Origin of the sequence: Gordonia sp. 135, assembly GCF_009720185.1 — a bacterium.
GTDB lineage: Bacteria > Actinomycetota > Actinomycetes > Mycobacteriales > Mycobacteriaceae > Gordonia > Gordonia alkanivorans.
In genome coordinates this window covers 2,240,001-2,355,343 of record NZ_CP046257.1, presented here as the reverse complement: position 1 = coordinate 2,355,343, position 115,343 = coordinate 2,240,001, and the positions used below count along the sequence as shown (strand labels likewise).

Annotated in this window: 100 protein-coding genes, 1 tRNA gene, 2 rRNA genes, 1 pseudogene and 1 riboswitch (2 of these 105 cut by a window edge); of the genes and pseudogenes, 47 read left to right on the top strand and 57 right to left on the bottom strand. The window is 68.0% G+C overall.

Annotation, left to right across the window (positions count from 1 at the left end; all coding sequences use genetic code 11):
* On the bottom strand, positions 1-572 hold the 5' portion of the coding sequence (locus GKZ92_RS10560) for an N-acetylglucosamine kinase (protein ID WP_006360936.1). 358 nt of this gene lie to the left of the window's left edge; the window shows 572 of its 930 coding nt (coding positions 1-572); it begins with the start codon at positions 570-572; the stop codon falls past the left edge of the window.
* 60 nt (positions 573-632) lie between these two features.
* On the opposite strand from GKZ92_RS10560, the gene GKZ92_RS10555 reads away from it, so the two are divergent.
* Positions 633-1,112, top strand: a complete 480-nt coding sequence (locus GKZ92_RS10555) for a nitroreductase family deazaflavin-dependent oxidoreductase (RefSeq protein ID WP_005198266.1) — start codon at positions 633-635, stop codon at positions 1,110-1,112.
* Positions 1,113-1,128: 16 nt separating this feature from the next.
* Here the strand turns inward: GKZ92_RS10555 and GKZ92_RS10550 are convergent, their stop codons facing one another.
* Together GKZ92_RS10550 and htpG are read right to left on the bottom strand one after the other, a co-directional pair.
* Positions 1,129-2,112 carry a hypothetical protein gene (locus GKZ92_RS10550; protein ID WP_006360935.1) on the bottom strand — a complete coding sequence of 328 codons (984 nt, stop codon included), beginning with the start codon at positions 2,110-2,112 and terminating at the stop codon, positions 1,129-1,131.
* Between the two features lie 34 nt (positions 2,113-2,146).
* Complete coding sequence (htpG, locus tag GKZ92_RS10545) at positions 2,147-4,135, bottom strand: molecular chaperone HtpG (RefSeq protein ID WP_006360933.1); 1,989 nt, start codon at positions 4,133-4,135, stop codon at positions 2,147-2,149.
* A gap of 233 nt (positions 4,136-4,368) precedes the next feature.
* On the opposite strand from htpG, the gene GKZ92_RS10540 reads away from it, so the two are divergent.
* On the top strand, positions 4,369-5,124 hold the full coding sequence (locus GKZ92_RS10540) for a PIG-L family deacetylase (protein WP_006360932.1): 756 nt from the start codon (positions 4,369-4,371) through the stop codon (positions 5,122-5,124).
* Positions 5,125-5,127: 3 nt separating this feature from the next.
* On the opposite strand, the gene recD is transcribed toward GKZ92_RS10540, so the two are convergent.
* From recD to GKZ92_RS10520, 4 genes are read right to left on the bottom strand one after another with little or no spacing between them, the layout of a single operon-like run.
* On the bottom strand, positions 5,128-7,002 hold the full coding sequence (recD, locus tag GKZ92_RS10535; protein WP_006360931.1) for an exodeoxyribonuclease V subunit alpha: 1,875 nt from the start codon (positions 7,000-7,002) through the stop codon (positions 5,128-5,130).
* The gene (locus GKZ92_RS10530) at positions 6,999-10,448 is read right to left on the bottom strand and encodes a UvrD-helicase domain-containing protein (RefSeq protein WP_006360930.1); all 3,450 of its coding nucleotides are present in this window, start codon (positions 10,446-10,448) and stop codon (positions 6,999-7,001) included. Before GKZ92_RS10530 ends, recD begins: the two co-directional genes overlap by 4 nt.
* On the bottom strand, positions 10,445-13,879 hold the full coding sequence (gene recC / locus GKZ92_RS10525; protein WP_155225236.1) for an exodeoxyribonuclease V subunit gamma: 3,435 nt from the start codon (positions 13,877-13,879) through the stop codon (positions 10,445-10,447). The genes GKZ92_RS10530 and recC overlap by 4 nt, the downstream gene beginning before the upstream one ends.
* 9 nt (positions 13,880-13,888) lie before the next feature.
* Positions 13,889-14,365, bottom strand: coding sequence for an acyl-CoA thioesterase (locus GKZ92_RS10520; RefSeq protein WP_006360927.1), 477 nt, complete (start codon positions 14,363-14,365; stop codon positions 13,889-13,891).
* 167 nt (positions 14,366-14,532) lie between these two features.
* Between GKZ92_RS10520 and GKZ92_RS10515 the strand changes: the two genes are divergently transcribed.
* Together GKZ92_RS10515 and GKZ92_RS10510 are read left to right on the top strand one after the other, a co-directional pair.
* Positions 14,533-15,141, top strand: a complete 609-nt coding sequence (locus GKZ92_RS10515; protein WP_006360926.1) for a GNAT family N-acetyltransferase — start codon at positions 14,533-14,535, stop codon at positions 15,139-15,141.
* 216 nt (positions 15,142-15,357) lie between these two features.
* On the top strand, positions 15,358-16,881 hold the full coding sequence (locus tag GKZ92_RS10510; protein ID WP_155225235.1) for an NAD(P)/FAD-dependent oxidoreductase: 1,524 nt from the start codon (positions 15,358-15,360) through the stop codon (positions 16,879-16,881).
* 36 nt (positions 16,882-16,917) lie between these two features.
* On the opposite strand, the gene GKZ92_RS10505 is transcribed toward GKZ92_RS10510, so the two are convergent.
* The 7 genes from GKZ92_RS10505 to GKZ92_RS10475 form a co-directional block, all read right to left on the bottom strand.
* Positions 16,918-17,661, bottom strand: coding sequence for an urease accessory protein UreD (locus GKZ92_RS10505; protein ID WP_155225234.1), 744 nt, complete (start codon positions 17,659-17,661; stop codon positions 16,918-16,920).
* Positions 17,662-17,663: 2 nt separating this feature from the next.
* Positions 17,664-18,350, bottom strand: a complete 687-nt coding sequence (gene ureG / locus GKZ92_RS10500) for an urease accessory protein UreG (protein ID WP_006360923.1) — start codon at positions 18,348-18,350, stop codon at positions 17,664-17,666.
* A 48-nt stretch (positions 18,351-18,398) separates the two neighbouring features.
* On the bottom strand, positions 18,399-19,073 hold the full coding sequence (locus GKZ92_RS10495) for an urease accessory protein UreF (protein ID WP_040004408.1): 675 nt from the start codon (positions 19,071-19,073) through the stop codon (positions 18,399-18,401).
* Positions 19,073-20,791: an urease subunit alpha gene (locus tag GKZ92_RS10490; protein ID WP_006360921.1), complete on the bottom strand. Its 1,719-nt coding sequence runs from the start codon at positions 20,789-20,791 to the stop codon at positions 19,073-19,075. The genes GKZ92_RS10495 and GKZ92_RS10490 overlap by 1 nt, the downstream gene beginning before the upstream one ends.
* A 1-nt stretch (position 20,792) precedes the next feature.
* Positions 20,793-21,182 carry an urease subunit beta gene (locus GKZ92_RS10485; protein WP_006360920.1) on the bottom strand — a complete coding sequence of 130 codons (390 nt, stop codon included), beginning with the start codon at positions 21,180-21,182 and terminating at the stop codon, positions 20,793-20,795.
* A gap of 45 nt (positions 21,183-21,227) precedes the next feature.
* Positions 21,228-21,530, bottom strand: a complete 303-nt coding sequence (locus GKZ92_RS10480; RefSeq protein ID WP_006360919.1) for an urease subunit gamma — start codon at positions 21,528-21,530, stop codon at positions 21,228-21,230.
* Between the two features lie 185 nt (positions 21,531-21,715).
* On the bottom strand, positions 21,716-22,138 hold the full coding sequence (locus GKZ92_RS10475; RefSeq protein ID WP_006360918.1) for a PaaI family thioesterase: 423 nt from the start codon (positions 22,136-22,138) through the stop codon (positions 21,716-21,718).
* A 320-nt stretch (positions 22,139-22,458) separates the two neighbouring features.
* Here GKZ92_RS10475 and GKZ92_RS10470 point away from each other — a divergent pair, with 320 nt between their 5' ends.
* The 9 genes from GKZ92_RS10470 (at position 22,459) to GKZ92_RS10430 (ending at position 33,871) form a co-directional block, all read left to right on the top strand.
* Positions 22,459-22,857 carry a BlaI/MecI/CopY family transcriptional regulator gene (locus GKZ92_RS10470; protein ID WP_006360917.1) on the top strand — a complete coding sequence of 133 codons (399 nt, stop codon included), beginning with the start codon at positions 22,459-22,461 and terminating at the stop codon, positions 22,855-22,857.
* A 47-nt stretch (positions 22,858-22,904) separates the two neighbouring features.
* Positions 22,905-23,855 carry a M56 family metallopeptidase gene (locus tag GKZ92_RS10465; RefSeq protein WP_006360916.1) on the top strand — a complete coding sequence of 317 codons (951 nt, stop codon included), beginning with the start codon at positions 22,905-22,907 and terminating at the stop codon, positions 23,853-23,855.
* A 96-nt stretch (positions 23,856-23,951) separates the two neighbouring features.
* Positions 23,952-25,409: an NADP-dependent phosphogluconate dehydrogenase gene (gene gndA / locus GKZ92_RS10460; RefSeq protein ID WP_006360915.1), complete on the top strand. Its 1,458-nt coding sequence runs from the start codon at positions 23,952-23,954 to the stop codon at positions 25,407-25,409.
* Positions 25,410-25,425: 16 nt separating this feature from the next.
* A complete protein-coding gene (locus GKZ92_RS10455) occupies positions 25,426-26,859 on the top strand; it encodes a GuaB1 family IMP dehydrogenase-related protein (RefSeq protein ID WP_006360914.1) in 1,434 nt (477 codons plus the stop codon).
* Between the two features lies 1 nt (position 26,860).
* Positions 26,861-28,282, top strand: a complete 1,422-nt coding sequence (locus GKZ92_RS10450) for a hemolysin family protein (RefSeq protein ID WP_006360913.1) — start codon at positions 26,861-26,863, stop codon at positions 28,280-28,282.
* Positions 28,275-29,348 (top strand): hemolysin family protein, encoded by a 1,074-nt coding sequence (locus GKZ92_RS10445; RefSeq protein WP_006360912.1) that lies wholly within the window; start codon positions 28,275-28,277, stop codon positions 29,346-29,348. Before GKZ92_RS10450 ends, GKZ92_RS10445 begins: the two co-directional genes overlap by 8 nt.
* Positions 29,345-30,235 carry a hypothetical protein gene (locus tag GKZ92_RS10440; RefSeq protein WP_006360911.1) on the top strand — a complete coding sequence of 297 codons (891 nt, stop codon included), beginning with the start codon at positions 29,345-29,347 and terminating at the stop codon, positions 30,233-30,235. Before GKZ92_RS10445 ends, GKZ92_RS10440 begins: the two co-directional genes overlap by 4 nt.
* A 75-nt stretch (positions 30,236-30,310) precedes the next feature.
* Positions 30,311-32,503: a malate synthase G gene (locus GKZ92_RS10435; RefSeq protein WP_155225233.1), complete on the top strand. Its 2,193-nt coding sequence runs from the start codon at positions 30,311-30,313 to the stop codon at positions 32,501-32,503.
* A gap of 135 nt (positions 32,504-32,638) precedes the next feature.
* On the top strand, positions 32,639-33,871 hold the full coding sequence (locus tag GKZ92_RS10430) for a substrate-binding domain-containing protein (protein WP_006360909.1): 1,233 nt from the start codon (positions 32,639-32,641) through the stop codon (positions 33,869-33,871).
* A 3-nt stretch (positions 33,872-33,874) separates the two neighbouring features.
* Here the strand turns inward: GKZ92_RS10430 and gcvP are convergent, their stop codons facing one another.
* The 8 genes from gcvP to secA2 form a co-directional block, all read right to left on the bottom strand.
* Positions 33,875-36,745 carry an aminomethyl-transferring glycine dehydrogenase gene (gene gcvP / locus GKZ92_RS10425; RefSeq protein WP_035752286.1) on the bottom strand — a complete coding sequence of 957 codons (2,871 nt, stop codon included), beginning with the start codon at positions 36,743-36,745 and terminating at the stop codon, positions 33,875-33,877.
* Between the two features lie 173 nt (positions 36,746-36,918).
* A riboswitch (glycine riboswitch) is annotated at positions 36,919-37,017 on the bottom strand.
* A gap of 97 nt (positions 37,018-37,114) precedes the next feature.
* Entirely contained in the window at positions 37,115-37,756 is a 642-nt protein-coding gene (locus GKZ92_RS10420; RefSeq protein WP_006360907.1) for a MerR family transcriptional regulator, read from the bottom strand.
* 255 nt (positions 37,757-38,011) lie between these two features.
* The gene (locus GKZ92_RS10415) at positions 38,012-38,524 is read right to left on the bottom strand and encodes a bifunctional nuclease family protein (RefSeq protein WP_006360906.1); all 513 of its coding nucleotides are present in this window, start codon (positions 38,522-38,524) and stop codon (positions 38,012-38,014) included.
* Positions 38,525-38,681: 157 nt separating this feature from the next.
* Complete coding sequence (ftsR, locus tag GKZ92_RS10410; protein WP_006360905.1) at positions 38,682-39,368, bottom strand: transcriptional regulator FtsR; 687 nt, start codon at positions 39,366-39,368, stop codon at positions 38,682-38,684.
* 42 nt (positions 39,369-39,410) lie between these two features.
* Complete coding sequence (gene garA, locus GKZ92_RS10405; protein ID WP_005199386.1) at positions 39,411-39,863, bottom strand: glycogen accumulation regulator GarA; 453 nt, start codon at positions 39,861-39,863, stop codon at positions 39,411-39,413.
* A 349-nt stretch (positions 39,864-40,212) separates the two neighbouring features.
* Positions 40,213-40,617, bottom strand: a complete 405-nt coding sequence (gene gcvH / locus GKZ92_RS10400; protein ID WP_006360904.1) for a glycine cleavage system protein GcvH — start codon at positions 40,615-40,617, stop codon at positions 40,213-40,215.
* Positions 40,618-40,637: 20 nt separating this feature from the next.
* On the bottom strand, positions 40,638-41,264 hold the full coding sequence (locus GKZ92_RS10395) for a CDP-alcohol phosphatidyltransferase family protein (RefSeq protein ID WP_006360903.1): 627 nt from the start codon (positions 41,262-41,264) through the stop codon (positions 40,638-40,640).
* Positions 41,261-43,621 (bottom strand): accessory Sec system translocase SecA2, encoded by a 2,361-nt coding sequence (secA2, locus tag GKZ92_RS10390; protein WP_040004407.1) that lies wholly within the window; start codon positions 43,619-43,621, stop codon positions 41,261-41,263. The genes GKZ92_RS10395 and secA2 overlap by 4 nt, the downstream gene beginning before the upstream one ends.
* A 181-nt stretch (positions 43,622-43,802) precedes the next feature.
* Between secA2 and GKZ92_RS10385 the strand changes: the two genes are divergently transcribed.
* On the top strand, positions 43,803-45,344 hold the full coding sequence (locus GKZ92_RS10385; protein WP_035752284.1) for a hypothetical protein: 1,542 nt from the start codon (positions 43,803-43,805) through the stop codon (positions 45,342-45,344).
* 194 nt (positions 45,345-45,538) lie between these two features.
* On the opposite strand, the gene GKZ92_RS10380 is transcribed toward GKZ92_RS10385, so the two are convergent.
* Positions 45,539-46,726, bottom strand: a complete 1,188-nt coding sequence (locus GKZ92_RS10380) for a hypothetical protein (protein WP_035752283.1) — start codon at positions 46,724-46,726, stop codon at positions 45,539-45,541.
* 149 nt (positions 46,727-46,875) lie between these two features.
* Between GKZ92_RS10380 and GKZ92_RS10375 the strand changes: the two genes are divergently transcribed.
* Genes GKZ92_RS10375 through GKZ92_RS10360 form a run of 4 tightly spaced genes read left to right on the top strand, consistent with a single transcriptional unit; the run spans position 46,876 to position 49,417 of the window.
* Positions 46,876-47,271 (top strand): META domain-containing protein, encoded by a 396-nt coding sequence (locus GKZ92_RS10375; protein ID WP_006360899.1) that lies wholly within the window; start codon positions 46,876-46,878, stop codon positions 47,269-47,271.
* Complete coding sequence (locus tag GKZ92_RS10370) at positions 47,268-48,251, top strand: malate dehydrogenase (RefSeq protein WP_035752282.1); 984 nt, start codon at positions 47,268-47,270, stop codon at positions 48,249-48,251. The genes GKZ92_RS10375 and GKZ92_RS10370 overlap by 4 nt, the downstream gene beginning before the upstream one ends.
* A 28-nt stretch (positions 48,252-48,279) precedes the next feature.
* Positions 48,280-49,110: a polyphosphate kinase 2 gene (ppk2, locus tag GKZ92_RS10365; RefSeq protein WP_035752279.1), complete on the top strand. Its 831-nt coding sequence runs from the start codon at positions 48,280-48,282 to the stop codon at positions 49,108-49,110.
* A 10-nt stretch (positions 49,111-49,120) separates the two neighbouring features.
* A complete protein-coding gene (locus tag GKZ92_RS10360; RefSeq protein ID WP_006360896.1) occupies positions 49,121-49,417 on the top strand; it encodes a DUF503 domain-containing protein in 297 nt (98 codons plus the stop codon).
* Positions 49,418-49,538: 121 nt separating this feature from the next.
* Here the strand turns inward: GKZ92_RS10360 and GKZ92_RS10355 are convergent, their stop codons facing one another.
* Both GKZ92_RS10355 and GKZ92_RS10350 read right to left on the bottom strand, forming a co-directional pair.
* A complete protein-coding gene (locus tag GKZ92_RS10355; RefSeq protein WP_006360895.1) occupies positions 49,539-50,102 on the bottom strand; it encodes a mismatch-specific DNA-glycosylase in 564 nt (187 codons plus the stop codon).
* A 16-nt stretch (positions 50,103-50,118) separates the two neighbouring features.
* Positions 50,119-50,490 carry a VOC family protein gene (locus tag GKZ92_RS10350; protein WP_006360894.1) on the bottom strand — a complete coding sequence of 124 codons (372 nt, stop codon included), beginning with the start codon at positions 50,488-50,490 and terminating at the stop codon, positions 50,119-50,121.
* A 115-nt stretch (positions 50,491-50,605) separates the two neighbouring features.
* Between GKZ92_RS10350 and GKZ92_RS10345 the strand changes: the two genes are divergently transcribed.
* Both GKZ92_RS10345 and GKZ92_RS10340 read left to right on the top strand, forming a co-directional pair.
* Complete coding sequence (locus GKZ92_RS10345) at positions 50,606-53,803, top strand: BTAD domain-containing putative transcriptional regulator (protein WP_155225699.1); 3,198 nt, start codon at positions 50,606-50,608, stop codon at positions 53,801-53,803.
* Positions 53,804-53,923: 120 nt separating this feature from the next.
* Positions 53,924-55,351: an FAD-binding oxidoreductase gene (locus GKZ92_RS10340; protein WP_006360892.1), complete on the top strand. Its 1,428-nt coding sequence runs from the start codon at positions 53,924-53,926 to the stop codon at positions 55,349-55,351.
* A gap of 24 nt (positions 55,352-55,375) precedes the next feature.
* Here the strand turns inward: GKZ92_RS10340 and GKZ92_RS10335 are convergent, their stop codons facing one another.
* Positions 55,376-56,257: a LysR family transcriptional regulator gene (locus GKZ92_RS10335; protein WP_006360891.1), complete on the bottom strand. Its 882-nt coding sequence runs from the start codon at positions 56,255-56,257 to the stop codon at positions 55,376-55,378.
* A gap of 153 nt (positions 56,258-56,410) precedes the next feature.
* Between GKZ92_RS10335 and GKZ92_RS10330 the strand changes: the two genes are divergently transcribed.
* From GKZ92_RS10330 to GKZ92_RS10290, 9 genes are all read left to right on the top strand, one after another.
* On the top strand, positions 56,411-57,604 hold the full coding sequence (locus GKZ92_RS10330; protein ID WP_075862588.1) for an MFS transporter: 1,194 nt from the start codon (positions 56,411-56,413) through the stop codon (positions 57,602-57,604).
* Positions 57,601-57,996 carry a hypothetical protein gene (locus GKZ92_RS10325; protein WP_006360889.1) on the top strand — a complete coding sequence of 132 codons (396 nt, stop codon included), beginning with the start codon at positions 57,601-57,603 and terminating at the stop codon, positions 57,994-57,996. Before GKZ92_RS10330 ends, GKZ92_RS10325 begins: the two co-directional genes overlap by 4 nt.
* Positions 57,997-58,106: 110 nt before the next feature.
* Complete coding sequence (locus tag GKZ92_RS10320; RefSeq protein ID WP_006360888.1) at positions 58,107-59,738, top strand: FAD-dependent monooxygenase; 1,632 nt, start codon at positions 58,107-58,109, stop codon at positions 59,736-59,738.
* Between the two features lie 61 nt (positions 59,739-59,799).
* On the top strand, positions 59,800-61,104 hold the full coding sequence (locus GKZ92_RS10315; protein WP_006360887.1) for a polysaccharide pyruvyl transferase family protein: 1,305 nt from the start codon (positions 59,800-59,802) through the stop codon (positions 61,102-61,104).
* 79 nt (positions 61,105-61,183) lie between these two features.
* The gene (locus GKZ92_RS10310) at positions 61,184-62,359 is read left to right on the top strand and encodes a serine hydrolase domain-containing protein (RefSeq protein WP_006360886.1); all 1,176 of its coding nucleotides are present in this window, start codon (positions 61,184-61,186) and stop codon (positions 62,357-62,359) included.
* A 25-nt stretch (positions 62,360-62,384) separates the two neighbouring features.
* Complete coding sequence (locus GKZ92_RS10305) at positions 62,385-62,870, top strand: PPOX class F420-dependent oxidoreductase (RefSeq protein ID WP_006360885.1); 486 nt, start codon at positions 62,385-62,387, stop codon at positions 62,868-62,870.
* A gap of 62 nt (positions 62,871-62,932) precedes the next feature.
* Entirely contained in the window at positions 62,933-63,445 is a 513-nt protein-coding gene (locus tag GKZ92_RS10300; protein WP_006360884.1) for a GbsR/MarR family transcriptional regulator, read from the top strand.
* Complete coding sequence (locus GKZ92_RS10295) at positions 63,442-64,425, top strand: daunorubicin resistance protein DrrA family ABC transporter ATP-binding protein (protein ID WP_006360883.1); 984 nt, start codon at positions 63,442-63,444, stop codon at positions 64,423-64,425. Before GKZ92_RS10300 ends, GKZ92_RS10295 begins: the two co-directional genes overlap by 4 nt.
* Positions 64,425-65,228, top strand: coding sequence for an ABC transporter permease (locus tag GKZ92_RS10290; RefSeq protein WP_035752275.1), 804 nt, complete (start codon positions 64,425-64,427; stop codon positions 65,226-65,228). Before GKZ92_RS10295 ends, GKZ92_RS10290 begins: the two co-directional genes overlap by 1 nt.
* A gap of 95 nt (positions 65,229-65,323) precedes the next feature.
* Here GKZ92_RS10290 and GKZ92_RS10285 read toward each other — a convergent pair whose 3' ends face one another.
* On the bottom strand, positions 65,324-65,761 hold the full coding sequence (locus GKZ92_RS10285) for a MarR family winged helix-turn-helix transcriptional regulator (RefSeq protein ID WP_006360881.1): 438 nt from the start codon (positions 65,759-65,761) through the stop codon (positions 65,324-65,326).
* 72 nt (positions 65,762-65,833) lie between these two features.
* On the opposite strand from GKZ92_RS10285, the gene GKZ92_RS10280 reads away from it, so the two are divergent.
* A complete protein-coding gene (locus GKZ92_RS10280) occupies positions 65,834-66,457 on the top strand; it encodes a maleylpyruvate isomerase family mycothiol-dependent enzyme (RefSeq protein WP_006360880.1) in 624 nt (207 codons plus the stop codon).
* Here GKZ92_RS10280 and GKZ92_RS10275 read toward each other — a convergent pair.
* Positions 66,415-67,296, bottom strand: coding sequence for a helix-turn-helix transcriptional regulator (locus GKZ92_RS10275; protein ID WP_035752272.1), 882 nt, complete (start codon positions 67,294-67,296; stop codon positions 66,415-66,417). The two genes, GKZ92_RS10280 and GKZ92_RS10275, sit on opposite strands and share 43 nt — an antisense overlap.
* A 165-nt stretch (positions 67,297-67,461) precedes the next feature.
* Here GKZ92_RS10275 and GKZ92_RS10270 point away from each other — a divergent pair, with 165 nt between their 5' ends.
* Complete coding sequence (locus GKZ92_RS10270) at positions 67,462-68,316, top strand: SDR family NAD(P)-dependent oxidoreductase (RefSeq protein WP_006360878.1); 855 nt, start codon at positions 67,462-67,464, stop codon at positions 68,314-68,316.
* An 84-nt stretch (positions 68,317-68,400) separates the two neighbouring features.
* Here the strand turns inward: GKZ92_RS10270 and GKZ92_RS10265 are convergent, their stop codons facing one another.
* A complete protein-coding gene (locus GKZ92_RS10265) occupies positions 68,401-68,817 on the bottom strand; it encodes a DUF7715 family protein (RefSeq protein ID WP_006360877.1) in 417 nt (138 codons plus the stop codon).
* Positions 68,818-69,036: 219 nt separating this feature from the next.
* Positions 69,037-69,170: pseudogene (locus GKZ92_RS23710) on the bottom strand (LLM class flavin-dependent oxidoreductase); the annotation flags it as partial.
* A gap of 160 nt (positions 69,171-69,330) precedes the next feature.
* On the opposite strand from GKZ92_RS23710, the gene poxB reads away from it, so the two are divergent.
* On the top strand, positions 69,331-71,067 hold the full coding sequence (gene poxB, locus GKZ92_RS10260) for a ubiquinone-dependent pyruvate dehydrogenase (RefSeq protein WP_006360876.1): 1,737 nt from the start codon (positions 69,331-69,333) through the stop codon (positions 71,065-71,067).
* A gap of 33 nt (positions 71,068-71,100) precedes the next feature.
* Here the strand turns inward: poxB and GKZ92_RS10255 are convergent, their stop codons facing one another.
* Complete coding sequence (locus GKZ92_RS10255; protein ID WP_006360875.1) at positions 71,101-72,699, bottom strand: HNH endonuclease signature motif containing protein; 1,599 nt, start codon at positions 72,697-72,699, stop codon at positions 71,101-71,103.
* A gap of 100 nt (positions 72,700-72,799) precedes the next feature.
* Entirely contained in the window at positions 72,800-73,447 is a 648-nt protein-coding gene (locus GKZ92_RS10250) for an MBL fold metallo-hydrolase (RefSeq protein WP_006360874.1), read from the bottom strand.
* Between the two features lie 139 nt (positions 73,448-73,586).
* On the opposite strand from GKZ92_RS10250, the gene GKZ92_RS10245 reads away from it, so the two are divergent.
* The 4 genes from GKZ92_RS10245 to GKZ92_RS10230 all read left to right on the top strand — a co-directional run bounded on the left by GKZ92_RS10245 (position 73,587) and on the right by GKZ92_RS10230 (position 77,505).
* Entirely contained in the window at positions 73,587-74,858 is a 1,272-nt protein-coding gene (locus tag GKZ92_RS10245; RefSeq protein WP_006360873.1) for an oxygenase MpaB family protein, read from the top strand.
* Between the two features lie 83 nt (positions 74,859-74,941).
* Positions 74,942-75,994, top strand: coding sequence for a fused (3R)-hydroxyacyl-ACP dehydratase subunits HadA/HadB (locus tag GKZ92_RS10240; protein WP_006360872.1), 1,053 nt, complete (start codon positions 74,942-74,944; stop codon positions 75,992-75,994).
* 41 nt (positions 75,995-76,035) lie between these two features.
* A complete protein-coding gene (locus GKZ92_RS10235) occupies positions 76,036-76,434 on the top strand; it encodes an ArsR/SmtB family transcription factor (RefSeq protein ID WP_042375720.1) in 399 nt (132 codons plus the stop codon).
* 3 nt (positions 76,435-76,437) lie between these two features.
* Positions 76,438-77,505 carry a cation diffusion facilitator family transporter gene (locus GKZ92_RS10230; RefSeq protein ID WP_035752268.1) on the top strand — a complete coding sequence of 356 codons (1,068 nt, stop codon included), beginning with the start codon at positions 76,438-76,440 and terminating at the stop codon, positions 77,503-77,505.
* A gap of 387 nt (positions 77,506-77,892) precedes the next feature.
* On the opposite strand, the gene GKZ92_RS10220 is transcribed toward GKZ92_RS10230, so the two are convergent.
* Positions 77,893-78,315 (bottom strand): nitroreductase family deazaflavin-dependent oxidoreductase, encoded by a 423-nt coding sequence (locus GKZ92_RS10220; RefSeq protein ID WP_006360869.1) that lies wholly within the window; start codon positions 78,313-78,315, stop codon positions 77,893-77,895.
* A gap of 116 nt (positions 78,316-78,431) precedes the next feature.
* Here GKZ92_RS10220 and GKZ92_RS10215 point away from each other — a divergent pair, with 116 nt between their 5' ends.
* Positions 78,432-78,953 carry a methylated-DNA--[protein]-cysteine S-methyltransferase gene (locus GKZ92_RS10215; protein WP_035752265.1) on the top strand — a complete coding sequence of 174 codons (522 nt, stop codon included), beginning with the start codon at positions 78,432-78,434 and terminating at the stop codon, positions 78,951-78,953.
* A gap of 13 nt (positions 78,954-78,966) precedes the next feature.
* Here GKZ92_RS10215 and GKZ92_RS10210 read toward each other — a convergent pair whose 3' ends face one another.
* From GKZ92_RS10210 to GKZ92_RS10195, 4 genes are read right to left on the bottom strand one after another with little or no spacing between them, the layout of a single operon-like run.
* Complete coding sequence (locus tag GKZ92_RS10210; protein ID WP_081724799.1) at positions 78,967-80,697, bottom strand: dipeptide ABC transporter ATP-binding protein; 1,731 nt, start codon at positions 80,695-80,697, stop codon at positions 78,967-78,969.
* Entirely contained in the window at positions 80,694-81,620 is a 927-nt protein-coding gene (locus tag GKZ92_RS10205; RefSeq protein WP_035752263.1) for an ABC transporter permease, read from the bottom strand. The genes GKZ92_RS10210 and GKZ92_RS10205 overlap by 4 nt, the downstream gene beginning before the upstream one ends.
* Positions 81,617-82,639 carry an ABC transporter permease gene (locus tag GKZ92_RS10200; RefSeq protein WP_035752260.1) on the bottom strand — a complete coding sequence of 341 codons (1,023 nt, stop codon included), beginning with the start codon at positions 82,637-82,639 and terminating at the stop codon, positions 81,617-81,619. The genes GKZ92_RS10205 and GKZ92_RS10200 overlap by 4 nt, the downstream gene beginning before the upstream one ends.
* The gene (locus GKZ92_RS10195; RefSeq protein ID WP_042375717.1) at positions 82,636-84,303 is read right to left on the bottom strand and encodes an ABC transporter substrate-binding protein; all 1,668 of its coding nucleotides are present in this window, start codon (positions 84,301-84,303) and stop codon (positions 82,636-82,638) included. The genes GKZ92_RS10200 and GKZ92_RS10195 overlap by 4 nt, the downstream gene beginning before the upstream one ends.
* A 232-nt stretch (positions 84,304-84,535) precedes the next feature.
* Here GKZ92_RS10195 and GKZ92_RS10190 point away from each other — a divergent pair, with 232 nt between their 5' ends.
* From GKZ92_RS10190 to GKZ92_RS10145, 10 genes are all read left to right on the top strand, one after another.
* Positions 84,536-85,918 (top strand): LLM class flavin-dependent oxidoreductase, encoded by a 1,383-nt coding sequence (locus GKZ92_RS10190; RefSeq protein ID WP_035752531.1) that lies wholly within the window; start codon positions 84,536-84,538, stop codon positions 85,916-85,918.
* Positions 85,915-87,114 (top strand): acyl-CoA dehydrogenase, encoded by a 1,200-nt coding sequence (locus tag GKZ92_RS10185; RefSeq protein ID WP_035752256.1) that lies wholly within the window; start codon positions 85,915-85,917, stop codon positions 87,112-87,114. Before GKZ92_RS10190 ends, GKZ92_RS10185 begins: the two co-directional genes overlap by 4 nt.
* 448 nt (positions 87,115-87,562) lie before the next feature.
* Positions 87,563-88,135: a recombinase family protein gene (locus GKZ92_RS10180; RefSeq protein ID WP_006360861.1), complete on the top strand. Its 573-nt coding sequence runs from the start codon at positions 87,563-87,565 to the stop codon at positions 88,133-88,135.
* Positions 88,132-88,434, top strand: a complete 303-nt coding sequence (locus GKZ92_RS10175) for a hypothetical protein (RefSeq protein WP_006360860.1) — start codon at positions 88,132-88,134, stop codon at positions 88,432-88,434. Before GKZ92_RS10180 ends, GKZ92_RS10175 begins: the two co-directional genes overlap by 4 nt.
* A 23-nt stretch (positions 88,435-88,457) precedes the next feature.
* Positions 88,458-88,745: a hypothetical protein gene (locus tag GKZ92_RS10170; RefSeq protein WP_006360859.1), complete on the top strand. Its 288-nt coding sequence runs from the start codon at positions 88,458-88,460 to the stop codon at positions 88,743-88,745.
* Between the two features lie 81 nt (positions 88,746-88,826).
* Positions 88,827-89,927: an ATP-binding protein gene (locus GKZ92_RS10165; RefSeq protein ID WP_040004404.1), complete on the top strand. Its 1,101-nt coding sequence runs from the start codon at positions 88,827-88,829 to the stop codon at positions 89,925-89,927.
* Between the two features lie 355 nt (positions 89,928-90,282).
* Positions 90,283-90,714, top strand: coding sequence for a chorismate mutase family protein (locus tag GKZ92_RS10160; RefSeq protein ID WP_006360857.1), 432 nt, complete (start codon positions 90,283-90,285; stop codon positions 90,712-90,714).
* A 10-nt stretch (positions 90,715-90,724) separates the two neighbouring features.
* Entirely contained in the window at positions 90,725-92,839 is a 2,115-nt protein-coding gene (gene pabB / locus GKZ92_RS10155; protein WP_127963220.1) for an aminodeoxychorismate synthase component I, read from the top strand.
* On the top strand, positions 92,836-93,717 hold the full coding sequence (locus GKZ92_RS10150) for a prephenate dehydrogenase (RefSeq protein WP_035752251.1): 882 nt from the start codon (positions 92,836-92,838) through the stop codon (positions 93,715-93,717). Before pabB ends, GKZ92_RS10150 begins: the two co-directional genes overlap by 4 nt.
* Positions 93,714-94,661, top strand: coding sequence for a diiron oxygenase (locus tag GKZ92_RS10145; RefSeq protein ID WP_035752250.1), 948 nt, complete (start codon positions 93,714-93,716; stop codon positions 94,659-94,661). The genes GKZ92_RS10150 and GKZ92_RS10145 overlap by 4 nt, the downstream gene beginning before the upstream one ends.
* Positions 94,662-94,712: 51 nt before the next feature.
* Here the strand turns inward: GKZ92_RS10145 and GKZ92_RS10140 are convergent.
* From GKZ92_RS10140 to GKZ92_RS10045, 20 genes are all read right to left on the bottom strand, one after another.
* A tRNA-Pro gene (locus GKZ92_RS10140) sits at positions 94,713-94,786 on the bottom strand.
* Between the two features lie 129 nt (positions 94,787-94,915).
* Positions 94,916-95,182 carry a GlsB/YeaQ/YmgE family stress response membrane protein gene (locus GKZ92_RS10135; RefSeq protein ID WP_042375713.1) on the bottom strand — a complete coding sequence of 89 codons (267 nt, stop codon included), beginning with the start codon at positions 95,180-95,182 and terminating at the stop codon, positions 94,916-94,918.
* 135 nt (positions 95,183-95,317) lie between these two features.
* Positions 95,318-96,757, bottom strand: a complete 1,440-nt coding sequence (gene der, locus GKZ92_RS10130; RefSeq protein WP_035752246.1) for a ribosome biogenesis GTPase Der — start codon at positions 96,755-96,757, stop codon at positions 95,318-95,320.
* On the bottom strand, positions 96,754-97,449 hold the full coding sequence (cmk, locus tag GKZ92_RS10125) for a (d)CMP kinase (protein ID WP_035752244.1): 696 nt from the start codon (positions 97,447-97,449) through the stop codon (positions 96,754-96,756). Before cmk ends, der begins: the two co-directional genes overlap by 4 nt.
* On the bottom strand, positions 97,446-98,381 hold the full coding sequence (locus tag GKZ92_RS10120) for a pseudouridine synthase (RefSeq protein ID WP_155225232.1): 936 nt from the start codon (positions 98,379-98,381) through the stop codon (positions 97,446-97,448). The genes cmk and GKZ92_RS10120 overlap by 4 nt, the downstream gene beginning before the upstream one ends.
* Before the next feature lie 36 nt (positions 98,382-98,417).
* A complete protein-coding gene (gene scpB, locus GKZ92_RS10115; RefSeq protein WP_035752242.1) occupies positions 98,418-99,122 on the bottom strand; it encodes an SMC-Scp complex subunit ScpB in 705 nt (234 codons plus the stop codon).
* Complete coding sequence (locus GKZ92_RS10110; protein WP_035752239.1) at positions 99,119-100,048, bottom strand: segregation and condensation protein A; 930 nt, start codon at positions 100,046-100,048, stop codon at positions 99,119-99,121. The genes scpB and GKZ92_RS10110 overlap by 4 nt, the downstream gene beginning before the upstream one ends.
* Complete coding sequence (locus GKZ92_RS10105; protein ID WP_006360847.1) at positions 100,045-100,986, bottom strand: ParA family protein; 942 nt, start codon at positions 100,984-100,986, stop codon at positions 100,045-100,047. Before GKZ92_RS10105 ends, GKZ92_RS10110 begins: the two co-directional genes overlap by 4 nt.
* 167 nt (positions 100,987-101,153) lie before the next feature.
* Complete coding sequence (xerD, locus tag GKZ92_RS10100; protein ID WP_006360846.1) at positions 101,154-102,071, bottom strand: site-specific tyrosine recombinase XerD; 918 nt, start codon at positions 102,069-102,071, stop codon at positions 101,154-101,156.
* A 37-nt stretch (positions 102,072-102,108) separates the two neighbouring features.
* Positions 102,109-102,732: an NUDIX domain-containing protein gene (locus tag GKZ92_RS10095; RefSeq protein ID WP_006360845.1), complete on the bottom strand. Its 624-nt coding sequence runs from the start codon at positions 102,730-102,732 to the stop codon at positions 102,109-102,111.
* A 5-nt stretch (positions 102,733-102,737) separates the two neighbouring features.
* Positions 102,738-104,522, bottom strand: coding sequence for a CTP synthase (locus GKZ92_RS10090; protein ID WP_075862581.1), 1,785 nt, complete (start codon positions 104,520-104,522; stop codon positions 102,738-102,740).
* 163 nt (positions 104,523-104,685) lie between these two features.
* A complete protein-coding gene (locus GKZ92_RS10085; protein ID WP_035752236.1) occupies positions 104,686-105,621 on the bottom strand; it encodes a copper transporter in 936 nt (311 codons plus the stop codon).
* A gap of 3 nt (positions 105,622-105,624) precedes the next feature.
* Entirely contained in the window at positions 105,625-106,812 is a 1,188-nt protein-coding gene (steA, locus tag GKZ92_RS10080) for a putative cytokinetic ring protein SteA (protein WP_035752234.1), read from the bottom strand.
* Positions 106,813-106,913: 101 nt separating this feature from the next.
* Complete coding sequence (gene recN / locus GKZ92_RS10075; RefSeq protein WP_075862582.1) at positions 106,914-108,668, bottom strand: DNA repair protein RecN; 1,755 nt, start codon at positions 108,666-108,668, stop codon at positions 106,914-106,916.
* Between the two features lie 2 nt (positions 108,669-108,670).
* Positions 108,671-109,690, bottom strand: a complete 1,020-nt coding sequence (locus GKZ92_RS10070) for an NAD kinase (protein ID WP_006360840.1) — start codon at positions 109,688-109,690, stop codon at positions 108,671-108,673.
* An 82-nt stretch (positions 109,691-109,772) separates the two neighbouring features.
* Complete coding sequence (locus GKZ92_RS10065; RefSeq protein ID WP_035752229.1) at positions 109,773-110,633, bottom strand: TlyA family RNA methyltransferase; 861 nt, start codon at positions 110,631-110,633, stop codon at positions 109,773-109,775.
* Positions 110,634-110,658: 25 nt separating this feature from the next.
* Entirely contained in the window at positions 110,659-110,991 is a 333-nt protein-coding gene (locus GKZ92_RS10060; protein WP_035752526.1) for a hypothetical protein, read from the bottom strand.
* An 11-nt stretch (positions 110,992-111,002) separates the two neighbouring features.
* Positions 111,003-113,234: an HAD-IIA family hydrolase gene (locus tag GKZ92_RS10055; RefSeq protein WP_196222039.1), complete on the bottom strand. Its 2,232-nt coding sequence runs from the start codon at positions 113,232-113,234 to the stop codon at positions 111,003-111,005.
* A 129-nt stretch (positions 113,235-113,363) separates the two neighbouring features.
* Positions 113,364-113,480: ribosomal RNA gene (rrf, locus tag GKZ92_RS10050) — 5S ribosomal RNA — on the bottom strand.
* A 112-nt stretch (positions 113,481-113,592) separates the two neighbouring features.
* Positions 113,593-115,343: ribosomal RNA gene (locus GKZ92_RS10045) — 23S ribosomal RNA — on the bottom strand (it continues 1,385 nt past the right edge of the window).

Genomic DNA, 115,343 nt, shown 5'->3' with positions numbered 1-115,343 from the left:
GGATCACCCTGGACGACCATGTACAGCTCGTCGAGCGGACCGAACATCTCGGCGGCCCGATCCCGTAGGACCGTCGCGCTCCCCCGTCCGTCGAAAGCACGCAGCGCGGCATCGATCCCGGCTCGTCCGATCCAATAGGCGCTGCCCGCGTCACCGAACAGATGGCCCCAGCCGTCCACCCGGTGGACCCCGGCGGGTCCGACGCCGAGTGTCACGACGCCGGTACCGACCGCGGTGACCACGCCGAACCCGTCCCGGTTCGCGGCCAGGTACGCGGTGACCGAATCGTGTGCCAGCGCAACCGACGTCACCCCGAGGTCGGCGACCGCGGCGAGCAACGCCGACGGGCGCGCAGCCTCAGGTGTGAGTCCGGAGACCCCGGCGGCCAACGACCACGTGGCCTCCGGTATCCCGGCGTCGTGGACGGCCTGCGCGATCTGTTCCACCACCGGCCGGTCCGTGCGGATCGCTCCGAGCTCGCAGTCGTCGGTACCGGCCGGCGTCTCGACACGCAGACGCGTTCCCGTCTGCCCGCCGTCGATGAGGATGTGTCCCGTCGTGTGGCCGCCCATGATGTGCACGCTATCCGGCACCGTGCCGACGCGGCGACGATGTCATGTCACACTGGGCGGATGAAGGTGCGGCGCAGCCTCGCGATCAAGATCGGGTCGATCCCCTGGATGCCTCGTTTTCTCCCACAGATCGTGGTGGGCGACAACGCCATTCAGACCGTCACCGGTCAACGGATGACCCTGCTCGACATCGCCGATCTCCCGAACATCACCATCCGGGTGGCGGGTCGCAAGACCGGTGCCATCCGGACCACCCAACTCCTCGCAGTTCCCGACGGCGACGACTGGCTGATCGCCGGCTCCTACTTCGGTGGACCCAAAATGCCTGCGTGGGTGTACAACATACGGGCCGCCGACACCATCGAGATCGTCGTCGCCGGAGTGGTGTCCGTCGCGGTCCCGACCGAACTCGAGGGAGCCGACCGTGATGCGGCGTGGCAGAAGCTGCGTACCGTGTGGCCCAACTTCGACCTGTACGAGAAGCGCACCGACCGCCGGATCCCGGTCTTCCGGCTCCGCCCCGCACCGCCCGCCGGGTAGCCGCACCGAGTCGAGGTCAGGACACCGGCTCGGCGGTGAACGACGGTGTGTCGGCGGTGAGATCGACCTCCCCGACCAGGTACTGGATGTCGGTCGTCTCGACGCGGGGCCCGTCCCGGTCGTAGTCCGGGGTGTAGGCCACCCGCCATTCGACCGCACCCGCGACGTCGACCGTGCCGAGGTCCTTCTCGCTCGGCGTCGCATCGTTGCTCGCATCGGGGCGTCGGAGCAGGTACCGCAGACCAGACAGGTCACGAGGGGCGGTCCAGCGCACACTGCCGGCCGCCGCCGACCGGAACAGTCGCTGCGTACAACCGGGCATGTCGGTTCCGGCGTCGGCACGGGTCGACGCCGCGCAACGGGTGAGCTGTGCCGTGACGGCGTCGCTGACCGCCGACACCCCGGTGGGGCTGAGCTCGGCCACCACCATGACCGTCATCGGTGCATGGGGACCGGTCGGCGGGTCGTCCGTCGGCCGCCCGACGAAATCGATGTCCCGGGAACCCCATCGCTGCGGACCCGGGAAGAGGTGGACCGTGTCCCCGGCCTTCACTTGGGCTCCGAACAGCGTCGGCCCGGGCACCAACAGGGACTCGATGCGCACCTTCACCGCGCCGTCGACGACCGCCCAGCCGTCCCCGGCCCGCGTCACCCTGATGGACGTGTCGACCTCACGTGACCCCAGCCGATACCGCGCCCGGACAGTCCGCGCGGACTCCCCCGGATCGTCGACCTCGATGTCGGAGATCGGCGCCTCGGCACGCTGCTGGCGCAACACACCGTCGGTGAGGAACCGGGCGTCCGGACGCGGGGCGACGACGGCGAGGGCCGCCGAGGCATCGGCGCCGGAGAGCGCGGTGAGATAGGTCCGGACGGCGTCGGCGGGCGTGCGGGCCCGCTCGTCCTGGCGGGACAGTCCCACGAGGAGAGCGGACACCAGCACGACCGCCAGGACCAGAGCCCCGACGCCGATGGTGATCGTCCACCCGCGACGGGTCATTCCGGGCAACCTGCCCGGGGCGGCGCGAACCCGATCAGGAATCCGATCCGGCCGCGAACGACTCGGTGAGGCTGCCCGCGAGCAGCTTCGCGAACTCCGCGGGGTCCTCGAGCTCGCCGCCCTCGGCGATCACGGCCATGCCGTAGACGAGTTTCGCGGTCGGCACCAGCTTCTCGTGGTCGCCGTTCGCATACGCCTTGTTCAGCGCCTCGACCAACGGGTGCTCGGGGTTCAGTTCGAGCGCCCGCTTGGACTTCGGGAACTGCTGTCCCGAGGCCCGGTACAGCTTCTCCAGCTGGGGTGACATCGAGAACGTGTCACCCACGAGGCAGGCCGGGGACTCGGTCAGACGCGACGACAGCCGGGTCTCGCTGACGTCGTCGGACAGCGTGGTGGTCAGCCACGACAGCAGGTCGGCGTAGGCCTTCTCCCGCTCGTCCTTGGACGTGTCGTCGGAGTCCTCGTCGTCGGCGTCGAGATCGACCGCACCCTTGGCGATCGACTGGAACGACTTGCCGTCGAACTCGGCACCGGCCGAGACCCACATCTCGTCGACCGGGTCGGACAGGACGAGGACCTCGATCCCCTTGGCGCGGAACGCCTCCATGTGCGGGGAGTTGACTATCTGCTGCCGGGACTCGCCGGTCATGTAGTAGATCGTGTCCTGACCGCTCTTCATCCGGGCGATGTAGTCGGCCAGCGTCGTGAGCTCCTCCTCCGAGTGGGTGCTCGCGAAGGACGACGCCTTGAGCAGCGCGTCGCGGTTGTCCGGGTCGTTGACGAGGCCTTCCTTGAAGACGCGACCGAAACCGTCCCAGAAGGTGCGGTAGTCGTCGGGCCGGCTGTCGCGCATCTCGGTGACGGTCGAGATGACCTTCTTGGTGAGGCGACGACGGATCGCGCGGATCTGCCGGTCCTGCTGCAGGATCTCGCGGGACACGTTGAGCGAGAGGTCCGCGGCGTCGACGACACCCTTGACGAAGCGCAGGTACTCCGGCATCAGCTCGGCGCAGTCGTCCATGATGAACACGCGCTTGACGTAGAGGTGGATGCCGACCTTGCTGTCGCGCATGAACAGGTCGAACGGCGGCTGAGTCGGGATGAACAACAGCGCCTGGTACTCGAAGGTGCCCTCGGCCTGCAGGGTTATGGTCTCCAGCGGCGCATCCCAGGCGTGGGACACATGCCGGTAGAACTCGTGGTACTCCTCCTCGGAGACCTCCGACCGCGACTTGGCCCAGAGGGCCTTCATCGAGTTGATGGTCTCGGCCTCGATGACCGTCTTGGTCTCGGGAGCCTTGTCGTCCTCGGCGGACTCCGATTCGGACTCGGGCTTCTCGACGGGCACCGTCTTCTCGACGTCCATGCGGATCGGCCACGCGATGAAGTCCGAGTAGCGCTTGACCAGCTGACGGAGCTTGGACTTGTCGGCGTAGTCGTACAGGTGGTCCTCGGTGTCGGCCGGCTTCAGTGCCAGGGTGACGGAGGTGCCCTGCGGGGCGTCCGGTACGTCGTCGATCGTGTAGGTGCCATCGCCGGTCGACTCCCAGCGGGTTCCGGTGGTCTCGCCGGCCTTGCGCGTCACCAGGGTGACCTTCTCGGCGACCATGAACGTCGAGTAGAAGCCGATGCCGAACTGTCCGATCAGTTCCTCGGCGGCGGCGTCCGAGACACCCTTCTCGCGTGCCTCGGCCAGCGAGCGGCGCAGCTCCGCGGTGCCCGAGCGGGCGAGCGTGCCGATCAGTCCGACGACCTCGTCGCGGGTCATGCCGATGCCGTTGTCGGCGACGACCAGGGTGCGCTTCTCCGCATCCGGGACGAGCGTGATGTGCAGGTCGGAGGTGTCGACGTCGAGGTCCTTGTCGAGCAACGACTCCAGGCGCAGCTTGTCGAGCGCATCGGATGCGTTCGAGATCAGCTCACGCAGGAAACTGTCCTTGTTGGAGTAGATCGAGTGGACCATGAGATCCAGCAGCTGCCGGGTCTCCGCCTGGAACTCATGAACTTCGGGCTGAGCGCTCATCGCAAACCTCCATGTTCTGTTCTCGTGTGTTCGGTAGTCACGTGTTCAGTTGTGGACGTGGCGTTTCGGTGCTGGGTCCGGTGTCGGACGCGGGTCCGGGCGCGACACGTCGTGACGGACACCGACTTTACCGAGCGCCGGTGTGGCTACCCTGGGTCGGGGACCGACTACCCCGGTTGCGGATGGTGCCCGAGTGAGCGCCGTCCGCGGGGAACGATCAGGAAGCCAGGTGGATGGGTACGCCTCGACTGCTGCTGGTGCATGCACACCCCGACGACGAGTCGCTGTGGACCGGCGGACTCACCGCCCGTCACGTCGACGCCGGCGGCGAGGCCGACCTGGTCATGTGCACCTGGGCCGAGGGCACGGTCCGGCACCGGGAGCTGACCGACGCCGTCGGCATCCTCGGCATGCCCCGCCCACCGATCATGCTCGGCTACGCCGACGACCGGCGGCCCGAATCGGCACCGGACGCCCCCCGGCTGTGCGCGGCGTCCTTCGACGAACAGGTCCGGGCGTTGACCGCCCACATCCGCGAGCTCCAGCCGGACATCGTCGTCACCTACGACGCCCTCGGCATCTACGGTCACCCCGACCACGTTCACGCCCACCGGCTGGCGTGCGCCGCCGCCGACGCCGCGGCCTCGACGAAGCTCTACCACCGGGCCGGGCCCGCCTGGCGGGTCCGCTCGCTGTACTTCGCGACGATCCCCGAGTGGATGATGGACCTGCTCGCCCCCAGCCTCTTTCCCGAGATCCCCCGCGATCAGCTGCCCGGCACACCGGATTCCGAGATCGACGTGACCGTCGACGTGTCGGATCTGGCGGCACGGAAGAAGGCGGGGGTCACCGCACACCGGTCGGAGGTCGACCGCAGCCGCGCGATCGCCGGATTCCTGTCGTTGCCCGACGACGTCCAGCACAAGCTGCTGAGCGTCGAGTGCTACCAGCGCCGCGACCTGGTGCCGGGTGGGTGTGAGCTGATCTGAGGGTCAGATCGCGCTGAGCGTCGACCGCAACCCGCTGGCCCGCTGCACGCGTCGGTTGACGGCCGCGGTGAGCACGTCGGCGGTGCCGACGATGCGCACCCGGCTCCGCGCGCGGGTGATCGCGGTGTAGAGGAGCTCGCGGGTCAGCAGTTCCGAGCCGGCCGGCGGCAGGACGACGGTCACCTGATCGAACTGGCTGCCCTGACTGCGGTGGATCGTCATCGCGTGGACCGACACCACGTCGGCGAGCTGGGTCGGGTGAAGCAACCGGACCTCACCGCCGCGCCGGAACGCCACCCGGACCGCATCCGACGAGTCGGGACGATTCGCGCGCTGCGGCTCCGTGTCCGGGCCGGCGATGACGACACCGGTGTCACCGTTGAAGGTCGAGGTCTGGCGATCGTTCGCCGTCACCAGGATGGGTTGTCCCACATACCAACCCATGTGTTCGGCCTCGGTTGTGCCCAGCCAGTCGGTGATCCGCGTCGTCCATCCGCGAACGCCCCACGAGCCCTCGCGGTGCGCACACAGGACCCGGTGAGAGTCGAGGGCGTCCAGGGCTCCCGCCGCGTCGCCCCGGCGAGCCGCGGTGCGCAGGCCACGGCCCCACGACAGGATGTCGCCGGCCACCCCGTCGAGGTCGTCGGGGGCGACCAGTTCGACGTCGCCGATCTCCGGTGAGGTGACCAGTTCCAGGACCGCATCGGGATCGCCGGCGTTGACGGCGGCCGCGACCTGCGAGATGCCGCCACCGAACCGGAACTGCCGCCGGAGGGTGATGACGCCGTCGGCCATGCGTGCCACGTCGTCGGGATCGAGATCCTCGGCGGCGGGATCGAGGCCCACGGCGTCGAACGCCTGCGTCGGTGTCGTCGGCGACCCGTCTGTTTCGGCGGTTGCCGGGACGTCGGTTCGTTCGACGAGATCGGCCAGTACGGCGCCCGCCTCCACCGAGGCCAACTGGTGCGGATCGCCGACGAACACGACCCGTGCGTCGGGACGAACCGCGTCGAGCAGCCGGCTCATGGCCGTCATCGACAGCATCGACGTCTCGTCGACGACGATGACGTCGTGCGGCAGGGTGCGCCCGCGTCCGTACCGGGGATTCGAACCGGGGCGCCAGCCGAGCAGAGAGTGCAGGGTGACCGCGTGGGCGGTGACCGGGAGGGTGGATTCGGCCTCGACGGAGGCCTGGAGCTGTGCAGCGGCTCGCCCGGTGGGTGCGCAGAGTCCGATGCGGAGGCCGGGTCCCTGGAGACGGTCGAGGACGGCGAGGATACGGGCGACGGTGTAGGTCTTGCCCGTTCCCGGACCACCGGCGAGGACCGTCGTCCAGCGGGTCGCCGCGACCGCGGCGGCAAGCTTCTGGAGGGCGCCGTCGTCGGGCGAGGAGTAGACCGCCGCGATGGCCTCGCGGAGTGCCGCCGTGTCCACGGAGGGTGCGGTCCGAGACCGCCGGTCGAGGATCTCCCGAATCGTCTGTTCCTGCCGGAAGTACTTCTGCAGGTAGACGAGCGGGCCGTCGACCGAGTCGCGAACCACCAGCGGGCACAACGGTCCGGCGTCGCTCCCGGCGACGAGCGGACTCGCCGCCAACGCGTCGAGAAGGTCGCCGGGCGAGGGCATCTCGATCTCCGCGGTGTCCTCCCCCGCCGCCAGCTCCCCGATCCGGTCGAGGGCGAGGCAGGTGGAGCCGAGGCGGACGGCGCGAACGGCGAGAGCCGCACCGAGACGGGCGTCGTCGGACACGGATTCGCCACACATCCGGACCAAGCGGTCGGTGATGTGCAGATCCGCAGCGGCGAGAAGGCCCGCGGCGTTCCAGTCGGCGAGCGTGCCCGTCGCCGAGTCGACACGCTGGACATCGGGTGTGCTCATCGGATCTTCCCTCCGGTACCGGCGCTCGACTCCGCACCGGCCAGTGCGTCGGACAGGTCGACGACGAGCCCGGCGGGCAGCATCCACTCGAAGACACCGCAGCCGGGCGGGGTGTCGGGCCCGGCCATGCCGCGCACGAAGTGGTACTGCACCGGTCCGAGATGCCGGGCCGGCTCGTAGTCCGGCACCCGCCAGCGCAGATACCGATGCAGCGCAACCGAATACAGCATGGCCTGGAGCGGATAGTGGGCAGCGATCATCTCGCCCGCCATGGCCTCGGCGTCGAAGTCCTCCACCACCAGGTCACCCGGTCGGATGCGGTTGGTCTTGTAGTCGACGATCACGTAGCGGCCGTCGGGGATCCTCAGCACCGAGTCGATACTGCCGGTGAGGAATCCGCGGAGGCGGCGGCCCGGCACCGCACGCAGGTGGTCGGCGTAAGCGCGCAACGGGTCCGACTCCGGCAGATGCTCTTCCATCAGGTCGGCGAGACGGTCCAGGGTCGTGCCGCCGTCGGATGCCGCCTCGCCCGCAGGGCCGAGCGGCAGTTCGAAATCGAGTTCGGCCAGGCGATCACGAGGGTCGATGCTCCAGAGATTCCCGAAACCGAGGGGCGTGGTGAGCACACCGATCAGGGCGGCGACGAGCCGGTCGGGGTCGATGTCGCCGGCGAGCGCGCCGAGTGCTCGCGAACAGAGCTCGCGGACATGGGCGTCGATCTCGGGCGCCGAGGTGTCGACGTATTCGAGAACCTCGTGGACGAGGGTTCCGAAGGCCGCACCGAACGGCAGACCGTTCATCAGCGATGGCATCCCGTGACGCATTGTGGCCGAATCGGTTTCAACATCCTCGGCGACGTCGCCGGGAAGTGCGACGGGTTCGTCGTCGAGGATGTCGGTCACCTCGTCGTCGGGTTCGCTGCCGGTCTCGACGACCGAGGTCGACGGCCCACCGGGTGAACCGTGCGCCCCGTGGGCGACATCGGCGGTGAGGGCCGAGTACGAGGTGCGACGCCAGTCCTGGTCGATCCGACGGTCGAAGTGCGCGATGTCCAGGGCGGCGGGGTTGTCTCCGTCGCCTGCGGCCGGAGGCACGGTGTCCGTGTCGAGTCGGCCGGCCGGTTCGACGGAGATCGACGGGTCCCGCTCGGCGAGGGTGCGCATGATGCCCACACAGTCGGCATCGGCCTCGGGGATCGGCACCTCTCCGGCGACCGTCCATTCCGGGTCCCCCGTCGAGGACCGAATGGCGTTCTCGCGACCGAAGATCAACCGATGCAGCGGTCCGGTCGTGGTGTTCCGCGATGGCGCCCACCAGGCCACGACCTGTGACTGGGCGCGGGTGAGCGCGACGTAGAGCAGACGCAGATCCTCGCCCGCGACCTCGTCGGCGTAGCGACGGCGTCGCGCGGCCCGGTCCGGTGCCTGCTGGCCGCCCACGTCGAGCCGACGGGTTCCCGATTCGTCGTGGTAGGTGATGTTGCCGCGGTCGTTGACCCAGGTGCCGTCCCACCCGTAGGGCACGTAGACGATCGGGAACTGCAACCCCTTGCTCGCGTGGACGGTCATGATCTGGACGGCCTGGGTGTCGCGGTCGAGGCGTCGGCTCTGGTCCTCGTAACGTTGCCGCGACGAGGTGTCGGTGATCCGTTCGGTCAGCCACTCGACGAGTGCGCTCAGCCCTTCACCGGTCTCGACGACGTGTTTGTTGCACAGCGCCGACACCTGGATGAGGTCGGTGAGGGTGCGTTCGCCGTTCTCGACCGTGAGAACGCGCGCCGCCACTTCGTGCGCGTCGAACAGGCGCTGGGCCATCGCGGCGAATCCGCCCTGCGCGAAAACCCGGGCGAGCATGGACAGTTCGGCACCGAGCGAGGCGACCTCCGGCTCGGCGGCGGTCGCCACCCGTGCGGTGGACCACCCGAAGAGGGCGGTCAGGGCGGCCATGCGCACCCGGTCCGGACGGGACGGTTGTTCGACGGCACGCAGCACCCACAGCCATTGCTGGGCAGCCGATGTCGAGAAGACGTTGACACCCGACCCGATCACCGAGTTGATGCCGCGTTCGGCGAGCTCCCGCTGCAGCGGTTCGATGGTGCTGTTGAGGCGCACGAGGACCGCGATGTCGCCGGGGTCGACCGGCCGGGACACACCGTTCAGGTCGATATGGTCGCCCACGGCCAGGACGTTGGCGATGTCGTCGGCGACGTCGGCGGCGATGCGTGACCGCACCTCCTTGACGCCCGGGAGGTTGAACGAGTTGAGGGCGCCGAAATCCCGGCGCAGGAACGCCCGGAGTCGGAACGGTGGACGGCCTTCGAGCCGGCTGCCGGCGAAGGCGGCCTGGACCGGGCGCGCCACGATGTCCGGATGCCCTAGTGTCGCTTCGCCGTACAGGTGCTGAAGGGCTCCCACGAGTGCACCGTCAGAGCGGCGGTTGACGTCGAGCGCTTTCAGCGTGTCGGCGGACGACACCGCGGCGAGGTAGCTGAGCACCTCGGCACCACGGAATCCGTAGATCGACTGCTTCGGGTCGCCGACGAGGATCATCCGACGATGGCCGTGGAAACAGCGGCGGAGGATGTCCCACTGCAGCGGATCGGTGTCCTGGAACTCGTCGACGAGCACCACGGAGAAGGTGTCGCGAATCCGTTGGCACGCACGGTCGCCGACCACGTCGTCGTTGACGATCCGGTGCAGGATCGCCTGGAGGTCGTCGTACGTGCGCACGCGGGCATCCCGCTTGCGGGTCTCGACGTGCTGCCGGACCGCCTTGGCGAAGCTCACCCGGCGCGCGGCGACATGGTCCGCGGCCGGCCCGTCGGCGAGTGCGCGCTCGTCCGGGGCGAGTGCCACCGACGCCTGGCGGACGGCGTCGCGCGCGATCTCCCGTGCCTCGGCGAAGCTGAACTCCGGTGAGTCACTGGCCCAGAAGCCGCGCAGGTAGAGGTCGAGCGCGACCTCCTCGGTGAGTTCATCGACTTCTTCGACGATGGAGTGGACGAGCTCTCGTTCGCCGAGGAAGCCCAGTGCCTCCAGCATCCGGTTGCAGAACGTGTGCGTGGTGGCGATCGTCGAGGCGTCGAAGTCGCTCAGTGCGCGGGCGAGGTTCCCGCGGCGCGTGCGGACCTCCTCCGGTGTGCCGCTCGCCAGCTGTCGCAGCAGTGCGTCGTCGTCGGCCTGCGCGGGCCCGGACAGGACCTCGGCGGGATCGGCGAGGACGTCGAGCAGTTCACGCACACGGGCGCGCATCCGTTCCCGGAGTTCGGCGGTCGCCGCCCGGCTGAAGGTGACGAGCAGCATCTCCGAGATCGGTACGCCGTCGGCGAGATACCGGGCCGCGAGCCCGACGATCGCATAGGTCTTCCCCGTCCCGGCACTCGCCTCCAGAACCGTCGTGTGCTCCGGCAGTCCGGCGGTGATGTCGAAGGGTTCCGGGCGTCTCATGTGCCCTCCCGGTGTTGGCCGACGGGAACCCAGACCGCGCGGGCCAGCCCGGTGAACAGCGGTTCGTCCTCTGCCAGAGCGAGTTCCACCCCGCCGAGGACGCGGTCGGCCGGTGCCGGCTCCTCGAGCAGGACGTCGAACTCGACGTCGGCCAGGACATCGCCGCCGAAGGCGAGCTTGAGGTACCGGTCGTGGCGAGGACCGAAGGTGTCGTCGAAGACCTTGCGCGCACTGTTCAGTGCCCAGTGGCTCCGTCGACCGGGCCCGTCGTTGTCGACGAAGGTGAACGCCGGTTCCAGCGGCAGCGGCAGCGGGCGGCGCAGACCCTCGTCCCGCAGCCTCACGAGCTGATCGAGCAGCGGTACCGGATCCTCCGGGCGCCGGAGCGTGAGCGTGGTGGTCCCGCCCCCTCGGGCTGCGCGACCGACCGACACCGCGGAACCGACCCGTGCCGCGCCGGCATTGCCCTGGGTCGCGGCCGCCGCGACGGCGAGCAACGTGATCCAGGCGCTCAGCTGCTGTTTGGCCTTGAGGCGCGAGTACGTGGCGCGGACGAGGCGGGCCTGTCCGTCGCCGGTGAAGACGTCGCCGACCGTACCGTGCACGCGTCGCCCGTCCGGCAGTGTGACGAGGATGTCGAGGGTCTCCGGCGATCCCGGACGCAGCGGTGCGACGACGCCGTGCAGCCGGGTGACCGCACGCGAGATGGCCTGCAGTTCGCGGGTGCCGAAGGCGAAGGGCGGCAACGTGCCCCGACGGAGTTCGGCGGCCTCACAGTCGCCGAGGGGCACACCCGACAGCATCCGGGTGAGGAAACGGTCGCCGATCCCCCACTTGTCGAGCGGGTCGAGCTCGACGTCGAGCTGGTCGTCGTGCGGTGTCTCGTCGTCGGGAATCCGGGCGCCCAGCCGTTGGCGGACGAAAGCGGTGATCGGGTCGACGTGGAAGTCGATGAGCGACGCGAGGTCGATGTCGGCGAGCTCGGGCGTCGGTTCGGGCGCGGGGAGGGCCTCCCGGGCGGCGGGAACGACCGGGTCGGCCGGTCCGCGCAGGGCCTTGGCCCCCGCGAGCAATGACGCGTCGTGGCTGAACGGTCCGGCGATGCCGGGGACGCCGCCGTCGATGAAGTTGCGGGCGTCGAAGCCGTGCAGGGAATGTCGCCGCACGATCGTCGGCCGGTCCGGGCCGGTGAGACCGTCGAGGATGTCGATCAGTTCGCTGACCACCACGGCGGGTGGGATGTGCCGGCCCGACACGGGGTCGGCACCGCTGTAGAAGACGAGCAGATTGTCCCGCGCCGCGCCGATCGCGTCGAGGAAGCATTGCCGGTCCTCGTCCCGCGGATTACGTTCCCCTACGAGCGGATCGACGCCGAGCACGTCGTCCCCGTCGATGCGCTGTACGCGCGGGAACACCTCGGCATCGATACCGAGCAGCACGATGACGCGGTGGGGCACCGAACGCATCGGGACCATCGTGCACACGGTGAGCTCACCGGTCCGGAAGTTCGACCGGGTGGGACGTCCCGCGATCAGGGCGGACAGCAGGTCGCGCACGTCGGCGAGACGAAGTACCTCCTCGGTGGTGCCGAAAGCGTCCTCGAGCATCCGGATGGCCTGTGCGCGTTGCCAGTCGTCGGCGGGTGCGGTCGCGGTGAGCGACCCGACCGCCTCGACGAGCGTCTCGGCCCACCGATGAGCGGGTGCGGTCGTGGTCAGCTCCGCGAGTACGCGCCCGAGGCGATCGAGGAACTCGTCGAGCCGGCCGACCAGGTCGATACCGGTGCTCTCCACACCCGCGAGAGGTAGTGCGGTGCCGAGCCATTCGTCGTCGGTCTCCTCGGCGACCACCCCGAGCGCGATGCGGTCGAGACCGGCGTCGAAGGTGCCCTGGCGGAAACGTTCGAGACCGAACCGGGCACGTTCGGCCGTGCCGAGTCCCCAGCGGACATTGCTGTGGCCCAACCATTCCCGGACCAGGTCCAGGTCGTCGTCGGTCATCGCGAACCGCGTCCGGACGGGTTCGGTCCCGAGCAGATCGAGGACGTCGCCCGCGGTGACCCGGCCGGCCGCGAGTTCGACCACGCCGACGACGGTGTCGATGACCGGGTTCACGTGACGCACACCGCGATCGGCGAGGCGAACCCGGAGATCGAAGGCGGGGTGCGGCAACCCGGCCTGTCCGAAGGCACCCCGGATCAACGGCGCGAAGGTCTCGACGTCGGGGCACATGATCAGGACGTCGCGGGGTTCGAGGGTCGGGTCGTCGGCGAAGAGGTGCAGCAACCGGTCGCGCAGCACCTCGATCTGCCGTTCGGGACCGTGGCACGCGTGGACCTCGACCGACCCGTCGTCGGTGAGTTCGGCAGACGGTGCCGCGCCGGGGTCGGCGTCGTCGCGGATACCCGACTGGAGAGCACCGAGCAACGTGTCGGGCAGCGGCGTGCTCGGCTGATGACGGACGTCGCGGTCGACGACGTCGCCCAGCCGCAGCTGGAGTTCCTGGAGGTCGCGGGACAGCCCGGCCAGCAACGGGTTCCGGAGTTCGGGAACCGGACGTTCGCGCCGGCGCGGCGGGACGCTCACGCCGACCGCTCCCCCGGCGGACTCTCCCCCGGCGGCGGCTCGGAGTTCTTCCCACAGACGGGGACTCGCGTGCGGGACGAACAGATGGACGTCGTGGTGCACGCTCACCGCGGAGATGATGTTCCGGAACGACTCGGTGATCCGCGTGGGGCCGAACACCGAGAAGCGGTCGGGAAGGTCGGCGACCCCGGGGTCGGACCGTAGACGGTCACACACCTCGCCCAGGACCTCGGCCGGATGGGGCTGTCCGATCTCGGCTCGCACCGCACGCCAGAACCCCGCCTGCCAGGCCAGGTCGTCCCGCAGCGGCCCACCCGCCCCGTCGAGATCGTCGCCCGCCGCCCAGCCGGCGATCATCGACGGACGGGATCGTCCGTATCGCTCGAAGAGCTCGGCCAGATGTCGCGCGGTCGCGTAACGGCGGCCGATCCGGGGTGACGCGTCGTCGCCCGCACCGACGTGACGGGCGATCACCGTCAGCTCGGGGTCATCGATCCGTTCATCGAGGACTCGGAGCACCGGCCAGGTCAATTCCGCAGCGCGCCAGGGATTCCCGGTCGACAACGGGGTGTCGGTCGCGAAGCGGTCACCGGTGAGGACCGCCGCCGAGATCGCGTCCGACAGCCGTCCCGGACCGGTGAAATCGATGTTGGCCGCGATGCCGTCGGACAGCTCGGGACCGGAACCGAGCCGGCGGGCGAGGTGCTGGGCGAGCCAGCGTTCGACACCGGCCGCCGGTACCGAGATGATCTCGGTACGCATCGGATCGTCGAGCGGCGTGGCCAGCACCTCGGCCAACGTGTCGGCCAGGGTGTCGGTGCGCTCGGCGCGATGAAGGATCAGCACCAGGCTCGGTCAGCCGGCGGTGTTCGCGCGTGCCGAATGGAACTTCACCGGTTCGCCCAGGCTGTTGAGGAGGACCTCCCGCAGCTGATCCGGAATCGGCGTCGGCCGGCCCACCGCCGGGTCGACGACCACCAGCGTCGTCTCCGCCGTCGCGCAGAGGACGCCCTCCTTGTCGAACAGGCGCAGCGCCATCGTGAACGACGATCGACCGACCCGCCCGATGCACGAACGCACGGTCACGGGGTGGGTCGAGTAGTGGACGGGTGCGGAGAACTCGATGTCCTGGCGTGCCACGAGGAAGGAGAAGTTCCGCGGCCCGTCGGGAATCCACTCGTGGAAGGAACGCACACGCGCCTCCTCGAAGAGGCGGGAGATCTGCACGTTGTTGATGTGATTGTTGATGTCCATGTCGCCCCATCGGAGATGGACGGGGATCTCGAGGACATAGTCCGGTGCAGATCGTTCAGAGGCCACGGCAGCAACCATAACGGCGGGACACGCCCGCTGCGTACTGCGGTACCGACCGTGTCGAGACCGTAGACTCGCCTCCGGGGAAACGGCAGAGATGCGCAGGCAGGCAGTCGCCGCCCGCGTCTCCGCCACGGTGCGTCCGCGCGATTCGCGGGCTCAAGTCGGGCAGTGAGGGGCCTCGGGTGAACATCGACACGGCACGGGCACGTCTGCGCCCGGTGTCTGCGATGGACATCGACGACCTCGTCCACCTCGACAGCGATCCCGAGGTCATGCGTTTCGTCAGCGGCGGCACCCCGACCCCCCGGGCGGTCATCGAGGACTGGGTGGTGCCCCGGGCCGAGTCCGAGCGCCGGATGTACGGGACCGGCACCTGGGTGCTCTGCGATCCCGCCACCGACGCATTCCTCGGCTGGGCGTCGCTGCGTACTCCGCGTCACAGCCGACGCCCCGAACTCGAACTCAGCTACCGCATCCGCCGGACGGTCTGGGGACGCGGCCTGGCCACCGAGGCCGCATTCGCCCTGATGGCATTCGCCTTCGACCATCTCGACACCGAACGCGTCTTCGCCGGCACCGTCGCGGGCAACATGCCCTCGCGGCGCGTCATGGAGAAACTCGGCATGACGCTGTCGGGAATCCACGTGGGCGAGGAAACCGTTGGAGCAGGCATGCCCACGCATCCGCTCCATCTCGGTCCCGACCGGTACGAGGTCGAGTACCAGATCCTCAAGACCGAGTGGCAGCGACGATCTCTGCGCTGGTCATCGGCCAGCGATCTGACAGCCTGACCCCTGTGGCGACACCGTCCGCACGGCCGTGACCGCGCTCAGGGCGTCGCGCCACGCCGTCCTGGTCGCGCCCGGTCGCGCATCATTGACTACCGTTGTGGGCAAGTACGGTTTTGCCTCGATCCCCGTCACGTGGTTCGGCCACGTCACGACACGAATCCACACGGTACCGAAGCACAAACCGTCCCCCATCGAGCGAGAAGGAGATGTCTGGAGATGAGCAGCCCCGCCGTCCAGGCCCCCGCTGTAGCGGCCACCGACCGCAGGAAAGTGGTCATCATCGGCTCCGGCTTCGGCGGATTGTTCGCCGCCCAGCGTCTGGCGAAGGCCGACGTCGACGTGACGCTGATCGCCAAGACCACCCACCATCTCTTCCAGCCGATGCTCTACCAGGTTGCGACGGGCATCGTCGCCGAGGGTGAGATCGCCCCGGCGACCCGCGTCGTCCTGCGCAAGCAGAAGAACACCTCGGTACTCATGGGCGACGTCTTCGACATCGACCTCGAGGCCAAGACGGTCTCCTCGCGACTCCTCGAGCGCATCACGGTCACGCCGTACGACGACCTGATCGTCGCGGCCGGCGCCGATCAGTCGTACTTCGGCAACGACCACTTCGCCGAGTACGCGCCGGGTATGAAGACCATCGACCACGCCCTCGAACTGCGCGGCCGTATCCTCGGCGCCTTCGAGCAGGCCGAGCTGTCCCACGACCCCGCCGAGCGCGCCAAGCTGCTCACCTTCGTGGTCGTCGGTGCGGGACCGACCGGTGTCGAGCTCGCCGGCCAGATCGCCGAGATGAGCGACAAGACCCTCAAGGGCGCGTTCCGCAACATCGATCCGACCGAGGCGCGGGTCATCCTCCTCGACGCCGCCCCGGCAGTGCTGCCGCCGTTCGGGCCGAAGCTCGGCGGCAAGGCCGCAGCCCGCCTGGAGAAGATGGGCGTGGAGATCCAGCTCAACGCGATGGTCGTCGACGTCGACTACGACGGCCTGGTCGTCAAGGAGAAGGACGGCACCACCCGTCGCATCGAGTCGCAGTGCAAGGTGTGGTCGGCCGGTGTGCAGGCCAGCCCGCTCGGCCAGCAGCTCGCCGAACAGTCCGGCGTCGAACTCGACCGCGCCGGCCGCGTGAAGGTCGGACCGGATCTGACGATCCCGGGTCACCCCGAGGTCTTCGTCGTCGGCGACATGATGGCCGTCGACGGCGTGCCCGGTGTCGCGCAGGGCGCCATCCAGGGCGGCCGCTACGCCGCGGACGCGATCAAGGCCGAGCTGAAGGGCCAGACGCCGGACCAGCGCAAGCCGTTCAGCTACTGGGACAAGGGTTCGATGGCCACCATCTCGCGGTACTCCGCGGTGATGCAGGTTCCGGTCCCGGGCTTCAAGAAGCCCTTCGAGACCGAGGGCTACTTCGCGTGGCTCGGCTGGCTCGCGCTGCACCTCGTGTACCTCGTCGGGTTCCGCAACCGACTGAACACACTGATCAACTGGTTCTTCGCCTTCACCACCCGAGGCCGTTCACAGCTCGCCGTCACCGAACAGCAGGTGTACGCGCGCACCGCGATCGGACAGTTGTCGGCGCTGGAGAAGCAGGCCGCAGAAGGCAACGGCGGCGGACCCGACGCCGAGGCCGCCGAGACCGACTCCGGAACGGTCGACTCGAAGGCCACCGACGCCTCGGGATCGGTACCGACAGAAGGCAAGGACGCTGTGGGCAAGCAGTCCGAAGCGGCCAGCTGACGCCGAGACCGGCAGACCCGCAACAGCGCTGGTTCCCTATCCGCTGGGGACCAGCGCTGTTGCGTCGAGGGCATCGGTGAGGCGGCGAGTGGCCGTCACCGACGAGCCGAGCGCACTGGTGAGGGTCGCTTCGCCGACCAGCCGTAGGCGGGCCGCGAACTCGCTCGGGTGCACGTCCTCGGCGCGATCGTCCGGATAGCGGAAGACACTGCTCATCGCACGATGGCCGATCGCGGCGGCCGGTGTCGACGCGCCCAGCGCCACGCGATGTGCCAGCCACACCTCTCCGCCGACCGTCACCCGTAGACCTCCGGTCCAGGCGCCGGTGCGGTCGCGCTCGATCCGGTCGAGATCCGTGGTGGTCGCCCCGTCTATCTGCACGGATCGGCCGATCTGGACGTGTTCGTACAGATCGAGGACCGCGGACGGATCGAGGGCGGCGACGATGTCCGAGGTGTGGATCGCGCCGCCGGCGACCACCGTCGGTTGCGGATCGAGGCGCAGGCGGCCACCCGCACCCACCTCGATCTCCCATCTCACCCGGGAGTCCAGGCGGTCTCGTGCGGGCAGGGCGATCGTGGCGGCGACACTGCCGACGCTCAGATGCGCTCCGGGCTCCACGCGAATGCGGACCACGATCTCGTCACCACCCAGCGGTGTGGCCGCGGTGCCGATCAGCTGGGCGTGGCCGGGTGAGGTCACCCGGACGGCGAGACCACCCGTCGCGCGGTGCCGCACACCGCGGTCGGCGGTCGCAACGATCTCGACGTCGGTGCGCATCGCTACCTGGCCGTCACGGGCGCGGCGAGCTGCTCGCGCACCCAGGCCAGCACATCGGTCGCCGCCGGATCGTCGGTCAGCGAGATCATCGCCGTCGGACGCCCCTCGCGAACCTTGTCGGCATCGCGACGCATGACCCCGAGGTCGGCGTTGACGCGCTCGGCGAGATCGGTCTTGTTGATCACCAGCAGATCCGAGAAGGTGACGCCCGGACCGCCCTTGCGCGGGACCTTGTCGCCGCCGGCCACGTCGATCACGAAGATCTGGACGTCGATGAGGCCCGTCGAGAACGTCGCGGTGAGGTTGTCACCACCGGACTCGACCAGAATGAGGTCGAGCGGCGGGTTCGCCTCGACGAGGTCGTCGATGGCATCGAGGTTCGCGGTGATGTCGTCGCGGATCGCGGTGTGCGGGCATCCGCCGGTCTGCACGGCGGTGATCCGCTCGTCGGGCAGAACCGCGTTGCGGCGGAGGAAGTCCGCATCCTCGGTGGTGTAGATGTCGTTGGTCAGCACGGCCACCGACAGCTCGTCGCGCAGCTGGCGGCAGAGTGCCGCGACGAGGGCGGTCTTGCCGGACCCGACGGGACCGCCGACGCCGATGCGCAGCGCCTCACCGGGTTCACGCTTCCGGCGGGGCCGGTCGTGGTCGTGGCTGTGGGGCTGCCCGTCGATGAGATGCGGGGGCATCGTTGACTCCTCTTGGTCGGACCCACAAGTCAGGTACCTGCGGGTAGTTCAGGACATGAAGAGCGGCATCGGTTGCCGCTCATGACGTTCGGCGAAGATGTCGAGGACCGGGTCCGACGTATCGGCGAGGCCCACCGCCGCCTCGGCCGCGACGCGTTCACATTCGGCGCCGAGATCGGCGATCATGATCGACACATCCGCCGGGTCCAGGGCGAGCAGGCGCTGGCCGGCGGTCGCCGACCCGCTCATCGTCGTGTACACGAGGACCAGTGCGGTGTGGAATCCGGACAGCGACGACGCCGCGCCGATCGATCCGCTGATCACCGGCAGATGTGTCGTCGGCCGATGCGCCGACCAGTCGTGGTCGGGGAACATCCGGCGCGCGAGCCGGACCATCCCGCGACCCTGCGCGAGCGAGGCCTTCCGGGCCGCGGCCGACGGGGTGCGGGCGTCCATCTCTCGTTGCGCCGCGCCGACTTCGATCACGCCGTCGGCGACCGCGGCGGCGACCGATGCCGCGACGAGACCGCTCGTCGTCACGCGGCGGTACAGGAAGTCGGCGAGATCGGCTGCCGTACGGATGAATCCGTCGGCAATCGCCTGCTCGACACCACCGGAGTGCACGTGCCCGCCGACCGGCAGCCGGGAGTCCGCCAGCGACAACATCATCGCCAACGGGGCGGGCGCGGGCGAGGACGGCGGCGGTTCCGGACGGTCGGACATCAGAACAGGAAATACCGCTGTGCCATCGGGAGTTCGGACACCGGTTCGGCATCCCACACCTCGCCGTCGACCTTCACCGTGAACGTGTCGGGGTCGACCTCGATCGTCGGGCACGCGTCGTTGTTCACCATGTCGGCCTTGCCGACGCCTCGGGTGTTCTTGACCGGGACCAGACGACGATCGACGCCGATCCGTTCGGCGAGGTCGGGGTCCGCGCCGGGGGCGACGAAACTCACCGATGTCGCGGCCGCCAGTTTCGGTGCGGCACCGAACATCGGGCGAGGCAGGACCGGTTGCGGGGTGGGGATCGACGCGTTCGCGTCGCCCATCGCGGCCCACGCGATCGCGCCGCCCTTGATCACCAGATCGGGCCGGACGCCGAAGAATGCCGGATCCCAGAGGACCAGGTCGGCCAGCTTGCCGACCTCGACTGACCCGATCTCGTCGTCGAAGCCGTGCGCGACGGCCGGGCAGATCGTGTACTTGGCGATGTACCGCCGGGCCCGGTTGTTGTCGGCGCGACCGTCACCAGGAAGCGCACCGCGCTTGCGCTTCATGACGTGTGCGGTCTGCCAGGTGCGCAGGACCACCTCGCCGATGCGTCCCATCGCCTGCGAGTCCGAGCCGATCATCGAGATCGCACCGAGGTCGTGGAGCAGGTCCTCGGCGGCGATGGTCGACGGCCGGATCCGGCTCTCCGCGAAGGCCAGGTCCTCCGGCACCGTCGGGTTGAGGTGGTGGCACACCATCAGCATGTCGAGGTGTTCGTCGAGGGTGTTCACGGTGTGCGGTCGCGTCGGATTCGTCGACGACGGAAGCACATTGGGATATGCCGCGACCGTGATGATGTCGGGCGCGTGGCCGCCGCCGGCACCTTCGGTGTGGTACGCGTGGATGCTGCGGCCGGCGATCGCGCCGAGCGTGCTCTCCACGAAGCCCGCCTCGTTCAGGGTGTCGGAGTGGAGTGCGACCTGCACCCCGGTCTCGTCGGCGACCCGCAGGCACGCGTCGATCGCGGCGGGGGTGCTCCCCCAGTCCTCGTGCAACTTGAAACCCGAAGCGCCCGCGCGGATCTGCTCGTGCATGGCCGCGGCGCTGACCGTGTTGCCCTTGCCCAGCAGGGCGATGTTCATCGGCCAGTGGTCGGTCGCGGCGAGGATCGACGCGAGGTGCCAGGCGCCCGGCGTGACGGTGGTCGCCTTGCTGCCCTCGGCCGGACCGGTACCGCCGCCGATCAGCGTCGTGATGCCGTTGCCGAGTGCCTCGTCCATGATCTGCGGGCAGATGAAGTGCACGTGGCAGTCGATGGCGCCGGCGGTGACGATCTTGCCGTTGCCGGCGATGATCTCGGTCGACGGTCCGATGACGAGGTCGGGGTGGATGCCGTCCATCGTGTCGGGGTTGCCGGCCTTGCCCATCGCGACGATGCGTCCGCCGCGGATTCCCAGGTCCGCCTTGATGATTCCCCAGTGATCGAGAATGACGACGCCGGTGATGATCGTGTCGGGCGCCCCGTCGGCGCGGGTCGCCCGGCTCTGGCCCATCGACTCACGGATCACCTTGCCGCCGCCGAAGACCGCCTCCTCGCCCGCACGGCCGGGTCCGCCCGAGAGGTCGTCGGTGACCTCGATGAGCAAATCGGTGTCGGCGAGTCGGATCCGGTCGCCGGTCGTCGGACCGAAGAGCTGCGCGTAGCGGTCGCGTCCGAGTGTCGCCATGTCACTTGCTCCCGTCGGCGTCGGTCGTGCGCGCCGGCGAGCCCACCGGCCCGCATTCACCCGGCGGATCCATCGAGATCCCGTACACCTCACGGGTTCCCCCGAGCGGGACGAGACCCACGGTCATCTCGATCCCCGGCTCGAACCGCACGGCGGTGCCGGCCGGGATGTCGAGGCGCCGTCCGTGCGCGAGCGCGCGATCGAAGTCGAGGGCGGCGTTGGACTGAGGGAAGTGGACGTGGCTGCCGACCTGCACCGGGCGATCACCGGAGTTGACGACGCTCAACTCGACCACGTCCGCGCCGGCGTTCAACTCGATCGTGCCCTCGGCGGGGATCACCTCGCCCGGGACGAGCGAGGAGCGTGTGGCAGTGGGTGGCGTAGCCGACATCTCGGCCTCTCTTCGACAGCTGGAGATCGGTTGGCGGAGCGGAGTTCAGGCGATCGGGTCGTGGACGGTCACCAGCTTGGTGCCGTCCGGGAACGTCGCCTCGACCTGGACGTCGTGCAGCATCTCGGGCACGCCGTCCATCACGTCGTCGCGTCCGAGCACCTCACGACCGGAGGTCATGAGCTCGGCCACCGACCTACCGTCGCGGGCCCCCTCCAGAACATGATCGGTGATGAGCGCGACCGCCTCGGGGTGATTGAGCTTCAGGCCGCGCGCCTGCCGCCGTCGCGCGAGCTCGGCCGCATACGAGATCAACAGCCGTTCTTGTTCATGCGGCGACAGTCGCACCGAGTTCGCTCCTCGCAGATGGCCGACCGGGTGGTCGTCGTTGATGGCAGTGGAGACATCCTGCCACGCCGAGGAGGCCTCGGCTCGCCGACGGCCACCGGGTTCGCCGGTGATCGCGAGATCAGTACTCCGGCGGTGAGACCGTGACCGCTCGGACCGGGATTCGCGAGACGAGCTCCGACCGGTTACCGGGCTTCGATGTTCTGGAGTCGCACCTGGGTCCTGGCGAGCAGCGTGCCATCCTGATCAACCATGTCGACGGCCCACAGCTGCTGACGCCGACCGCGGTGGATCGGCGTCGACGTCGCGGTGACCGTGCCGGCGCTGACGGACTTGAGGAAGTCGGTGTTGTTGTTGACGCCGACCGCGTGACCGCCGATGCCGGTCTCCTGCAGCCAGATGAATCCGCTCATGCTCGCCACGCTCTCACCGATCGCGCAGTAGACGCCGCCGTGGACGATCCCGAACGGCTGATGGTGACTCTCGGTGATCTCCATGGTGGCGACGATCCGATCCGGACCCGCCTCGACGACCTCGAGTCCGAGCACGCCGTCGAGTCCCTTGCCGAAGGAGTTCCGGAGGATCTCGTCCGCACTGTTCGCAGTCATGGCGTCAACATTGGCACGGCCGTCCGGCGTTCGCGATACCGACCCGGGAACACCGATGCCGGCCCCGGCGTTGTCTGTCCAGTGAAAGCGGAAGGCCCCGCACCTCGATGAGATGCGGGGCCCTCCGTGACGTGAACCGGGGGTCTCTGCAGCCCTCAGGACTCTCGCGCGGTCCGACGTGACACTTAATGTAGGCTAGCCTTACCAACGTGTCAAGGGCTCGGGCGTAAGGCCACGTGAAAGGCGAAATCGCCTCCGCGGACGCGACAACCAGATGAAGACGTGAGCCGAGGGCGCACAACGGAAGGCACAGCAGTAAAATGCGAAAGATGAATGGGCTAGGCGACCTCGAGCGCGCGGTGATGGACACGTTGTGGGCGGGCTCCGAACCGAAGACCGTCCGGCAGGTGCATGCCGAACTGTCCCAGGATCGATCCCTCGCCTACACGACGGTCATGACCGTTCTGCAGCGTCTCGCGAAGAAGAACCTGGTGACACAGATCCGCGACGACCGCGCACACAAGTACGTCCCCACCCACCCCCGCGAGGACCTGGTCGCGAGTCTGATGGTCGACGCACTCAGCGAGGCCGACGCGCCCGGATCGCGGCACGCAGCCCTCGTCTCGTTCGTCGGACGGGTCGGTGCCGACGAAGCCGCGGCGCTCCGCCACGCTCTCGATGAACTCGAAGCCGCCCGAGGAACCCGCGACACCGGTTAGATTCGCGGCACAACCCCCAACAGCCCACCCCTGAGGAAGCCCACCGGATGACCGCCCTGCTCTTCGGCATCGTCAGCCTGGTGCTCGCCGGACCCGTACCCGAGGCATTATCTCGGGCGCAGTGGCCGATCCGAGCGCCACGCGCGGCGATGACGCTGTGGCAGGCCATCGCACTCGCCGCCGTGTTGTCGGCGTTCAGCTGTGGCCTGGCGATCGCCGCCAACCTCCTGGTGATCGGGGCCGACGGCACGCCGACGACGCATCCGCTCCGCGAGATCGACCGCCTCGGCCTCCCCCTGTGGCTGACCTGCGTGGGCGTCTTCATCCTCACCCTGCTGGTCGGCGCCCGCCTCTTCTACACGACCATCCGCGTCGGACTGCGCACCCGCGCCCGTCGCAAGGCCCACCGCCAGCTGATCGACATCCTCGATCGCTGCGACCGGACCGACGCCGATGACCCCCTCTACGCCCGCGACGTCCGCATGATCGACGTCGAGCAGCCGCTCGCCTACTGCCTCCCCGGTCTGCGCCAGCGCGTCGTCGTCAGCGAGGGTGTCGTCCACCGACTGACGCGCGACGAGCTCATCGCCGTCATCGCCCACGAACGCGCACATCTACGGGCCCGACACGACCTCGTGCTCGAGGCCTTCATCGCGCTGCACGAGGCCTTCCCGCGGTTCGTCCGTTCCAGGTCCGCTCTCGGCGCCGCCGAACTGCTCGTCGAAGCGCTCGCCGACGACCAGGCCGTCCGAGCCACCGCACCGACGACCCTCGGCCGCGCGCTCGTCGCCTGCGCCGACGCGGTGGCCCCCCGCGGTGCGATGGCGGTCGGCGGGCCGACCACGCTCACCCGCGTCCACCGCCTGCGCGACGACCGCCCCGCCCACTGGATCGCGGTCGGCGCCTACGCGACTGCCGCTGTCATCCTGGTGCTGCCGACCCTCGCGGTCGCGATCCCCTGGCTCACCGAGCTCAACCGCCTGATGTCGGCTTTCTGAGTCCGCCAACCCCCGACCGGTTGAACACCTTCCGCGCGCGGCCCGAATGGTGAGGCAGATCGCCGGATCGGATCGTGAGGCAATAGGCTGTCGGACATGAACAACGTCGAGGCATCGTCACCGTCCGGGAAAGCTCAGATCGGCGTCACCGGTCTGGCCGTCATGGGTTCGAACATCGCGCGTAACTTCGCCCGCAACGGGTACACGGTCGCGCTGCACAACCGCAGCATCGCCAAGACCGACGCACTGCTCGAGAACCACGGCAGCGACGGCAATTTCATCCGCACCGAGACGGTCGCGGAGTTCGTCGCCGCACTCGAGCGCCCGCGCCGCGTGCTGATCATGGTCAAGGCCGGCGACGCCACCGACGCGGTGATCAACGAGCTCGCCGACGCGATGGAGCCCGGCGACATCATCATCGACGGCGGTAACGCCCTCTACACCGACACCATCCGCCGCGAGGCGGCGATGTCGGCGCGTGGACTGAACTTCGTCGGCGCCGGCATCTCCGGTGGTGAGGAAGGCGCCCTCAACGGCCCCTCGATCATGCCCGGCGGACCCGCCGAGTCGTACAAATCACTCGGCCCGCTGCTCGAGTCGATCGCCGCCCAGGTCGACGGCGAACCCTGCTGCACCCACATCGGTCCCGACGGCAGCGGCCACTTCGTCAAGATGGTCCACAACGGCATCGAGTACGCCGACATGCAGCTCATCGGCGAGGCCTACGACCTGATGCGCAAGGCCCTCGACATGCCCGTCGCCGAGATCGCCGACGTCTTCCGCGAGTGGAACGGGACCGAACTCGAGAGCTACCTCATCGAGATCACCGCCGACGTGCTCAGCCAGGTCGACGCCGAGACCGGCAAGCCGCTCGTCGACGTCATCGTCGACGCCGCCGGCCAGAAGGGCACCGGCCGCTGGACCGTGAAGTCCGCGCTCGACCTGGGCATCCCGACCACCGGCATCGCCGAGGCCGTCTTCGCCCGCGCCCTGTCCAGCGCCACCGACCAGCGCGTCGCCGCCCGCGGCCTGTCGTCGGGCAACCTCGGGGACGCGCCCACCGACAAGGCGCAGTTCATCGCCGACATCAAGACCGCGCTGTATGCCTCCAAGGTCGTCGCCTACGCCCAGGGCTTCGACCAGATCGCCGCCGGCAGCGCCGAATACGGTTGGAACGTCGACCGCGGATCGCTTGCCACCATCTGGCGCGGCGGCTGCATCATCCGCGCGCAGTTCCTCAACCGCATCCGCGAGGCCTACGCCGACGATCCCGAGCTGCCCAGCCTGCTCCTCGCCCCCTACTTCCGCGAAGCGGTCGAGGTCGGCATCGACAGCTGGCGCCGCGTCGTCGCCACCGCCACCCTGCTCGGCATCCCGGTGCCGGCCTTCGCCTCGTCGCTGTCGTACTACGACGCCCTGCGCGCCGAGCGCCTGCCGGCCGCCCTCACCCAGGGCCTGCGCGACTTCTTCGGCGCCCACACCTACAAGCGCGTGGACAAGGAAGGCACCTTCCACACGCTGTGGAGCGGCGACCGCTCGGAAGTGACCGAATAGGAGCCTGCGAGAACCGGTGCGATTCATCGAAGGCCATCGGCCGACCCACGACCTGACCTACGACGATGTCTTCATCGTCCCCAACAGGTCTGATGTCAGTTCGCGATTCGATGTCGACCTGTCGACCTCGGACGGCAGCGGGACCACCATCCCGATCGTCGTGGCGAACATGACGGCGGTCGCGGGCAAGCGCATGGCCGAGACGGTCGCGCGCCGCGGCGGACTCGTGGTCCTCCCGCAGGATCTTCCCATCGAGGCCGTCGCGTCGTCGATCGCGTTCGTGAAATCGCGCCACCTCGTGGCCGACACCCCGGTCACGCTCACCCCGTCGGATTCGGTGTCCGATGCGGTCGCGTTGATCCCCAAGCGATCCCACGGCGTCGCGGTCGTCGCCGAGGACGGACGCCCGGTGGGTGTCGTCACCGAGAAGCGGTGCCGCGACGTCGACCGCTTCGCCCGGGTCCGCGAGGTCCTCGACCCCGACATCGTCACCCTGCCCGTCGACACCCCGCCCCGCGAGGTGTTCGACGCGCTCGGCGACCTCCACCTCGGCGTCGCCGTGCTCGTCGACGCCGACGGCAAGCTGGCGGGTCTCCTGAACCGCGTGGGCGCGCTGCGCCACGCGATCTACGAACCGAACGTCGACGCGTCCGGCAAGCTGCGGATCGCCGCGGCCGTCGGGATCAACGGCGACGTGGTCGGCAAGGCCCGCGCGCTCGTCGCGGCCGGTGCCGATGTGCTCGTCATGGACACCGCGCACGGGCATCAGGAGAAGATGCTGACCGCACTGAAGTCGGTCGCCGATGCGGGACTCGGTGTCCCGATCGCGGCGGGCAACGTGGTCTCCGCGGAGGGCACCCTCGACCTCATCGCCGCCGGCGCGTCGATCATCAAGGTCGGCGTCGGCCCGGGCGCGATGTGCACCACCCGGATGATGACCGGCGTGGGTCGGCCGCAGTTCTCCGCGGTGGCCGAATGTGCCGGGGTCGCAGCGAGTCACGGTGCGTCGGTGTGGGCCGACGGCGGTGTCCGTCATCCGCGCGACATCGCCCTGGCGCTGGCGGCCGGTGCGTCGAACGTGATGGTGGGCTCGTGGTTCGCGGGCACCCACGAATCACCCGGCGATCTCCTCGAGGACGAGCAGGGCCCGTACAAGGTGAGTTTCGGTATGGCGTCGAAGCGGGCGGTGGCCGCGCGGTCGACCGGCGACAGCCCGTACGACCGTGCCCGCAAGAGTCTCTTCGAGGAGGGCATCTCGTCGTCCCGGATCCGGCTCGATCCCGATCGTCCCGGCGTCGAGGACCTCATCGACCACATCTGTTCCGGGATTCGCAGCACCGCAACCTATACGGGGGCCAGGAACCTGCGGGAACTGCACGACAAGGTCGTCCTCGGAGTCCAGTCGCCCGCCGGTTTCGCCGAAGGGCGTCCCCTGCCGGGCGGGTGGTGACGTGGAGATCCTGCTTCTCGTCGCCAGCCTGATCGGCTTCATCGCCCTCACGCTGGGCACGGCGCTGTTCGTCGCTGCCGAGTTCTCGTTGACCGCCTTGGAACGCTCGACGATCTCGGCGGACGTGGCCAAGCGCGGGGACCGGCGCGCACGGCTGGTGCAGCGCGCGCATTCGACGCTGTCGTTCCAGTTGTCCGGCGCCCAGCTCGGCATCACGATCACCACGCTGATCACCGGCTACATCGCCGAACCCGTCCTCGCCCGCATCATCAAGCCGCCGCTGGAAGCGGCCGGGGTGAGTCCCTCGGTCGCCTCGGCGACGTCGCTGATCCTCGCTCTCGTCATCGCCACGTCGCTGTCGATGGTCCTGGGTGAGCTGATCCCGAAGAATCTCGCGATCGCCAAGTCGCTGGCCGTCGCCCGTGCCACATCGGGTCCGATGACGGCGTTCTCCGCGGTCTTCCGCTGGGCGATCAACGGACTCAACGGCACCGCGAACTGGATCGTCCGCCGGTTGGGCATCGAACCGACCGACGAGCTCGCCTCGGCCCGCTCACCGCAGGAACTCGTGTCGCTGGTCCGCAACTCGGCCCGGCGCGGCGCGCTCGACGAGCAGACCGCCACGCTGGTGGACCGTTCGCTGCGCTTCGGTGAGCTGACCGCCGAGGATCTGATGACGCCGCGAGTCACCATCGACACCCTCGACCGCGAGGACACCGTCCGCGATCTCGTGATGGCGTCGTCGCGCACCGGGCACTCGCGTTTCCCCGTCGTCGTCGACGGTGACCTCGACGACCTCGTCGGCGTGGTCCACATCAAGCAGGCGTTCACCATCCCGCCCGAGCGTCAGGCCACCACGCGCGTCACCTCGATCGCACGCAGCGTGCCGCGCGTCCCCGCCAGCCTCGACGGCGACGCTCTGATGCAACGCATCCGCGCCGACGGCATGGAGCTGTGCGTCGTCATCGACGAATACGGCGGGACCGCGGGCATCGTCACCACCGAGGACCTCATCGAGGAGATCCTCGGCGACGTCACCGACGAACACGACGACGAGCGCGCCGACGTCGCGATCGACGGCAACGGCTATCTCTGTGCGGGGCTGCTGCGCATCGACGAGCTCTACGACGCGACCGGCTATCACGCCCCCGACGGTCCGTACGACACGCTCGGCGGCCTGATCATGTACTGCCTCGGACGCATTCCCACGGTCGACGACGTCGTCGACCTGCCCCGCCGCTCCCCGGTCGGCGACGGCGACGACGACTCGCCCGAGATGCCCGAAGCCCGCGACGACATCACCTGGCGGGCCACCGTCGCCCAGATGGACGGCCGACGCATCGACGTCGTCGCATTGCGACCGGCCCCCGCCGGCGACTCCCTCGGCGACGAGCCACGAGACACGGAGGCCGGAGATGGGTGACCTCTGGGCTGTCGTCCTCGCCTTCGCACTGCTGGGCGGCAACGCCTTCTTCGTCGGCGCCGAGTTCTCGCTGATCTCGGCGCGCCGCGACCGGCTCGAGGCGTTGGCCGAGAGCGGCAAGAGTCGTGCACGAACCGTCATCAAGGCCGGTGAGAACCTGTCGCTGATGCTGGCCGGCGCCCAGCTGGGCATCACGATCTGTTCGATCCTGCTCGGCCGCGTCGGCGAACCCGCGGTCGCGCACCTCATCGAGAAACCGCTGGAACTCGCGCACGTGCCGCACGCGCTGCTGCACCCGATCTCGTTCGCCATCGCGTTGTCGCTGGTGGTGGTGCTGCACATCCTGCTGGGTGAGATGGTGCCGAAGAACATCGCCCTCGCGGGACCCGAGTCGGCGGCGATGCTGCTGGTCCCGGTGCACCTGATGTTCATCCGCCTGGTGCGTCCGCTCATCTCCTTCTACAACTGGCTCGCCAACATCTCGCTGCGCCTGATGCGCGTGGAACCGAAGGACGAACTCGAGTCCACGGTGTCGCTGGGCGAGCTGGCGCAGATGCTCGGCGAGTCCAAGCAGGAAGGTCTCATCGATGCCGAGGAACACGAGCGCCTCACCCGCGCTCTGCAGTCCATCGGCCGCACCGTCGCCGAGGTGATGATCCCCCTCGAGAAGATGCGCAGCGTCAAGGTCCAGGTGTCGGCGACCGGCGGGATCGGCCCGACACTCGGCGCCGTCGAGAAGGCCGTCAGCGAGACCGGGTTCTCCCGCTTCCCGGTCCGCGGATCCGACGGCACGTTCACCGGTTACCTGCATCTGAAGGACGTCCTCGACGAGATCCTCGACGAGCACATCGGCCCGGACACCATCATCGGTGTCGACAAGATCCGCCCGCTGCCGGTCATCGCGTCCAACACACCCCTCGACGAGGCGACCACCGTGCTGCGCCGCACCAGCTCGCACCTGGGCGCCGTCGTTGACGACAACGGCCGCACGATCGGCATCGTCCCGCTCGCCGACCTCGTCGAGGAGTTCGTCGGCAACGTCCGGGACGAGACCCACCGGGTGTGACGACCGTGACCGCGCACGTGGAAGAGCAGACCGTGTTGACGGGCCGCGAGTGGCGGGCCCGGCGCGACGAGCATCAGGGACGCGTCGACGCGCTCATCGGTCCGTACCTGGAGGCGCGCCGCAAGGGCGGCAAGCATCCCGTCGTCGACTTCCTGTTCACCTACTACTCGTCGCGGCCGTCCCATGTGCTGCGCTGGCATCCGGGCTTCGGCGTGCGTCTCGAGGACGCCGACGAGTTCCTGCCCCTGCGCGGCTACGAACGTGCCGACTCCGGTGTGCACGTGGGCATCGACTACGTCCGACGCCGCCGCGACGCACTGCAGGCCACGGTGGATCTGCTCGACGCCACCGCCGCGCGTCCGGCCCGGCTGGGCTGCTTCGGGCTCCACGAGTGGGCCATGGTCTACCGCACCGACGAGACCCGGCACGACATCCCCTTGCGTCTGGGTGCCGCCGGCACCGACCGGGTCGTCGAACAGATGCCGTTGCGCTGCACGCACTTCGACGCGTACCGCTTCTTCACCGAGCCGGCGCGGCCGCGCAACGAGAACGAGCTGAACCGTGCGTCGCAGATCGACCACGAACAGCCGGGGTGCCTGCACGCGACCATGGACCTCTACCGGCACTGCTTCACCCTGGCGCCGCTGTTGCCCGCCGACCTCACCGTCGACTGCTTCGAACTGGCGCTGCGCGCTCGTGACCTCGACATGCGTGCGAGTCCGTACGACCTGCGCCACCTGGGATATGAGCCGGTCCCGATCGAGACCCCCGCCGGACGAGCCGAATACGTCCGGGAACAATCGGCCATCGCCGACGCCGGAACACAACTCCGCGCGGAGGTGTTGGGGCGGTGTACGCACCTGGCCGAGATCGCTCGCCACGCCTAAACAGGACGCCTGTACGGTTCAGCGTTACCGGCTAGTAGCATGGATGTCGTCTTCATTCGCTCGAGAAAGGCAATCATGTCGGACCGGATCACCGTCAACGGGTTGCAGGTCGCTTCCGTCCTGTACGACTTCATCAACAACGAGGCGTTGCCCGGTACCGGTGTAGAGGCCGACGCCTTCTGGTCGGGTGCGGCATCGGTGATCGCCGACCTCGCCCCACGCAACCGTGAGCTGCTCGCCGTCCGCGACGATCTGCAAACCAAGATCGACGCCTGGCACCGCGATCACCAGGGCGCCGACCTCACCCCGGGCTCTGCGGATTTCGACGCCTACAAGTCCTTCCTGACCGAGATCGGTTACCTCGCCGAGGTCCCGGCCGACTTCCAGATCACCACCGGCAATGTGGACCGCGAGATCGCCGAGACCGCCGGTCCGCAGCTGGTCGTGCCGGTCCTCAACGCCCGGTTCGCGCTGAACGCCTCCAACGCCCGCTGGGGTTCGCTCTACGACGCCCTGTACGGCACCGACGCGATCCCGGAGACCGACGGCGCCGAGAAGGGTTCGTCGTACAACAAGGTGCGCGGCGACAAGGTCATCGCCTACGCCAAGGACTTCCTGGACAAGGCGGTCCCGCTCGAGCAGTGCAGCTACACCGACGTGCGGTCCTTCGCCGTTCAGGACGGCGCCCTGCAGGTGACCCTCGACGGGGGCGCGACCTCGACGCTGGCCGATCCGGCCGCCTTCGTCGGCTACCGCGGCGACGCCGGCTCACCGTCCTCGATCCTGCTGCGCAACAACGGTCTTCACCTCGACATCGAGATCGATCCCTCCTCGCCGATCGGTTCCACCGATCCGGCCGGCATCAAGGACGTCGTCGTCGAGTCCGCGATCACCACGATCATGGACTTCGAGGACTCGGTCGCCGCGGTCGACGCCGAGGACAAGGTCACCGGCTACCGCAACTGGCTGGGCCTGAACAAGGGCGATCTGTCCGAAGAGGTCACCAAGGGTGGCAAGACCTTCACCCGTGTGCTCAACGGCAACCGCGAGTACACCGCTCCCGACGGCACCGGCTTCGACCTCCACGGCCGTTCGCTGCTGTTCGTGCGCAACGTCGGTCACCTGATGACCAACGACGCGATCCTCGACACCGACGGCAATGAGGTTCCCGAGGGCATCCTCGACGGCCTGGTCACCTCGCTGATCGGCATCCACGGCCTGAGCGCAGAGGGTCTGCAGAACTCGCGGACCGGTTCGGTCTACATCGTGAAGCCGAAGATGCACGGCCCCGACGAGGTCGCCTTCACCGTCGAGCTGTTCGGTCGCGTCGAGCAGGTGCTCGGCCTGCCCGCCAACACGCTCAAGGTCGGCATCATGGACGAGGAACGCCGCACCACGGTCAACCTGAAGGCATGTATCAAGGCCGCCTCGGAGCGCGTGGTGTTCATCAACACCGGCTTCCTCGACCGCACCGGCGACGAGATCCACACCTCCATGGAGGCCGGCGCCATGGTGCGCAAGGCCGAGATGAAAAAGCAGAAGTGGATCGCGGCGTACGAGGACTTCAACGTCGACACCGGCCTGCACGCCGGCCTGCAGCACAAGGCGCAGATCGGCAAGGGCATGTGGGCCATGCCGGACCTGATGGCCGACATGCTCGAGCAGAAGATCGGTCACCCCAAGGCCGGCGCCACCACCGCATGGGTGCCCTCGCCGACCGCCGCGACCCTGCACGCGCTGCACTACCACCAGGTCGACGTCTTCGAACGTCAGGACGAGATCGCCAAGCGCGACCCGGCGTCGGTCGACGACATCCTCACCGTGCCGCTGGCCGCGAAGACCGACTGGTCCGACGAGGAGAAGCAGCAGGAACTCGACAACAACTGCCAGTCGATCCTGGGCTACGTGGTCCGCTGGATCGATGCCGGCGTCGGCTGCTCGAAGGTGCCCGACATCCACGACGTCGCACTGATGGAGGACCGCGCCACCCTGCGTATCTCCAGCCAGCTGCTGGCGAACTGGCTGCGCCACGGCATCGTCTCCGAGGCCGACATCGTCGCATCGCTCGAGCGGATGGCCCCGGTCGTCGACCGCCAGAACGCCGGCGACAAGGCCTACAAGCCGATGGCCCCGGACTTCGACTCCAACATCGCCTTCCAGGCGGCCAAGGAGCTGATCCTCGAGGGCACGACGCAGCCCAGCGGCTACACCGAGCCGATCCTGCATCGCCGTCGCCGCGAGTACAAGGCCGCCAACGCGGCCGGCTGACACCTCGGTCACGACGCACTGATACGACCGTGCCGGTCCCCGGTGGACCGGCACGGCGTATCGTCGTACCCTGCGCTGCACATCGACCGGGTGGAGCCCGGGGACAGCACGCTCAGAGCAGGGAGGGCATCGGCGTTGGCACATCATCGGAACCGCGGCGAGAGTATCCGCAACCGTGGCGTCAGCCGAGGTGTCGTCTTCGCACTGCTGTCGATTCTGCTCGTCGCCGCCATCGTGGTCACCTGGCGCGACCTCGGTGACCGCATCAACCGGCAGGCCGACGACGCCGCCGCCCAATGCGTCGAGGGCGCCACGTCGGTGCCGATCATCGCCGACCCCGACATCGCACCCGGGCTCGCCGCGATCGCGACCTCCTTCACGAACACGAAACCGGTGGTCCGCGACCACTGCGTCACCATCGCCGTCCGGCCCGGCGACGCGAAGATCACCCTCGACGGCCTGACCGGGAAGTGGGACGCCGAGTCGATGGGTGCCTACCCCGCTGCCTGGGTGCCGCAGTCGTCGGTGTGGTCGGCGGATCTGGCCACGGCCAAACCCGATCTGATCGAGGGCAACTCCCGTTCACTCGTCTCGACACCGGTCGTTCTCGCGGTCTCGCCCGAACTCGCCAAGGCCGCCGGCGACCAGCTCGACTGGTCGCAGATCCCGCTCCTGCAGCAACGCGACGCCTCGCTCACCGAGTTCGGCCTGCAGGGCTGGGGCTCGTTGCGCATGGCGATGCCGATCGGCGCCCAGTCCGATGCCAGTGCACTGGCGGCGCAGGCCGTCGCCACCCGCGTGACACGGACGACCGGCCCGCTGACCACCGCCGACGCCGAGTCGCCGCGGGTGACCTCCAGCGTGAAGGCGATGCTCGGCGGCGCGCCGCTCTCGCCCGATGGAACCCCGCAGGGCGCGGCCACCGCGATCGCCAATGCCGCCGACCCGGCCAAAGCCGAGATCCACGCCGTGCCGATCACCGAGCAGCGGCTGTACCAGATCACCAAGACCGACCAGCCCGCGCGGCTGTCAGAGGTGATCCCGTCCGGACCGACGCCGATCGCGGACTACCCGATCATCCGTCTCTCCGGCCCGGAGGTCGGAGACGTCGCGGCCGACGCGGTCGCGGACTTCATCTCCTACGCATCACAGCCCGAACAGCTGAAGCTGCTCACCGAACTCGGCTTCCGCGGCGACGCCCCGATGCCGTCGGCCACCGCCACGGTCACCTTCCCGCGAACCCGCGATCCGATGCCCACGCCGGAGGACGGCGCGATCGTCGCCATCAACCGCGTCGTCTACGGACCGACGAGTGTGCCGGCGAGCTCTGCGGTCTCGCCGGCACCTTCGGGAACCGCGGGCGGGTAGCCCTCAGCTGCTGTAGGCCTCGATCGGCGCGCAGCTGCACACCAGGTTGCGGTCGCCGTACACGCCGTCGATACGACGCACCGAGGGCCACACCTTGGCCCGGGCACCGGCCGACGGGAGTCCCTGCGGGTAGACCGCGATCTCTCGCGAGTACGGGTGGTCCCACTCGCCCACCAGCGCCTCGGCGGTGTGCGGTGCCCCGCGCAGCGGGTTGTCGTCGACCGGCCACTCGCCGCTGCCGACCCGGTCGATCTCCTCGCGGATGGCGATCATGGCGTCGCAGAACGCGTCGATCTCGTCGAGATTCTCGCTCTCGGTGGGCTCGACCATCAACGTGCCGGCCACCGGGAAGCTCATGGTCGGCGCGTGGAAACCATAGTCGGCCAAGCGCTTTGCCACATCGTCGACCGAAACGCCGGTCTCCTTGGTGATCGCCCTGAGGTCGAGAATGCACTCGTGCGCGACGAAGCCGCCCTCGCCGGTGTAGAGCACCGGGTAGTGGTCGCCGAGCCGCTTGGCGACGTAGTTCGCCGCGGTGATGGCCGTCAGCGTCGCCCGGCGTAGACCGGCCGCACCCATCATCGCGATGTAGGCGTAGGTGATCGGCAGGATCGTCGCCGACCCGTACGGTGCCGCGGCGATGGTCGCGGTGCCGGGCAATTCGTCGGCGAGGGGGTGCCCGGGCAGGAACGGTGCGAGGTGCTCGCGTACCGCAACCGGACCCACGCCCGGGCCGCCGCCGCCGTGCGGGATGCAGAAGGTCTTGTGCAGGTTCAGGTGGCTGACGTCGCCGCCGAAATGACCCGGACGTGCCACGCCGACCAGGGCGTTGAGGTTGGCACCGTCGACGTAGACCTGGCCGCCGGCGTCGTGGACGGCACCGCAGATGTCGCGGATGTCGTGCTCGAAAACGCCGTGCGTCGACGGGTAGGTGATCATGATGGCCGCGATCCGGCCCTCGTTCGCGGCGATCTTCGCGCGCAGATCCTCGAGATCGACGTCGCCGTTCTCCCGGCAGCCGACCACGACGACGCGCATGCCCGCCATGACCGCCGACGCGGCGTTGGTGCCGTGGGCGCTCGACGGGATCAGGCAGATGTCGCGGTCGATGTCGCCCCGGCTGCGGTGGTACCCCCGGATCGCGAGCAGTCCGGCGAACTCACCCTGCGACCCCGCGTTCGGCTGCAGGCTCACGCGGTCGTAGCCGGTGACGGCGACGAGCCAGTCCTCGAGGGTGGAGATCAGCTCGCGGATGCCGACGGTGTCCTCCACCGGCGCGAACGGGTGGAGACCGGCGAACCCGGGCCAGGTGATGGGTTCCATCTCCGTGGTCGCGTTGAGCTTCATGGTGCAGGAGCCGAGCGGAATCATGCTGCGGTCGAGCGCGATGTCCTTGTCGGACAAGGCCCGCAGGTAGCGCAGCATCGCCGTCTCGGTGCGGTACCGGTTGAACGCCGGGTGCGTCAGGTACTCGCTGGTGCGGTTCTCGATGGGCTGGGCGAAGTCGAGCGGTTGCACACCGGTGGCGCCGAACGCCCGCAGTACACCGTCGAGGTCGGCCTCGGTGGTGGTCTCGTCGCAGGCGATGGAGACGGTGTCGGTGTCGACGCGGCGGAGGTTGATGCCCTCGCGGCGAGCCTGGGCGATGATCACATCGGCCTGGCCGGGAGCACGGACCTCGACGGTGTCGAAGAACGAGCCGTGTGCGACCGAGAAGCCGCCCGCCGCCAGCGAGTTCGCCAGGCGGACCGCGGCGTCGTGGGTGCGGCGCGCGATGGCCCGGAGCCCCTCCGGTCCGTGGTATGACGCGTACATTGCGGCCATCACGGCGAGCAGAACCTGCGCCGTACAGATGTTGCTGGTGGCCTTCTCACGGCGAATGTGCTGCTCACGGGTCTGCAAGGCCAGGCGGTAGGCGAGGTTGCCGTCGGCGTCCTTGGAGATGCCGACCAGTCGCCCCGGCAGCTGGCGGGCGTGCTTCGAACCGACCGCGAGGTAACCGGCGTGCGGACCGCCGAAGCCCATCGGCACGCCGAAACGCTGCGTGGTGCCGAAGCACGCATCCGCGCCCTGCTCCCCCGGCGGCGTGATGAGCGTCAGTGCGAGGAGGTCGCCACCGACCGCGACCAGGGCGCCACGTTCGTGCGCGGCGGCGATGATCGGAGCGGCGTCGACGATGCGGCCCGACGCGCCGGGCACCTGCAGGATGACGCCGAAGAAGTCGCCGTCGGGCAGGCCGTGGTCCGGCCGCTCCGAATCCAGCGACGCCTCGACGACCGCGATGCCGAGCGGCTCGGCGCGGGTCTCGATCACCGCACGGGTCTGCGGGAAGAGATCGGCGTCGACGACGACACGTGGCGACTTGGACTTGCCGGCGCGCCGAAGCAACGTCATCGCCTCGGCGGCCGCGGTGGCCTCGTCGAGCATCGACGCGTTCGCCACCTCCATGCCGGTGAGGTCGGCGACCATGGTCTGGAAGTTCAGCAGCGCCTCGAGGCGTCCCTGGCTGATCTCCGGCTGGTACGGCGTGTACGCGGTGTACCAGGCCGGGTTCTCCAGGACGTTGCGCAGGATGACGCCGGGCGTGTGGGTGCCGTAGTAGCCGAGGCCGATCATCGAACGGGCCACGGTGTTACGGGCCGCGAGCCCGCTGAGCTCGGCGAGCACCTCGCTCTCACTCTGCGGCTGCGGCAGTGCGCCCAGCACGTTCGAGTCGAGTTCGTCCGCGATGACCGCGGGGATGGCGCGATGGGCCAGTTCGTCGAGCGACGACACACCGATCACCGAGAGCATGCGCTGCGTCTCGTCGGGGTCGGGTCCGACGTGGCGGTCCACGAAGGTGACTGGCGCTGACGACGGGTCGGCTGAGGGCATGATGAGGGCAACCTCTCGCAGGCGCCGGCGCGGTGCCGGCAGGCTCGCCCTCCCCCTCTGTCATGTCGCCGGCCGGTGGCCGGGAGGACGCCTGAGAGATTCGGTGCCACGCGACGTTGCGTGACGACCTTTCACCGTGGGCGGACGACTGATCGTCACTTTCCAGAGACGCCGTCACCACCACGGTCCGGGTGCCTGAGAGTTTGACGGAGAGGTGTTGCTCCTTCGGCGGTCACCCGTACTGCTCGGTGACGCTCTCCCGTGGCGTAGCGACGCGCGCACCAGTGTACGCAGGTCGTTGCCGTGTTGGTCCAGACGACATCGCGAGAGTCGTGAGGATCACGTGACGGGATGCTGTGAGGGGCGGTGCTAACCGGTGCGACGGGTGCGGCTCTTGCGTCGCGCCGCGAGCTCGTCCTCGGGTGCCGTCTCGCTGACGCCGCCGTCGGCGCGTTCCCCCGGGAAATCGGCGATGGTGCCGGTCAGCTCGCGCATCGCACCGCTGACCGCGATGCCGAACACTCCCTGCCCACCCTGGAGGAGGTCGACCACCTCTTCGGCGGAGGTGCATTCGTAGACGGTCGTGCCGTCGGAGAACAGGGTGATCTTCGCCAGATCCTCGACGCCACGCTTGCGGAGGTGGTCGACGGCGACACGGATGTTCTGCAGCGAGATGCCGGTGTCGAGCAGTCGCTTGACGATCTTGAGGACGAGGATGTCCTTGAACGAGTACAGACGCTGGCTGCCCGAGCCGGCGGCGCCGCGGATCGACGGGACGACCAGCGAGGTGCGAGCCCAGTAGTCGAGCTGGCGGTAGGTGATGCCGGCGATCTGGCAGGCACTCGGCACGCGGTAGCCGACGAGCTCGTCGGGCACGGTGTCGTCGGGGAAGAGACCCGGTGCGATCTCCTCGAGGCTGCCCTGGGTCGGGCCCGCGGGGCGATCGGACACAGCGTGGTCGGGTGACGGGTCGCTCGACGTCACTTCACTGTCGACCGGACGATCGCCCACTTGATGTCTCCCTCGCAAAGCTCGGACCGGATGCCGCATCACATGCCTGACATCCACGTCCACAGTACGCGGTCCAGGCCCTGCTCGGGTCAGCCGATCACATCTTCATCGGCCCGTGAGTGGTGCTCGATGTCGGGTTTGACGCTATGCCGCGCGGGACACCGGATCAACGCGACGCGCCATGTGGCTCAACCTCAAGTTGAGATTGAGACATACGGTGACCTCTCGGTTGCCGTTCCGTGACCGGGTACAGCCTCAGGCGCCGCTGGCCTTGAAATCGTCGGGCGAGACGTTGTCGAGGAATTCCTTGAACTTCTCGACCTCGTCCTCTTTGGTCCCGTCGACCGACTCGGCGGTGGCGTCCTCGGGCTCCTCTTCCGGGATCAGCAGACCGGCCTCGGCGAGGACCTCTTCGTCGGCGATGATCGGCACCTCGGCACGCATCGCGACGGCGATGGAATCCGACGGCCGCGCGGACACCCGGAGATCGCCCGAGAAGATCATCTCGGCATAGAAGGTGCCCTCTTGCATGTCGACGATGCGCACCTCGAGGAGCGTCTGGCCGAACTCGCGGATGAGGTTCACGATCAGGTCGTGGGTCAGCGGGCGGGGCGGCTCGATCCCCTTCTGACGCAAGGCGATCGACGCGGCCTCACTCTGTCCGATCCAGATCGGCAGGTAGCGCTCGCCGTCGACCTCACGGAGTAGGAGCACGGGCTGACTCTGCGGGGGCTCGACCCTGATGCCCACCACACGCATCTCGCTCATCTCGCACCTCCCAGACGCCTCGTAGGGCGATCGATTGATGACCTCGACGCTACACCGCTCAGGCGATACACGGCGGCCGACTCGCTGCTGCGCGACACGATCATTCCGGCCCGATGAGGACCCCGGGGAACGCGGAGTGTGCTGGTCGAGGAAGAGTTCAGTCGAGCACGTCGCGGACGGCCGACTTGACCAACTGCGTGTGCAGGGTCACCGACAGCGCCGCGATCTCGCGGACGAGTTCCTCGGCGCGGTCTCGCGCACCGGTCCCCTTGCCCTTGGCTATGGGGTTGGCGATCTGGGCGACCAGACCGGCCTCCCGGTCCGCGGACACCTTGAAGGCACGCAGATGGCGCGTCTCGAGTCCATAGCTGGCCAGCGCCGCGGCGGCCTCGACGAGGCGCACCGCATCCTCGTCGAAGAAGCCGGCCGGTCCGGGGGTCAGCAGTCCGTTGCGCTGCAGTTCGGTCACGAACGCCGAGTCGACGCCCGTGCGCTCGATCAGCGTCTCCCGGGACACCCGCCCGGCGCGCGCACCGAAATCGGTTGCGGGGGCCACGGTGCCGCGGGCCGTGGACAACGCCACGGTCCCGCCGGAACCGAAGCCACCGTTCCCGTTGTCGATCGCGTCGAGCTGTTCCTTGATGACCTTCAGCGGGAGATACCGGTCCCGCTGGGCGGTCAGTACGAAGCGCAACCGTTCACAGTCGGCTTCGCTGAATCGCCGATAGCCGGACGGCGCCCGCTCCGGGGTCACCAGACCCTCCGATTCCAGGAACCGGATCTTCGAGATCGTGATGTCTGGGAAGTCATCACGCAACTGGGCGAGGACCGTGCCGATGGACATCGATCCCTCGCCGCGGGGGGCTGTGGACGCCGTCACGACGTATCAGGCGTCGGCTTCGTCGCGTGGTCCGCTGAGGAAGACCAGACGGAACTTGCCGATCTGGACTTCGTCGCCGTTGCTCAGCGATGCGGTGTCGACGGGCTCCCGGTTGACGTAGGTGCCGTTGAGGCTGCCCACGTCGACGACCTGAAACTCGTTGTCGCCGAGACGGAATTCCGCGTGACGACGGCTGACCGTCACATCGTCGAGGAAGATGTCGCTGTCGGGATGCCGACCTGCGGAGGTCGTCGGCTGGTCGAGGAGGAACCGCGATCCCGCGTTGGGTCCCCGCTTCACGACAAGCAGCGCGGTCCCGGGAGCGAGTCGCTCGACTCCCGTCTCGGCCGGCTCACTCGAGGTGCTGGTTCCGGCATCGAGTTCATTGATGAACTCCTCCCGGAACACCGAGGTGGTCTCCACCGGCGCCTCGAAGTCCCTGTCGTTTTCGCTCACCACTTCTCCTTCGTCGTCGTCAGTGCAATCGCACTGTCAGTGCACACCGCACTGTTCGGCCAGCCGCACTGTCCGGCCGTCCACGTCTCCGGTCCCGATCGCGGTCTCGCGTCGGCTCGGAGTCGGCTCTCGCCACGATGGCCGGTTGAATCTACATGACATGTGCGGACGGGTAGATCTCGGTGCATGATCGCGAAGTTGGTTCACGTCACGCCTCTTTCCCACTGCCGTAACCGTACCGGTCATGTCGATCGCACCGGCGAGCGAGTCGACTCCGGCACGGTCGATCATATCGTCACCGGGGCGATCAGCCAGGTCGATCAGAGCCACCGGGGCGTATCGGCGGGAAGTCCTACCCTTCGATGACGGCGCGGTAGCCCGCGGCGTCGAGAACATCACCCAGTTGCTCGTCGAGGGTCGCCTCGTCGGCGGCCTCGATCTCCACCAGCCAGCCCTCACCGTACGGGTCCGAATTGACCAGTTCCGGTGAGGCGTCCAGTGCGTCGTTGACCGCGCTGACGGTACCGGTCAACGGCCCGAAGATGTCGGAGACACTCTTGGTCGACTCGACCTCGGCGAAGGACTCGCCGACGGTGACCTCTGCACCGGAGTCGGGCAGCTGCACGAACACCACGTCGCCGAGCGCATCCTGCGCGAAGTCGGTGATGCCGATGCGCACGGCCGTCGGCCCGATCTTCTCGATCCACTCATGTTCTGCGGTATAGCGCAGGTCTTCTGGCACTTTGCTGTCGGTCACAAGGGCCCCTTTCGTTCCCGTCAGACTCTACTGTCTGGGGAGGTGTCGGCCTGACGGCGCGACGGCATGTGTCGCATCACCAGGATCGTCTGATACCAGTACAGGACGAAGGACCACAGGTAGAGCCCCACGCCCCAGATCATGAACGCCCACCCGATCGGGTAGGCGAAGCCGCTCACCGCATCGATCTGTCCGGCGAGCAGCCACGGGAACGCGCTCATCAGCGCGAAGGTCGCCGCCTTGCCGATGTAGAGCACCGGGAGTGCGAACACACCGCGCGAGCGCAGCAGCGGTGCCGTGGCGAACAGCAGTACGTCGCGCCCGATGATGATGCCGATGAGCCACCACGGGATGAACTCCCGCACGCCGAAGGCCAGCGGGATGATCACGATGTACAGCCGGTCGGCCGCCGGGTCGAGCAGGGCCCCGATCCGCGAGGACTGATCGAGCAGCCGCGCGAGTTTCCCGTCGAGCCAGTCGGAGACCCCGGAGAAGATCAACACCGCGAACGCCCACCCGTCGGCCTTCTCGACGAGCAGCAGCCAGAGGAAGACCGGGATGAGGACGAGCCGAAGCACGCTGAGCGCGTTCGGCACCGTCACGATCCGGTCCGGAGCCGGCGTGGGTGCCGCCTCCGGTTCGGTCACCGGAAGATCCCGATGATGCCCTGCAGCGTCTTCGCCCCGCCGGAGGAGAAGAGGTTGTCGTGGACCATGTAGGTCCACGTCGTCGTCGAGCGGTGCAGATCCGAGGAACCGAGGTCGACTCCGTCCGCGGTGATCTCGGCCTCCCGGAACGTCTCCCGTGCCTTCTCGAGCGCCTTGGCGGGCAGATCGGAGAACTCCGCGAGGATCATCCGGTGGAACTCGTCGAGCGGGCTCTCCTTACCCAACGACCGCAGATGGATGCTCGCCCGGACATCGGAGACGAACGCGAGATGGTCTGCCCACGCACGGTCGAGGTGGTAGAGCACGATCTCGCGGGCCGCCTGGCTCAGCACCTCTCGCGGCACGGTCTCGGTGGCGGCCTTCGACGTTTCGTCCGACTTCTCCGCGTCGCCCGACGTCGTGGGCTTCTCCCCCGTCAGTTCGGCGTAGCGCTCCGGTTCGAGTTCGGCGAGCTCGTCGAGCGCGGTGTCCGTGGTGAGGATCTTCATGCGCCGGTCGACGATGATGTCGCGCTGCTGGTTGACGAGCTTGTTGTAGCGCCAGGTGTTGGCGTGCAACTCCAGGCGGACGCCCTCGGCGATCCGCTGCGCCTGCTCGATGAGGTCGATGCCCTTGCTGCCCATCGAGCCGTCCTCGTTGGGCGACACCGGATCACGCTTGAACGCGAGGTTCTTGGTGACGACCGGGTCCTCGAGGCTGGAGAAGAAGACCGACGTGCCGGGGTCGCCCTGGCGTCCGGCGCGACCCCGCAACTGGCTGTCGAGACGCTCGGTGTCGTGCCGTCCGGTGCCGACCACGCACAGTCCACCGAGCTCGACGACCGCGTCGCGGGCGGCGGCGTCGTCGGCCGAGCCGCCCAGCCGGATGTCGGTACCACGACCAGCCATCTGCGTCGAGACCGTCACCGCGTTCAGCGCGCCGGCCTCGGCGATGATCTTCGCCTCCTGCGCGTCGTTCTTGGCGTTGAGGACCACCGACGACACACCCGCCTTCTCGAGGAAGTACGCGAGCTCCTCGGACTCGGCGACGTCGTGGGTGCCGATGAGGACCGGCTGGCCGGTCTCGTGGATCTCCTTGACGTAGGCCACGATCGCCTCGACCTTGTTGGCCTTGGTGTCGTAGACCCGGTCGGGCAGATCGGTGCGGATGTTCTCGGTGTTCGGCGGGATCTGCGACACCCGGAGGTCGTAGAACTGCCGGAACTGCTCTCCGGCGGCGAGCGCCGTACCGGTCATGCCGCACACCTTCGGGTAGCGGCCGATGAGCGCCTGCACCGTGATGGTGTCGATGACCTCGCCCGAGTCGGTCTGGGCGAGCCCCTCCTTGAGTTCGACGGCCGCCTGGACGCCGTCCGGCCAACGCTGCAGCTGGGCCACGCGGCCGCGCGAGGCGTTGATCAGGTGGACCCCGCCGTCGCGGACGATGTAATGGATGTCGCGTTCCAGCAGGTAGTGGGCGTGCATCGCGATGCTGACGTGCACGAGCGTGGAGCCGACGTGTTCCTCGCTGTAGAGGTTGATCCCGCCGAGTTCCTCCTCGACGAAGGCCGCACCCTCGTCGGTGAGCGTCACGTTGCGGCCCTCGGCGTCGACCTCGTAGTGCTTCTTCTTCATCCGCGACACCACGTCGTGGATGGCCTGGTCGGGAACCTCGGTCTCGGTCGATCCGGCCAGCACCAGCGGCACGAGTGCCTCGTCGACGAGCACCGAGTCGGCCTCGTCGATGATCGCGACGTCGGGCTTGGGTGAGACGAGGTCGGCCTCGGACAGGGCCAGCTGGTCGCGGAGGACGTCGAATCCGATCTCGTTGACCGAACCGTAGGTGACGTCGCCGGCGTAGGCGCGTCGACGCTCCTCGCGGCTGGAGTTCTCCGAGATGGCATGCACCGCAATGCCGAAGACGTCGAAGAGCGGCTTCATCCACTCGGCGTCGCGGGTGGCGAGGTAGTCGTTGACCGAGATGACATGGACCTGGTGTCCTTCGAGGACATACCCGATCGCGGCGATCGCACCGGCGAGCGTCTTGCCCTCACCGGTGGCCATCTCGACGATGTCGCCCTCGAGGAGACGCAGCGCGCCCTGCAGCTGGACGTCGAAGGGGCGCAGGTTGATCGAGCGGTCCGCGGCCTCCCGGACGAGCGCCAGGAACTTCGCCCGGTCGCCGGGCTTGGACCCGATGTCGAGCTTCTCGGCCTCACCGACGAAGGCGTCGTCGGCGAGTTCGGCTGCCCAATCGGTGTGGGTCTCGGCCTCCTTGATCACACTCAGCGACTTCGACTGGTTGCGAGTCGACTGGGCGCCCAGAAGTCGCCACATGCTGTTGCTCAGCTTTCCCACCGAAACACTTCTCCTGATCGTTTCCCGGCCACCTACACGACCCGTCGGGCCTCGCGGCGCCGTCAGGTCAGCAACAACGGTACGCGGCCCCTGGTAGCGCAGGGTCGGCGACATTATGATCAGTCCACCGATTTCGCCCCTGACGCATTTCGCCCCTGCTCCCCTCACCCTAGGACGGCTGATGAGCGCGACCCTCTCGAGCAGGACACGCCTACGTCTGGTCCGGGCCGTCCTGGCCGGGATGCTGGTGGCGACCGGTATCGGGCTCGGCGCGTTCAACGCCTGGTGGGTCGCCTTGTCCTTCGGTGTTCCGCTGGTCTTCCTGGGGATCGCGATCAGTCCGCGCGCGTCGCGGGTGTCCGAGCTGCCGGAGTTCCGGCGCGGTGTCACGCGAGACGCACCGCAGATCGAGGTCGGGGCGCTCACGCGCAGCAGCCTCGGGGCCGAGGACATGCAGCCGACGATGGTGACCGCGACCGTCAACCCGCCGAATGACACCGCCTACGAGGCGCGATGGATCACCTCGATGAGCAAGGGGCATTTCCAGGCGCTGGCGTCGAGCCCGTTCACGACGCTGCCGCCCGACCAGTTGCCGCCGCGCGATCAGACCGACACCCCCGAGTTCGACGACCACCCCGGCCGGTGGGCGGTCATCTATCCCGCGGTGACCCTCGTGACGGCCGTCGCCCTGCTCTTCGGTGTCGCCGAGAGCTGGACGATCTCGGTCCCGTCGATGCCGTCCTTCGGTTCGGCCGTCGACATCGACGACGCCGACGACGCCGAGGCCACACTCGCCGAGCGCCACCAACGACTCCTCGACGAGATCGTCGACTACCTCGGACCCGGCGCGACCCGAAATCTGTTGCGCCTGAGCTACAATCTCGATTCGACCTCCGATCAGGCCATCGTGTTCGATCCCACGAACGGCCGCGCGACGAACATCAACGTCTGGGACGGGGGTTCCAATGCGTCGGCGACCCGCACCATGGACCGGGCGGACAAGACCTTCGACGCGGCCTCGATCAACCCGGGTTCGCTGGGCGACATCGTCGGGTCCATGCACGCCGAGGTCACGCCCATCGTGCCGGATGCCCAACTCGACGGATTCGAGATCCGACGTCCGGCGGCGAACGAGCCCGTCGTCCTCACCGGTTCGTTCGATCCCGGCGACGCTTTCATCCACGACGTCGAGATCGAGGCGCGCTCCGACGGCACCGTCGCGACGTTCTTCGACCCCGCGGACTTCGACACCGCTTTCGCGGTGGGCCGCGCCGCGCTGCCGCTCGCCGGCATCGCCCCTAACGCAGCGGCCCTCGACCAGTTCGTGATCCGCGGTATCGCCGACAACACCCCGATCATCAGCGCCAGCAGCATCCAGAACAGTGGCGGTGTCCTGATGCAGTACCGGACATCCACCAGTGACGGGCAGATCGTCATCGTGCCGGGCAAGTTCCCGGCGGTCAGCGGCGTCGAGGGAAGCTACCGGCCCGACGGTTTCTCCTTCGACGCGATCTCACCGCGATTGTTCGACCGTGTGCGCGACGACGCGATGAAGCGCGGTTCGGTCCCCGACTACGATCACGGGGCCGTCGCCATCGATGTCATCGAGCCGCATCTCCGCGACGACACGGCCTTCGTGATCCGCATCGAGATGGCGCGGGTCGACGCGTCGAAGGGCATGTATTCACTCGACGGACAGTTCATCAAGGCCGCGCACTACTGACTCGGCACCGGCCGGACTCCGAGTGGGACGGCGCCGTCGACCCGAGGTCACCAGCGATCGCGATGGATGACGGTCTCCGGGTCATACCGGCTGACCGGTCCGAAACGTCCTCGCGGCCAGCCGATCGGGACGATCGCGAACGTCTTGACCCGCCGCGGTATCCCCGCATGATTCCTCCCGAGATCGTCGACGGGTCACGCGTTGGACTTGCCGGCCTCCAGCGCGCGACGCGTGACGGCGCTCAGTTCAGCGACCGCCGCCTCCGGCGGATGCAGGACCCCGCGGTCGGTCATCGTCGTGACGATGTCGCGAACCCGGCCGTAGTACGTCGCCTGCTCTGCCGGGGTGCTGCTCGCCTCGGCATGGTTGTACAGCTTGAGTGCGGTGTCGAGGGCGTTCTGGTCGGCGGGTTCGAGGTAGCCGGCCCCGATGCGTCGTCCGTGCTTCTCACAGGCGATCCAGGCACGCCGCAGGGCAGCCACCGACTGCTGGTAGGCGTCGGCGCGACCGCGATTGCCCGGGTAGGAGTCGGTGCGCAGGGCGGTGGCCTCGTCGAGCGCGAGATGGAAGGTCTGGGTCTGATCGACGGTCACGTCGGTGACCGCGGGATACTTCAACAGCAGCGCCGGATCGAGCTCATAGCTCCCGTACGCGCTGAGCACCTCGTCGTGGCGCCGCGTCGCTTCCTCCCACAACCGCTCGGCGGCCTCGTCCGATCCCGCGTCGGCGATGCGAGGCCGGCGCAGATCGACGGGTGAGTGCTCGTCGTTCGAGGGGTCGTGGTCGGGCGGCACCGTCGCCACCGACGCCTTCTCCTTCGGCGGAGCGGCCTTCTTTTCCGTCGAAACACGTTGCGGCGCATGGACTAGTAGCCTGTCGATCACCGCGGACGCTGCCGGATCGCCCTCGATGATCGCGACCCGCCAGAAGTCGGGGTCGAGATCTTCGTCGGCTCCGGTGCCGGCGCGCGGTTGTTCTCGCGCGAAGGTCAGCTTGAGGTACTTCTGTCCGAAGACGGTGAGGTGCTGGGCCCGCCGGCCGGTCATCGGCGAGGTGTCGTCCGCCGGTCCGCCGATCGCGAACGAGCGCAGCGCGCTCAGGGGGTAGGACACCAGCGTGCGGTCCTCGTTGCCGAAGTAGACGGTGTCGTCGTCGACGGTCAGCAGCACCGCTCCGCGCTCGCCCAGTCGGCCGTATGCAGCCGCGAACAGCGACAAGGCGAGCAGTCCGGCGACCACTGCGGAGATGAGCAGACCGTCGACGCCGGCGATGTTCAGCCCGACGAGCGCGATCATCGCGACCATCATGACGATCCACGCGGCCCCCGCGGAGATGTGGTGGCGCCCCGTCAGATATTCGGTTCGGCAGGTCACCGGAACCACATCTCACCTCCGATGGCCATATCGCATCCCCCATCCGGTCGGCTACCGTAGTGAACGTGAGCCTCGGGGATCGCCGACAGACGGCACGCGTACTCCGCCCAGCCCGCGAACATCGCATCAGCTTACGCATTGTTGCGCTGGTCAGCGCGGTGTTGTTCGTGTCGGGTCTCGGTGCGTTCGCCGCCGGTCGGGGTGACGCCGCGCCTGCGGTTCCGCCCTTCGTCGGCAAGTCCTACTCGTCGACGGCGGTGACCGGCCCCGAGATCCCCGGCGGCGGCCCCCTCCAGTTGACCTTCACCGCCGCCAACCGCATCTCCCTGTTCGCCGGCTGCAACCGTCACGTCGGTGAGATGACCGTGGAGGGATCGGTGCTGCGCGTCGGCTCGCTCGCCTCGACGATGATGGCGTGCCCCGGTCCACGCGCCGGCGCCGACGAGTGGATCACCGCGCTCACCCGAGAGCCCCTCACCTGGTACTCGGCGGGCCACGCACTCGTACTCTCCGGACCGGGAACCCAGGTCCTCCTGATGGAAAAGTACTCGTGAGACGTTCCGCACCGGCTGTCGTCACCGTGACCGGTGCGGCCGGGAGCATCGGGTACGCCAGCGTCTTCCGGATCGCCGCCGGCGCCATGCTCGGCCACGACCAGCCCATCGCCCTCCGACTCCTCGAGCTGCCCCAGTCGGTCCCGGCCGCCGTGGGAACCGCGATGGAACTCGACGACGGCGCGTTCGGTCTGCTGAAGTCCGTGGACGTCTTCGACGACCCGCGCAAGGCATTCGACGGTGCGAGTTTCGCTCTGCTCGTCGGCGCTCGCCCACGGTCCAAGGGCATGGAACGCGCGGATCTGCTCGCGGCCAACTCCGACATCTTCGCGTTACAGGGAGCGGTCATCAACGAGGTTGCCGCCGACGACGTCCGGGTGATCGTCGTGGGCAATCCCGCGAACACCAACGCCGCGGTGGCCGCTGCCCACGCTCCCGAGGTGCCACCCCAACGGTTCACCGCGCTGACCCGCCTCGACCACAACCGCGCGATCGCCCAGCTGTCCCATCGCGCCGGGGTCGAGGTCGGCGAGATCAGCCGGGTCACCATCTGGGGCAACCACTCGGCGACGCAGTACCCCGACATCTTCCATGCACGCGTCGGCGGCCGGAGCGGCGCCGACCTCGCCGCGGACCGCGAATGGCTCGTCGACGACTTCATCCCGACCGTCGCACGTCGGGGCACCGCGATCATCGAGGCGCGCGGCTCGTCCTCGGCGGCGTCGGCGGCCAACGCGACCATCGATCACGTCCGTGACTGGGTGCTCGGAACCCCCGCCGACGACTGGACGTCCACCGCACTCCCGTCACCGGGCGTGTACGGCGTGCCCGAGGGCATTGTCTGCTCGTTCCCGGTGCGCTCGGTCGACGGACAATGGGAGATCGTCGAAGGACTCGAGATCAACGGGTTCTCCCGGGCACGCATCGACGCTTCGGTCGCGGAACTCGAAGCCGAACGCGTCGCTGCTCTGACCTCCTGATCGCCTCCGCAGCCCGTAGTCTCTTCCCATGGCGAAGAAGGACAAGCAGAGGCCTCAGAAGATTCCGAACAATGTCTACGAGGCCGAGCTGTTCCGGCTGCAGACCGAGCTGGTCAAGCTCCAGGAATGGGTGCGCGAGACCGGCGCTCGCGTGGTGGTGGTCTTCGAGGGCCGCGACGCCGCGGGCAAGGGCGGCACCATCAAGCGGATCACCCAATATCTGAGTCCTCGCATCGCACGCGTCGCCGCGCTGCCCGCGCCGACCGATCGTGAACGCGGGCAGTGGTACTACCAACGCTACGTCGCGCATCTCCCGGCGCCGGGTGAGATCGTGCTGTTCGACCGGTCCTGGTACAACCGTGCCGGAGTCGAGAAGGTCATGGGATTCTGCACGCCCGAGGAACACACCCGATTCCTGCGGCAGACACCGATCTTCGAGCAGATGCTCATCGACGACGGCATCATCCTGCGCAAGTACTGGTTCTCCGTCTCCGACGACGAACAGCTCAAGCGGTTCCGGCAGCGGATGAAAGATCCGGTGCGACAGTGGAAATTGAGCCCGATGGACCTCGAGTCGGTGTACCGCTGGGAGGACTACTCGCGCGCCAAGGACGAGATGATGGTGCACACCGACACCGCCCTGAGCCCTTGGTACGTCGTCGAATCCGACGTGAAGAAGCACGCGCGGCTCAACATGATCTCGCACCTGCTCGACAACATCGAGTACGGCGAGGTACCCCGCCCCGAGGTGACGTTGCCGAAGAAACCGATCCAGTCGGGCAACTATCACCGGCCGCCGCGATCGCTGTCCAAGTACGTTCCCGACCACGTGGCGACGCTGATCCGCACCGACCACTGATCGCGTTCTGATGTGGATCGGGTTCGCCGAGTTCGACTATCGCCTCGGTGACGTGCACTCGCTGAAACAAAAACGGTCCATCGTCCGGCCGATCGTCGCCGAACTCCGACGACGGTTCTCGGTGTCTGCGGCCGAGGTCGGTCACCTCGACATGCATCGGCGCGCGGTGATCGGCACGAGCGTGGTGGCGGCCGACCGGACCCACGTCGTCGATGTGCTCGATGCGGTCGAGCGGTCCGCCGCCAACCATCCCGAGGTGGAGCTCCTCTCGGTGCGGCGTCGGATCCTCAACTCAGAAGACCTCTGAGACCCGGCCGAAGGTCCGGCTGAGAAGCGCCCCCGGAATCCGCCCTCCAGAAGCCGACGGACGCTGGGTCGCCCGTGGCACTGTCCAGGGTCGTTTTCGGGCAGATTTCGGCGACGCCCGCTCAGACCACGCCGGCCGCGACCGCTGCCTCCCGATACGCGGCGGCCAGCGAGTCGACGGTCTCGTGCGCGTTGAGTCCGCTGGGGTTCGGGACCACCCAGAGCTGGGCCCCGTCCCAGGTCTCATCCTGGCGACCCGACACCGCGTCGCGACGCCCGAAGGCGCTGCGGTAGGCGGTGATCCCGGCGACCGCCACCACTCGTGGCCGGATCTCACGCACACGTTCCCGCAGCCGACGACCCCCGTCTTGAAACTCCTCGACCGTGAGTTCCGCGGCGGTCGCGGTCGCCCGGGCGACGACGTTCGTGATGCCGACTCCTCGTCCGGTCAGCAACTCGGCGTCGGCCTCGGACATGCCGCGGGACGCGTCGATGATCCGGTCGACGATCCCGGCGCGTGCCAGCGCGGGATAGAAGCGGTTGCCGGGGCGCGCGAAATGGGCGCCGGTGGCGGCGGTCCACAGGCCGGGGTTGATCCCGACGAACAGCAATCGACAGTCGTCACCGACGAGGTCGTCGACGGTGCGATCCCGGAACTCGAGGAGTTCGGCCCTGGTGAATCCCATCCCCCGAGGCTAGACGTCAGTCGAAGGTCCCCTCGGCCTCGTGCCGTCCGGCGACGCAGAACTGGTTGCCGTCGGGGTCGGCCAGCGTCACCCAGCCGAAACCGGGCATCTCACGGTCGGCGATCTTCGTCGCGCCGGCGGCGATGAGTCGTTCGACCTCGGTTTCGCGATCTTCGGTCGTGAGGTCGAGGTGGATGCGGTTCTTCCCCGGGGTCGGGTCGTCGACCTGCTGGAATGCGAGGAGCGGTGCCCCCTCTTCGAGGGAGACGACGACGAAGAACCCCTCGTTCTCCTGGATGATCCGGCCACCGAGGGCCTCGGCCCACCACGTGGCGAGCGGCATCGGCTGAAGGGTGTCGACGGTGATCATGCCCACTGTGAGAGTCATGCGGACAAAGGTATCGCCGCCCACCGACATCTGGCGTCCGCGTCTGTCGGACGAAGGACCGGTCCTGGTCCTCAACCCCTCCCTCGAGGGGTTGTGGAGCATTACACTCACGCTGATGCTCGGACTCTCGTACACGGTCTTGGGCGGGCTCGGCGCCCAGATCGGTTCCGATCCCGTCGAACTCGGCACCCGCAAGCAGCGGGCCACACTCGCGCAGCTCGTCCTCGCCGAGGGTGCACCGCTACGTGCCGACCGGCTGATCGAGGGCATCTGGGGCGACTCACCACCCGACCGCGCCGAAGTGTCGCTGCAGTCCTACATCTCGGGGTTGCGCAAGGCCCTCGAACCCGACCGTAAGCCGCGTAGTCCCTCGACCGTGCTGCTCACCCACGGAACCGGCTACAGCCTGCCGACGACCCCTGACCAGGTCGACCTGCGCCGGCTGACCACGGACCTGGCCTCGGCGCGAACCCTGATGCAGCAGGGCGACACCGCCGCCGCGGCCCCACTCCTGCAGAAGGTACTCGAGTCCTACCGGCCGATCCTCCCGGAGTTCGAGGGACTGGCATTCCGCGACGAGGCCGCCGACCATCTCGACCGCATGCTCGGCGCGGCGCGGGAGATGTCCTTCGAGGCGCGGATGGCCGCGGGCGACCATCATCTCCTCGTCACCGAACTCGACGGCGCCGTCAAGAGATCGCCGCTCGACGAAGGACTGTGGGTTCTGCTCGCCACCGCGCTGTACCGGCTCGGACGGCAGTCCGATGCGCTCGGCGCGATCGCCGGCGCCCGACGCATCCTCGCCGACGAGATCGGTGTCGACCCGGGCCCACGACTCCGTGAGCTCGAACGCGACATCCTCGATCACGCACCGCACCTCGATGCACCGGCAGCGTCGCGCAGGTCCGTCACCGCTGCAACCGGTTCCCTGAGCACCGATGCCGTGGAACCCACCGCGGCGACACACGCCCCCGAACCTCTCGACGACGCGCCGACGCTGGTCGGGCGAACCGACGAACTGGCCGCGCTGCACCGCGCCGTCCTCGCCTCGATGGCCGGGCACGGCGGGGTCGTCGTGGTGGAAGGCGAACCGGGTGCGGGCAAGACGGCCCTGATCGACGAGGCGGGACGGCGAGCGGCCGGGGCCGCCGACCTACGGGTGTTGTGGGGACGGTGCGTGGACGATCCTGCGGCACCGTCGATGTGGCCGTGGGTGCAGATCCTCGGCACGGTACTTCCCCAGCTCGATCCGGCCGACCGGGAACGACTCCTCGACAGCTCGCTGGGCCGAATGGTCACCGAGGGCGTCAACGTCATCCCGCCACCGCGTCAGATGCCAGACGCCGCAGCACGTTTCCAGTTCTACGACCAGGCCGCCGACCTCCTCGACGGCGTCGCCGAGACGACCAAGCTGATCATCGTCCTCGACGACCTCCAGTGGGCGGACGGCGCCTCGCTGGAACTGTTCGCACACATGGCCTCTCGTCGGACAGCGGGCGTCACGTTCTTCGCCTCGCTGCGGTCGCCGACCCACCGGCCGGTCGTCGCCTCGACCCTCGCCACACTGGCGCGGCTCCCCGAGCACCGCCGTATCCACGTCGGCCCCCTCCGCGGGGACGACATCTCCGAGCTGATCCGCCGCGAGACGCAACAGTGGCCGGAGGTCGCGACCGTCAGTTCGATCGAGCGACGCACCGGCGGCAACGCCTTCTTCGTCCGCGAACTGGCACGCATCCTCGCCGATCGGGGCTCGATCGCGGGCAATGCCGTGCCGTCCGGGGTGCGTGACGTAGTTCGCCAGCGACTGCTCGGATTATCCCCGGAGACAACCGAACTCCTCGACATCGCCGTTCTCATCGGCACCCGGGTGGATCTGGTGTTGCTCGCGACCGCGGCCGGACGACCGGTGGACGAGGCGCTCGACACCCTCGAACCCGCCTCCGCCGCCGGGGTCGTCGACCTCGGACCCGCCGACCCGTTCGGATTCAGCTTCAGCCACGACATCATCCGCGAGGCGATCGCCGACGGGATTCCGTCGATGCGCGCGCGGCGTATCCACCTCGCCATCGCCGATGCGCTCGCCGGCAACTCCTCGCCGCATGCGGTCAGCCGGGTCGCGCGCCATCTCTGGTCGGCGGGTCCGCTCGCCGACCGGGAGCGCACGACCAGCGCGCTGCTGACCGCGGGTGACATCGCTCTGCGCACCTACGACTTCGACGGCGCGAAGCGCCATTTCGGCGACGCGTCGACCCTGGCACGGGCCACCGGCGACCAGCAGGCCGAGCTCCGGGCGATCGCCACCCAACTCGCCGGCGAGGTCTCCGTACACGGCTACTTCGCCGCCGATCCCGACCTTCAAGAACGCGCCCGCACGCTGGCCACCACGCTCGGCGACCGGCGGCTGCTGGCCTCCCTCGACTATGCGCGCTGTGCCGCGCACATCCAGGTCGCCGACGCGCACACCGGACACCGGCTCGCGAACGACCTACGCGTCCGCGCCGAACGGTCCGACGATCCCGTCGTCGTCCACCTCGGCATGCAGGCCGCCGGGATCGACGAGTTCACCCGCGGCAATTACGGTGCGGCTCATCGCATCCTGGAGACCTACGGGCCGCTCGACGACGTCGACGGGCTCCGCGACGACCAGCTCACGATGGCACGCGGCTTCCGGGCCTGGGCCGCCACGGTCCACCTCGGCCGGGATGCCGGCCGCACACTGTTCGCAAGCATCACCGACGCACGCCCCGACCCCAGGTCCCGGCTGGGCACCGCCATCTTCGCGGTCGGCGCGGCGGCGACGATCGGCGATGCGGAGTGGGCGCTCCACGCTGGACAGATCATCGACTCCGAGAGTGCGGGCCCGCTCGCCTATCTGCGTCGCGGCGGCGAACGCATGTACTGGTGGGCACGCGCCATGGCCGGCGACATCGACGACGCCCTGGTCCGCATCGACCGGTTGGAGACGGGTGACGCCGGCCCCGACCGACCCGGCAACGCCGACCGGCCGCGCACCGGCGACGGATTCTGGCTCGGACTGCATGCCGAGATACTGGTCACCGCCGGCAAGCTGACCGACGCGGCCGCCCTCCTGGATCAAGCCGACGACTTCGCCGAACGGACCGGGGAACACTACGGGGACGCACACCGTCTTCTCGTTCGCGCCCGCTACGAGTACGCCAACGGTCGCCCGGCGTCGACGTTCGGCACGACCCTCGGACGGGCTCGCGCCACCGCCGTGGCGCAAGAGGCAAAAGCGCTGGTCGAACGGGTCGACGCCGTCGCCTCGGCATGGGGCGTCTCCCCGACCGCGTAGGCCCCAAGTCCGCCTCAAGTCGCCCTCAAGAACCGTCGGTGAATCTGGTCTGACGAACCCGGCCTGCCCGGAACCAGACCGAACGCCCGGCGAAGCCGGCCACACCCGAGGACTCACCGTATGACCGCGACTCCCACCTCACCGACCGGCCGCCCCGAACGGCTGATCGTCCGCACCCGCACCTCGGTGCTCGCACAACTGCGTGACCGGATCGCCGGCGCGGTCCTCGGCCCCGGGGACGCGGGCTTCCGCGAGGCACGCGCCGGATTCAACCGACTCGTCATCCACCGCCCGTCGGTCATCGCCGTTCCCGAGAATCACTTCGACGTCGTCGAGGCCGTGCGGTTCGCCGCCGAGGAGGATCTGCGGATCACGGTCCAGGCCACCGGTCACGGGACCGGGGTGGCGGCCGATGGCGGCCTGCTCATCAACACGTCCCGGCTCACCGCGGTGGCCGTCGACCCTGTCACCAGGACCGCTCGCGTCGCCGCCGGCGCCACCTGGAAGGCGGTGCTCGACGCCGCGGTTCCGTACGGCCTTGCGCCGCTGATGGGTTCGGCAAGCATCGTCGGCGCGATCGGCTACACCCTCGGCGGCGGTTTCGGTTGGCTCGGCCGACGGTTCGGGCTGGCGTCGGACTCCGTGCTCTCCTTCGATCTCGTGATCCCCGACGGGACGCCGATCCGCGTCAGCGACGCGAGTTTCCCGCACATCTTCTGGGCTCTGAAGGGCGGGGGTGCCGGCAGCCTCGGTGTGGTCACCTCGATGGAGATCGCCCTCGCCGATGTGAGCACGGTGTACGCGGGCAACCTCTTCTACCCGGCCGCCGAGGCCGAGGAGATCATACGTCGGTTCCGCGACTGGGCACCGGCTCAGCCGGAAGCCCTGACCTCGGCCGTCACCATCCTGAATCTGCCGCCCACCGACGACGTCCCGGAACCGCTGCGCGGCGGCAGTTTCGCAGTGGTGCGCGGATGCTGGTCCGGAGACCTCGCCACCGGCCGGGCGATCGTCGACGGGTGGCGGAACTGGCGGACACCCCTGGTCGACATGTGGGACGAGATGCCCTTCGCCGCAACGGACGCGATCAGCATGGACCCCACCGAGCCGATGCCGGTCATGGTCACCACTGAGTGGTTCGACGATCTGCACGACGAGGCGATCGACATCATCGCCGGATGCGCTCGTCCGGCCCCGGGCTCGGCACCGCTCATCATGTCCGCCGAGATCCGTCACGCCGGCGGCGCGATCGCCCGAGGTGCGGCGCACGCCGCCAACGACCGGGCACGCTCCGGACGGTTCCTCCTCGAACTGATCTCGATGGTCCCCGACCCCCAGGTGGCGCTCGCCGTCGAATCGACCCAGCGCGTTACCCGCACCGAACTCGCGCCCTACGTCACCGGCGCCACGTATCTGAACTTCACCTCGGGTGCCGAGCGCGCCGGCCGCGCCGCCGACGCCTACAGCGCCGAGCACCGCCGTCGGCTGCTGGAGATCAAGGCGACGCTCGACCCGTACGACCGGTTCTGTCACGGCGACATCGGCTGACGCGGGCCGTCGATCGAACACCGGTCAGCGCGGATGGTCGAGCAGGCCGAGAAACCGCTTCGCAGCAGGATTGGTCGGTCCTCCGGTCCTCGACAACAACGCCAGGGACCGAGTGGCCGGCGGGGTCGTCTCCAATGGAACGGCCACCACCAGGTTCGCCGCGTGCGCCACCGGAGCCGGTACGACGGCAACACCGAGACCATGGTGGACGAGATCGACCAACCGACCCATGTCACCGACACGACAGGTGATCTCGCGCTGGACGCGCGCGGCGGAGAACAGGTCCGCCACAACGGTCTGCAGTCCGGGACCGGCCTCGAAGTCGATGAAGCCGTGCTCGGCGAGTTCGTCCAGGTCGACGCTGCGTTTCACCGAGATCGGGTGGTCGGGGCCCGCTATCGCGACGAGCGACTCGTCGTATCTCGCCACCTCCGTCAGGGAGGTGTGCAGTGGCGTCGCGTCGAGAGCCACGAATGCCAGATCCAGTTCCCCTTCGATCAGCGCTTCGATGAGTTGGGTGGTGGTCGCCTCGCGGAGTCGCATCTGCACCATCCGATGGTGACGATGGAACAGCGCCATCGTCGCGGGAAGGTCGATCGCGGTGAAGGTCTGCACGGTTCCGATGTCGATCGTTCCCGCATCGACGCCGGTGATGGATTCCACCGCCAGGCGCGCAGCGGCGACCTCACCGATGATCCGCCTAGCGTGATCACGTAACGCCACGCCCGCGTCGGTGAGCAGCACCCGTCGTGTGGTTCTCTCGAAAAGCTCTGCGGACAACTGCCGCTCCAGAGAGCGAATCGAGGAGCTGAGCGCCGACTGCGACATGTGCACGAGAGCTGCTGCGCGAGTGAAGTTTCCCTCGTCTGCAACCACCAGGAAGTGCTCTAACTGCCGGAGTTCCATCGACGGATGGTATCCAGCACGCCATCCATCGGTCCAGTCGCTTGGAACGATCAAGTCTATCTGTTGGACAGCTGAAAAGGCCTCGGCAACGATCGGTGCATGTCACTCTCCACGACGGCAGCACACTCGCTGAGTCGGCGATCCGTTCTCCTGATGGCACTCGCATCCGGACTCGTCGTCGCCAACAGCTACTACGCGCAACCCATCGTCGCCCTGATCGCGAACGATCTCGATGCTTCGACCACGAGCGTGGGACTTGTCGTGACGGCGAGCCAGATCGGTTATGCGATCGGTCTGGCCCTGCTCGTGCCGCTCGGCGATCTACTGGATCGGCGCAAGTTGCTGTGGGCGATGCTGATTGTCACCGGCGTGTGTCTGGCCGTCATGGCGTGCGCGCCGTCCTGGCAGGTGCTCGCATCTGCTGCGGTCCTGGTCGGCACGGGCTCGGTCGTCGGCCAGCTTCTCGTCCCTCTCGCCGCGACACTTGCCGCGGAGGCCGAACGTGGGCGCGTCATCGGGAACGTGATGACCGGCCTGTTGCTCGGGATACTCCTGTCGCGGGTGGTCGCCGGTCTGATCGCGGAGGTGGCCGGCTGGCGTACGGTCTTTCTGACCGCCGCGGTCCTGATGGCGGTCGCGGGCATCGCCGTCGCCGCGCTGCCCACCAGTCCACCGACCACCGAGCTGACCTACGGCGCCTTGCTGCGATCGGTGGTCCACTTGGTGGCCGATGAGCCGGTGCTCCGCTGGAGGATCGGCTACGGCATGCTCACCTATGCGTCGTTCGGCGTGGTGTGGACCAGCATCGGATTCGTGCTCGCCGGACCACGATACGACTGGTCGGACGCCGGCATCGGGCTCTTCACGCTCACCGGGGTCGCCGGTGCACTTGCCGCACGAGGGGCCGGCCGAGGAGTCGACCGCGGATACGGACACCAACAGACCGGTCTCATGCTGGCTGTGACGGCAGCGAGTTTCCTGCTGCTGGCCGCCGGAGAGCGTTCCATCGTGGCGATGGGCCTCGGTGTCGCTCTCCTGGACCTCGGAATCCAGGGCACGCACATCACCAATCAGAGCGTGTTCTACCCATTGCGGCCGGATGCCCGGAGTCGGCTGAACACCGCATACATGACCACGTACTTCACCGCAGGATCGGTCGGCAGCATCCTGTCGGTTCTCGTCTTCGCATCGTTCGGCTGGTCGGCCGTCTGCGTCCTGGGCGCCGCGTTTCCGGTCACCGGAGTGGGACTGTGGTTCGTGGAGACCAGGTTTCGGCGGCGTGATCAACACCGTCGAGGGACATCGGATTTGCGCGACGGCGCCGACCGTGGGCTCATGGGCACATGAACGATCCGACGCCGTCCCGCCTCGACGTCCCGCTGCTCGTCGTCGACGGCGCGAACGTCGTCGGATCCGTGCCGGACGGTTGGTGGCGGGACCGCCGGGGTGCGGCGCAGCGGTTACGGGACCGGCTCGCGCAACTCGCCGAGCCCGGGCTCGACGTGTTGACCGGCCCGATCGAGGTGGTGCTCGTCGTGGAGGGAAGAGCGCGCGGGATCGCGTCGGTTCCCGCAGTGACGGTCGTCGAGGCCCCGGCGTCGGGCGACGACACGATCGTCGACGTCGTCGGCGACCACCCCCGCCGCCGTCGAGTGGTCGTCACCGCCGATCGCGAGCTGCGCGCCCGGGTCACCGAGCTGGGTGCCGAGATCCTCGGACCGTCGTCGATCCCGCGCTGAGTCCCCAACGATGCCGTGCCACATTTACCGAGTACCGCACCGGCATCGGTGGTCCAGCGAATAATCCGGTCCGGGAACACCGCACACGACCACCGACGAAGGGGCTCTGTATGAACGACGTCGACGTACTGATCGCGGGCGCGGGCCCGATCGGCCTGACCGCCGCCATCGAACTCCGCCGACGAGGTGTGCGGGTCCGGATCGTCGACCCGCTCCTCGAGCCTCCCCAGTACGCGAAAGCCGTTGGTATCCAACCCCGCACGCTCGAGGTGTTCGAGGGCATGGGGGTGCTCGAGCACATCCTGGACGCGGGCATGGAGATGCGCGGGCAGTTCGTGTTCGTCAACGGTTCTCAGGTCTCGCGGATCGACCTGGTCACGCCGGCCGACGTGCCCTTCCGGTTCCACCTGCTGCCGCAGTACTCCACCGAGCGCGTCCTGCGGGACCGGCTCACCGACCTCGACGCCGAGATCGAGCGCGGTGTCCGCGTGTCGGCGTTCACACCGGACGACGACGGGGTCACGGTCACCCTGACCGACGCGGCAGGCGCCGAGACCTCGGTCCGCGCGGGCTATCTGATCGGTGCCGACGGCGCCCACAGCACGGTCCGCAAAGGACTTGGTCTGGGCTTCGAGGGCGGGGCTTTCACCGAGCAGTACATGCTGGGCGACGTGGCCGTGGACTGGTCGATGCCCCGCGGCTACGCGATCCGCGCGATGCACCAGGCCGACGACGGCACCACCGACGACCTGCTGGTGTGCATCCCGCTGCCGGGACGGGGCCGGTATCGGATGTCGATGCTCGTACCCGACGAACTCGCGATCGGTCCGACCTCCGGCGGCGACGGTGTCGCCCACGGGTTCGAGGGCACCCGCACTCCCGAGCTGTCGCACATCCAGGCCGTCGTCGACCGGTTGTCGCCCGAACCCGCCACCGTGTCGGACCTCCGGTGGTCGTCGGTCTTCCGCATCAGCCACCGGATCGTCGACTCCTACGGTCGCGGAAGAGTCTTCGTCGCCGGGGACGCCGCGCACATCCATCCGCCCACCGGCGCGCAGGGCATGAACACCGGCGTGCAGGACGCCCACAACCTCGCGTGGAAGCTGGCGCTGGCCGTCGCGGGCGACGCGGCTCCCGGCCTGCTCGAGAGCTACGACCTGGAACGACGCCCCGTCGGAGAAGAAGTCGTCGGGCGAACGGTCCGCGACGCGCGGGAAGGCATCGGATCCGATTCCACCGACGTCGAGTTCGTGACGCGCCGCGAAGCCCAGTTGCTGATCTCCTACGCCGACAGCCCGATCACCGCGGGCTCGACGATCCCCTCCGCGCCGGCCGCACCGCGGGCGGGTGAACGGGCCCCGGATGCCGCCGGACTCGGTCGTGACTCGGTGAATCATCCGCTCCGGCTGTACTCGCTGCTGAGCGGCGTCGACCACGCTCTCGTGCTGTACGCCGACGCCGCCGCGGGGGCCGAGGACGTGGCCGTGCTCGAGAATCTCGCCGCCGAGGTCACCAAGGCGGCCCGCGGGCACATGACCGCGCACGTGGTGGCCGCGCCGACCGCGCAGGTCGGCAGCACCGACCTGCCGCTGCTCCGCGACACCGAGAACCGCTTCGCCGCCGGATATCTCCCCGACGGATCGACGGCCTTCGTCATCCGCCCCGACGGCTATCTCGGCTACCGCGGGCCGCTCGACGACACCGCCACGGTCCTCGCGTACCTCCGTGCCACGTTCGCGTGAGGCGACCCCGGTCCCCGGACCGCCGAGTGGCGCAGCCGAGCCGTCACCGTAATCTCTCACCATGACGAAATGGGGGCAGCTGGAGCGTGTTCGCGCGCTGGCAGGTCGGGTGGAGGCATCGGCGCGACGCCGGGCGAGTGAGTCCTCTGTCGGTCGCGCCCTGGGTTCGGGCGAGGTCATCTACCTGATCGCACCGACCGGCTACCCGAACTACGGAGACGAGCTCATCGCACGCACGTGGCTGCGCCGCCTCGCGCGCATCCGCCCCCAGGCAAAGGTGATCCTGGACTGCCACAGTCCGGGATCGGCGAGCGCGCTCATGGGCGACGCCCACCCCGATCTGCGCGTCGTCGACACACTGTGGCAACTCTCGAACCACGCCGCCGAGACCGAACCCGACGCCCCGTGGTCGTGGGTCGGTCGAGCGGTCCTCGATGCCGGGCTGGCGCCACGTCTCACCGCCGGCATCGACCTCCTGCATTCGGCGACCACCATCCACCTGCTCGGCGGCGGATATGTGAACAGCGTGTGGCCGCACCACGTGTCGCTGCTCGTGGCGGCCGCCGCGGTCTCCGGCCGATCGGGGACGAAGGTGGTGGCCACCGGGCAGGGCCTGGTGCCGACGGTCGAGGAACCGGCGTGGACGGCTCTGGTCACGGCGCTGGGCGCGTTCGACATCGTCGACGTGCGCGACACCGCATCGGCGCAGGCGCTGGAGGGTGCGGTCGACGTGCGGCAGTCCGGGGACGATGCCTGGCTCGCGCTGCACCGGCCGCAACCGGCGGTCTACCGCGACGAGGTACCTGCCGAGACACCCGGGCAGGGCGGCGGCGTCGTGCTCTGCTTGCAGTCGGACCTCACCGAGAAGTTCACCGGGCCAAGCGGATCGGGCGTCGAGGCGCTCGCAGCATTCGTCCACGACACTCTCGACGCCTGGGAGGTCCCGGGATCGGCGGTCACTGTCGTCGAAGGAATCCCGGGTCATGACTACGAGGTGCCCTTCCGTCTGGGCTCGCGTCTCGACGGTGCGCGCGTCCTCAACTTTTGCGACGTCTGGTTCGGCGGGCTGCCCGCCGGGCAGGGCAGCACCTGGATCAGCACGCGTTTCCACCCGCACCTCATCGCGGCTGCGGCGGGAGACCCGGGCGTGGCGATCGTGCCGATGCCGGTCTACTACTCGACCAAGCATCGATCCCTCGTCGAGGCCGGATCGGCCTGGAGCGTCGTCGATTCCGGAGACACGATCCCCGATCGCCCCACCGCCGGCGGTTTCGGCACGACGGACCGCACGCGCGCCATCGAAGCCAAGGTCGCCACCGCACTCGACATCTATCCGGTGGCCCCGCTGTTCGCACACCGCGCCTGACACCTCCGACAGCGCGGAATCTGCGCCGGGATCGCCCGATGTGCCCGCTGTTCCGGCATCCGCGGGAGAGGATCACAAAATGACCCGTCGGCCCGCGCGCCCCACTGCCCTACGACTTCTGGTGTGCGGTGTGACCGCCGTGCTCGGCATCGCCGCCTGTTCGCCATCCCAGACGACTTCGGAGTCGTCGAGCACCACCCCGACCTCGGTGTCCGCCGAGAGCGGCGCGGCCTTCCAGCAGGTGCTCGACGACCTCCGATCATCCGGCGGATTCCCCGGCGTCATCGCTCGCGTCATCTCGCCGGCGGGCATCTGGACGGGCACGGCCGGCACTGCTGTCGAGGGCGAGGACCGGCCGATCACCGCCTCCGATCACACCCGCATCGGCTCGCTCACCAAGACGATGACCGCGACGATCCTGCTGCAACTCGTCCAGGACGGGCGGGTCTCGCTCGACGATCCGATCAGCGAGTACGTCCCCGACGCACCCAACGGGAACGCGACCGTCCGTCAGGTCGCGGACATGACCAGCGGCATCCCGTCCTACACCCTGTCCGACGCCTTCACACAGAGGTTCTTCGCCGATCCCGGATACGACTGGCCGCCAACCCAACTCGTCGACACCGCGAGGTCGTTGCCGCCAGCATTCGCACCCGGGGCGGGCTGGCAGTACTCGAACACCAACTACGTTCTGCTAGGGCTGCTCATCGAAAGGGTTCTGCGGCAGCCGATTCGCGACGCCTTCGACGACCGGATCTTCCGTCCCCTGGGCATGAACGATTCGTCGTGGCCGGGCGGGTCCGTCGAGATCCCGGATCCGCACGTCGACGGCGTGACCAGCCAGGGGCAGCCGGCCGGCAAGACGGTCGACTCAACGAACTGGAACCCGTCCTTCGCCTTCACCGCGGGCGCGGTGATCTCGACCCTCGACGATCTGCAGCGGTGGGGTGACGCCTTGTTCACCGGCCGGGGCGTGCTCAATCCTTCGACACAGCAACTGCGGCGCGACTCGATCCTGACGTCTCCCCCGCCGAACACCGCGACCGCCGGCTACGGCATCGGTATCGGCAACCGGGACGGCTGGTGGGGGCATGACGGCGACTTCCCGGGCTTCAACTCGTCGCTGTTCCACGACTACGACTCCGACACGACGATCATCATCCTTGTCAACAGCGACGACGACATCACCGTCGACGGCAAGCAGGAGTCGCCGGTGTCGGCGATTCTCGCCGGTCTGATCTCCGCTCTGCCCTGAACCGCTGCGGCGTAGGGTCGTCGGCATGGCCAGAACCGTTGCGAAAGCCGATGCCGTCGACCGCGAAGCACTGCTGGAGTTCATCCGGCCACGCCACAAGATGATCCTCGGCACCGTCCGATCCAACGGCGGGCCACAGCTGTCCCCGGTCACCGGCGGAGTCGATGCCGACGGTCGGATCGTGATCTCGACCTACCCCGGCCGGGCGAAGGCCGCGAACCTCCGCAACACCCCCGTCGCGAGCGTCGTCGTGCTGTCCGACGAGTTCAACGGCGCCTGGGTCCAGGTCGACGGAGACGCCGAGGTCCTCGACATGCCGGACGCCGAGGATGCCCTCGTCGACTACTTCCGCAGCATTTCCGGAGAGCACCCGGACTGGGACGAGTACCGCGCCGCGATGCGTCTGCAGGGAAAGTCGCTGATCCGCGTCACCCCGACGCACTGGGGACCGATCGCCACCGGCGGATTCCCCGCCGATGTCGCCGCGAAGCTCGACGCGCAGGACGACTGAAGGTAGTCGCTTCAGATGACACATATTTGTGTCATCTCAGTCATGCGCGCACACTGTGATGCATGGCACTCGACGCCCAGCTGACGTTCGCCGATCACATGGCGCGGTTCTGTGCGCGCCGGTACAGCTATCCGCCGATGGTCGGTCGCGTTCTCGGCTATCTGGCGGTGTGCGAGCCGCCCGCCCCGACGATCGCCGAACTGAGCGACGCCCTGCTGGCGAGTCGCTCGGCGATCACCAACGCCATCACGACGTTGGAGTCCGTGGGCCAGGTGAAGCGGTCGCGCGCGGCCGGTGAACGGATGGATCGCATCTCGATCGACATCACGTCGGCACGCGGCCTCGGGATGGACAACGCCGAGTACGAGGAACTGGGGGCGCTCGCACGCGAGGGACTCGAGGTCCTCCGCGACGCCCCGCCGGAACGTCGCGCGGTCCTGAGTGAGATCGCGGCGTTCACCGAGTTCCTCACCAACCGCATCCCGGCCCTGTACGCCGAATGGCAGAAGGAACGCGAGGTGCTCATCGCGGCCGGCGAGATCCCGGCCTCCCCGCCGGAGGGCACACGGTCATGACCCACAGAGAGACCACCGGCGCCGAGATCCTCATCCGCGGACTGGCGAAAAGCTATGGCGAGCACCAGGTTCTGAGCGGTATCGATCTGACTGTTCCAGCCGGTTCGGTGACCGCACTGCTGGGGCCCAACGGTTCGGGCAAGACGACGACGGTGAGCATCGCCTCGACACTGTTCCCCGCCGACTCCGGCAGTGTGACCATCGACGGCCACGACACGGTGACCGATGCCCGCGCGGTGCGATCGATCATCGGAGTCACCGGCCAGTACGTCGCCATCGACGACCTGTTCACCGGCCGCGAGAACCTGACCCTCATGGCAGATCTCCGTCACCTCGGACGTGCGGCCGGCCGGCGGCGCGCAGACGATCTGCTCGAACAGTTCGACCTCACCGGCGCCGCGGACCGGGCGGTGTCGACCTACTCCGGCGGCATGCGCCGCCGCCTCGACCTCGCGATGACCCTCGTGTCCACCCCGCGCGTCATCTTCCTCGACGAGCCGACGACCGGGCTCGACCCGCGAAGCCGACGGGTGTTGTGGGACATCATCACCGGCCTCGCCGGAGACGGGGTCACGATCTTCCTCACCACCCAGTACCTGGAGGAAGCCGACCAGCTCGCCGATCGCATCGCCGTGCTCGATCACGGCCACATCGTCGCCGAAGGCACTGCGGCGGAACTGAAGAAGCGGGTGCACGATTCCGAGGTGCGTCTCACGTTCCCCGACGACGAAGCCTTCGACTCCGCCCGACGGCTGCTCCCCTCCGCACGGCCGATCGTCGAGTCACACCGGCTCGACATCGCCACCGACGACACGGTGTCCACCATCCGCACCACACTCAATCTGCTCGACGCTGCGGACGTGGAGGTTGCCGACGTCCACGTCCACACCCCCACCCTCGACGACGTCTTCTTCGCCCTCACCGGTGCGCCGGCCGAGGAACCCGTCGAGACCGACGCCGACACGTCCGGAGCCGCGTGATGAGCACACTCACCTATGCCGTGTCCGACTCCCGGGTCATGTTGCGCCGCAACCTCCGGCGGCTCGTCAAGTACCCGTCGCTGACCATCATGCTGGTGGGTCTGCCGGTGGTGTTCCTGCTGCTGTTCGTCTTCGTCTTCGGCGGGCAGCTCGGCGCCGGGATGACCACGTCCGGCGGGGCCACCGGGCGCGCCGCATACCTCGACTACGTCGTCCCCGGCATCATCCTGGTGACGATCGCGTCAGCCGTGCAAGGCTCGGCAATCGTCGTCGCGATGGACATGACCTCGGGGATCATCAACCGCTTCCGCACCATGGACATCGGACGGTCATCGGTGCTCGTCGGACATGTCCTGGCCAGCCTCATCCAGGCGCTGTTCAGCATCGCGGTCGTTCTCGCGGTGGCGATCGCCCTCGGCTTCCGCCCCAACGTCGACCCACTCGGGTGGCTCGGAGCCCTGGGCATCACCGGGTTGTTCTCGATTGCCCTGATCTGGCTCGCGATCTACCTGGGCCTCGCCGCGGACACCGTCGAAACCGCAAGCAACTCGCCGATGTTCCTGACGATCATGCCGTTCCTCAGCACGGGTTTCGTTCCCGCCGACTCGTTGCCCGTCGGCGTCAAACAGTTCGCCGAGTACCAGCCGTTCACCCCGGTGATCGAGGTTCTCCGAGGAGCCCTCACCGCCGCAACGGTTTCCACGAGCAGTGTGATCGCCGCGATCGCCTGGAGCCTGGGGATCGGCGCGGTATCGTACGGACTCGCCCTGCGCACCTACGAACGCCGGGCCATCACCTCCTAGCCGATGACCGGACACTCATGATCATGATCCCGGAGTGGTTGCCCGACGACCTGATCGCCGCCGCGATCGAGACCGTCGGCGCGACGAGATCTACTTCAGCGATAGGGGTCAGTGACCTCACGCAGGCGCATCAACGACTTCTCCAGAGCCGCGAAGTCGTCGGCACCCAGGTGATCGCGCCACTCCTGTTCGATGGCCTCGACCTCCCGCGCCGCGATCTCACACAGCTCGACGCCACGGTCGCTGAGAGTCACCAGCCGGGCCCGGCGGTCCGACGGGTCGGGGACGCGGACGAGGTATCCCGCGGCTTCGAGCTGGTCAACGATGCCACCGGCGGTCTGCTTGGTGACGCCCGCCTGCTCGGCGAGGTCGGTCAGCCGCATCGGCTCGGGCGCGAGCCGTTGCACCACGCGACTCTGCGCGAGGGTGATGTCGTCGGCCCCGACGGCGGCGAGCCGTGCCATGACCCGCCGTTCGATGGACCGGTGGGCCACGAACATCAGGACGCCTAGGGCCGGTCGTTCGTCGGTCACGCCGTTGACGTTAGTACGGATTCCTGACTAATATGGTCAGGCACCCTGACTAATTCGGAACGGGAGCCCGTCATGGACAGTGACACCCTGTGGAAGCACATCGACGAGCAGCGGATCGACCTCGCCGCACTGATCGAATCCCTGTCCGAAGAACAACTCGCGACACCGTCGCTCTGTGCCGGATGGACGGTCCGCGACGTTGCAGTGCATCTCACCCAATCACACGCGGGCGCCCGCCAGGTCATCCCGGCAGCCGTTCGGTACGGCTTCCGGTTCAACACGATGATCCGCGAGATGGCCGTCCGCGATCAGACACCACCGCGCGAGGCCGCGGACAAACTCCGCGCGATGGTCGGCTCACGACGTCACCCGTTCGCGACCAACGAGCGGGCGCCCCTCATCGATTCCCTCCTCCACGGCCAGGACATCGCCGTTCCGCTCGGGATCGATCGACCGATGCCGGTCGACGCCGCCGCGGCCGCGGCACAGGAGATCTGGGATGTCGCCTTCCCGTTCTTCGCCCGACGCCGCAACCGCGGGCTCCGGTTCGAGGCCACCGACGTCGACTTCGCAGCCGGGTCGGGTCAGGTCGTCGAGGCTCCGATCCGCGACATCCTGATGTGCTTCAGCGGGCGCGTCCCGGCGAGTGCACCTCAGCCGTCCGATGGTTCGGACTCCGGTTCGCGCGCGGGCTGACTCCAGCTCGCCAGGATCGCGATCGCTTGGCGGGACGACGATCCCGGCTCGGTCGTGTAGATGTAGAGGGCCTGTTCGTTGTCTCCGGGCAACTCGAAGGTCTCGTAATCGACGGTGAGGTCGCCGACGACCGGGTGGACGAGTCGCTTCGAACCGAAGGTCCGCTGGTGGACCTGATGTTCCGACCACCACCGCCGGAACTCCGGACTCGACACCGACAGCTCCCCGACCAGTTCGATGAGGTCGCGATCCTCCGGCGCGCGTCCGGCCTCGAGCCGGAGCGCCTCTACTGCGTTGCGGGCCTGCACCTCCCAGTCCACGAAGAGGCTGCGCGCGTCGTCGGAGAGCAGCATCCAGCGGGCGTAGTTCCGTTCGCGTCCGGGCATGCGCTCGAAGTCGGCGAACAACGCACACGCCATCCGGTTGGCCGCCAGCACTTCGGTCCGGCGGCCGAGGACCAGCGCGGGATGCGCGTCGAGTGAGTCGAGCAACCGGCGCAGTCCGGGTCGCACGCGCTGCACCGCTGAACGCGACCGTACAGCCGCCCGCGAAGTCCGCGTCGCCGAGACGAGGTCATGCAGGTGGGTACGCCCCACGTCGTCGAGCCCGAGGGCACGCGCGACCGCGTCGATGACCTGCGTCGACGGGACGATGCGCCGGCCCTGCTCGAGACGCGTGTAGTAGTCGGTGGACACCCCGGCGAGCACGGCCACCTCTTCGCGCCGCAGTCCCTTGACGCGGCGAACCCGCCCGTCATCGGGGAGGCCGGCCTGTTGCGGATCGCGCGCGGCCCGAGCACGGCGGAGGAAATCCGCGAGTTCTCGATTCAGATCGGCCATGACCACATCATGCGCGTCCGGTGCGGACCGTGCCTGGGTCTCTCAATCCCAGGTTGCGCGGTCCTGGGTTCGACGTGATCAGTTATGACGTCCCACAGGGCCTTTCGCGGCGCGATTCTGGTGCCACCGGTTCGAGAGACGAGCCGGAGCACACAGGAGGCAATCATGAGCTACCCCACCGATCGTCCGGCCACCTGGTTCGTCACCGGCGCCTCGCGCGGCCTCGGCCTGGAGCTGGTCACGCAACTGCTGCAGCGCGGTGACAACGTCGCCGCCACCACACGCTCGACGGATCGACTGACCGAGGCCCTCGCCGGCATCGACACGAGTCACTTTCTCCCCCTGCAGGTGTCGCTCGCCGACGAAGCCGAGGTCACCGCTGCGGTCGCGGCCACGCACGATCGGTTCGGCGGCATCGACGTGGTGGTCAACAATGCGGGCTACGGCTTCCTCGCCGCAGTCGAGGAGGTCACCGACGCCGAGGCCCGCGACATGTTCGACGTTCAGATCTTCGGGGTCTGGAACGTGCTGCGGGCAACGCTCCCCCAGATGCGGGCACGCCGCGGTGGCCACATCATCAACGTGTCGTCGATCCTCGGCCTGACCACGTTCCCCGGTTGGGGCCTGTACAGCGCAGGCAAGTTCGCACTGGAGGGCCTCACCGAGTCGCTCGCCGCCGAGATCGCCGACTTCGACATTTCGGTCAACCTGATCGAACCCGGGTACCTGCGGACCGACTTCCTGCGTGCCACCTCGCTGGGTCTGCCCGAGTCCACGGTCGACGCCTATCCCGCCATCCGCGAGATGACCCGGGCACACCAGGCCATGCCCGGCACCCAGCTGGGCGATCCGGTCCGCGCCGCGGCGGCCATCATCACCGTCGCCGTGGAGGGCGACGCGCCGCTGCACCAGCTCCTGGGTTCGGACTCACTCGAGTTCGCCGACGCCCGGCTGAACACTCTCCGGGCAGAGTTCGACGCCGCGAAGGACCTCGCGGTGACCTCGGATCACCAGGGCTGAGTCCATGGGACTTCGTTTCGGTGATGCGACCTCGACCGAGGACGCATCACCGAAATACTGTCTGCCGGCGAGCAGGCGTGGTGATCAGCTCGCCACGGCGTACTCCCACGCGTCGGCTCTGCGGTTGTAGGCGACCCGGATGATGACTCCGGGATCGAGTTGCGCGGCCAGCACCAGCGTCGGCACCAGCAGCTCGAGGGCGTATGCCGCAACCGGGTCCGCCGGCTCTTCGGGCACGACATCGGACCTGAGCAGATCGGCCCATCCTGCGGACTCCAGATATCCGAAGGCGGCCGCCACCAGATCCTCGACGGTCAGGTCGAGGTCGCGGACCATGATCGTCGTGGTGGCCTGGTGAGAGTTGAGTCCGCCGAACGCGCGGTCGCATCCGCAGGTCCGGGAATCGCACACCACCGACGGCAGCACGATCTCGCCCTCGACGGCGTGGCAGAAGTCATCCTCTCGGGTGGCACCGGAGGAGGTGGCGGTCAGGACTTTCATGAGCGACTCCCGTGTGTCGATCCACCTCGCAGAACACGAGGCCCACGCCGCCCGGCGTGGTGCGATCCACTGTGACGACGGACCCCGACGAGAAGCGTCGTGGCCGACGACGCCATCCACAGCCCGGCGGCATCCACAGGCGCCGGGGCTACCCCGCCAGCACAGGTCCGAGTCGTCGGGCGAGGTCGCCGAGTCCGTGGGATGACGACGAGACCCTGGGACGACGCGATCCTTGGAGAAGTTCTCGATGTCATGGGTTTCCGGGTGGAGTGGGGCCTGAAATCGTCGTAGCGCATCGAAACACTCACGGCGACGCCGGGATTGAGGCGTCCGCCGCTGAGGAGGTCGACGGAGTCTCTGCAGTGGTTCACCGCGCTGTGCCGGACAGCTGGTGTCATCGGCGAAACCGAACGCCACGCCGCGAATCATCGCGCACGAAAGTTGAACCAGGTCGGTACCGCTGGCGTCGCGTCTATAGTCGGGGTTCACACGGACTCGACCGAATGGATCGCCATGTCGACAACAGTCGCCGAGAGGATCGTCGAAGAGCTCGATCGTTCCGGAGTGCAGCGTGTATACGGGCTTCCGGGCGATTCCCTCAACGGTCTCACCGACGCCCTACGCAGCGCCGAGGCCATCACCTGGGAGCATGTCCGCCACGAGGAAGCCGCTGCTTTCGCTGCCTCCGCCGAGGCTGCTCTCACCGGCGAACTCGCGGTCTGCGTGGGCAGTTGCGGTCCCGGCAACCTCCACCTGATCAACGGACTCTTCGACGCCCATCGCAGCCGCGTCCCGGTGCTCGCCATCGCCGCCCACATCCCCGGCCCCGAGATCGGCAGCGGTTACTTCCAGGAGACCCACCCCGAACAGCTCTTCCGTGAGTGCAGCGCATTCTGCGAGATGGTCAGCACCCCCGACCAGATGCCGCGACTGCTCGATGTGGCGTTGCGGACCGCGGTCGAGCGACGCGACGTGGCGGTGCTCGTGATCCCCGGCGAGCTGTTCCTCAAGCCGTGCCCCAAACGCCGTGCGGGAGCCCCGATCCGGCAGGTTCGGCGCGTCGTGCGGCCCACCGATGCCGACCTGACGCGCACCGCGGACACCCTGAACGCCGCCCAGCGCGTCACCATCCTCGCGGGCGCCGGCGTGCAGGGCGCCCACGATGAGGTCGTCGAACTGGCCCGCACACTACAAGCACCGGTCGTGCATGCGTTGCGCGGCAAGGAGTTCATCGAGTACGACAATCCCTACGACGTCGGAATGACCGGGCTGCTGGGCTTTTCGTCGGGCTATCGCGCAATCGAGAAATGCGACACCCTGCTGATGCTGGGCACCGACTTCCCGTACGAGCAGTTCTACCCGTCGAAGGCGACCATCATCCAGGTCGACATCCGCGGCGAGCAGATCGGCCGCCGGTGCCCGGTCGACGTACCGCTGGTCGGAGACGTCGGCGACACCGTGCGCGCGTTGATCCCGCTGGTCTCGACCGGCCGCGATCCGGAACACCTGACGTCCTCTCTCGCGCACTACACCAAGGCGCGTCGACGTCTGGACGAACTGGCCGACAACGACCGCAACCGGGCACCCATCCACCCGCAGTACCTCACCCGGCTGATCAGTGAGAAGGCCGGTGCGGATGCCGTGTTCATCCCCGACGTCGGCTCCCCGGTCGTGTGGGCGGCGCGCTATCTGGTGATGAACGGCGCCCGCCGCCTGATCGGTTCGTTCACCCATGGGTCGATGGCGAATGCGGTCTCGCAGGCCATCGGTGCGCAGACCGCCTTCCCCGGGCGCCAGGTCATCGCACTCGCCGGCGACGGCGGACTCGCGATGCTGCTCGGCGAGCTGTTGACCATCACCCAGAACAAACTGCCGGTGAAGATCGTCGTCTACAACAACTCCTCACTGAACTTCGTCGAGGTGGAGATGAAAGCGGCCGGGTTCGTCAACTACGGGACAGATCTGGAGAACCCCGACTTCGCGAAACTCGCCGAGGCCGTCGGGATACGCGGACGCAAGGTCGAGCAGCCCGACGATCTCGCCGGGGCCATCGACGAATTCCTGGCCCACGACGGACCGGCGCTACTCGATGTCACAACCGCCCGCCAGGAGCTCTCGATCCCGCCGACGGTAACTGCCGCCCAGGCCAAGGGATTCACGCTCTACGCCCTCCGCACCGTGTTGTCGGGCCGGGGCGACGAGCTGGTCGATCTCGCCGAGACCAACGTGTTCCGGCGACTGTTCGACTGACTGCCACCAGTTCTGGATACTCGGCAGGCCGTCTCAGTTCAGGTAGGCAGCATTCAGCAACACCGAGGCAATGGCGAGTTCGGCGGGTGACGCCTCCTGCAGATCGATGACCTGCCGTAGTTGTGGGCGTGGTGCATCGACGGACAACGGTTCGAGTTGTCCGTGGATGGCGTCACGAATGTCGGTGAGGACTTCGCGGAACCGTCCGGCTATGTCGGGTCGCCGGTTGATGCGTTCGGGGTTGGGTGGCGCCCCTGGTTCGGCGTTCAACTGCCAGACACATCTGCCTTCGTCGGCGCCGTCGGCGATCATCCGGGTCGAGTATTGACCGGGTTGGTCACCGACCATGTGGTGGTGGCGGGTGCAGGCCGGAGTGAGATTGTCGATGTCGGTGAATCCGCCATCACCCCAATCGGTGTGGGCGTGATGCATTTCCACGTGTGTGGTGGGCATGTCGCAGTCCGGGTTGGAGCACATCTCGCCGTCAGGTCTGGCAAACGAGACGAGCCGCTGTTCCATGGTGGCGAGTCGTTTGCCGCGTCCGAAGTACAGCGGGACCGCGGTGGCGTCTCTGAACACCGCCAACCAGGGCTGCACGTCGGCGCCGATGGCGATGAGGTCTGCGATGGGGATCAGGGTGCCGTCGGCGCTGGTGGCGGACCCGGTTTCGCGGATGAGGTCGTCGAGCTCGGCTTTGGCGATCAGCTGGACCGGCAGGCCTCGGTGGGTCTTGCCGAGCATTCCGTCGTCGAACACCGCTTCCAGCAGTGCGTTGAGGGCGTCGTGATTGCGCTGTGCGGGGGTGCGGTGGTCGCGGTCGGCTGCTGCCGCGACCACCTCGGGGTCGGCGTCCTCGATCGAACCGCACGGCGATTCGGGATCGGTGGGGTTGTTCATGCCCGGTCGGGCCCAGACGGCCAGGAAAGTCATGATCCGCGCCCGCGCCAGAGGGGTGAGGTTGGCGATGAGTTTGGAGGTCCCGTCGGCGCGTTGCCGGTTCACCTGCAGGTTGCGGCGGCGTACGCGGTCGTCGTGGTCGGTGAGGGTTCCGTCGGGGTCGAGGTGTGCCAGCAGTCGGGCACCGACCTGACCGATCTCGGCGGGCGTGAGCGTGGCGGCGTATTCGGCCAGGGTTTGCTCGGCGGCGGCGCGCACATCGTGTGGGACGGCATGTGGGATCTGGTCCACGACGTCCATCACCGCATGAACGTGGGCAGACCCCACCCGGCCGTCGGCCAATTCTCGGGCGAGCGTCGGCAGTTCGGGTTCGAGTGGTTGTCCGGTGGTGAGGTCGGTGTAGGTGGCGGTGGCTTTCACCTCGGCGTGGCGTCGGCCGGGGAAGGCGATCCGCAGGCGGTGTTGCATGTACTGGATGATGCTGCGGTGACCGGTCTTTCGGGCCAGGCTGCGGTTCTCGACCTCGACGATCTGCTGGTTGCCGGCGTAGGTCAGGCGGGCGATCAGACGCTCGTTCTCGGCGGCCACCTGGTCGACCTCGACATCGGACAATCGAGAGAGGTCAACATTCTGCAACCGGTCGGTGAGGGCGTGCATCTGCTCGATGATCGCGACCGCGTCAGAGGGTGCCGGGTCGGCGGCGTCGACAGTTGCAGCAACGGCCACGACGGTCACCCCCCAAGATTCCGCGGTTCGAATGCATGTTCGATGTTACACACGAATCCGTCGTCACGCAGGAAAGCTCCACAGGCTTCACCAGCAGATCACCCGCACATCAACGTGTTGTTCCGGACGCGATTGCCAATCTTTCGAGCGCCTGCTCGATGTAGCCCGACCAGTCCTGCGCGGCAACCTGATTCACCGCCGACTCCCCGGCGAATGCGCTCGAGATGACCACGTCGGGAGCGAGGGTCGCCAGCAGATGCAGGCTCTCCGCGAGGGTATTCGCATTGCTGAACGGTAGGTATCCGGCGGCCCATTCCCCGGATGCGCTCAGATACAGGGTGTCCCCGGTGAAAAGGTACCGAAGACCGTCATCACCAGGCACCAGGTAGCACGTGCTGCCGGGCGTGTGCCCCGGAGTCGGGATCACCTCGACCCCGTTGTCGTCGACGTACCGTTCCGCGACCGCGATGTCCACGCGCGCAAAGCGGCCGATCCGCTCGGCCTCGGGAGCGGGCGCGTGCAGCGTCGCCCCGAACCGGTCTTCGACACGACCGAGAATCGGGCCGGCCTCGTCCTGATGGGACAGGTACTGGTCGTCGACACCGCCCAGCTTCTCCAGATCGTCGAACTCGGCATCCGATGCCATCGAGTAGAACAGCGCGTTGCGGTCGGACGTCCACAGATACGCATGGGTGGTGAGACCGGGGAACGGGTTGTCGGTCGTTGTCTCCCAGAGGTCGGGTAGCACCTGTCGCATCGGATCTCCTCGTTGAGTGGTGACGGCTCCGCCCCCACCGTGCAACTTCAAGTGAACTTCAGGTCAAGGGCGAACGTGCGCTGGTCAACCCTCGAGTGATACACATGATTCGATTCGTCTCAAACAGTTGGGGGTTCCCGTGTCCGCAGTGCTGCCGAGTCGACCGATCGACGACGCCCCCGGCTTCCCGAGGGCCGTCAGCTACGACGCCGCGATGTCGAACCGAAAGCTCCGGCGTACGCGCGCCCTCGTCCGCAAGGTCACCGGCAAGGACCTCTACCCCGAGCCCGAACACCTGCACACCTTCGCCGAGGACATGTTCCGCACCGATCCCGTGGCCGAGCGGTTCGTCGACGAGGTCTACGGCACGCTCGGCCCCGAAGCCGCGCGCACACTGCTGGACAAGGCCCTGACCGACGGACTCGACAGCGTCGAGAACCCGCCGCCCGCACTCGTCGAACTGTTCGAGGAGTTCGAGACCGTTCCCGACTGGGTCGATCCGCATCTCATCGCCGAGGGTGAGGCGATCTGGCGCCGCTGGGGTACCGGCCTGTTCAGTGTCGCCGGTGGGATCACTCTCGAGATGTACACCGAGGCCGCGGTCGCCAAGCCGTTGTCACTGGCAGGCGGATATGCCGGCGACAACGCGCTGCGCCGATTCCTGGAGACCTCCCGTTTCTGGATCGACGTGTCCCAGCCCGGCGCGCTGCTCACCCCGGGATCAGCCGGCCGGGCGACGGCGATGCGGGTCCGCGTGATGCATGTGTGGGTCCGACGCACCGTCGCGAAGCACCCCGAGTGGGACGTCGAACGGTGGGGCGAGCCGATCAGCCAGTCGTATCAGCTGCTGACCCTGCTCGGCGGCAGCGTCGTGCCGGCGTCGGCGCTGTGGCTGACCGGGGTCCAGACCACACCCCGAGAGATCCGGGTGCTGCTGCACTACCAGCGCTACCTCGGGCACCTCCTCGGCGTGCGGACCCAGTGGTTCCCCGAGACCATCGCCGACTCACTGCGATTGCTGGCCCTCGTCAACACCACCCGCAGCTACGACGCCGGCGCCGACGGCGCCGAACTCATCGAATCGTTCCCGGCCGCGTTCGCCAACGAGAGCGCGACGGGCCTCGAGCGCATCCGCGGCAAGTACAACGCCATGATGTACGCCGCCTACTCGACGATCTACATGATGCCGACGACGCGCTTCCGCTACGACATGCCCAACCCGATCCCGGGACTCGCACTGATCCTCCTGCGGTTGCCGGCCGTGACGCTCGTCGAGACGCTGCGCCGGATCTCCCCGACGTTCCGTCGGCTGCACGAGAAGGTGATGTGCCGGCACCGGGAGAACTGGCACGCCTGGCAGTCCTCGGGACGCCCCGCGGAGTTCGCGCACGGCAAGGGATTGCGACGGTGACCTTCCATCCGACACGGTCGAGTACGTGACAGGACACCGACCACGGTTTTGCCGACGGAACCCGCGCGATTAGCGTTGTCAAAATGACCCAACCCCCGATCACGGAACCGACGGCAGCCGGCGAGGCGCCAGACCTCGAGACGCGCGTCGGCCACTACTACGTCCTCGACGGCTCCTATGAGGTGGGACGCGAGAAGGTCCGCGAGTACGCCCGCGCGGTGCAGGACTACCACCCCGCCCACTGGGAGCCCGAAGCTGCTGCCGCACTCGGGTATTCGGGACTCGTCGCGCCGCTGACGTTCACCTCCATCCCGGCGATGGCGGCGAACCGCGAGCTGTTCGAGTCCGTGATCGTCGGCTACGACACCTACGTGCAGACCGAGCAGGCCTTCGAACAGCACCGGCCGATCGTCGCCGGCGACGAGCTCGTCACCGACGTCGAACTGTCGGGCGTGCGCAAGGTCGCGGGCCGCGAACTGATCACGGTGACCAACACCATGACCGACGCCGCGGGCGAGAAGGTGCACACGATGCACACCACCGTCGTGGGCGTGACCGCCGAAGAGGTCGATCCGGGCCTCAGCGCCGCGGTACGCAAGGTGATGATGCACGACGTCAACATCTTCAGCCACGAGGACACCCACCACCTGTACGAGAAGACCGTCCGGCCCGAAGGCGAGATCCGCGTCGCCGACGGCGCGACGCGCCCGTCCGGCGCCCGCTCCTTCGACGATCTGTCGGTCGGCGACGAACTGCCGATCCACACCGCCCGCATCTCCCGCGGCGACCTCGTCAACTACGGCGGTGTCGCCGGCGACGCCAACCCGATCCACTGGGACGAAGCCGTGGCCAGGCTCGCCGGCCTGCCCGACGTCATCGCCCACGGAATGTTCACCATGGGTCTCGGTGCAGCATTCGTCGCGTCGTGGTCCGGCGACCCCGGCGCTGTCACTCGCTACTCGGTCCGCCTGTCGCAGACCGTTCCCGTGTCGGCCGTCGACGGTGGCGAGATCGAGTTCAGCGGACGCATCAAGTCGCTGGACCCGGAGACCCGGACCGGCGTCGTCATCATCGTCGCGAAGTCGGGCGGCCGAAAGGTGTTCGGCCTCGCGACCATGAACATCCGCTTCTCCTGACGCCGGTTCCGCCCCTCATCGGAACCCGCTACTATCTGCATATGAATGCAGATAAGCATTCACCGAACGCCCACCCTCCCATCGCGGAGGACCAGGTGCGATTGGTGGTCGAGGTCTTCCGGATGCTTGCCGATCCGACCCGTATCCAACTGCTATGGGCGCTGGCCGACACCGAGATGTCGGTCAGCGAACTCGCAGAAGTGGTCGGCAAGCCCGGGCCTTCGGTGTCACAGCACCTCGCCAAGCTCCGGATGGCGCGGCTCGTCCGGACCCGACGCGCCGGGACCACCATCCACTACTCCCTAGAGAACGAGCACGTCCGACGGCTCGTCACCGATGCGGTCTTCAACGCCGAGCACGCCGGGCCGGGTGTGCCGCCGCACCATCGTGGTGACGCCGCTCTGCGCGCCGTCGATCACGACACCGAGCGGGAGGCCTGAGCGATGACGCACCTTCGCCGTGAACAGGATTCACACGATCACCCGCATGACCATGCCCACGGCCATTCGCACGACCACGGCCACTCGCACCGCCGCGGACTCGCCGGAGTCGTACGCGAGATCTTCGCGCCTCATTCCCACGACGCCGCCGACAGCCTCGACTCGGCGCTCGAATCGTCGCGAGCGGGTATCCGGGCCGTGAAGATCAGCCTGGTGGTCCTGGGCGTCACCGCGGTGGCGCAGGCCGGGATCGTCGCCGCATCGGGCTCGATAGCGCTGGCCGCGGACACGATTCACAACTTCTCGGATGCGCTCACCGCGCTACCGCTCTGGATCGCGTTCGCGATGGGCACCCGGCGTGCCACTCGCCGCTACACCTACGGGTTCGGACGGGTCGAGGACCTGGCCGGTCTGTTCGTCGTCGCGATGATCGCGCTGTCGGCCGTGATCGCCGGATACGAGGCCGTGGGCCGACTCGTCGATCCCCGCCCCATCGACCACGTCGGATGGGTGGCACTGGCCGGACTCGTCGGCTTCATCGGCAACGAGTGGGTGGCGCTCTACCGCATCCGGGTCGGCCGACGCATCGGCTCGGCCGCACTCGTCGCCGACGGACTCCATGCGCGCACAGACGGTTTCACGTCGCTGGCGGTGCTGCTCAGCGCAGCCGGCGTGGCACTCGGGATTCCACTCGCTGACCCGATCATCGGCCTGCTGATCACCGTCGCCATCCTCGCGGTGCTCCGCACGGCAGCGCGCGACGTCTTCCGCCGCCTCCTCGACGGCGTGGACCCGGCCCTGGTCGAGACCGCGGAGAGAACCCTCGCCGAACGTCCGGGAGTGCTCGCCGTCCGGAGCGTCCGCATGCGTTGGATCGGCCACCGTCTCCATGTCGACGCCGAACTCGACGTCGACCCGAACCTGCGGCTCATCGAGGTGCACACCATCGCGCAGGACGCCGAACACGAGCTGACCCATGCCGTTCCGAAGCTCACCAGTGCGCTGATCCACGCCTGTCCGGCACACGAGGATCGCTCCCACGACGAACACTCGGTCAGTACTCGCCCTTGACGACGAAGTACGAGCCGCGGACGGTGCCGGCGAGTGTCGAATTCTGCCGCGCGAACTCGAGCCTCGATTCGAGTTCTCCGGGCACGTCCGTGCCGTCGGACAGTGTGAAGCCGACGGCGCGTTTTGATAGCCGGGTCGATGCTGTACACGACGTTGATCGCGAGTCCCGAGTCGTAGAACACGTACGACACGTGGAGGCCGTCGACCTCGAAGTCGCTGACCTCGAGCGGACGTGAGGCGATCATCATGTCGCCCTGCGTGGAGACGTTCGTGAAATCGACGACGTGTCTCATGCCCACTCCCGCTTCGCTGACGCACACTCGGTGGCCACAACACCAGAGCCCCCGACGTCGTCGGGGGCTCTGGTGCCCGCGGGCTGCAGAAGGATCACTCCAGGATGAAGACCGGGATCTCTCGGTCGGTCTTGGTCTGGTACTCGGCGTAGGGAGGGAACGCCGCCACCGCGAGCTCCCACCAGTGAGCGCGCTCGTCGCCACTGATCTCGCGCGCGGTGAGTTCCTTGATCTCGGTGCCGTCCTGCACGGTGACGTGCGGGTTGGCCTTGACGTTGAAGTACCAGGCGGGATGTTCGGGGGCGCCGCCCTTGGAGGCGACCATCGCGTACTTGCCGTTCTCCTCCACCCGCATCAACGGGACGTACCGCTTCTTGCCGGACTTCGCACCGGTGGTGGTGAACAGGACGATCGGGCGGTCCATGACCTGGACCCCGTCGGTGGTGCCCTGCTCCAGGATCTTCTCGGTCTGCTCGCGGACCCAGCCTTCAGGACTCAATTCAGCGTTGGCACTCATGGGCTCGGAAACGCCGCAGAGTCCGCGCTTATTCCCGCGAGCACGGCTCCGGACACTGCCATGAATGTCGGGGTGGCCGGTTACCGTGGGTTCGCACGCTCGCGAAGGGCAGACCCATGACCTCACCTCGGGTAGACAGCGACCCCACGTCGACGGCCACCGTCTCGACTCCGGTCGGCCCGGTCACGATCACCGGAAACGGACGGGCAATCGTTCGTGTCGCCTGGCGGGAGACACCCGAGCCAGGAGATGGGGCACCGACGGAACCACTCCTCGTCGAGGCGGTCGGTCAGCTCCACGCCTACTTCGACGGCTCGTCGACCACGTTCGATCTCCCGATCGATCTCTCCGGGGTGTCCGGAGCGGCCTGTGCGGTCCTGAACGCCCTCCACCGTGACGTCCCGTATGGCGCGACCGTCACCTACGGGGAGCTCGCGACAATGAGTGGCGCCGGCATCCCGGCGCGTAGCGTCGGCTCGATCATGGGCGTCAACCCGGTCCCCCTGCTGATCCCGTGCCACCGCGTCGTCGCGGGCGACGGCCTGGGCGGTTTCTCCGGCGGCCTCACCGGGGAAGGTCCGGCGACCAAACGATGGCTCCTCGAATTCGAAGGTGCGCTCCCGCCGACGCTGTTCTGAGCGGGGCGTGGTCTCACGCGATGGGCTCCCCGTCACCGATCGTCGGAACCGCGGCGAGCAGTTCCCGCGTGTAGGGATGCTCCGGGCTGCCGAAGACGCGATCGGCCTCGCCGTATTCGACGACCTCTCCCCCGCGCATCACCAGGATGTCGTCGGCGACGTGGTGGATGACCCCGAGATCGTGCGAGATGAAGACCAGCGAGACACCGGTTTCCACCTGCAACATCGCGAGCAGGTCGAGGATGCGGGCCTGGATCGAGACGTCGAGAGCCGACACCGGTTCGTCGCACACGATCACCGACGGTTCCGGAGCCAGCGCACGGGCGATGGCGACTCGTTGTCGCTGCCCGCCGGACAGGTGCAGCGGGTGACGCCGGCGAAACGCGTCCGACAGTCCGACGCTGTCGAGCAACTCGGAGATGCGGTCGTCGAGTGCTGTGCCGCGCAGATTCCGCGAACGCAGGCTGTCGCGCAGGATGCGTTCGACGTTCCAGCGGGGATCGAACGAGCTGAGCGGGTCCTGGTAGATGACGGAAATCTGGTGACGGTTCGCGCGTCGTCGGACATCGGACAATGCGCTCCACGGTCGCCCGTTCAGCTCGACGGTCCCGGTGTCCGGGGTCGTGAGCCCGAGGACCATGCGGGCGGTGGTCGTCTTGCCCGATCCGGATTCGCCGACGATGCCCAGTGTCTTACCGGGCAGGACGTCGAAACTCACGTCGCGCACCGCCGGTCGTGCCGTCTTGTCCTTGCTGTCGAACGACTTTCGGAGATCCCGGACACGCAGCGCGGGCGGCGCCTCGGTATGCGATGGCACGAGGGTCTCCGGGAGCGTCTCACCGCTCGTCAGGAGCGTGCCCTTGGAGGTGCGCGACGGCACCGACGCGAGCAAGCTCTTCGTGTAGTCGTGGGTGGGATTGCGCAGCACGTCGTCGGTGGAGCCGTACTCGACGATCTCACCGTGCCGCATCACCGCGACGCGGTCGGCGAGACGTGCGACGACCGCGAGGTCGTGGGAGATGAGGATGACGCCGTTGCCACGATCCTTGGCCTCGCCGAGGACGTCGAGGATCTGGGCCTGGACGGTGGCGTCGAGGGCGGTGGTCGGTTCGTCCGCGATGAGCAGCTTCGGGTCCTGCGCGAGAGCCGACGCGATCAGCGCGCGCTGACGGAGACCACCGGAGAGCTCGTGCGGGCGCTGCGCTGCACGGACTCCGGGCTCGGGAACCCCGACCAGGGTCAACAGTTCTTCGATCTTCTCGTCGCGTTCGGCGCGTCGGCGCGGTGATCGATTCCGGAAGAGACCGCCGCCACGGGAGTCTGAATGGGCGGTCAGGGCCTCCCCGATCTCGCTGCCGACGGTGCGCAGCTGATCCAGCGACACCAGGGCGTCCTGGAGGACGAATCCGATGTCCCGGCCGCGCAGACGGCGCCAGTCCCGGTCCTTGTACCCGAGCAGCGACCGACCGTCGAAAGCGATTGTCTCGGCGCTGATCCGGGCGCCCTCACCGGTGAGCCCGATGAGCGTGCGTGCGGTGACCGACTTGCCCGACCCGGATTCTCCGACGACCGCAAGGCATTCGCCGGCGCTCACCGAGAACGAGACGCCCCTGACCACCTCGCGGCCGCCGAAGGACACGTGCAGGTCCCGGATCTCGGCGAGTGGGGCCGTCGAGTCGTCGGTGCCGGTGGGGTCGGCGACGTCGTCGGTCCGGTCCTCGAGGGGAGTCGCGACTACGGTCATCGGGTGGTTCCTTCCAGACGGGCGCCGAGGTGGCGTCCCACGGTGGTGAATGCCAGGGCGGTGATCACGATGACGAGACCGGGGAAGATCTCGAGCCACCAGGCCACGGTGATGTAGGTGCGTCCGGCGTCGAGCAGGGCGCCCCACTCGGGCGACGGGGGCGCAACGCCGAGACCGAGGTAGGCCAGCCCCGACGCCCAGATGATCGCCTGACCGATACCCAGTGTCGCGGTGACGATCATCGGCCGCAGCGCGTTGGGAGCGATGTGCTGCAGGAGGATTCGCGTCCGCGAGTGCCCGAGCGCCGTCGCCGCCTCGATGTAGGCGGCATTGCGGACCGTCAGGACCTGGCCGCGGATGATCCGCGCATATCCCGGGGCGATGCCGATCCCGATCGCGAAGATCAGCGTGTACGGCCCTGGGCCGAACACCGAGGTCAGCAGGAGTCCGAGCAGGATCGTCGGGAAGGCGAACAGCACATCGATCCACCGATTGGCGAGGGCCTGCGCGATCCGTCCAGACAGACCGGCGGTGATTCCCAGCACCACGGCGAGGACGAGTGCCACCGCCACCGCGCCGAGGCCGATCGCGAGGGACTGCTTGGTGCCGAAGATGATCCGGCTCAGAAGATCTCGGCCCGACAGGTCGGTGCCGAACGGATGCGCCCACGTCGGCGGCGACAGCGTCGCGTCGAGGTCGATGGCGAGCGGGTCGTACGGCGCGATCAGCCCCGGCACGACGGCTGCCAAGACGAGCAGGACGAGGACTCCGAGCGCGGCGATGAGGGTGGGTGGCAGCGCCCACGGTCGGCGCGAGCTCTCCGGCAGCGCGGTGACCGTGCTGCGGGAGGTCTTGATCGATGACGTCGTGTCCGGTGACGTCGTGTCGGGTGCCGTCCCGGTGGACGGTTTCTGGATGGTCACGGGACCTCGATCCGGGGGTCGATGACGGTGTAGAGGAAGTCGACCAGCAGATTGGCGACGGTGTAGATCGCGGCGACGAGCACGACAATGCCGCTGACCAGTGGGACGTCACGCGAGCCGGCCGCCGCGACAAGGGTCTGCCCGATGCCGGCCCGCGCGAACACGGTCTCGGCGATGACCGCACCCGAGAGCAGCGCCCCCATGGCCCAACCGGAGACCGTGACGGCGGGAATCACCGAGTGGCGCAGCACATGTCGGGCGCGAACCGACAGATCGCCGAGACCACGGCTCCGAGCGGTGAGAACGAAGGGCTGGTCGAGCGCCCGGGCGAACTCGTCGCGGGCGATGCTGCCGAGGAATCCGGCCAGCGGTATCGCCAGCGTGAGAACCGGGAGGACCAGACCGCGCAACGAGTCACCGCTCTCGACCGGGAACCAGGCGAGGTTGATCGCGAAGACCACCAGCAGGATCGAACCCAGCCAGTATTGCGGGAGCCCGGCGCTCACGGTCTCGAGCAGGGCGCCGAGCGCTCCGCCCGGACCGCGGCGGCCGGCGGTCAGCGTCGTGGTCACCAGGACAAGCAGCCAGGCCACGATCAGCGCACTGATGGTCAGCACCAGCGTGGGACCGAGCTGGGCGGCGATCACCTCGGTGACGGGTTCACTCAGCTGGTACGACGTCCCGAGGTCGCCGCGCAGCAGACCCTGTAGGTAGTGCAGGTACTGCTGCCAGATCGAGTCGGTGAACCCGAACTGGTCGTTGACCGGGCCCAGTTCGTCGGGGGTGCGTTCGCGGCTCTCCCCCGACGACAGGTTCAGCAGCAGCGTGGCGCGGTCACCGGGCGCGAGCACCTGGAGGAGGAACGTGATCGTCGCAGCCGCCCACAGCACGAACACGGCCGAGCCGAGTTTGCCGAACCACCGCAGCCACACCGCAGAACCCCCGCGGCGTCGACGTCGGGTCGGCTCGCCGGCCGACTCCGGGTCGATGATCGTCGTCTTGTCGACCTGTATGGTCATCGCACAAACCTCGCATCCGCGAACACCGGTTCACCTTGGGATTTCTCGACCCACACGTCGTGCAGTTTCGGGTTGACCGCGATCGAGGTCGTCTGTGTGTACAGGCCGATGGACAGTGCCTCGTCGCCGATCAGCTTCTGGGCCCTGCGGTAGAACTCGCGCTGCTCGGCCGGGTCTGCCGCACTGTTGGCCTTCTCGATGAAGCCCTGCAGGGTCGGATCGTTGTAGTAGGCCGTGTTGTGGGGATTCGGTGAATCCTCGAGTCGCTGGCGCCAGTTGATGTAGAGCAGCCCCGGGGTCGGACTCGTCCAGTAGCCGACGTAGGCGTCGTAGGTGGGCGCCTTGGCGTAGTTGCCGCCGAAGTATTCGCTCTGCGTCGCCGGGACGAGTTCGATGTCGAAGCCGACGTCGCGCGCCTGGTGGGCGATGTTCTGCAGGATCGCCGCGCCCTCGGGTCCGACGATGGCGTCGGCCGCGTACACCACGCGTGCGGTCAGACGGCGGCCGTCCTTGGTTCGGATGCCGTCGGAGTCGCGCGCGGTCCAACCTGCCTGGTCGAGCAGTGCATTCGCCTTCTCCGGATCACGGACGTAGGCGCCGGCGGCCGGGTCGTAGTCGGGGGTGCTCTGACTCAGCGCTCCGTTCGAGTTGAACGGGACGACGCCGAGAAATGCTGTCTCCACTGCCTTCTCGCGGTCGGCAGAGTAGGCGAACGCCTGACGCACCCGGACGTCGTCGAACGGTGCGTGATCGACGTTGAGCGTGATCGCGTTGGGGCGTCCCGGTGTCACGTACTGCCTGGTCTGGAACCGAGTTGTCGCGTCGGCCCAGTTGATGGCCGGGACGTTGTAGATGACGTCGGATGATCCGCTGGTCAGCGAGCCGTACCGTAACACCGGGTCCTTGAGGAACTTCCAGATCACCTTGTCGACATAGGCCGGTCCCTGGTGTTTCGCGTTGGCCGGCGCCGAGTTGTAGTTCGCGTTCCGCACGAAGGTGATGCTGCGGTTGCGATCCCAGCGTTCGATGATGAACGGCCCGGACCCGACGGGCTTCGAGCAGTTCTCCTTCTTCCCGCGCGCGAGCGCGGTCGGCGACTGAATCCCGAAGTAGCCCTGGGTCAGGACCGTGAGGAGCGGACTGTACGGCTGCTTGAGGTGCAGTACGTAGGTGTTGCGATCGCGAACCTCGCCACCGGCGTAGTACTGGCCGATATAGGCCATCACCGTTCCGTTGGGAGCGTCCGGATCGAGGTACTTGTCGAAATTGGTCTTCACCGCGGCCGCGTCGAGATCGGTCCCGTCGCTGAACCTCACGTCGGGCTTGAGGCGGAACGTGTAGGTCTTGCGGTCGGGCGAGATCTCCCAGCTCGTCGCCAGCCACGGCACCGGTGACCCGTTGTCGTCGAGTGAGACGAGGTTGTCGAGGTATTGCCTTGCGAGGTAGGCGTTCTGGACCCAGCCGCCGTGGATGCACGGCGGTTCCTGTTCGTGTCCGTACTCGATGACGCCGCCGTCGAGGTATTCACCGGCCGCTGCGGGCACGCCCGTCGACGTACCGTCTCCGGTGGCCGGGCGTTCGCCGCACGCCGACAGCAGCGCAGCGGCCGACAGGCCGACTGCCAGTAGGGTTCGAGTCCGTCTGGAACGGACAGATCTGAACACGCCAGGTACTCCTCGAGATCGAGAGTCGTGATTTCGACAGTGATGGAAAACAGAAGAACAAGTTCGGACCACGGGGGCCGGCGGGTCGGCGCCGGTGTCGCGGCACGTAGAAGCTGCAGAGGCGACCCGCGGTCAGCTCGTACGGTAGTGATCGGCGACGTCGACGTCAGGCTTTGGATTCACCCTGAGCACAAGGACGCACGAAGCGGGGGGCGTGAGTACCGTCATCCGGGTGTCAGAGCCAAAACCCTTGCGTTTCGCCGCATTTGTGATGAACACGACGTCCCACATCCTGCACGGGGCGTGGCGTGCTCCCGATGCGCGACAAACGGACTTCAACTCCCTCCAGCACTGGATCGACCTCGCAAAGACGTTGGAGGAAGCCAGATTCGACTTCATCTTCTTCGCCGACGTCGTCGGACTCTACGACGACTACCAGGGCGACTGGAAGAAGTTCGTCGACACCGGACTGCAGATCCCGAGCAACGATCCACTGGTTCTCGCCTCTGCGCTCGCGTCGCACACCGAGAACCTGGGCATCGCCATCACCAGTTCGATCCTGCAGGAACATCCCTTCGACTTCGCCCGCAAGATCTCCACGCTCGATCACGCCTCCAACGGACGTATCGCGTGGAACATCGTGACCAGCCTGTCCCAGAATGCCTGGCGCAACTTCGGATACGACGGCATCACCGCGCACGACGACCGGTATGCGTGGGCCGAGGAGTACGTCGACGTCGCCTACAAGCTCTGGGAGGGCAGCTGGGATGACGGCGCCCTGGTCCAGGACAGGATCCGCGGCATCCACGCCGACTTCGACAAGGTCCACAAGATCCACCACGTCGGCGACCGCTACCGCGTCGAGGGACCGCACCTGGTCGCCCCGTCGCCGCAGCGCACACCGGTGCTGTTCCAGGCCGGCTCGTCACCCACGGGCCGTCGGTTCGCCGCACGAAATGCCGAGGCGCAGTTCATCGTGTCGCCCACACCGCAAGCAGCCAAGGGACTCGTCGACGACACCCGTCGTCTGGCCGCCAGAGCCGGCCGCGATCCTCAGGACATCCAGTTCTTCCAGGGTCTTTCGTTCGTCATCGGGAGCACCGAGGAGGAGGCACGGCGAAAGGCGGCCGAGCTCGACGAGTACATCGACCCGAGCACGATCATCGCCCACTCGGCGGGTGGTCTCGGGTTCGATCTCGGGTTCTACGACCTCGACACCCCGATCGGCGAGATCAAGACCGAGGGCACGCAGAGCACCCTGCTGTGGCTGCGCGAGGCCGTACCCGATCGTGAGCCGACCGTCCGCGACCTGGCCGAACTGCGTAGCCGCAGCGGACGCGTCGTCGGCACGCCGGAGCAGATCGCCGATCGACTGGCGGAATGGCGCGACGCCGGCGTCGGGGGCATCAACGTCATCAACGCGACGATCCCGAACAGCTACATCGAGTTCGCCGAGCATGTCCTGCCGGTGCTGCGAGAGCGCGGACTTGCCCAGCACGAATACGCGCCGGGCACGAGCCGGCGCAAGCTGACCGGCCGGGACACCCTTCCGGACACGCATCCCGCCGCGGCGTACCGCGGCGCGTTCGCCGAGAAGGTCGAGGTGCCGGCATGAGTGTCCTGACCCGCGTCGTCTCCGATCGTTCGACGATCCTGTCCGAGATCGCAGCCGATGCCGCCGTGCGCGAACTGACCGGCATCGACCCGCACGCCCAGGTGCGATTGCTGAGTGAATCCGGTTTGACCGCTGTGACTCTCGACGAGTCGTCAGGCCCCGGTGCCGGCGCCCCCGAGCTGTTCGATTTCCTCATCGATCTCGCCCGTGCCGATCCGATCGTCGCCCACATCCTGCGGGCGCACTTCTGGTTCGTCGAGCAGATCCGCCGGTTCCCCGACGGCCCCGTCCGCGACCGCTGGGTCGCAGAGATCGCGGCGGGCAGGGTGTTCGGCAACGCGACCAGTGAACGCACCGGCAGCGCGGGTTCGCTCTCGTTCCAGACCGAACTGCGTGCCGTCGACGGCGGGTGGTTGCTGACCGGGGCCAAGTTCTACAGCACCGGCACCGCATTCTCGGACTACGTGTCGGTCACCGCGACGGTTCGCGGCGGCGAGTTCGACGGTCAGGTCGCTCGGATCGTCCTGCCCGTCGACCGCGACGGCGTCACCATCGTCGACGACTGGGACGGGATCGGACAGAACCGTACCGGTACCGGCACCACCACCTTGGACAGCGTCCGGGTGACCGCCGACGACATCCTGGCCTTCACCGACCCGGCGTCGACCGCCGCGATCGCCAACGACGGACCGTTCCTGCAGCTTTACCTACAGGCGCTGATCACCGGAATCCTGTTGTCGGTCAGCGACGATGCGACCGCGCTCCTGCGGTCACGGACGCGGACCTTCGACCATGCGCCCGCCGAGTCGCCGCGCCACGACCCCGTGCTGCTCGGCACCGTCGGTGAGATCGACGCGGCCGCCCACGTCGCGCGGGCCGCGGTCCTCGATGCCGCACGGACGATCGAGGAGGCGTTCGCGCCGGCACGCAGCGGCGTGATCGAGCCGGACCTGTTCGTCCGGGCATCCACGGCGGCCGCGCGAGTGAAGGTCCACGTCGACCGCGTCGGGTTGCGTGCTGCCGCCGATCTGTTCGACGTCGGCGGCGCGTCGTCGGCCAGCCGGGCCAAGAACCTGGATCGGCACTGGCGCAACATCCGCACGGTCACGCTGCACAACCCGACGTCATACAAGGCGATCGCGCTCGGTGACCTGCTGGTCAACGGCACTCCCCTCCCGGCGAACGGGTACTTCTGACATCTTGCCTGCAAGAGAGGGAACGGCAGCAACAATCCCTCGCTCCCTGCGGTGTGAGGAGCCATAGCGACGCCCCCCTCGCTCCCTGAGGTGTGAGGAGCCATAGCGACGAACCTCGAAGGGCCTGGTGACATTCCGTCACCAGGCCCGTCGTGCTGTCATGCCGAGATGAGGTCGCGCGCGATGTCGATCAGGGTTCGACGACTTCGGCCGATGACGCTCAGCCGGATCCGCGTCGGCGACCGGGCCCGGATGCAGTCCAGCCCCCAAGGTCACGTCTCGAAACTTATGAGACCCCTATTTTGCGACAGACGATCTCGAAATGGCTCCTATCGCGAGACTTTTGCAACCGACGTCTCGAATTCCCGGCGCGTCTCAGAATCAGTATCGAGACTTTTGAGATAGAGTCCCTCTCGTGACGGACCAAGCGAGAGGTGGCGCACCGGGGATGTCCCTCGGATACGCGCGCGAGACCCCGGGAGCGCACGCTCTCGGACCACAGATCGATGCACTGACCGAGGCGGGGGTGGATCCGGGTCGGATCTACACCGACGCCGCCGATCGGGCGCAGCCCGCGGACCGTCGGGCGGGGATGAACGCCTTACTCGACTATGCGAGAGCCGGTGACACGACGGTGGTCGTGGGCATCGACCGACTGGGCCGTAACATCCGCGAGGTCATGGCCATCACACGTGAACTCGCGAAACGACGCATCGGTCTCCGCTCGTTGCGCGAGGGCATCGACACCGACGATCCGACCGGCGCGATGGTCGTCGGCGTCCTGGCTTCACTGGCCGAACTCGACGACCCCTCCCCCGCGCTCACCTCGGCGCGACCACTGACGACGCGCCGGCGGTCGGAGTCGACGGTCGGACGGCCCCGCGTCCTCGACGACGAGCAGGTGCTCCGCGCCGAACAGATGCGTGCCGCAGGCGAATCCGTGCCGCGGATCGCCCAGGCACTGGGGGTCAGCCGTGCGACGCTCTACCGCACGCTCGCCGAAAGGCGCACGGTCCGTTGACGAACCACGAAAACGAATTTCCCGAACTCGACATCGTCACCGAATACGGAGTCGTCACCCGGCTACCCACCTCCTTCCCGATCTACGATGCCGACCTCGACGAGCACCTCGATCCCGATCTGTTCCAGAAAGGATTCGAGGATGCGGAGGCCGCGCTGTGCGCTCTCCCGGCACCGTGGGCACGTCAGCTCGCGTCGTCGACCCTCGACTGCCCGCCCGACCCGGACGACGAGGAACCCAGCTACACCCGCGGCTACCGCGCGGCCCTGTACGGGCACCTGCGGCACGCCGGCAGGTGAGCATCGACGACACGGAGGACGCAATGGGCACGGGTTCACACGCCGAGGTGCAGCAGGACGACGGACGGTTCCGAGTCACCCGGTGGACCATCGAGCCGGGTGGAGCCATCCCCATGCACCGGCATGAGCACGACTACGTCGTCGTACCGCTCGTCGACGACACGATGTATGCCGTCGCACCGGACGGTTCGGAGATCGCCGCAGAACTCCGGATCGGCGAGAGCTACACCCGGATCGCCGGTGTCGAACACCGCGTGGAGAACCGGGGTTCGACGAACACGATTGTCTTCGTCGAGGTCGAGCGGCTCTGACGATCTCCCGGCGAAAGTCCGGCACACATCGCGCGGCGCTGCGAGTCGGTGCCGTGTCCCTCGACGCCGTATTCTTCAGGCGTGGTTCAGCTGACAGTGGGAAGCCATCGCGACGACGCGACGTCCGACGTCGTCCTCTCCGCACACAAGTTCAACCGGCACACCTTCTGGTGCGGCCAGAGCGGTTCGGGAAAGACCTACGCACTCGGGGTGGTGCTGGAGCAGTTGCTGCTGAACACGCGCCTGCCACTGCTCATCCTCGATCCGAACGCCGACTTCACCCGGCTTCCGGAGACGCGTGACACCACCGATCCCGAACTCGCCGCGGCCATCGCCGCATCGGACATCCAGGTGCTGCATTCGACACGACGCGATCTCCCGCAGTTGCGGGCGCGGTTCACCGATCTGCCGTTGACCGCGAAGGCCGCCGTCCTGCAGCTGGATCCGATCGCCGATGCCGACGAGTACAACGTCCTGCTGCACGCCGACGCCACCCTCAGCGGCGGCGCCGGCGACACACCCGACCAGAGCACCTACATCTCGGCGCTGCGGGCGTCCGACGATCCCGGTCACCAGCGACTGGCCAAGCGGATCGAGAATCTCCAGGTCCTCGACTGGGACCTGTGGGCTCGAGGCGAGGTCGCGGCCACCGACATCATCGACGAACGCCCCCAGGCGACCGTGCTCGACCTGGGCGGTTTCGCCCACCCGGCAGAACCCAAGGTGGCCGCCCTCTCCGCGCTCGAACACCTGTGGGCGCGTCGCGAAGAGCGGCGACCCGTGCTCATCGTGATCGACGAGGCCCACAACATCTGTCCTCCCGTCGCCACCAGCGCGGTCGAGCAGGCCCTCATCGACCGCGTCGTGCAGATCGCCGCCGAGGGACGCAAGTTCGGACTCTGGCTCCTCCTGTCGACGCAACGGCCGACGAAGATCCACCCCAACGTGCTGTCCCAGTGCGACAACCTGTGCCTGATGCGGATGAACGCGCCGCGCGATCTGGCCGAACTTGCCGACACCTTCGGGTTCGTCGGTGAACACATGCTGGCGGAGTCGCCCGAGTTCCGTCAGGGCGAAGCGCTCTTCGCGGGCGGGTTCATCACCACGCCCACCTTCACCCGGATGGGAGGCCGGATCACCGAAGAGGGCGGAGCCGACGTCGGGGTGCCGCTGCTCGCCTGAGCGTCTTCTCCCTCTGTCACACCGCGAGCGGCGCGCGATCGGAGCCGGATCCCGGGCCGTGACACAACGTTGCCGTCGGTGGAGGGTGGACGGGATCGTCGAGGACCGAGTGCGAAAAAACGGGCATCCAACCATCCGAACGGATGACGGTGACGGCAGTGTCGTTGGTGAATCGTGATCTCCTGGTGACGCTTACGCCCTCGTGGTGCGCATGGTCGGTGCGACCATGGACCGAGTCGGGGTTGCGGTTCGCGAGCGCGGACCGGGCGCAGTGTCAGTTCGGGCCCGCGTCGCGTTTCAGCGGTTCAAGTCGGCGGGCCGCACTTCCCTTCGGACAGTGCAAGGTGGTCGAGCGGTGAGCGAATCGACGGGCAACAACGGACAGACGGTGACCGAGGGCGACCTCGGCGAGCGCGAGCTCGCCGACCTCCGAGCGGAACTGGACACAATCGACAACCGGCTGCTCGACGATGTCCGCGCCCGGCTGGAGGTCTGCACTCGCATCGCGTACCTCAAGGAGCGCCACGCCATTCCCGTGATGCAGCCGCGCCGCGTCGGAGCGGTGCACGATCACGCCCACCGTTACGCCCTCGACCACGGACTCTCCCCACAGTTCCTGCACGACCTCTACGACCTGCTCATCTCGGAGACCTGCCGGGTGGAGGACCTCATCGTGGCGACCGATGAACTGCGGACGAACGGGGCTCCGGTCGCGCATGCGGGCCCTGATCGCGTCCTCGTCCAGCGGACAGCCGTGGACGGCGCCGCCGACGCCAGCGTGGACTGAGGCGGACGCGGTGCGGACACTTCTGATCGACAACTACGACTCGTTCACCTACAACCTCCATGCCCTGTTGACGGAGGTGAACGGCTCGGAGCCGGTGGTCGTCGCCAACGATGCGCCGTGGTCGTCGGTGAACCTGACGGCATTCGACAACGTGGTGGTCTCCCCCGGTCCGGGGCGTCCGGACTGCGCCCGCGACTTCGGGATCAGCGGGCGGGCCCTGACCGACAGCGGACTTCCCGTCCTCGGAGTCTGCCTGGGCCACCAGGGACTGTGTCACCTGTTCGGCAGTCCGGTTGTCTCGGCCCCGGAGCCTCGGCACGGACGGATCAGCGCGGTGCACCACGACGGGCAGGGCCTGTTCGATGGTCTTCCGTCCCCGTTCCGGGCAGTCAGGTACCACTCGCTGGCGGTCCTGGAGGTCCCGGACGGGTTGGAGGCCCAGGCGTGGTCGGACGACGGCGTCCTGATGGCGGTGCGTCATCGGAAACTCCCGCTGTGGGGGGTGCAGTTCCATCCGGAGTCGATCTGCACCGAGTACGGGCGGGAGCTGCTCTCGAACTTCGCCGCGGCCACCCCGGTGCGGATGCGGCGACCGATACCGGCGGCGCCGAGGAACACCTCCACGGAGCGGCCGGCCGAGGCGGCACCGATGAGGCCGGAACACGACTACCGGGTGCGGTCGGAGCGGGTGGACCGGGTCGTCGACCCGGCTGCGGTGTACGAGCGACTGTTCGCTGATGGACCGAACAGCTTTTGGCTCGACGGGTCGGCGGCCAACGAATCGGGGAGCCGGTTTTCCGTGATGGGTGACTGCTCGGGCCCACGCGCCGAGTACGTGACCTACCGGATTCCGGAAATGACCGTGCGAGTGGAACATTCGGACGGGGCCGAGGAGGAGATCCGCAGCACCTTCTTCGACTATCTCGACGCCCGGCTACGGGAGCGGTCGGTCGCGCCCCGGCCGGATCTGCCATTCGGGTTCTGTCTCGGCTACGTCGGTTATCTCGGCTACGAACTCAAAGCGGACACCGGCGGCCAGTTGGCCCACGCATCTGAACAGGCCGATGCGGCACTGGTGTTCGCGGACCGGGCCGTCGTGATCGATCACGAACGCGGGTGCGCATACCTGCTCGCACTCGAACCGGTCGATGACGCGGAGCCCGGCACCGTGGACCCTGCGACCGCGCGGTGGTTGCGCGACACGGCGTCGGCCATCCGGGAGCTGCAGGATCATGCCTCCGAACCGATGGTCACCGCTCCCCCGCTGGTCCAGGAGTCGCACGAGGTGCCGATCGTGTTCCGGCACGACCACCCGACCTACCTGAGGCTCATCGAGCAGTGCTTGGCGGAGATCCGGTCCGGGGAGTCGTACGAGGTGTGCCTGACGAACTCGGCAACCGTGCACCGCGGCCTCGACCCGGTGTCCGGGTACTCCTGCCTCCGCGAGATCAGCCCGATGCCCTACAGCGCGCTGCTCCAGTTCTCGGGGTTGTCGGTGCTCAGCGCATCCCCGGAACGGTTCCTGAAGGTGGGGGCAGATCGCACGGTGGAGTCGAAACCGATCAAGGGCACTCGGCCACGGTCCGCGGATCCCGTGCAGGACGAGGGGTTTCAGTACGACCTGCGACACAGCGAGAAGGACCGGGCGGAGAACCTGATGATCGTCGACCTGGTCCGCAACGACCTGTCGCGGGTCTGCGAGCCCGGCTCGGTGCACGTGCCGTCGTTGTTCGCCGTCGAAACCTATTCGCCGGTACACCAATTGGTGTCGACGGTGCGCGGAACGTTGCGCGCGGGTGTGTCCGCGGTGGACTGTGTGCGGGCGGCGTTCCCGGGCGGGTCGATGACCGGGGCGCCGAAGATCCGCACGATGGAGATCATCGACAAACTCGAGGCCGGTCCGCGGGGGGTGTACTCGGGGGCGATCGGCTACTTCTCACTGACCGGAACCGCCGACCTGTCGATCGTGATCCGCACGATGGTGGCCACCGAGTCCGAGGTGACGTTCGGGGTCGGTGGTGCGATCGTCGCGCTGTCGGATCCGGAGGACGAGTTCGAGGAGACGATGGTGAAGGCGCTGTCGATGCGACGCTGTCTGTCCGTCGCCGACGAGAGTGGACCGTGACCGGATCGCCCGCGCCCGAAGCCCGGTCGATCGTCGTCGCCGGCGGTGCCGGAGCCGTCGGGACGATGCTCGCCGATCGGTGGCGCGGTGACGGGAACACCGTGCACGTGCTCGACGCCCGCCACGGTGACGACATCCGATACCCCGACCGGGGGGCGGAGTCACGACTGCGGGAGGCCGATGTCGTGGTGCTTGCGGTCCCGGAGGGTGTGGCGTTGGAGGCCGTGAAGTCGGTGATCCCTCTGCTGAACGCGGCGGCGCTGCTGGTGGAGACGTTGTCGGTGAAGACGCGGTTCTCCTCGGCCGTCGCCGAACTCGACGGGGACGACGTCGACAGGGGCGGTCCGATCGTCGGGATCAACCCGATGTTCGCTCCGTCCCTCGGTCTTTCGGGCCGGGCGGTCGCGGTCGTCGTCCATCGTGACGGTCCGGGTGCGGATCGCTTGCGCGACGACCTGTCTCGGTGGGGCGCGCGGGTCGAGATCACGACCGCCGATCGGCACGACCGGGTGTGCGCGGCGGTGCAGGCCCTCACCCACGCGACGATCCTGGCGTTCGGGTGCGCGCTCGCCGACCTGGGAATCGATGCCGACGAGGCAGCCGCCCTGGCCACTCCGCCGTTCACGACGATGTCGGCACTACAGGCACGGATCACCGGCGGGACACCAGAGGTGTATCGGGACGTGCAGGCGTCAAACCCGTGTGCACCCGCCGCACGAGAGGCGTTGGCGCGGGCCGTGTGCCGGGTGTCCGCTGCGTCCGCGGGCGACACCGACGACTTCACGGCACTGCTCACCGAGGCCGGTGGTCCGTTGGGCGGCCACGCGGACGACTACGCGCGACTGTGTGCGCGGATGTTCGAGAGGCTGTCCACGTGACCGGCCACCTGCCCGAGCACGACGCGTCCGACCCGGTGGAGTCGGCGGTCATCGACGGCCTCGTGCGGAGCTGGCCACGGCGGGCGACGGTGCGGCGCACCGAACCCGAGCTCGACATACCGACGATGGACGACCTCTACGACGACACCCGCGAGGACTATCCCGAGGTGCTGCTCCCGTTCGCCGGGCATCCGAGCTGGGAGCGGCTCGACGAGGACGTCCGGACCCGGGTCCGGGCCTGGGCGTGGATCGCCTACAACAAGAACGTCGTCGACATCGAACAGGACGTCGTGACACCCGGTTTCGGGTTGCTGTTCCGGGACGTGTTCGGCACCGGCTTCTCTGATGCGGACCGGGCGGCGGTGGTGCAGTCGATGGTCGACGAGGAGTACCACACCCTGATGCACCTGAACGCGTCCGCGCTGACTCGTCGTCGTCGCGGCTGGGCACTACCGGACTCGACGTTGCCGGAGTCGTCGACCGCACGCGGGCACCGAGAGTCGTTCGCGCAGGCAGAGTCCCCGCGAGCAGCGGCGCTGACGACTCTGGCATACGCAACGGTCGCCGAGACCTCCATCGCCGACTACCTGAGCCTGATCGCCGGTGACCGGACGATCCAGCCCGTGCACCAGGCCACCATCGCGCTACACCGCCGCGACGAACGCGCTCACGCCTCGGTTGCGACCGAGATGATCGCGATGGTGCACGACAAGCTGGATTCGGACGACCGGAGCTTCCTGGCGCGCGCGCTGCGGGACGGCGTCGACGCGTTCACCGCCACCGATGGGGCTGTGTGGTCGGCGATTCTGGCCGCGGAGCAGGTCCCGGATGCAGATCAGATGCTGCGTGACGTCGCCGAGGACCCCGACCGCCGGCACTTCCTCCAGGACTGCAGCGCGATCAACCGGTTGCTCGCCCGGTTCGGTGAGCTCGAGCATCGCTGAGGCCGGAGGCACAAACGACAATGGCCAGCACCGTCGGTGCTGGCCATATTGTCGGGCTGACAGGATTTGAACCTGCGACCACTTGACCCCCAGTCAAGTGCGCTACCAAACTGCGCCACAGCCCGTTGTCTTCGGACCTCTCGGTCTTTCGACTGCCCACCGGAGCGGGCGGATTAAAGACTAGCCGACGAGTGCTGTTCTGTACCAATCGCCTGGTCAGAAGGGGTGTTCCCCGACTCGTCGGCCTCCGCCGGTCAGTTGGTCGAGGAGCGCTTCTTGAACCAGATCCAGCCGCCGGTGACGATGAGCGCGCCGACGAGCGAACCGATGATGCCGCTGGCGTGGAGTTCGATGCCGTGACCGGTGATCAGGCTGATCAGCAACCCGCCGATGAAGGAGCCGACGACGCCGGCGACGAGCGCCAGACCCCAGTCGATACTCCACATGTTCTTGCCACCGATGATGAGCTGAGCCAGAGCACCGATGACCATTCCGAAGACGATGCTTGCCAAGATGAGCACGAGAGGCAGTATCTCACAGCGCCTCCCACATCAGTCACAGCCGCACCAGGAACGCACAAACCCACCCTTTTTCGGTAAACGCTCCAGCCGAGGAGGCGGCGGGTTTACCGAAAAGAGGTGGGCTTGCGGAGGCGGTCAGCGCTTGCGGCGCTGCTCCCGCTTGTCGCGCACACGCACGTTGATGCGCACCGGTGAACCGTCGAAGTTGAACTCCTCGCGCAGACGACGCTCCAGGAAGCGGCGATAACCGGCCTCGAGGAAGCCGGTGGTGAACAGCACGAAGGTCGGCGGTCGCACCGACGCCTGGGTCGCGAACATCACGCGCGGCTGACGACCACCGCGCAGAGGCGGCGGGTTGGCCGCGATGACGTCCTTGAGCCAGCTGTTCAGCGGCCCGGTCGAGATGCGCTTGTCCCACGCCTCGAGCGCGCTCTCCATCGCCGGCACCAGCTTCTGCACCGAACGACCGGTCGACGCCGAGATGTTCACCCGACGCGCCCACGGCACGCGGGCGAGCTCGCGGTCGATCTCCTTGTCGAGCTGATAGCGACGATCCTCGTCGACCAGATCCCACTTGTTGAAGGCGATGACCAGGGCACGGCCGCTCTCGATGATGAGCGAGAGCACGCGCAGATCCTGCTCGGTGATCGGCTGCGAGGCATCGATCAGCAGGATCGCCACCTCGGCGGCGTCGAGGGCCGCCCGCGTGCGCAGCGAGGCGTAGTACTCGTGACCACTCGCGGTACGCACCTTGCGGCGCAGGCCTGCGGTGTCGACGAAATTCCAGACCTTGCCGCCCAGTTCGACGATCTCGTCGACCGGGTCGACGGTCGTACCGGCGACGTTGTCCACCACCGAACGCTCGGTGCCGGCCAGCTTGTTCAGCAGCGAGCTCTTGCCCACGTTCGGCTTGCCGACGAGTGCCACACGACGCGGGCCGCCCAGCACCGGGGTCTCGCGCGGAGTCGCGGGCAGCTTCTGCAGGATGACGTCGAGCAGGTCACCGGCACCACGGCCGTGCGCCGCCGACACCGGGTGCGGTTCACCGAGTCCCAGCGACCACAGGGCAGCCGTGTCGGCCTCCATCCGCTCGCTGTCGACCTTGTTGGCGCACAGGATCACCGGCGTCTTGGACCGGCGCAGAACGCGCGCCACGGCTTCATCGGTCGCGGTGGCACCGACGGTCGCGTCGACGACCACGACGATCACGTCGGCGGTCCGCATCGCGAGTTCGGCCTGGGCCGCGACGGCCTGCTGCAGGCCCTTCGCGTCGGGCTCCCAGCCGCCGGTGTCGACGACCGTGAAGCTACGTCCGGACCAGCTCGCCGAGTAGGACACGCGGTCACGCGTGACACCCGGGATGTCCTCGACCACGGCCTCACGCCGGCCGAGGATTCGGTTGACGAGAGTGGACTTGCCCACGTTGGGGCGTCCGACGATCGCCAGCACCGGCATGTGCTCGACCTCGGCGGCGCCGTCGGCGCCCTCGATATCGGTCAGCTGCCAGTCGGATTCGTCCGACCAGATACCGTCTCCGGGCAATGCCGCCAGGTCGGTCTCGAAGTTGTCGCTCACCGTTCTGATACTCCGATCCGGGTCTCGACGAGGCCGCTCAGTTCGTCGAGCACCTCCATGAGGGTCTTGTCACTGGTGTCGACGACGACGGCGTCATCGGCGGCACGCAGCGGAGACACCGCGCGCGTCGAATCCAGATGGTCGCGGCGGTTCACGCTGTCCAGGACCGCTGCGTAATCGCTGTCGCGTCCCGCGGCCAGATTCTGCTTGTGCCGCCGGTCGGCTCGTGCCTCCGGCGTGGCGGTCAGGAAGATCTTGACGTCGGCCGCCGGGAACACCACGGTCCCGATGTCGCGACCCTCGACCACCACGAAGCGCCCCTGCGCGTTCTGTCGCTGCAGCGCAACGAGTTTGGTGCGCACCTCGGGAACCGCGGACACCGCCGACACCGCACTGGTGACATGGTCGGTCCGGATCGGCCCGGACACGTCGCGACCGTCGAGCAGCACCGTCGACGACCCGTCGCCGTTGGGGATCAGCTCGATGTCGACCGCGTCGACAACCCGGGCGATACCGGCCGGATCGTCAAGTGCCACACCGGCGTCGAGAACCGCCAAGGTCACCGCGCGGTACATCGCCCCGGTGTCGAGATAGCTGGCGCCGACCTTGTCGGCGAGCAGCTTCGACACCGACGACTTGCCCGTACCGGCCGGCCCGTCGATGGCGACGACGCGCGTCGTGCCAGCGGTCACAGTCCGACCGCCTTGTACAGGCCGCCGACCTCGTCGCTGCCGAGGACACGCAGGCTACCGGGTCGCTGCTCCCCCAGCGCGACCGTACCCACATGGGTGCGAACGAGTTTCGTGACCGGGAAACCGACCTCGTCCATCATGCGGCGCACGATGCGGTTGCGTCCCTCGTGCAGGGTGATGCGCACCAGCGACTGTCCCTCGTGGACCTCGATGACGGTGAACTTGTCGACCTTTACCGGGCCGTCTTCGAGTTCGATGCCCTCGCGCAGGTGACGAGCGATCGCGCGCGGCACCTCACCCTTCAGGGTCGCCAGGTAGGTCTTGGGCACCTCGAACGACGGGTGCATCAGCCGGTGGGCCAGCTCGCCGTCGTTGGTCAGGAGCAGCAGGCCCTCGGTGTCGGCATCGAGCCGGCCGACGTGGAACAGGCGCTGTCCGGCCATCACGCGTTCGGCGACCACGTCACCGACGCACGGCCGGCCCTGGTCGTCGGCCATGGTCGACTGCCAGCCCTTGGGCTTGTTGAAGGCGAGATACTGCTTGGTCTCGTCCATGATCACGCGCGCATCGTCGACGTGGATGATCGCGGTGTCGGGGTTGATGCGCAGACCCTGCTCGGTGACGACCTTGCCGTCGACCTTCACACGTCCGGCGGCGATCATCTCCTCGGCGCCGCGGCGCGAGGCCACACCCGCCTGTGCCAGGACCTTCTGGAGTCGGACACCGTCTGCGACGAATTCCGGCCCGTTGCCGCTCACCTGCTCCGGTGCCACCTGGTGGCGTGCGGGCCGGGCGTTGTTGAGCCGGATCTTCCCGACGTCGGCGTTGGGTTTCGACGACCCCTTGCGGTGCGTCTTCTTCGTTCGCGGTTGCTGTGCGGGGGCGCCCTTACGGCGTTTTCCCGGTGAGCCATCTCGGCCAGCGGAAGCCATTGTTCTCAATCCTGTGTTCGGCAGATCCATGCGGATCTAGTCATCGTTCAGGTCACCGTCGGTGGCCAGTACCTTCGAGTCTGACGGCTGAGGTGACAATTTGGCGAATCGGGGATCCGACAACAACTCCTCGTCGAGGTCGTCGATGAGGTCGACGTCGGGCAGCAGCGGCGCCAGATCGGGCAGTTCGGACAGCGAGGCCAGGCCGAGCCGCTCCAGGAACATCTCGGTGGTCGCGTAGGTCGTGGCGTTGGTCTGCGGGTCCTGGCCGACCTCGTTGATCAGGCCGCGGGCGACGAGCGTCCGGATCACACCGTCGACGTTCACACCACGGATCGCGCTGACACGCGCACGCGTCACCGGCTGCCGGTAGGCGATCACCGCGAGCGTCTCCAGGGCCGCGCGCGTCAGCTTGGACCGCGCTCCGTCGAGCAGCAATCGCTCCACATACGGCGCGTAGTCGGCCCGCGTGTAGAAGCGCCAGCCGTCGCCGGCGAAACGCAGGTCGAAACCGCTGCGCGCCGCGGTGAACTCCGACGACATGGCATTGAGCATCTCGCGCACCCGTGTCCGGTCCTGGTCGACGGCATTGGCCAGCTCCTCGGTGGTCACCGGGGTGTCGACGACGAGCAGCACGGCCTCCAGCGCCGACCGCAGGGTTTCATCGTCGAGGACCTCGGCCTCGTCGGCCACCGCCTCGTCGTTCACGTCGTCGGCGTCGTCGATCGGTCCGTCGGTCATCCGTAGTCCTCTGCCTTGTCGATGCGCAGGTCGTCGATCTGGCGCTCACCGGTCCACATCACGGCGAGATCGCCGAGCGCCTCGGGTTGTTCGAAGGTAATGGCCTGCTCGCGGTAGAGTTCCAACAGACCCAGGAAGCTACCGACGATCTCCAGCCCACTCTCGCAGTCGGCGGTGAGATCGCGGAAGTGGACCCACTCCCCGACCGACGCGCTCAGCAAAGCCGCCATCCGCCGGGCCTGACCGGGCACCGACACCGACTGGACGTCGTGGAGATGGTCGAGTCCGACGGTCGGCACCGGCCGCGGGGTCAGCGCGGTCGCGGCCACCTGCACGAACCCGTTCGCGTCGACGCCGAGCGTGACCTCCGGCAGCAGGTCCTCGAACCGCTGCTCCAGCGAGACTGCGCGCGGATAGCGTTGCAGCGCAGCGGCTTCCAGCTCGCCGAACAACTGTGCCACCTGCTTGTACGCGCGGTACTGGAGCAGTCGGGCGAACAGCAGGTCACGGGCTTCGAGGAGTGCGAGGTCCTCGGGGTCGTCGACCTCGCCCGACGGCAGCAGCCGTGCCGCCTTGAGATCGAGCAGCGTGGCCGCCACGACGAGGAACTCGGTGGTCTGGTCGAGCCCGACCTCCGGTCCGAGCTCGCGGGTGTAGGCGATGAAGTCGTCGGTCACCACGTGCAGCGCGACCTCGGTGACATCGAGCCGGTGCTGCGAGATCAGGTTCAGCAGCAGGTCGAACGGGCCCTCGAAGTTGCGGAGTTTGACGCGGAAACCGGATTCGGGGGCCTCGGATTCAGCGGCGTCGTTCTCCGCGGGGGTGTCGCCGACCGGCTCCGACACCTCGACCGGCGCCGGCGCATCGGGTCCGTCCACCTCGGGTGCAGAAGGATCGGACACGGCCGGGTCGGTGTCGACGGTCATGCGCCCTTGAGGTTGCGCGCGATCACCTCGCGCGCCAGCGCCCGGTACGCCTTCGCGCCGGCCGAGCGGGGTGCCCAGGACGTGATCGGTTCACCGGCGACGCTCGTCTCCGGGAAACGGACCGTACGGGAGATCACGGTGTCGTAGACGGCCTCGCCGAACACCTCGACGACACGCGCCATCACCTCGCGGGAGTGCAGCGTGCGGGCGTCGAACATGGTGACGAGGATGCCCCCGAGGTCCAGGCGCGGGTTGAGACGGTCGCGCACCTTGTTGATCGTGTCGGTGAGCAGCGCCAGGCCGCGCAGCGAGAAATACTCGCACTCCATCGGGATGAGCACGGTGTCCGAGCAGGCGAGGGCGTTCACGGTGAGCAGGCCCAGCGACGGCTGGCAGTCGATGAGCACCACGTCGTAGCGGTCCAGGACGGGGTGCAGCGCACGGCCCAGGGACTGTTCGCGCCCCACCTCGGTGACGAGCTGGATCTCCGCTGCCGAGAGGTCGATGTTGCTCGGCAGGAGGTCGAGTCCCTCGACGCGTGTCCGCATCAGCACCTCGTCGGTGGCCACCTGCGGCGGGACGAGGAGGTTGTAGACCGTCTGCTCGAGTTCGTGGTGCGGCACACCCAGACCCGCGGACAACGCACCCTGCGGGTCGAGGTCGACGAGCAGGACGCGACGGCCGTACTCGGCGAGCGCGGCACCGAGGTTGATGGTCGAGGTGGTCTTGCCGACCCCGCCCTTCTGGTTGCAGACGGCGATGACCGTCGCCGGACCGTGACGGTCGAGGGGTCGCGGTTCGGGAACCTCGCGATAGGGACGTCCGGTGGGGCCGATCTCGTCGGCCGCGTGGTGGTCGACCTCGTCGGCGTCATGACCCGGTGAGACCTGGATCCTGTACTGATCCCCCGCGGAGGTCACGACCGCGTCCCCGAACACTCGAGGCGGGTGCCAGACCGCGGTGCGCTCGGAGTGGTCACGTGCCCGCCGCTCCCTTCACTCTTCGGTGTCCGATGCGTGTCGGCCGGGCGGCGGATGCCGGTCCCTGGTCGACGACTCGTATCAGCCTAGGACATCGCGGACGTTCACCCGCGGTCGGCGCGCGGTCAGCGGGCACGCGGATGTGCGACGGCATAGACCTCACGCATCGTGTTCACCGTCACGAGTGTGTACACCTGCGTGGTGGTCACGGATGCGTGCCCGAGGAGCTCTTGGACGACGCGGACGTCGGCGCCGCCGTCGAGCAGATGCGTCGCGAAGCTGTGCCGCAACGTATGCGGGGAAACCGCCTTGTCCAGCCCGGCACGTTCGGCGGCGGTGACCAGTACCTGCCAGGCCGACTGCCGGGAGAGGCGCCCACCCCGGGCGTTGAGGAACAGCGCCGGCGTCGCCCGCGACACCAGCGCGGGACGACCGCGGACCAGGTAGGCGTCGATGGCGTCGATCGCCGGTCCGCCGAGCGGGACGAGACGTTCCTTGCCGCCCTTGCCCCGCAGACGCACCGCCCGGGTGTCGAGGTCGAGGTCGTCGATGTCGAGTGAGGTCGCCTCGGAGATGCGGGCTCCGCAGCTGTAGAGGAACTCCAGCAGGGCACGGTCGCGCAGGGCGCGGGGATGGTCGTCGGCGCCGGCGGCCTCCAGGATCGCCAGCACCTCGTCGACCGGTAGCGACTTCGGCAGACGCCGCGCCGGACGCGGCGGACGGACCGCATGCGCGACGTCGGTCGTGACGATCCCCTCCTCGACTGCGAACTTGTGAAAACGCCTCGTCGCCACCAGGGTTCGCGCAATCGAGCTGTCCGCGAGTGGCGTGAACCCGGCATCGGGATCACCTCGACGAAGATCGACGAGGAACTCGCGCACGTCCTCCTCGGCCACCGCGTCCAGCGACGCGATGTCGCGCGATTCGAGATACCGCTTGTACCGCTCGAGGTCCCGGCGATACGAGGACACCGTGTTGGCCGCCGCACCCCGTTCGACGGTGAGGTGATCGAGGAAACGCGAGATGTCGGCGGCGATCGTCACAGGCGACCCACCGCTCGGGTACTCACGGCTGGGGTACTCACGAGCGGCGCCGACGATCGCGAAGCGCGGTGGGTTCGTCGGTCCACGGCGCGTCGACGCCCCGTAGACCGGTCCCCGACCGTTCCGCCGCCGTGGCGGCCAGGATGCCCGCGACGCTCGTGGCGTTCACGATCTCCCCGGCCAGCACCATCGCGACGGCGTCGTCGAGCGGCACCCATTCGACCTCCAGGTCGGCTTCCTCGTCGACGCGCTCCGCCTCGTCGAGGTGATGCAGGTCCTCGGCGAGGTAGAGACGGAGCGCCTCGTCGGTGAACCCCGGCGACAACGCCAGGTCGACGAGCACGTGCCAGGTGCCGGCGGCCAGGTCGGCCTCCTCGGCCAGTTCGCGCTGCGCCGCCGTCAGCGGTGCCTCACCGTCCTGGTCGAGAAGGCCGGCAGGCAACTCGAGAAGTCGACGGCCGATCGGATGCCGGTACTGACGCACCATCGCGATCCGGCCGTTCTCGTCACGGGCGAGGACCGCCACCGCACCGAAGTGCTCGACGACCTCCCGCTCCGCGATACGTCCCCCGGGCATGGCCACGTCGTCGACGCGCAGCGTGATGATCGCCCCGTCGTAGACGGTGCGGGTGCCGGTGACGTCGAACTCGTGGCCACCCAAGCCCGTCAGCCCTCGGTGCCGGTCTGGTCGATCCCGGCGACCGGCTCGACGGTGACGTCGTTGACCGCCGCGACGGTGTCGGCGGGCGCGTCGTTCGACTCGTAGTCGTCACCGAGATCCACCGGAAGCCGTTCGGCTGCCTTGTATTTCAGTGCCGCCTCGATGAACGAGCGGAACAGCGGATGGGGACGGGTCGGCCGGCTCTTGAGCTCCGGGTGCGCCTGGGTGGCGACGAAGAACGGATGAACCGACTTCGGGTACTCGACGAACTCGACGAGGTGCCCGTCGGGCGAGGTGCCCGAGAAGACCAGACCCGAATCGGCGATCTTGTCGCGGTAGGCGTTGTTGACCTCGAAGCGGTGACGGTGACGCTCGGACACCTCACGGGAGCCGTAGGACTCGGCCACGACCGAACCCGCCTTCAGGACGGCGTCGTAGGCGCCGAGGCGCATCGTGCCACCCAGGTCCGCCTCGCCGGCGACCGCGTCGGCCTGGTCGGCCATGGTCGAGATGACCGGATGCGGGGTGTCGGGATCGAACTCCGTCGAGCTGGCCTCGTCGAGACCCACCGAGCGTGCCGCCTCGATGACCACGCACTGGAGACCCAGGCACAGACCGAGCAGCGGGATGCCCCGGCGGCGTGCATACGAGATCGCGCCGACCTTGCCCTCGATGCCGCGGATGCCGAAGCCGCCGGGGATCAGGATCGCGTCGACGTCGCCGAGTGCGGCCTGCGCACCCGCCGGGGTGTCGCAGTCATCCGACGGCACCCATTTGATCTCGGTGCGCGCCTTCCAGGCGAAGCCGCCGGCACGGATGGCCTCGGTGACCGACAGGTAGGCGTCGGGCAGGTCGACGTACTTGCCGACCAGCGCGACCCGCACCGTCTCGCGCGGCTCGTGGACGCGGTGGAGCAGCTCGCCCCAGACCGTCCAGTCGACATCGCGGAACGGCAGCCCGAGCTTGCGGACCACATAAGCGTCGAGGTGCTCGTTGTGCAGCACCTTGGGGATGTCGTAGATCGACGGCGCGTCGGGGGTCGAGATCACGCCGTCGAGCTCGACGTCGCACATCAGCGCGATCTTCTTCTTGAGTCCCTCGGGCACGTCGCGGTCGCAGCGCAGGATCAGCGCGTCGGGCTGGATACCGACGTTGCGCAGCGCGGCGACCGAATGCTGGGTCGGCTTGGTCTTCAGCTCACCCGACGGCGCGAGGTACGGGACCAGCGAGACGTGGAGGAAGAAGACGTTGTCGCGACCGACCTCGTGGCGCACCTGGCGCGCAGCCTCGATGAACGGGAGCGACTCGATGTCGCCGACCGTGCCACCGATCTCGGTGATGACGACGTCGGGAACCTCGCCGTCGGCGTCGGGCTCGCCCATGGCCAGCACACGGGACTTGAGCTCGTCGGTGATGTGCGGGATGACCTGCACGGTCTCACCGAGGTACTCGCCGCGTCGCTCCTTGGCGATGACCGTCGAATACACCTGTCCCGTGGTCACATTCGCCGACTGCGAGAGGTTGCGGTCCAGGAAGCGCTCGTAGTGTCCGACGTCGAGGTCGGTCTCGGCGCCGTCCTCGGTCACGAAGACCTCTCCGTGCTGGAACGGGTTCATCGTGCCGGGATCGACGTTCAGATAGGGATCGAGCTTCTGCATCGTGACCCGTAGGCCCCGAGAAGTGAGAAGTTGACCCAGGCTCGAGGCCGTGAGGCCCTTACCCAGTGAAGAAGCGACGCCACCAGTGACGAAGATGTGCTTGGTGTCGTGAACGTGTCGCAAAGGTCGCAAAAGCGTGTCTCCCGTCGGCCGAATCGGGGCGGATGCCCTGATTACCTACGGGACTCCAGGGTAACACCACTGTGCCGCCGCGCTGTACCGCCACACCGACGCGCGGCGTGGCGGTACTCACTCCGACGACGTGATCGGCTCGATTGCGGCGGTCCCGATGGTGTCAGGCGGCCGGCTTGCCGTCGGCCCCGACGGTGACCGCGGTGGCGCCGGCGCCGGTTCCGTAGGACCCGGTCGCACCCTTGCCCTCGGCGGCGAGCGCCAGGACGGTGGTGATCAGGCCGGTCGGCTGATCGACGTTGTCGACGGTGGACACGGCGTTGGTCAACGACGGGTCGGCGCGGACCACGGCGATCGGTGAGCCGCCGTTCGCCGAACCGGTCCGACCGACGAGCACTCCGCCCACGCCACGGACGGATGCCGCCGCGGCCAGGCGTGCGACCACAGCACCCTGGGCGCCCGAGTCGGGGCCGAACTCGTCGCCGGTCACGACAACCATCAGATCGGCCGGTGTGACGGCGTTGTTGGCGTAGTCGATGAACCCACCGTCACGCAGGGCGGCCAACCCGGTCCGGCGGTCCGCGGACGACGCTGGGCGGGTCGTCTTCCCGGAGAGCACGAGTGTTCCGAGCAGGTCGCCGGCCCGGCTGCCCGAGTCGGTCAGCTCGGCACGCAGGATCGCTCCCGGCGGGATCGTCTGGTCAACGATGGTGCGCAGCTGCTCGGCGTTCTGGTCGCTCAGGAGGGACTCGGTCAGCGCGATCTGACCGGCGAAGCGCGCGCCGGCGCCCGAGATGTTCTCCTTCACGGCGTCCACGTCGGCCTCGGCCGCGTTCGGCGCGGTCACCACGAGAACCGACTGGCCGCGCAGAGTGTTGGCGATGAGCCGGGGCCCGATCGCCAGGTCGAAACTGTTGGCCGCGTTCAGTTTCGCGTTCAGGTCGTCGCGCTGGTTCTCGAGATCACCGATGCGGTCCCGGCTGGTGCCGGTCATCGAGTTCACGCGATCGCCGACGAACCCCGAGCCGAGGAACAGTCCGAGCGCCAATGCCAGGAATACCGCGACCAGTGAGATCGCATGCTGTCGTAGCGAAATCATCGCCTATCGGTTCCAGACCTCTCGTGCCCAGTCGAGCAGCGCATTCCACTGCGTGACAATCCAATCGGTGACGTCGGCGCCGGTGTTGGACAGCAGCAGCGCCGCGATCACGGCGACCAGTGCGGCCAGGACGACACATGCGATCGCGGCACCTGAGACGCGGCTGCGGTACAGCGTCGCAACGGCTTTCGCGTCGACGAGCTTCTGTCCGACCTTGAGGCGGGTCAGGAACATCGACGGGTTGCTCTCGCGACGCGAACGGTCGAAGAAGTCGTCGAGCGTGCCGGGGTAGCCGACGGTGACGATCAGGTCGGCACCGTGGTAGTCGGTCAGCAGCAGGGCGAGGTCTTCCGCGGAACCGGCCGCGGGGAAGGTGGTCGCACCGATACCGAGATCCTGGATGCGCTCGAGGCCTGCGGCGTGGCCATCGGTGTCGGCCGGAAGGACCAACTGGGCACCGGATTTCAGCGTCGGGGTCTTGATGTTCTCCGGATCGCCGACGATGATCGCGGGCTTGTAGCCGGCCTTGGTCAGGGTGTCGGCACCGGTACCGACGCCGACCATCACCGGCTGGTACTCCTTGATGAACGGCTTGAGTGCGCGCAGATCTGCGGCTCGGTCGGCGCCTTCGCCGACGATGATCACGTGCCGGCCGGCGAGGTCGACGTCGATGTCCGGCACGCCGACACCGTCGATCAGCAACGGGGACTCGCTGCGGATGAACTCGATCGTGTTGCCCGAGAACGCTTCCAGATGATCGACGAGGCCCGCCTTGGCGCCGATCATGATGTCGGCGATGTCGCGCTCGTCGAGCTCGGTGCCCAGGGCCAGTCGACGCTCACCGACGAACAGGCGGTCGTCGTGGACGCGCACCTTGGCGCCGTCCTTGACACGCTTGAAGATCTCCGGACCCACATCGTCGAGGAGCACGATGCCGGAGGCGACGAGCACCTCCGGGCCGAGGTTCGGGTAGCGGCCGGTGATCGAGCGGGAGACGTTGACCACCGCGACCACGTTGGCCTCGACGAGGGCGTCGGCGGTGACGCGGTCGAGGTCGACCTCGTCGAGGATGGCGATGTCACCCGGGCCGACCCGACTGAGCAGCCGCTTGGTGTTCTTGTCGATCCTGGCGATACCGGTCACGCCAGGCAGTTCTTCGGTGTTACGCGCGAGCAGTGCAGGCATCTTCATGCCCGCAATGATTGACCGAACACACGACGGAGCCCGGGAGGCGCGCCGTAACACGAGAAACTTTTGTCACACAAGCAACACGGGCACCAGCCCGTCCGAGTTCAGTGCGCGGCCCGTTCGGCCTCCGCGGTGGCCAGTAGTTCCTCGGCGTGCGCGCGTCCGGTGTCGGACTCCCCCAGGCCGGCGAGCATGCGTGCGAGTTCGGCGACACGCTCGTCACGGTCGAGGGTCCGCACACTGCTGGTGACCAGCGCACCCTTCTTGGACTTGCCGATCACGAGGTGGTTGTCGGCGAAAGCCGCGACCTGCGGCAGGTGCGTGACCACGATGACCTGATGGGCTCGGGCCAGCCGCGAGAGACGCTTGCCGATCTCCACCGCCGCACGACCGCCGACGCCGGCGTCGACCTCGTCGAACACCATGACCGAACCGGAGGTCGGCGCGGCGAGGACAACCTCCAGCGCGAGCATCACACGCGACAGTTCACCGCCCGACGCCGACTTCGCGATCGGGAGCGGCGTGGCCCCGGGGTGCGCGACCAGCGCGAACTCGACCTTGTCGGCTCCGTCGGCCCCGGCATGGGCGCGGGTCCCGGCGACCGTGATCGCGAGCCGGTCCTCGGGCGAGGCGGGTTCGGGACTGACGGAGACCGCCAGAGCCGAGTCGCCCATGGCGAGGCCCTTCAGCTCCTTGGACACCTTGTCCGCCATCGACGACGCCGCCTTGACGCGCAGCGAGTGCAGTTTGGCCGCAGCGGCCTCGACCTTCTCCAGCGCCGTAGCGGCCGCGGACTCGAGCTCTTCGATGGATGCCCGCGGGTCCTCGATCTCGGCGAGTCGGGCCTGCGCCTTGTGCCGCCAATCGATGACGCCGTCGACGTCGGGTGCGTACTTGCGCACGAGGGACTTGAGTTCGGCCTGGCGGGCCAGGAGTTTGTCGAGTTCGTCGGCATCCGCCGGGAGACTCGAGGTGAACGCGGTCAGTTCGGCCCCCACGTCGGTGATGACGGTGAGCGCCTCGGAGACGCGTGGGACCAGTCCTCGCAGGGTGTCGTCGGCGGCGCCCTCGAGGAGTGTGCGGACGGAGCCCAATCCCTCGATGACCGATGCCCCCGAGTCGCCGGCGACGATGTGGTGGGCCTGATCGGCGGCCCCGCGGATGGACTCGAGGTCGGACAGACGCCTGATCGTCGCGGTCAGATCCTCGTCCTCGCCCGGGAGCGGATCGACCGCGGCGATCTCGTCGATGCCGAAGCGGAGCCGGTCGGCTTCCTGTGCGAGCTCGCGGTAGTTGGCGCGACGGGCATCGAGCTCGTCGAGGATGTCGACCCACGCGGTCCGCGCCTTGCGGTAGGCCTCCAGCGCGGACGATGCCTTCGATCCGCCGAACGTGTCGAGAGCCGCACGCTGATGCTCCGGACGAAGCAGACGCAACTGATCGTTCTGTCCGTGGATGGCCAGGACCGCGGTGGTGAGCTGACCCATCACGCCGGCGGGGACCGAACGGCCACCCAGATGAGCGCGGGAGCGCCCGTCGGCGCTCACCGAGCGCACCGCGATCACGGTGTCGTCGTCGTCGAGTTCGGCTCCGGTGGAGTCGAGGATGTCGGCGACCACCGGGTCCTTCTGCACACCCTCGGCGTTCGCCAGCCGGAAGCGACCTTCGACGATCGCCTTGGCGCTACCTGTTCGGACGCGGGTCGCGTCGGCGCGCGCACCCGACAGCAGGTGCAGGCTGGTGACGATCATCGTCTTCCCCGCGCCGGTCTCACCGGTCAGCACCGTGAAGCCCGGGTGGAAACGCGCCTGCGCCTCCTCGATGACACCGAGTCCGGTGATCGACAGTTCTTCGAGCACCCCTATGCCTGCCTCCCTCGCCATCCCGTGACCGGGAGGGCGAACTTGGTCACGAGCCGGTCGGCGAACGGATCGGAGTCGATCCGGATCCAGTTGACCGAACGATCGCTGCGTACGACCTCGACGCGGGCGCCGGCCGGCACGTCGAGTGCTCGACGGCCGTCGCACAGCGCCACCGCCGAGCGTCCGTTCTTGTCCACTTCCACGGCGATGCGCGACCGCGGGCTCGTCACCATGGGCCGAGCGAACAGCGCGTGGGCGTTGTTGGGCACCACGAGGATGGCCTCGAGGTCCGGCCACATCACCGGGCCGCCCGCGGAGAATGCGTAGGCCGTCGACCCGGTCGGGGTCGCGACCAGCACGCCGTCCGCGCCGAATGCCGATACCGGGCGACCATCGACCTCGGTGACGAGTTCGAGCACACCGTTCTTGCTGGTGTTGAGGATCGCGACCTCGTTGAGCGCCCAGCTGCTCGCCGTCGGCGGGTCGGGGTCGGCCGGGTCGACGATGTCGATCTCGAGCGTCATCCGCGGTTCGATGCGGTAGTCGCGGGCGATGAGCTGATTCATCACCTCGTCGACCTTGTGCGCCTCCGATTCGGCGAGGAAGCCGATGTGCCCGAGGTTGATGCCCAGCACGGGCACCCCCGCCGGACATGCCAACTCGGCGGCGCGGAGAAACGTCCCGTCGCCGCCGAGGACGATGACGAGCTCACATCCCTCGGCCGAGGCGGACTCGGCGGTGGTCACCTCGACCACGGCGCCCAGGGACCGGAGGTACTCGGGATCGACGGGTACGTTTCCGGGTCGCGACTGCTGATCGTCGCGGTTGCGGTAGATCACGTCATGATCGGGGGCGTCCCGGTCGAGGGTGTCGTGGTCGACGACGCGCAGCGCGACACCGGCGGCACCGCAGTGGCGGGCGATGGCCTCGATCGTCTCGAGGACGTTCTCGCGTCCGGTGTGGGCGACCACCAAGAACTCGCGGGCACCGGCGGACTCGGCTACCGAATCGTCGGTCACTGGTGGTTCCCTCCCAGAGAAGTGTGGTCGGACGTGTGTGGTCGAGCAGGAACGAGATGAGCAGGCGCCGGCCGATTCGGACTCAGCTCGGCCCCTCCGCGACCGCACGCTCGATCATGGAGCGGAGTTCGTCGGACGATGCCGACGGGTCGACCCTATCGCTCTCCCCCGACTCCTCGCCCGCCCGGCCACCGGGCTCGTTGCGCAGCCAGAGGAAGAACTCGACGTTGCCCGACGGGCCCGGCAGCGGACTGGCCACGACGCCACGGGTCACGAGCCCGAGTGCGGCCGCCTCTGTCGCCACCGCCAGCACGGCCTCGGCACGCAGAGCGGGGTCGCGCACGACGCCGCCGGAGCCGACGCGGTCCTTGCCCACCTCGAACTGCGGCTTGACCATGGGCAGCAGATCGGCACCCGGCACCGCGCAGCGCGCGAACGCCGGCAGGACGAGTCCCAACGAGATGAAGGACAGGTCGGCCACCACGACGTCCACCGGACCACCGATCGCTTCCGGTTCGAGGTGCCGGACGTTGGTGCGGTCGTGTACGTGAACGCGGTCGTCGTTCTGCAGACGCCAGATCAGTTGTCCGTAACCGACATCCACGGCGACGACCTCCCGGACGTCGCGACGCAGCAGGACATCGGTGAAGCCGCCGGTCGAGGCACCTGCATCGAGGCATCGGCGACCTGCCAGGGACAGCCCTTGGGGCTCGAACGCCTCGAGAGCACCGAGGAGTTTGTGGGCGCCGCGCGACGCCCAGTCGTCCTTCGGTGCTTCCACCACGACGATCGGGGTATCCCTGGTGACACCGGTCGCGGCCTTCGCCGCCACCGTTCCGTTGACCTTCACGACGCCGGCATCGACGAGTTCGCGCGCCTGCTCCCGGGATCGGGCCAGGCCACGCCGGACGAGTTCCGCGTCGAGTCGCGCTCTGGTGGCCATCGTCAGTGCCGCGTCCGGAGTCGGATCATCGGCGGTCCACCGCGTCGAGCGCCGCGGTGAGGGCGTCGTGAGCCTGCTCGAGGAGGTTGGCCTGACGCTCGAGGGCAGCGAGCGAGAAGGTGTCACCGACCGACTCCCGGAGATCGTCGACCTGCACGAGGAGCTCGGAGACGGTGGCCTCGACGTCGGGCAGGTCGAGTGCGGCGTCTGCGCCCGACGAGGGATCGTCGTTGAGTGCCGCCATCGGGTCGTACTGACGACGCGGCATGGCGCCCGGACCGGGTCGGGGCGCCATGCTGTTCGGTGTCGGAACGCTGCTCAGGCCCGAAGGACTGCTCTCGTCACTCGGATAAGTCATCGTCACCCACGCTAGCCGACCAGGGTGACACCCAGCGACGCCAGCTTGTCGCGCGCCGGGCCCTCGGCACGAATCCGCAGTTCCTCCGGATCAGCGGTGCCCGCATCGACCGCGGCCCAGGTGGCAGCTGCCAGAGCAGGAACGAGTCCGATTACGTCGCCCGAGCCGGAGACAGTCACGGTGGACGCCTCCACGCTCACGGTCCAGCCCGGCTGATCGGCCACGCGAACCGCGTCGATCTCGTCGAACACGCCGGCCAGATCGTCGATGACGTAGGTGGGACGCTGCTCCGGCGGAGCGGCCAGCAGGTCGGTGACCGTGCTGACGCCCGTGAGAACCAGTGCACTCTCGATGCCGACGGCGTGTGCGCCCTCGATGTCGGTGTCGAGACGGTCGCCCACGACGAGCGGTGAATTCGCCGCAGCACGGGCGATCGCGTCCGCCATCAGCGGGGCAGCCGGCTTGCCTGCGACGAGCGGCTCCTTGCCGGTGGCGTTACGCAGTGCGGCGACCATCGAACCGTTGCCGACGAGCAGACCGCGCTCGGACGGCAGTGTGGCGTCGACATTGGTGGCCACCCACAGGGCGCCGGCCCGGATCGCCAGCGCGGCCTCGGACAGCTGGGCCCAACCGGTGTCGGTGGAGTGTCCCTGGATGACGGCTGCGGGACGGTCGTCGGCACTGCGCGTGACGCCGATGCCGACCTCGCGCACCTCTTGCGCCAGCCCGTCGGTGCCGATGACCAGCGCCCGCGACCCCGGAGGGAGATGCTCGGACAGCAACCGCGCCCCCGACTGAGCACTGGTGACGACGAGGTCGTCGGTCGCATCGAAGCCGAGCTCACGAAGGTGGGCGGCGACCTCTGCGGGACGACGACTCGCATTGTTCGTCACGAAGAAGCGAGGTATGTCGAGCCGGTCGAGGGTGTCGACCGCGTTCGGCAGTGCCTGGTGGCCCGCGAAGACGGTTCCGTCGAGGTCCAGTAGCAGCGCATCGTATCGATCGACGAGTGCCTGCGACCCGGTACTGCCCTCTTCTATGTAGCTGGACGTCGCCGACAGGTCGGCAGTGCCTTCCAGGCTGTCGATCGTGTCGGTGTCGGCCGGCTCCGAAGAGGCGACCCGTTCGGGTGCAGTAACCGGCTCAGGAGCAGCGATCGGCTCGGGTGCGGAGACCGGTTCAGGTGCAGCCACCGGCTCAGGGTCAGCAACGGACTCGGGAGCCGGGCTCGTCTCGGCCGGAGCAGGCTCGGCAGTCACAGGCTCGGCAGTTACCGCCTCCGGCTTGGCCTGCTCGGAGGCCGCCGGAACCTCGGACACCGCGCTGTCGGCGAGAACATCGACTCCGTCGACGTCCGGCTCGCCGTTCCCGACGGGTGTGTCGTCGTTCGCGAGCTCGGTCAGGCGGAACTCGGCGTCGGTGACGTCGTCGATGTCGGCGGCGGCCGCATTCATGAACCAGGTGATGGCCTCGTCCCGACGACCGGACGCGTACAGCGCCGATGCGTAGGCGTAGAACAGGCGTGCGGGACCGGTTCCCACCTGTCCCGGCTTGAGGTTCTCGGCCTGCAGCGTCACCACGGCCTTCTCCGGCTCGCCGAGGTCGATACGCGCACCGGCTTCGACTATGCGCATCTCGGTGGCTTCCTCACCGGTCAGCGCACGGCCCTCGTCCCCGCGGGCGATCTCGACGGCACGTTCCGGACGTCCCAGCCCACGCTCGCAGTCGGCGATGAGGGGCAGCAGCGCGTTGTTGCCGGTGATACGACGGGCAGCACGCAGTTCGGTGGCGGACTCCTGCCACTCGCCGGCGTTGTACGCGGCGATACCGGTGGTCTCCCGGACCACGCCGACACGGGACGCACGGCCTCGTGCGGCACGGGCATGCTCGAGGGCGAGAGCCGGCTCTTCGAGAAGTAGACGCGAGACCATCACCAGGTGTTTCGCGACGATCTCGGCATTCGCCTTGTCGAGGGTCAGCAGGTCGCGACGAACTTCCGGATCGAGATCCGACGCATTGAGGTCATCGGGTAGCGGCGGACCCTGCTGCCGTCGGCCACCGTCGCCGCGCTCACGCCCCGGACGGTCCGGGCGACGCCCCCGGCCCGAATCACCACGGCTGGAGTCGCCCTGGCCACGGGATCCCCGCTGACCTCGGGGGCCACCCTGGCCCCGCGACTCGCGCTGATCTCGCGTATCACGTTCACCGCGTCCGTCACGACGCGGACGATCACGATCACTCATAGCTGCCAATCTATGCCCTCGAACCTTGATGGGAAGCATCGCCGGCCACGTCGAGACGACGTGCGCGAACGAGAAAAGCCCCGTATCCGACGAAAGAAATCATCGAATACGGGGCCCTTCTGAAATTGTGTTCGGCGGTGTCCTACTCTCCCACACTGATTAAGGTGCAGTACCATTGGCGCTGGAGGGCTTAGCTTCCGGGTTCGGAATGGGGCCGGGCGTTTCCCCTCCGCTATGGCCGCCGTAACTTTATGAAACAACCACACACACAGTTGTTTATTTATGTGTGTGTTGTTTCAGAAGTGTCATAGTGGATGCGAACACACCAGAGAACGTGTTTCTGTGGTGTGTGGGTGTTGTTGGTAAGTCCTCGGCCGATTAGTACCAGTCACCTGAACACATTGCTGTGCGTACAGTTCTGGCCTATCAACCCCATGGTCTGTAGGGGGCCTTAACCCCGCAAAAGGGGGTGAGAAACCTCATCTTGGAACAGGCTTCCCGCTTAGATGCTTTCAGCGGTTATCCCTTCCGAACGTAGCTAACCAGCAGTGCCCCTGGCGGGACAACTGGCACACCAGAGGTTCGTCCGTCCCGGTCCTCTCGTACTAGGGACAGGTTTCCTCAAGTTTCTTACGCGCGCGGCGGATAGAGACCGAACTGTCTCACGACGTTCTAAACCCAGCTCGCGTGCCGCTTTAATGGGCGAACAGCCCAACCCTTGGGACCTACTCCAGCCCCAGGATGCGACGAGCCGACATCGAGGTGCCAAACCATCCCGTCGATATGGACTCTTGGGGAAGATCAGCCTGTTATCCCCGGGGTACCTTTTATCCGTTGAGCGACACCGCTTCCACTTGCCGGTGCCGGATCACTAGTCCCGACTTTCGTCCCTGCTCGACATGTACGTCTCACAGTCAAGCTCCCTTGTGCACTTACACTCAACACCTGATTGCCAACCAGGCTGAGGGAACCTTTGGGCGCCTCCGTTACTTTTTAGGAGGCAACCGCCCCAGTTAAACTACCCACCAGGCACTGTCCCTGAACCCGATCAGGGTCCGAGGTTAGAAGTCCAATACGATCAGAGTGGTATTTCAACAACGACTCCATGAACACTGGCGTGCCCACTTCACAGTCTCCCACCTATCCTACACAAACCGAACCGAACACCAATACCAAGCTATAGTGAAGGTCCCGGGGTCTTTTCGTCCTGCCGCGCGTAACGAGCATCTTTACTCGTACTGCAATTTCGCCGAGTCTGTGGTTGAGACAGCAGAGAAGTCGTTACGCCATTCGTGCAGGTCGGAACTTACCCGACAAGGAATTTCGCTACCTTAGGATGGTTATAGTTACCACCGCCGTTTACTGGGGCTTAAATTCTCAGCTTCGCCACCCAAAGGTGACTAACCGGTCCTCTTAACCTTCCAGCACCGGGCAGGCGTCAGTCCGTATACATCGTCTTACGACTTCGCACGGACCTGTGTTTTTAGTAAACAGTCGCTTCTCTCTGGTCTCTGCGACCCACACCCGCTCAGAGAGTAAATCCCGTCACCGGTCTGGGTCCCCCTTCTCCCGAAGTTACGGGGGCATTTTGCCGAGTTCCTTAACCACAGTTCTCTCGATCGCCTTAGTATTCTCTACCTGACCACCTGTGTTGGTTTGGGGTACGGGCCGTGTACCAACTCACTAGAGGCTTTTCTCGGCAGCATAGGATCATGGAATTCGCCGCTACGGCTACGCATCACCTCTCAGGCTTGATGTGTTCCGGATTTGCCTAGAACACGCCCTACAGGCTTACACCAGTACAACCACTGACTGGCCCCACTACCTTCCTGCGTCACCCCATCGCTTGCCTACTACCAGCCAAGGTCCCATGCATCACCCCAACCTGGCACCCGAAGGTGCTCCTGGGGGATCTGGATGGTTAGTACAACTGATTCAGCATGGGCGCGGATACACGGGTACGGGAATATCAACCCGTTGTCCATCGACTACGCCTGTCGGCCTCGCCTTAGGTCCCGACTCACCCTGGGCGGATTAGCCTGGCCCAGGAACCCTTGGTCATTCGGCGGAAGAGTTTCTCACTCTTCTTTCGCTACTCATGCCTGCATT

Bases quoted from the DNA above. Each gene is read 5' to 3' on its own strand.
- GKZ92_RS10485 (WP_006360920.1), bottom strand. From the start codon at position 21,182: ATGTCGGCTACGCCACCCACTGCCACACGCTCCTCGCTCGTCCCGGGC.
- GKZ92_RS10360 (WP_006360896.1), top strand. From the start codon at position 49,121: ATGTGGATCGGGTTCGCCGAGTTCGACTATCGCCTCGGTGACGTGCAC.
- GKZ92_RS10340 (WP_006360892.1), top strand. From the start codon at position 53,924: ATGACCGCGACTCCCACCTCACCGACCGGCCGCCCCGAACGGCTGATC.
- GKZ92_RS10345 (WP_155225699.1), top strand. From the start codon at position 50,606: ATGCTCGGACTCTCGTACACGGTCTTGGGCGGGCTCGGCGCCCAGATC.
- GKZ92_RS10555 (WP_005198266.1), top strand. From the start codon at position 633: ATGAAGGTGCGGCGCAGCCTCGCGATCAAGATCGGGTCGATCCCCTGG.
- GKZ92_RS10385 (WP_035752284.1), top strand. From the start codon at position 43,803: ATGAGCGCGACCCTCTCGAGCAGGACACGCCTACGTCTGGTCCGGGCC.
- GKZ92_RS10060 (WP_035752526.1), bottom strand. From the start codon at position 110,991: ATGACTTATCCGAGTGACGAGAGCAGTCCTTCGGGCCTGAGCAGCGTT.
- scpB (WP_035752242.1), bottom strand. From the start codon at position 99,122: ATGACCGACGGACCGATCGACGACGCCGACGACGTGAACGACGAGGCG.
- GKZ92_RS10550 (WP_006360935.1), bottom strand. From the start codon at position 2,112: ATGACCCGTCGCGGGTGGACGATCACCATCGGCGTCGGGGCTCTGGTC.
- ureG (WP_006360923.1), bottom strand. From the start codon at position 18,350: ATGCCCCCGCATCTCATCGACGGGCAGCCCCACAGCCACGACCACGAC.
- GKZ92_RS10210 (WP_081724799.1), bottom strand. From the start codon at position 80,697: ATGACCGTAGTCGCGACTCCCCTCGAGGACCGGACCGACGACGTCGCC.
- ppk2 (WP_035752279.1), top strand. From the start codon at position 48,280: ATGGCGAAGAAGGACAAGCAGAGGCCTCAGAAGATTCCGAACAATGTC.
- GKZ92_RS10415 (WP_006360906.1), bottom strand. From the start codon at position 38,524: ATGAGCGAGATGCGTGTGGTGGGCATCAGGGTCGAGCCCCCGCAGAGT.
- GKZ92_RS10055 (WP_196222039.1), bottom strand. From the start codon at position 113,234: ATGAGTGATCGTGATCGTCCGCGTCGTGACGGACGCGGTGAACGTGAT.
- GKZ92_RS10250 (WP_006360874.1), bottom strand. From the start codon at position 73,447: ATGCGACAGGTGCTACCCGACCTCTGGGAGACAACGACCGACAACCCG.
- GKZ92_RS10320 (WP_006360888.1), top strand. From the start codon at position 58,107: ATGAACGACGTCGACGTACTGATCGCGGGCGCGGGCCCGATCGGCCTG.
- GKZ92_RS10215 (WP_035752265.1), top strand. From the start codon at position 78,432: ATGACCTCACCTCGGGTAGACAGCGACCCCACGTCGACGGCCACCGTC.
- GKZ92_RS10110 (WP_035752239.1), bottom strand. From the start codon at position 100,048: ATGACCGTCGACACCGACCCGGCCGTGTCCGATCCTTCTGCACCCGAG.
- recD (WP_006360931.1), bottom strand. From the start codon at position 7,002: ATGAGCACACCCGATGTCCAGCGTGTCGACTCGGCGACGGGCACGCTC.
- GKZ92_RS10530 (WP_006360930.1), bottom strand. From the start codon at position 10,448: ATGAGACGCCCGGAACCCTTCGACATCACCGCCGGACTGCCGGAGCAC.
- GKZ92_RS10170 (WP_006360859.1), top strand. From the start codon at position 88,458: ATGGGCACGGGTTCACACGCCGAGGTGCAGCAGGACGACGGACGGTTC.
- GKZ92_RS10540 (WP_006360932.1), top strand. From the start codon at position 4,369: ATGGGTACGCCTCGACTGCTGCTGGTGCATGCACACCCCGACGACGAG.
- GKZ92_RS10275 (WP_035752272.1), bottom strand. From the start codon at position 67,296: ATGGCCGATCTGAATCGAGAACTCGCGGATTTCCTCCGCCGTGCTCGG.
- gndA (WP_006360915.1), top strand. From the start codon at position 23,952: ATGAACAACGTCGAGGCATCGTCACCGTCCGGGAAAGCTCAGATCGGC.
- GKZ92_RS10355 (WP_006360895.1), bottom strand. From the start codon at position 50,102: ATGGGATTCACCAGGGCCGAACTCCTCGAGTTCCGGGATCGCACCGTC.
- GKZ92_RS10470 (WP_006360917.1), top strand. From the start codon at position 22,459: ATGCGAAAGATGAATGGGCTAGGCGACCTCGAGCGCGCGGTGATGGAC.
- GKZ92_RS10180 (WP_006360861.1), top strand. From the start codon at position 87,563: ATGTCCCTCGGATACGCGCGCGAGACCCCGGGAGCGCACGCTCTCGGA.
- GKZ92_RS10520 (WP_006360927.1), bottom strand. From the start codon at position 14,365: ATGGTTGCTGCCGTGGCCTCTGAACGATCTGCACCGGACTATGTCCTC.
- GKZ92_RS10490 (WP_006360921.1), bottom strand. From the start codon at position 20,791: ATGGCGACACTCGGACGCGACCGCTACGCGCAGCTCTTCGGTCCGACG.
- GKZ92_RS10510 (WP_155225235.1), top strand. From the start codon at position 15,358: ATGAGCAGCCCCGCCGTCCAGGCCCCCGCTGTAGCGGCCACCGACCGC.
- GKZ92_RS10200 (WP_035752260.1), bottom strand. From the start codon at position 82,639: ATGACCATACAGGTCGACAAGACGACGATCATCGACCCGGAGTCGGCC.
- GKZ92_RS10330 (WP_075862588.1), top strand. From the start codon at position 56,411: ATGGCACTCGCATCCGGACTCGTCGTCGCCAACAGCTACTACGCGCAA.
- GKZ92_RS10280 (WP_006360880.1), top strand. From the start codon at position 65,834: ATGGACAGTGACACCCTGTGGAAGCACATCGACGAGCAGCGGATCGAC.
- GKZ92_RS10065 (WP_035752229.1), bottom strand. From the start codon at position 110,633: ATGGCCACCAGAGCGCGACTCGACGCGGAACTCGTCCGGCGTGGCCTG.
- GKZ92_RS10240 (WP_006360872.1), top strand. From the start codon at position 74,942: ATGACCCAACCCCCGATCACGGAACCGACGGCAGCCGGCGAGGCGCCA.
- GKZ92_RS10350 (WP_006360894.1), bottom strand. From the start codon at position 50,490: ATGACTCTCACAGTGGGCATGATCACCGTCGACACCCTTCAGCCGATG.
- htpG (WP_006360933.1), bottom strand. From the start codon at position 4,135: ATGAGCGCTCAGCCCGAAGTTCATGAGTTCCAGGCGGAGACCCGGCAG.
- GKZ92_RS10220 (WP_006360869.1), bottom strand. From the start codon at position 78,315: ATGAGTGCCAACGCTGAATTGAGTCCTGAAGGCTGGGTCCGCGAGCAG.
- gcvP (WP_035752286.1), bottom strand. From the start codon at position 36,745: ATGCCCTCAGCCGACCCGTCGTCAGCGCCAGTCACCTTCGTGGACCGC.
- GKZ92_RS10445 (WP_006360912.1), top strand. From the start codon at position 28,275: ATGGGTGACCTCTGGGCTGTCGTCCTCGCCTTCGCACTGCTGGGCGGC.
- steA (WP_035752234.1), bottom strand. From the start codon at position 106,812: ATGAAGATGCCTGCACTGCTCGCGCGTAACACCGAAGAACTGCCTGGC.
- GKZ92_RS10300 (WP_006360884.1), top strand. From the start codon at position 62,933: ATGGCACTCGACGCCCAGCTGACGTTCGCCGATCACATGGCGCGGTTC.
- GKZ92_RS10435 (WP_155225233.1), top strand. From the start codon at position 30,311: ATGTCGGACCGGATCACCGTCAACGGGTTGCAGGTCGCTTCCGTCCTG.
- GKZ92_RS10315 (WP_006360887.1), top strand. From the start codon at position 59,800: ATGACGAAATGGGGGCAGCTGGAGCGTGTTCGCGCGCTGGCAGGTCGG.
- GKZ92_RS10325 (WP_006360889.1), top strand. From the start codon at position 57,601: ATGAACGATCCGACGCCGTCCCGCCTCGACGTCCCGCTGCTCGTCGTC.
- GKZ92_RS10505 (WP_155225234.1), bottom strand. From the start codon at position 17,661: ATGCGCACCGACGTCGAGATCGTTGCGACCGCCGACCGCGGTGTGCGG.
- GKZ92_RS10185 (WP_035752256.1), top strand. From the start codon at position 85,915: ATGAGTGTCCTGACCCGCGTCGTCTCCGATCGTTCGACGATCCTGTCC.
- GKZ92_RS10465 (WP_006360916.1), top strand. From the start codon at position 22,905: ATGACCGCCCTGCTCTTCGGCATCGTCAGCCTGGTGCTCGCCGGACCC.
- GKZ92_RS10310 (WP_006360886.1), top strand. From the start codon at position 61,184: ATGACCCGTCGGCCCGCGCGCCCCACTGCCCTACGACTTCTGGTGTGC.
- GKZ92_RS10495 (WP_040004408.1), bottom strand. From the start codon at position 19,073: ATGTCCGACCGTCCGGAACCGCCGCCGTCCTCGCCCGCGCCCGCCCCG.
- GKZ92_RS10475 (WP_006360918.1), bottom strand. From the start codon at position 22,138: ATGACTGCGAACAGTGCGGACGAGATCCTCCGGAACTCCTTCGGCAAG.
- GKZ92_RS10270 (WP_006360878.1), top strand. From the start codon at position 67,462: ATGAGCTACCCCACCGATCGTCCGGCCACCTGGTTCGTCACCGGCGCC.
- GKZ92_RS10335 (WP_006360891.1), bottom strand. From the start codon at position 56,257: ATGGAACTCCGGCAGTTAGAGCACTTCCTGGTGGTTGCAGACGAGGGA.
- GKZ92_RS10230 (WP_035752268.1), top strand. From the start codon at position 76,438: ATGACGCACCTTCGCCGTGAACAGGATTCACACGATCACCCGCATGAC.
- GKZ92_RS10120 (WP_155225232.1), bottom strand. From the start codon at position 98,381: ATGGCTTCCGCTGGCCGAGATGGCTCACCGGGAAAACGCCGTAAGGGC.
- GKZ92_RS10290 (WP_035752275.1), top strand. From the start codon at position 64,425: ATGAGCACACTCACCTATGCCGTGTCCGACTCCCGGGTCATGTTGCGC.
- poxB (WP_006360876.1), top strand. From the start codon at position 69,331: ATGTCGACAACAGTCGCCGAGAGGATCGTCGAAGAGCTCGATCGTTCC.
- GKZ92_RS10085 (WP_035752236.1), bottom strand. From the start codon at position 105,621: ATGATTTCGCTACGACAGCATGCGATCTCACTGGTCGCGGTATTCCTG.
- GKZ92_RS10295 (WP_006360883.1), top strand. From the start codon at position 63,442: ATGACCCACAGAGAGACCACCGGCGCCGAGATCCTCATCCGCGGACTG.
- GKZ92_RS10235 (WP_042375720.1), top strand. From the start codon at position 76,036: ATGAATGCAGATAAGCATTCACCGAACGCCCACCCTCCCATCGCGGAG.
- GKZ92_RS10265 (WP_006360877.1), bottom strand. From the start codon at position 68,817: ATGAAAGTCCTGACCGCCACCTCCTCCGGTGCCACCCGAGAGGATGAC.
- GKZ92_RS10305 (WP_006360885.1), top strand. From the start codon at position 62,385: ATGGCCAGAACCGTTGCGAAAGCCGATGCCGTCGACCGCGAAGCACTG.
- ftsR (WP_006360905.1), bottom strand. From the start codon at position 39,368: ATGTCCATCGGCACGGTCCTCGCCCAGTTGCGTGATGACTTCCCAGAC.